This window comes from Gloeobacter violaceus PCC 7421 (assembly GCF_000011385.1).
Taxonomy (GTDB): domain Bacteria; phylum Cyanobacteriota; class Cyanobacteriia; order Gloeobacterales; family Gloeobacteraceae; genus Gloeobacter; species Gloeobacter violaceus.
The window spans coordinates 2944743-3060085 of sequence record NC_005125.1 but is presented as its reverse complement, the minus strand read 5'-3'; the positions used below and the strand labels follow the sequence as shown (position 1 = coordinate 3060085).

At 61.9% G+C, this 115343-nt stretch carries 106 protein-coding genes, 1 tRNA gene and 2 pseudogenes (2 of these 109 cut by a window edge); 61 read left to right on the top strand and 48 right to left on the bottom strand.

Annotation, left to right across the window (positions count from 1 at the left end):
- The 3 genes from GLL_RS14790 to GLL_RS14780 form a co-directional block, all read left to right on the top strand.
- Positions 1–303: the final stretch of a BON domain-containing protein gene (locus GLL_RS14790; protein WP_164929127.1), read on the top strand. It extends 468 nt beyond the left edge of the window; the window shows 303 of its 771 coding nt (coding positions 469–771); its start codon lies off the left edge, out of view; its stop codon occupies positions 301–303.
- Positions 304–377: 74 nt separating this feature from the next.
- On the top strand, positions 378–1541 hold the full coding sequence (locus tag GLL_RS14785; protein WP_011142861.1) for a TetR family transcriptional regulator: 1164 nt from the start codon (positions 378–380) through the stop codon (positions 1539–1541).
- Between the two features lie 187 nt (positions 1542–1728).
- Positions 1729–2580 carry an acyl-CoA desaturase gene (locus GLL_RS14780; protein ID WP_011142860.1) on the top strand — a complete coding sequence of 284 codons (852 nt, stop codon included), beginning with the start codon at positions 1729–1731 and terminating at the stop codon, positions 2578–2580.
- Positions 2581–2700: 120 nt separating this feature from the next.
- Here the strand turns inward: GLL_RS14780 and GLL_RS14775 are convergent, their stop codons facing one another.
- Entirely contained in the window at positions 2701–3882 is a 1182-nt protein-coding gene (locus tag GLL_RS14775; protein ID WP_011142859.1) for a glycosyltransferase family 4 protein, read from the bottom strand.
- A gap of 107 nt (positions 3883–3989) precedes the next feature.
- On the opposite strand from GLL_RS14775, the gene GLL_RS14770 reads away from it, so the two are divergent.
- Positions 3990–4970: an acetyl-CoA carboxylase carboxyltransferase subunit alpha gene (locus GLL_RS14770; RefSeq protein WP_011142858.1), complete on the top strand. Its 981-nt coding sequence runs from the start codon at positions 3990–3992 to the stop codon at positions 4968–4970.
- Positions 4971–5021: 51 nt separating this feature from the next.
- Here GLL_RS14770 and GLL_RS14765 read toward each other — a convergent pair whose 3' ends face one another.
- A complete protein-coding gene (locus GLL_RS14765) occupies positions 5022–5417 on the bottom strand; it encodes a MerR family transcriptional regulator (RefSeq protein ID WP_011142857.1) in 396 nt (131 codons plus the stop codon).
- Between the two features lie 74 nt (positions 5418–5491).
- A complete protein-coding gene (locus GLL_RS14760; RefSeq protein ID WP_011142856.1) occupies positions 5492–8500 on the bottom strand; it encodes an AAA family ATPase in 3009 nt (1002 codons plus the stop codon).
- 196 nt (positions 8501–8696) lie between these two features.
- On the opposite strand from GLL_RS14760, the gene GLL_RS14755 reads away from it, so the two are divergent.
- Both GLL_RS14755 and GLL_RS14750 read left to right on the top strand, forming a co-directional pair.
- Positions 8697–9383: a hypothetical protein gene (locus GLL_RS14755; RefSeq protein WP_011142855.1), complete on the top strand. Its 687-nt coding sequence runs from the start codon at positions 8697–8699 to the stop codon at positions 9381–9383.
- A gap of 268 nt (positions 9384–9651) precedes the next feature.
- Complete coding sequence (locus GLL_RS14750) at positions 9652–10617, top strand: LysR family transcriptional regulator (protein ID WP_011142854.1); 966 nt, start codon at positions 9652–9654, stop codon at positions 10615–10617.
- 25 nt (positions 10618–10642) lie between these two features.
- Here the strand turns inward: GLL_RS14750 and GLL_RS14745 are convergent, their stop codons facing one another.
- The gene (locus GLL_RS14745) at positions 10643–11644 is read right to left on the bottom strand and encodes a quinone oxidoreductase family protein (protein WP_011142853.1); all 1002 of its coding nucleotides are present in this window, start codon (positions 11642–11644) and stop codon (positions 10643–10645) included.
- 292 nt (positions 11645–11936) lie between these two features.
- Here GLL_RS14745 and GLL_RS14740 point away from each other — a divergent pair, with 292 nt between their 5' ends.
- The 7 genes from GLL_RS14740 (at position 11937) to GLL_RS14710 (ending at position 17790) form a co-directional block, all read left to right on the top strand.
- Positions 11937–12743: an SDR family NAD(P)-dependent oxidoreductase gene (locus tag GLL_RS14740; protein ID WP_011142852.1), complete on the top strand. Its 807-nt coding sequence runs from the start codon at positions 11937–11939 to the stop codon at positions 12741–12743.
- A 37-nt stretch (positions 12744–12780) separates the two neighbouring features.
- Positions 12781–13077, top strand: a complete 297-nt coding sequence (locus tag GLL_RS14735; protein ID WP_011142851.1) for a putative quinol monooxygenase — start codon at positions 12781–12783, stop codon at positions 13075–13077.
- A 331-nt stretch (positions 13078–13408) separates the two neighbouring features.
- A complete protein-coding gene (locus GLL_RS14730; protein WP_011142850.1) occupies positions 13409–14314 on the top strand; it encodes a LysR family transcriptional regulator in 906 nt (301 codons plus the stop codon).
- A gap of 61 nt (positions 14315–14375) precedes the next feature.
- On the top strand, positions 14376–14777 hold the full coding sequence (locus GLL_RS14725) for a MarR family winged helix-turn-helix transcriptional regulator (protein ID WP_164929126.1): 402 nt from the start codon (positions 14376–14378) through the stop codon (positions 14775–14777).
- Positions 14778–14884: 107 nt separating this feature from the next.
- Complete coding sequence (locus GLL_RS14720) at positions 14885–15148, top strand: acyl carrier protein (RefSeq protein WP_011142848.1); 264 nt, start codon at positions 14885–14887, stop codon at positions 15146–15148.
- 180 nt (positions 15149–15328) lie between these two features.
- Positions 15329–16597: a beta-ketoacyl-[acyl-carrier-protein] synthase family protein gene (locus tag GLL_RS14715; protein ID WP_269446188.1), complete on the top strand. Its 1269-nt coding sequence runs from the start codon at positions 15329–15331 to the stop codon at positions 16595–16597.
- 20 nt (positions 16598–16617) lie between these two features.
- Positions 16618–17790: a beta-ketoacyl-[acyl-carrier-protein] synthase family protein gene (locus tag GLL_RS14710; protein WP_011142846.1), complete on the top strand. Its 1173-nt coding sequence runs from the start codon at positions 16618–16620 to the stop codon at positions 17788–17790.
- 42 nt (positions 17791–17832) lie between these two features.
- Here the strand turns inward: GLL_RS14710 and GLL_RS14705 are convergent, their stop codons facing one another.
- From GLL_RS14705 to GLL_RS23005, 11 genes are all read right to left on the bottom strand, one after another.
- Complete coding sequence (locus tag GLL_RS14705) at positions 17833–18639, bottom strand: 4'-phosphopantetheinyl transferase family protein (RefSeq protein WP_011142845.1); 807 nt, start codon at positions 18637–18639, stop codon at positions 17833–17835.
- A complete protein-coding gene (locus GLL_RS14700; protein ID WP_011142844.1) occupies positions 18626–19399 on the bottom strand; it encodes a thioesterase II family protein in 774 nt (257 codons plus the stop codon). Before GLL_RS14700 ends, GLL_RS14705 begins: the two co-directional genes overlap by 14 nt.
- On the bottom strand, positions 19396–19698 hold the full coding sequence (locus tag GLL_RS14695) for an acyl carrier protein (protein ID WP_164929123.1): 303 nt from the start codon (positions 19696–19698) through the stop codon (positions 19396–19398). The genes GLL_RS14700 and GLL_RS14695 overlap by 4 nt, the downstream gene beginning before the upstream one ends.
- A gap of 38 nt (positions 19699–19736) precedes the next feature.
- Positions 19737–22151, bottom strand: coding sequence for an SDR family NAD(P)-dependent oxidoreductase (locus GLL_RS14690; protein WP_011142843.1), 2415 nt, complete (start codon positions 22149–22151; stop codon positions 19737–19739).
- 95 nt (positions 22152–22246) lie between these two features.
- Positions 22247–26167, bottom strand: coding sequence for a type I polyketide synthase (locus tag GLL_RS14685; protein WP_164929122.1), 3921 nt, complete (start codon positions 26165–26167; stop codon positions 22247–22249).
- 139 nt (positions 26168–26306) lie between these two features.
- A complete protein-coding gene (locus GLL_RS14680) occupies positions 26307–26516 on the bottom strand; it encodes a hypothetical protein (protein ID WP_164929121.1) in 210 nt (69 codons plus the stop codon).
- Between the two features lie 51 nt (positions 26517–26567).
- A complete protein-coding gene (locus GLL_RS14675) occupies positions 26568–27551 on the bottom strand; it encodes a pyruvate dehydrogenase complex E1 component subunit beta (RefSeq protein WP_011142840.1) in 984 nt (327 codons plus the stop codon).
- Positions 27552–27630: 79 nt separating this feature from the next.
- Positions 27631–27987 (bottom strand): aspartate 1-decarboxylase, encoded by a 357-nt coding sequence (gene panD, locus GLL_RS14670; protein ID WP_011142839.1) that lies wholly within the window; start codon positions 27985–27987, stop codon positions 27631–27633.
- A gap of 52 nt (positions 27988–28039) precedes the next feature.
- Entirely contained in the window at positions 28040–29035 is a 996-nt protein-coding gene (pdhA, locus tag GLL_RS14665) for a pyruvate dehydrogenase (acetyl-transferring) E1 component subunit alpha (RefSeq protein WP_011142838.1), read from the bottom strand.
- 13 nt (positions 29036–29048) lie between these two features.
- Positions 29049–29222 carry a DUF2949 domain-containing protein gene (locus tag GLL_RS14660; RefSeq protein ID WP_164929120.1) on the bottom strand — a complete coding sequence of 58 codons (174 nt, stop codon included), beginning with the start codon at positions 29220–29222 and terminating at the stop codon, positions 29049–29051.
- An 18-nt stretch (positions 29223–29240) separates the two neighbouring features.
- On the bottom strand, positions 29241–29483 hold the full coding sequence (locus GLL_RS23005; RefSeq protein ID WP_197530012.1) for a hypothetical protein: 243 nt from the start codon (positions 29481–29483) through the stop codon (positions 29241–29243).
- Between the two features lie 956 nt (positions 29484–30439).
- Here GLL_RS23005 and GLL_RS14650 point away from each other — a divergent pair.
- The 20 genes from GLL_RS14650 to GLL_RS14555 all read left to right on the top strand — a co-directional run bounded on the left by GLL_RS14650 (position 30440) and on the right by GLL_RS14555 (position 57217).
- Positions 30440–31423 (top strand): aldo/keto reductase, encoded by a 984-nt coding sequence (locus GLL_RS14650; protein WP_011142835.1) that lies wholly within the window; start codon positions 30440–30442, stop codon positions 31421–31423.
- A 24-nt stretch (positions 31424–31447) separates the two neighbouring features.
- Entirely contained in the window at positions 31448–32677 is a 1230-nt protein-coding gene (locus GLL_RS14645; protein WP_164929118.1) for an efflux RND transporter periplasmic adaptor subunit, read from the top strand.
- Positions 32678–32713: 36 nt separating this feature from the next.
- Positions 32714–35893, top strand: coding sequence for an efflux RND transporter permease subunit (locus GLL_RS14640; RefSeq protein WP_011142833.1), 3180 nt, complete (start codon positions 32714–32716; stop codon positions 35891–35893).
- A gap of 51 nt (positions 35894–35944) precedes the next feature.
- A complete protein-coding gene (locus tag GLL_RS14635) occupies positions 35945–36694 on the top strand; it encodes an SDR family oxidoreductase (RefSeq protein WP_011142832.1) in 750 nt (249 codons plus the stop codon).
- A gap of 82 nt (positions 36695–36776) precedes the next feature.
- Positions 36777–37013, top strand: coding sequence for a Mo-dependent nitrogenase C-terminal domain-containing protein (locus GLL_RS14630; protein ID WP_011142831.1), 237 nt, complete (start codon positions 36777–36779; stop codon positions 37011–37013).
- Positions 37014–37052: 39 nt separating this feature from the next.
- A complete protein-coding gene (locus GLL_RS14625) occupies positions 37053–38045 on the top strand; it encodes an alcohol dehydrogenase catalytic domain-containing protein (RefSeq protein WP_011142830.1) in 993 nt (330 codons plus the stop codon).
- Positions 38046–38120: 75 nt separating this feature from the next.
- Positions 38121–38945: an acetolactate decarboxylase gene (locus GLL_RS14620; protein ID WP_011142829.1), complete on the top strand. Its 825-nt coding sequence runs from the start codon at positions 38121–38123 to the stop codon at positions 38943–38945.
- Between the two features lie 163 nt (positions 38946–39108).
- Entirely contained in the window at positions 39109–39972 is an 864-nt protein-coding gene (budA, locus tag GLL_RS14615) for an acetolactate decarboxylase (protein ID WP_164929117.1), read from the top strand.
- A gap of 47 nt (positions 39973–40019) precedes the next feature.
- The gene (locus GLL_RS14610) at positions 40020–40775 is read left to right on the top strand and encodes an SDR family oxidoreductase (protein WP_011142827.1); all 756 of its coding nucleotides are present in this window, start codon (positions 40020–40022) and stop codon (positions 40773–40775) included.
- A 20-nt stretch (positions 40776–40795) separates the two neighbouring features.
- On the top strand, positions 40796–43396 hold the full coding sequence (locus GLL_RS14605) for a type I polyketide synthase (protein WP_164929116.1): 2601 nt from the start codon (positions 40796–40798) through the stop codon (positions 43394–43396).
- 46 nt (positions 43397–43442) lie between these two features.
- On the top strand, positions 43443–45110 hold the full coding sequence (locus GLL_RS14600) for a PfaD family polyunsaturated fatty acid/polyketide biosynthesis protein (RefSeq protein WP_011142825.1): 1668 nt from the start codon (positions 43443–43445) through the stop codon (positions 45108–45110).
- Between the two features lie 5 nt (positions 45111–45115).
- On the top strand, positions 45116–45433 hold the full coding sequence (locus GLL_RS14595) for an acyl carrier protein (RefSeq protein ID WP_164929115.1): 318 nt from the start codon (positions 45116–45118) through the stop codon (positions 45431–45433).
- Entirely contained in the window at positions 45421–49020 is a 3600-nt protein-coding gene (locus GLL_RS14590; protein WP_011142823.1) for a type I polyketide synthase, read from the top strand. Before GLL_RS14595 ends, GLL_RS14590 begins: the two co-directional genes overlap by 13 nt.
- Before the next feature lie 34 nt (positions 49021–49054).
- Complete coding sequence (locus GLL_RS14585; protein ID WP_011142822.1) at positions 49055–49726, top strand: HAD family hydrolase; 672 nt, start codon at positions 49055–49057, stop codon at positions 49724–49726.
- Between the two features lie 25 nt (positions 49727–49751).
- Complete coding sequence (locus GLL_RS14580) at positions 49752–51026, top strand: FAD-dependent oxidoreductase (protein WP_011142821.1); 1275 nt, start codon at positions 49752–49754, stop codon at positions 51024–51026.
- Positions 51027–51039: 13 nt separating this feature from the next.
- Entirely contained in the window at positions 51040–51936 is an 897-nt protein-coding gene (locus GLL_RS14575; protein ID WP_164929114.1) for a hypothetical protein, read from the top strand.
- 47 nt (positions 51937–51983) lie between these two features.
- Positions 51984–52973 (top strand): quinone oxidoreductase family protein, encoded by a 990-nt coding sequence (locus GLL_RS14570; protein ID WP_011142819.1) that lies wholly within the window; start codon positions 51984–51986, stop codon positions 52971–52973.
- 31 nt (positions 52974–53004) lie between these two features.
- A complete protein-coding gene (locus GLL_RS14565; RefSeq protein WP_011142818.1) occupies positions 53005–54543 on the top strand; it encodes a GMC oxidoreductase in 1539 nt (512 codons plus the stop codon).
- A 40-nt stretch (positions 54544–54583) separates the two neighbouring features.
- Complete coding sequence (locus tag GLL_RS14560) at positions 54584–55585, top strand: SMP-30/gluconolactonase/LRE family protein (RefSeq protein ID WP_011142817.1); 1002 nt, start codon at positions 54584–54586, stop codon at positions 55583–55585.
- A 42-nt stretch (positions 55586–55627) separates the two neighbouring features.
- Positions 55628–57217 (top strand): MFS transporter, encoded by a 1590-nt coding sequence (locus tag GLL_RS14555; RefSeq protein ID WP_011142816.1) that lies wholly within the window; start codon positions 55628–55630, stop codon positions 57215–57217.
- Positions 57218–57283: 66 nt separating this feature from the next.
- Here GLL_RS14555 and GLL_RS14550 read toward each other — a convergent pair whose 3' ends face one another.
- From GLL_RS14550 to galE, 3 genes are all read right to left on the bottom strand, one after another.
- Positions 57284–60805, bottom strand: a complete 3522-nt coding sequence (locus GLL_RS14550) for an NB-ARC domain-containing protein (RefSeq protein ID WP_197530011.1) — start codon at positions 60803–60805, stop codon at positions 57284–57286.
- Between the two features lie 329 nt (positions 60806–61134).
- Positions 61135–61207: transfer RNA gene (locus tag GLL_RS14545), tRNA-Ala, on the bottom strand.
- A 41-nt stretch (positions 61208–61248) separates the two neighbouring features.
- Complete coding sequence (gene galE, locus GLL_RS14540) at positions 61249–62223, bottom strand: UDP-glucose 4-epimerase GalE (protein WP_164929113.1); 975 nt, start codon at positions 62221–62223, stop codon at positions 61249–61251.
- Positions 62224–62340: 117 nt separating this feature from the next.
- Here galE and GLL_RS14535 point away from each other — a divergent pair, with 117 nt between their 5' ends.
- Together GLL_RS14535 and GLL_RS14530 are read left to right on the top strand one after the other, a co-directional pair.
- The gene (locus GLL_RS14535; protein ID WP_011142813.1) at positions 62341–62886 is read left to right on the top strand and encodes a Dps family protein; all 546 of its coding nucleotides are present in this window, start codon (positions 62341–62343) and stop codon (positions 62884–62886) included.
- A 53-nt stretch (positions 62887–62939) separates the two neighbouring features.
- Positions 62940–63440, top strand: a complete 501-nt coding sequence (locus GLL_RS14530) for a gluconokinase (protein ID WP_011142812.1) — start codon at positions 62940–62942, stop codon at positions 63438–63440.
- A 33-nt stretch (positions 63441–63473) separates the two neighbouring features.
- Here GLL_RS14530 and GLL_RS14525 read toward each other — a convergent pair whose 3' ends face one another.
- From GLL_RS14525 to GLL_RS14490, 8 genes are all read right to left on the bottom strand, one after another.
- Positions 63474–64031, bottom strand: coding sequence for an aspartyl/asparaginyl beta-hydroxylase domain-containing protein (locus GLL_RS14525; RefSeq protein WP_011142811.1), 558 nt, complete (start codon positions 64029–64031; stop codon positions 63474–63476).
- 75 nt (positions 64032–64106) lie between these two features.
- Entirely contained in the window at positions 64107–64328 is a 222-nt protein-coding gene (locus GLL_RS14520; protein WP_164929112.1) for a hypothetical protein, read from the bottom strand.
- Between the two features lie 62 nt (positions 64329–64390).
- Entirely contained in the window at positions 64391–65071 is a 681-nt protein-coding gene (locus tag GLL_RS14515; protein WP_011142810.1) for an O-methyltransferase, read from the bottom strand.
- A 101-nt stretch (positions 65072–65172) separates the two neighbouring features.
- The gene (locus GLL_RS14510; RefSeq protein ID WP_164929111.1) at positions 65173–65361 is read right to left on the bottom strand and encodes a hypothetical protein; all 189 of its coding nucleotides are present in this window, start codon (positions 65359–65361) and stop codon (positions 65173–65175) included.
- A 346-nt stretch (positions 65362–65707) separates the two neighbouring features.
- Positions 65708–66127, bottom strand: coding sequence for an AbrB family transcriptional regulator (locus GLL_RS14505; RefSeq protein WP_011142808.1), 420 nt, complete (start codon positions 66125–66127; stop codon positions 65708–65710).
- A gap of 486 nt (positions 66128–66613) precedes the next feature.
- Complete coding sequence (locus tag GLL_RS14500) at positions 66614–67165, bottom strand: type 1 glutamine amidotransferase domain-containing protein (protein WP_011142807.1); 552 nt, start codon at positions 67163–67165, stop codon at positions 66614–66616.
- Positions 67166–67330: 165 nt separating this feature from the next.
- Complete coding sequence (locus GLL_RS14495; RefSeq protein WP_011142806.1) at positions 67331–69343, bottom strand: elongation factor G; 2013 nt, start codon at positions 69341–69343, stop codon at positions 67331–67333.
- Positions 69344–69511: 168 nt separating this feature from the next.
- Positions 69512–70600, bottom strand: coding sequence for an SMP-30/gluconolactonase/LRE family protein (locus GLL_RS14490; RefSeq protein WP_164929110.1), 1089 nt, complete (start codon positions 70598–70600; stop codon positions 69512–69514).
- Between the two features lie 176 nt (positions 70601–70776).
- On the opposite strand from GLL_RS14490, the gene GLL_RS14485 reads away from it, so the two are divergent.
- Entirely contained in the window at positions 70777–71019 is a 243-nt protein-coding gene (locus GLL_RS14485; RefSeq protein WP_193345470.1) for a hypothetical protein, read from the top strand.
- Here GLL_RS14485 and GLL_RS14480 read toward each other — a convergent pair.
- Positions 71007–71867: an alpha/beta fold hydrolase gene (locus GLL_RS14480; protein WP_011142803.1), complete on the bottom strand. Its 861-nt coding sequence runs from the start codon at positions 71865–71867 to the stop codon at positions 71007–71009. The two genes, GLL_RS14485 and GLL_RS14480, sit on opposite strands and share 13 nt — an antisense overlap.
- A 243-nt stretch (positions 71868–72110) precedes the next feature.
- On the opposite strand from GLL_RS14480, the gene GLL_RS14475 reads away from it, so the two are divergent.
- A complete protein-coding gene (locus GLL_RS14475; RefSeq protein WP_011142802.1) occupies positions 72111–72779 on the top strand; it encodes a Mo-dependent nitrogenase C-terminal domain-containing protein in 669 nt (222 codons plus the stop codon).
- Positions 72780–72841: 62 nt separating this feature from the next.
- On the opposite strand, the gene GLL_RS14470 is transcribed toward GLL_RS14475, so the two are convergent.
- Together GLL_RS14470 and GLL_RS23300 are read right to left on the bottom strand one after the other, a co-directional pair.
- Positions 72842–72985, bottom strand: a complete 144-nt coding sequence (locus GLL_RS14470) for a photosystem II reaction center protein K (RefSeq protein ID WP_011142801.1) — start codon at positions 72983–72985, stop codon at positions 72842–72844.
- A 102-nt stretch (positions 72986–73087) separates the two neighbouring features.
- Positions 73088–75277: a phycobilisome rod-core linker polypeptide gene (locus tag GLL_RS23300; protein WP_011142800.1), complete on the bottom strand. Its 2190-nt coding sequence runs from the start codon at positions 75275–75277 to the stop codon at positions 73088–73090.
- A 205-nt stretch (positions 75278–75482) separates the two neighbouring features.
- Here GLL_RS23300 and GLL_RS14460 point away from each other — a divergent pair, with 205 nt between their 5' ends.
- From GLL_RS14460 to GLL_RS14450, 3 genes are all read left to right on the top strand, one after another.
- Positions 75483–76871 carry an NAD-dependent succinate-semialdehyde dehydrogenase gene (locus GLL_RS14460; RefSeq protein WP_011142799.1) on the top strand — a complete coding sequence of 463 codons (1389 nt, stop codon included), beginning with the start codon at positions 75483–75485 and terminating at the stop codon, positions 76869–76871.
- The gene (locus tag GLL_RS14455) at positions 76868–78505 is read left to right on the top strand and encodes an acetolactate synthase large subunit (protein ID WP_011142798.1); all 1638 of its coding nucleotides are present in this window, start codon (positions 76868–76870) and stop codon (positions 78503–78505) included. The genes GLL_RS14460 and GLL_RS14455 overlap by 4 nt, the downstream gene beginning before the upstream one ends.
- Before the next feature lie 249 nt (positions 78506–78754).
- Entirely contained in the window at positions 78755–79165 is a 411-nt protein-coding gene (locus GLL_RS14450) for a hypothetical protein (RefSeq protein ID WP_011142797.1), read from the top strand.
- A gap of 224 nt (positions 79166–79389) precedes the next feature.
- Here the strand turns inward: GLL_RS14450 and GLL_RS14445 are convergent, their stop codons facing one another.
- From GLL_RS14445 to GLL_RS14425, 5 genes are all read right to left on the bottom strand, one after another.
- Positions 79390–79836, bottom strand: a complete 447-nt coding sequence (locus GLL_RS14445; RefSeq protein WP_011142796.1) for a hypothetical protein — start codon at positions 79834–79836, stop codon at positions 79390–79392.
- 58 nt (positions 79837–79894) lie between these two features.
- Positions 79895–81256 carry a hypothetical protein gene (locus GLL_RS14440; RefSeq protein ID WP_011142795.1) on the bottom strand — a complete coding sequence of 454 codons (1362 nt, stop codon included), beginning with the start codon at positions 81254–81256 and terminating at the stop codon, positions 79895–79897.
- A gap of 372 nt (positions 81257–81628) precedes the next feature.
- Entirely contained in the window at positions 81629–81940 is a 312-nt protein-coding gene (locus GLL_RS14435) for a hypothetical protein (RefSeq protein WP_164929109.1), read from the bottom strand.
- 169 nt (positions 81941–82109) lie between these two features.
- A complete protein-coding gene (locus tag GLL_RS14430) occupies positions 82110–82745 on the bottom strand; it encodes a Crp/Fnr family transcriptional regulator (protein ID WP_011142793.1) in 636 nt (211 codons plus the stop codon).
- 101 nt (positions 82746–82846) lie between these two features.
- Entirely contained in the window at positions 82847–83551 is a 705-nt protein-coding gene (locus GLL_RS14425) for a response regulator transcription factor (protein ID WP_011142792.1), read from the bottom strand.
- A 117-nt stretch (positions 83552–83668) separates the two neighbouring features.
- Here GLL_RS14425 and GLL_RS14420 point away from each other — a divergent pair, with 117 nt between their 5' ends.
- The 3 genes from GLL_RS14420 to trpD are packed head-to-tail and all read left to right on the top strand — an operon-like array spanning position 83669 to position 86624.
- Entirely contained in the window at positions 83669–84577 is a 909-nt protein-coding gene (locus GLL_RS14420) for a glycosyltransferase family 2 protein (protein WP_011142791.1), read from the top strand.
- Positions 84574–85599, top strand: coding sequence for an LPS export ABC transporter periplasmic protein LptC (gene lptC / locus GLL_RS14415; protein ID WP_011142790.1), 1026 nt, complete (start codon positions 84574–84576; stop codon positions 85597–85599). The genes GLL_RS14420 and lptC overlap by 4 nt, the downstream gene beginning before the upstream one ends.
- Positions 85596–86624: an anthranilate phosphoribosyltransferase gene (gene trpD / locus GLL_RS14410; RefSeq protein WP_011142789.1), complete on the top strand. Its 1029-nt coding sequence runs from the start codon at positions 85596–85598 to the stop codon at positions 86622–86624. Before lptC ends, trpD begins: the two co-directional genes overlap by 4 nt.
- A 52-nt stretch (positions 86625–86676) precedes the next feature.
- Here trpD and GLL_RS14405 read toward each other — a convergent pair whose 3' ends face one another.
- Positions 86677–87381, bottom strand: coding sequence for a Uma2 family endonuclease (locus GLL_RS14405; RefSeq protein WP_011142788.1), 705 nt, complete (start codon positions 87379–87381; stop codon positions 86677–86679).
- Positions 87382–87869: 488 nt separating this feature from the next.
- On the opposite strand from GLL_RS14405, the gene GLL_RS14400 reads away from it, so the two are divergent.
- Positions 87870–88163, top strand: coding sequence for a hypothetical protein (locus GLL_RS14400; RefSeq protein WP_164929107.1), 294 nt, complete (start codon positions 87870–87872; stop codon positions 88161–88163).
- Positions 88164–88215: 52 nt separating this feature from the next.
- On the opposite strand, the gene GLL_RS14395 is transcribed toward GLL_RS14400, so the two are convergent.
- From GLL_RS14395 to eis, 6 genes are all read right to left on the bottom strand, one after another.
- On the bottom strand, positions 88216–88893 hold the full coding sequence (locus GLL_RS14395) for a DUF1995 family protein (protein ID WP_011142786.1): 678 nt from the start codon (positions 88891–88893) through the stop codon (positions 88216–88218).
- Positions 88890–89591 (bottom strand): 2-C-methyl-D-erythritol 4-phosphate cytidylyltransferase, encoded by a 702-nt coding sequence (gene ispD / locus GLL_RS14390; RefSeq protein ID WP_011142785.1) that lies wholly within the window; start codon positions 89589–89591, stop codon positions 88890–88892. The genes GLL_RS14395 and ispD overlap by 4 nt, the downstream gene beginning before the upstream one ends.
- Positions 89579–90112: a hypoxanthine phosphoribosyltransferase gene (gene hpt / locus GLL_RS14385; RefSeq protein WP_011142784.1), complete on the bottom strand. Its 534-nt coding sequence runs from the start codon at positions 90110–90112 to the stop codon at positions 89579–89581. Before hpt ends, ispD begins: the two co-directional genes overlap by 13 nt.
- Positions 90113–90298: 186 nt before the next feature.
- Positions 90299–91567, bottom strand: coding sequence for a hypothetical protein (locus GLL_RS14380; protein WP_164929106.1), 1269 nt, complete (start codon positions 91565–91567; stop codon positions 90299–90301).
- A 67-nt stretch (positions 91568–91634) separates the two neighbouring features.
- Positions 91635–94148: a M1 family aminopeptidase gene (locus GLL_RS14375; RefSeq protein ID WP_011142782.1), complete on the bottom strand. Its 2514-nt coding sequence runs from the start codon at positions 94146–94148 to the stop codon at positions 91635–91637.
- Between the two features lie 37 nt (positions 94149–94185).
- Complete coding sequence (gene eis, locus GLL_RS14370; protein WP_164929105.1) at positions 94186–95421, bottom strand: GNAT family N-acetyltransferase; 1236 nt, start codon at positions 95419–95421, stop codon at positions 94186–94188.
- 100 nt (positions 95422–95521) lie between these two features.
- Between eis and GLL_RS14365 the strand changes: the two genes are divergently transcribed.
- The 5 genes from GLL_RS14365 (at position 95522) to GLL_RS14345 (ending at position 97830) form a co-directional block, all read left to right on the top strand.
- A complete protein-coding gene (locus tag GLL_RS14365) occupies positions 95522–95932 on the top strand; it encodes a copper amine oxidase N-terminal domain-containing protein (protein ID WP_011142780.1) in 411 nt (136 codons plus the stop codon).
- A 90-nt stretch (positions 95933–96022) separates the two neighbouring features.
- Complete coding sequence (gene rpmI, locus GLL_RS14360) at positions 96023–96220, top strand: 50S ribosomal protein L35 (RefSeq protein ID WP_011142779.1); 198 nt, start codon at positions 96023–96025, stop codon at positions 96218–96220.
- 28 nt (positions 96221–96248) lie between these two features.
- Complete coding sequence (gene rplT / locus GLL_RS14355) at positions 96249–96608, top strand: 50S ribosomal protein L20 (protein ID WP_011142778.1); 360 nt, start codon at positions 96249–96251, stop codon at positions 96606–96608.
- A 2-nt stretch (positions 96609–96610) separates the two neighbouring features.
- Positions 96611–97393 carry a transporter substrate-binding domain-containing protein gene (locus GLL_RS14350; RefSeq protein ID WP_011142777.1) on the top strand — a complete coding sequence of 261 codons (783 nt, stop codon included), beginning with the start codon at positions 96611–96613 and terminating at the stop codon, positions 97391–97393.
- A gap of 101 nt (positions 97394–97494) precedes the next feature.
- Positions 97495–97830 carry a c-type cytochrome gene (locus GLL_RS14345; RefSeq protein ID WP_164929104.1) on the top strand — a complete coding sequence of 112 codons (336 nt, stop codon included), beginning with the start codon at positions 97495–97497 and terminating at the stop codon, positions 97828–97830.
- Between the two features lie 94 nt (positions 97831–97924).
- Here the strand turns inward: GLL_RS14345 and GLL_RS14340 are convergent, their stop codons facing one another.
- Positions 97925–98554: a Uma2 family endonuclease gene (locus GLL_RS14340; RefSeq protein ID WP_011142775.1), complete on the bottom strand. Its 630-nt coding sequence runs from the start codon at positions 98552–98554 to the stop codon at positions 97925–97927.
- Between the two features lie 67 nt (positions 98555–98621).
- Between GLL_RS14340 and GLL_RS14335 the strand changes: the two genes are divergently transcribed.
- Positions 98622–99425, top strand: a complete 804-nt coding sequence (locus GLL_RS14335) for an HAD family hydrolase (RefSeq protein WP_011142774.1) — start codon at positions 98622–98624, stop codon at positions 99423–99425.
- A 215-nt stretch (positions 99426–99640) separates the two neighbouring features.
- On the opposite strand, the gene purD is transcribed toward GLL_RS14335, so the two are convergent.
- A complete protein-coding gene (purD, locus tag GLL_RS14330; protein ID WP_164929704.1) occupies positions 99641–100915 on the bottom strand; it encodes a phosphoribosylamine--glycine ligase in 1275 nt (424 codons plus the stop codon).
- Between the two features lie 112 nt (positions 100916–101027).
- Here purD and GLL_RS14325 point away from each other — a divergent pair, with 112 nt between their 5' ends.
- On the top strand, positions 101028–102488 hold the full coding sequence (locus tag GLL_RS14325) for a bifunctional class I SAM-dependent methyltransferase/glycosyltransferase family 2 protein (RefSeq protein ID WP_164929103.1): 1461 nt from the start codon (positions 101028–101030) through the stop codon (positions 102486–102488).
- A gap of 1 nt (position 102489) precedes the next feature.
- Here the strand turns inward: GLL_RS14325 and GLL_RS14320 are convergent, their stop codons facing one another.
- The gene (locus tag GLL_RS14320; RefSeq protein ID WP_011142771.1) at positions 102490–103248 is read right to left on the bottom strand and encodes a DUF3153 domain-containing protein; all 759 of its coding nucleotides are present in this window, start codon (positions 103246–103248) and stop codon (positions 102490–102492) included.
- Between the two features lie 92 nt (positions 103249–103340).
- Here GLL_RS14320 and GLL_RS14315 point away from each other — a divergent pair, with 92 nt between their 5' ends.
- Together GLL_RS14315 and GLL_RS14310 are read left to right on the top strand one after the other, a co-directional pair.
- A complete protein-coding gene (locus GLL_RS14315) occupies positions 103341–104027 on the top strand; it encodes an alpha/beta fold hydrolase (RefSeq protein ID WP_011142770.1) in 687 nt (228 codons plus the stop codon).
- Between the two features lie 180 nt (positions 104028–104207).
- Positions 104208–104414 (top strand): hypothetical protein, encoded by a 207-nt coding sequence (locus GLL_RS14310; RefSeq protein WP_164929102.1) that lies wholly within the window; start codon positions 104208–104210, stop codon positions 104412–104414.
- On the opposite strand, the gene GLL_RS14305 is transcribed toward GLL_RS14310, so the two are convergent.
- Positions 104377–105732, bottom strand: a complete 1356-nt coding sequence (locus tag GLL_RS14305; RefSeq protein ID WP_011142769.1) for a TIGR03279 family radical SAM protein — start codon at positions 105730–105732, stop codon at positions 104377–104379. The genes GLL_RS14310 and GLL_RS14305 overlap by 38 nt on opposite strands.
- A gap of 63 nt (positions 105733–105795) precedes the next feature.
- On the opposite strand from GLL_RS14305, the gene GLL_RS14300 reads away from it, so the two are divergent.
- Positions 105796–107223, top strand: a complete 1428-nt coding sequence (locus tag GLL_RS14300) for a carotenoid oxygenase family protein (protein WP_011142768.1) — start codon at positions 105796–105798, stop codon at positions 107221–107223.
- Positions 107224–107232: 9 nt separating this feature from the next.
- Here GLL_RS14300 and GLL_RS14295 read toward each other — a convergent pair whose 3' ends face one another.
- Together GLL_RS14295 and GLL_RS14290 are read right to left on the bottom strand one after the other, a co-directional pair.
- Positions 107233–107673 carry a tetratricopeptide repeat protein gene (locus tag GLL_RS14295; protein ID WP_011142767.1) on the bottom strand — a complete coding sequence of 147 codons (441 nt, stop codon included), beginning with the start codon at positions 107671–107673 and terminating at the stop codon, positions 107233–107235.
- A 50-nt stretch (positions 107674–107723) separates the two neighbouring features.
- A complete protein-coding gene (locus GLL_RS14290) occupies positions 107724–108179 on the bottom strand; it encodes an NUDIX hydrolase (protein ID WP_011142766.1) in 456 nt (151 codons plus the stop codon).
- 506 nt (positions 108180–108685) lie between these two features.
- On the opposite strand from GLL_RS14290, the gene katG reads away from it, so the two are divergent.
- Both katG and GLL_RS14280 read left to right on the top strand, forming a co-directional pair.
- Complete coding sequence (katG, locus tag GLL_RS14285) at positions 108686–110893, top strand: catalase/peroxidase HPI (protein WP_011142765.1); 2208 nt, start codon at positions 108686–108688, stop codon at positions 110891–110893.
- Between the two features lie 195 nt (positions 110894–111088).
- Positions 111089–111367: a VOC family protein gene (locus GLL_RS14280; protein WP_197530010.1), complete on the top strand. Its 279-nt coding sequence runs from the start codon at positions 111089–111091 to the stop codon at positions 111365–111367.
- On the opposite strand, the pseudogene GLL_RS14275 reads toward GLL_RS14280, so the two are convergent.
- Positions 111339–111677, bottom strand: a pseudogene (locus GLL_RS14275) (SUMF1/EgtB/PvdO family nonheme iron enzyme); the annotation flags it as partial. The gene GLL_RS14280 and the pseudogene GLL_RS14275 overlap by 29 nt on opposite strands.
- Before the next feature lie 307 nt (positions 111678–111984).
- On the opposite strand from GLL_RS14275, the pseudogene GLL_RS23755 reads away from it, so the two are divergent.
- The 5 genes and pseudogenes from GLL_RS23755 to GLL_RS14250 all read left to right on the top strand — a co-directional run.
- Positions 111985–112736, top strand: a pseudogene (locus GLL_RS23755) (Uma2 family endonuclease).
- Positions 112737–112800: 64 nt separating this feature from the next.
- Positions 112801–113583: a HipA family kinase gene (locus GLL_RS14265; RefSeq protein ID WP_011142761.1), complete on the top strand. Its 783-nt coding sequence runs from the start codon at positions 112801–112803 to the stop codon at positions 113581–113583.
- A complete protein-coding gene (locus GLL_RS14260) occupies positions 113561–114010 on the top strand; it encodes a DUF3037 domain-containing protein (protein WP_011142760.1) in 450 nt (149 codons plus the stop codon). Before GLL_RS14265 ends, GLL_RS14260 begins: the two co-directional genes overlap by 23 nt.
- A gap of 131 nt (positions 114011–114141) precedes the next feature.
- Positions 114142–114669, top strand: coding sequence for an NADPH-dependent FMN reductase (ssuE, locus tag GLL_RS14255; protein ID WP_011142759.1), 528 nt, complete (start codon positions 114142–114144; stop codon positions 114667–114669).
- A 651-nt stretch (positions 114670–115320) separates the two neighbouring features.
- On the top strand, positions 115321–115343 hold the 5' end (the start) of the coding sequence (locus tag GLL_RS14250; RefSeq protein ID WP_164929101.1) for an FG-GAP-like repeat-containing protein. 1330 nt of this gene lie beyond the right edge of the window; 23 of the gene's 1353 nt are visible here — the first part of the coding sequence; the start codon lies at positions 115321–115323; its stop codon lies beyond the right edge, outside the window.

Here is a 115343-nt window from a genome sequence, read left to right as displayed (position 1 = left end):
AGTACGCTCAATCTGGCGTGGCAAGTTGCTTCTGCACTGAAAAGCGATCCACAAATAGGTGGTGCTAGATTTAAAATTATTTCCAAGGAAGGTAATGAAGACAAGGGTATTCACCCTAACTGCATTTACATCATTATTAAGAAAGAAAATGTTTCTAATACTATCAACATTACTCAGATAGATGGAAAAATTGTACTCGAAGGTCAAGTTTTCAATGAAGAGCTTCTTTCGCGAGTAGTAACAGTAGCTAAAAGCGTTCGCGGTATTGCTTCAATCGAAACTGATCGAGTCGAGATCAAGTGAAGCTCGCCTGTTCACTTTTAGTAGAGTAAAAAGGTAGGATCGATTTTTCTCCGGCGGTCGGGCCGCCGCTTCTGATGCCGCGCACTTCTAGCCGGGAACGTTTGATCCGGGCTGCTGCAGAATTGTTTGCCGCCCAAGGCGTCCGGGAAACCACCACCCGGCAGATTGCCGAGCGGGCAGAACTCAACGAAGTCACTCTTTTTCGCCAGTTCGGCAACAAACACGCGCTGATGCTGGCGGTCATCAAAGAATCGGGCCTGTTCGCGGCTCTCGAAGAATCCACTGACCCATCCTCGGCCGGCGGCGGCGCGGTACGCACGCGGTTTGCCCATCTGGCTGACGACTGTTTGCAGGCTTTTGCCCAACTGCCGGAATTGTTGCTCTCGGCGGTTGTGGAGGCTGAGCGCGACGCTGCCGAGGAACGGATTGCTGTCGGCAGGAGTCTTGAGGGGGTTAATCGGTCGCTTGCCAACCGCCTGGAGGCGGCTCTGGGTGAGCGTACCGGAGGACAGGATCTTTTCAAGATCGCCACTTTGCTCAATACGCTTCTGCTCGGCCGGGCGGTAAGCGCTTACGCAGGGGCTCCCCAGACTCCCTGGGTTGAGCGCGAAGACTTCTTAGCCAGTGTGGTGGAACTGTTTTTCTGCGGGGTGTTCGATAAAACCTCGGCGCTACAAACGGTGAACGACCTGGACGGCGAGCTTGTCCACCGGATTCTCGATGGGGCCAAAAAATCCGGTGCCCAGGATTTTGCGCTTGTGTACGTCCTGTTTGCGGCAGGATTGAGCGCCGAGGAGGTGAGCACCCTCGCACGCACCGATCAGGTGTTTGATAAAGACCGCGCTTTGCTGCAGGTGGCGAACCGGCAGGTGCCCCTCAACCGCCAGATCCTGGGCCGCAGGTACGGCTCTTACAACAACAATCCCTTGACCCGTTGGCTGAAGACCCGCCGCGACGGCTGCCAGGCTGTGTTCATCGACGAAATCGGCAAACCGATGACGCCCGAGGGCGTCCGATTTCGCTGGAGCGTCTGTACCCGGGAACTGGTCACGACTGGAGCAGCGCCGCCCGCCCTCGAACAAGCCTGCGAGACCTGGTGCGTGGAGATGCTCACCCGCGGCGCCAATCTTGAAACCCTCGCCCTGCTTACCGGCCAACCGCCCGAACTGTTGCAGCCCTTCGCCCGCCGAGCCCAAGAAAAACTGGCCCTGGAAACGGCCCTCAAACTCGACCGCTGAACCGCCTGTCAAGATGTTGCAAGTGTCACTTGCATTGTGCGTGGCGAACCGGTACGATTCAGGTATGCAAGTGACACTTGCATTCTTCCGCGCTTCGATGCGTGGAGGGGCTGTCGGATTTCGCGAAATGCTCCTCTGGTCGCCAATGCGGGCTCCGGCATCGGTACTTATCGACAAGGAAATCCTGATGACTGCGAATGTCGTTTCGGGCGCCGGGGGCGTTGCTGGTTGGCGCGCGCTCAACTGGCCCACCCTGGGCTTTTTGGTCCTGATGCACGGGCTTGCTCTGCTGGCACCCTGGTTTTTCAACTGGCAGGCATTGGCGGTTGCCCTCGGGTTGCATTGGCTCATCGGCAGCCTGGGCATCTGTCTGGGTTACCACCGGCTTTTGACCCACCGCAGCTTTCGGGTGCCGAGGGGGTTGGAGTGTGTTTTTGCGATGCTGGGAGCCCTGGCGCTGCAGGGCGGCCCCATCTTCTGGGTGGCAGCCCACCGGCTGCACCATGCCCACGCCGACGACGACGCCCGAGACCCCCACTCCTCCGGCCGGGGCTTCTGGTGGAGCCATGTGCTGTGGCTTCTCTACCGGCACCCGGAACTTTCCGATGGCCAAACCCACCGCAAGTACGCCCCGGATTTGGCCCGTCAACCGTTCTACCGCTGGCTGAACCGCTACCACCTGCTGCTGCAGATTCCTTTGGCGGTGCTGCTATTTGCGCTGGGGGGCTGGCCGTTTGTGGTCTATGGAGTGTTCGTGCGTGCGGTCGTGCTCTGGCACACCACCTGGCTCATCAACTCCGCCGCCCACCTGGCAGGTTACCGCACCAGCGAGGTGCCGGACAGTTCGCGCAACCTCTGGTGGGCGGCTCTGCTCACCTACGGCGAGGGCTGGCACAACAACCACCATGCCCAACCGAACGCCGCGCGGGCGGGCCTGCGGTGGTGGGAAGTGGACATGACCTGGTGGGTGATTCGAGCGCTGGAAATGGCCGGGTTGGCGACACAGGTGGTCCCACCCCGACCAAATCCGGTGCGGTGAGCAGCGGCTCTCCGCTTTGCACAAAGCGGAACTATAAAAAATTCAGACCGATTGTAAGTACGCTTTCGGCCGGAGCGCTACAGCACTGTGTTTGACCCGCACGCGCAGGCAGACCCAAAGCTACCAGCTGGTGTTGCGGCGCTCGTGGACGACCCGCTCGTAGACTGCCACCGTCGAGCGGGCGATGCTCTCCCAGCCGAAGCGGGTCCAGACCGCCTCGCGGGCGTTGTCCTTGAGCCACTGGGCATAGCCGGGGTTGCGGATCACTTCAAGGATGCCCCAGGCGAGCGAATCGGCGTTGCCGGTGTAGGTGACCACGCCCGTCTTGGTGTGGGTGACCACCTCCGGCAGGCCGCCGGTGTCGGAGACCACCACCGGCACCCCGGCGGCAAAGCTTTCGAGCGCCACGATCCCAAAGGGTTCGTACAGGCTCGGGAAGACCGCACAGTCGGCCACCTGCTGGAAGCAGTCGAGATCGTCGTCTGGCATGAAGCCGGTGAAGAAGCACTTGTTAGAGAGGCCGAGTTCGCCCACCCGCCGCCGGAGGTGATCGGTGTTGCCGCCGCCGATGATCACGAATTTGGCGTCCGGGTGCTCCCGGAGCACCTTGGGCATCGCCTCCACCAGAAACCGCACGCCCTTTTCGTAGGCCATGCGCCCGACGTAGTAGACGATCTTTTCGTGGTCGTAGGCGAAGCGGCGGCGAAACGCCCAACGGTCAAAATCCGCCCGCTCTTTTTTGGACGCTTTGATGCCGTTGGGAATGACGTCCATCTTGTCCCAAGGGCAACCGAAGGCGCGCTCCAACTCGCCGCGCATGTAGTTGGTGCAGACGATCGTCCGCCAGGACTGGTAGACCAGCGAAAATTCTTTGAGGTGAATATAGCGCTGGGTGTCGGTCCAGATGCCGTTGTAGCGGCCGTACTCGGTGGCGTGCACGGTGGAGACCACCGGCAGCTTGAAGTTGTACTTGAGGGCGACCGCCGCGTCCTGCACCAGCCAGTCGTGGGCGTGGATCAGATCGAAGGGGCCGTCCTCCATAAGGAGCTTGGCGCCGCGCGCCCCCATCGCCTCGTTCATCAAGACAATCCAGTGAAAGAAGTCGTCGGCCGCTCCCACCGGCACCCGGTGCACGGAGATGCCGTCGACGACCTCATAGCCCGGCGCCTGGCCGAATTCGACAGTAATCAAATGCACTTCGTGGCCGAGGCGGACGATCTCCGGGTACAGTTCGGCGACGTGGCGGGCAATGCCGCCCACGATGCGCGGCGGGAATTCCCAGGCCAGGGCAAGGATTTTCATGAAAGCAAGACTCGGCGGAACGCTGGGTCAAAACCAGCATACTGTGCGCCTCGAACGGATGAGCGCCAAGCAACTGCTAGGATGTGCTCACTCATCGGTCATTCGCCATGACGCAATCTCGCAGTGCAACACCCGGACCTTCGCTGGATTTCGAGCGCGAGCTGATGGAACTGGAGACGCGCCTCGACGACATCCGGCGCTTTGCAGAAGAAAACAACGTCGATGTCTCGACGCAACTGGCCGAGATCGAAGCGCGGGCCGCGGAACTGCGCCGCGACCTATACGCCAACCTGCCCCCCAAAGACATTTTGCAGCTGGCCCGCAATCCGAAGCGGCCCAGTACCCTCGACTACATCCAGCTGTTGTGCGAAGACTGGGTCGAATTGCACGGCGATCGGCTGTTCGGCGACGATCTGGCCCTGGTGGGGGGCCTGGCGCGCCTGGGGGATCACCCGGTGGTGATCATGGGCCACCAAAAAGGCCGCGACACCAAGGACAACATCCAGCGCAACTTCGGCATGCCCCAGCCCGAGGGTTACCGCAAAGCTCTGCGCCTGATGGACCACGCCAATCACTTTCAGTTGCCGATCATCGCCCTCATCGACACCCCCGGCGCCCACGCCGGTGTCGATGCCGAACAGCGCGGCCAGGGGGAGGCGATTGCCCGCAACCTCCAGCACATGTTCAGCTACGAGGTGCCCATCCTCTGCGCGGTGATTGGCGAAGGCGGCTCCGGCGGAGCGCTCGCCATCGGCGTCGGCAACCGCATGCTGATGTTCGAGTACGCCGTCTACTCGGTGATTTCTCCCGACAGCTGCTCGGTGATCCTCTGGCGCGACAAAAAGCACATCGAGCAGGCCGCCAACGCTCTCAAGATCACCGCCCGCGATCTCAAGCAATTGGGGATTGTCGATGAGATCATCCCCGAACCCTCGGGCGGCGCCCACCGCGACCCGCAGCGCGCCGCCGCCAATCTCAAAGAAGCACTCCTGCGGCACCTGGATGAACTCTTGACCCTGGACGGCCCTACCCGCCGTACCCAGCGCTACGAAAAATTCCGGGCCATGGCCCGCTTCCAGGAAATCTGACACCTAGCTACGCAACCCCCCGTTTCAAGGGGGGCGGCGCAGCCGGGGGGATCAGACTTCCTCTTCTATCTGCACTTCCAGCTGACCGATCTTCGAGCGTAGCCGCTGGATCTCTTGCTGCATCTTTTGCTTTTGCTTGTCGAGTTCGCGCTGACGCAAGTCGAGTTCTTCTTTGAGCAAGGCGATTTGCTTCACACCTTCAAGATTGACTTTTAGCTCCTGCGTGAGGCGCTTGATGTAGCGCAACTGCTCGATATCGTGCTCAGAATACAGACGCGTCTCGCGCTCTTTGCCGCCTTTGCCCTCGCCGCGGCCCGGCATGCGATAGGGATGCACCAGACCGGCCCGCTCGTACTGGCGCAGGGTTTGCGGGTGCATCCCGACCAACTCCGCCGCGACCGAGATAATATACACGGGCCGGTCCTTCGGATTGTCGAAGTGAACCATGACTTGAGCCCAAACCTGGCATACGAGCTTATGCTAACACACTCAATACACCCGGCTGCATCGGGGAATAGCGCCTACAGCACAACGCTGAGCTGGGAGCCCTGGTGGTCTTTTTCGACCTCGATGCGCGACTGGAAGGCTTCTTTGAGTTCGTGGATGTGGGTGATCACCAGGATACAGGCAAAGTCGTCGGCGACGGTGTTGATCGACTGCACCAGGCGGTTGCGGCCCTCAAGATCCTGGGTGCCGAAGCCTTCGTCGATAATGAGCGTCTGCAGGGCGGCCCCGGAGCGGCGGGCCAATAGGCGCGAGAGAGCGAGGCGAATGGCGAAGTTGACCCGGTAGGCTTCGCCTCCGGAGTAGGTTTCGTAGGGACGTGTGCCGCGGGCGTCGGCGATCAAAATGTCGAGGGTATCGATCAGTTTTTTGGCGTTTTTGGAGGCGCGCTGGGTGATGAACTGGACGTGCAGCTGGCTGTCGCACAGCCGGGAGAGCAGCCGGTTGGTCTCGGTCTCCAGTTCAGGGAGTACGTTCTCGATAATCAACGCCTGGATGCCGTTTTTGCCGAAGGCGCGGGTGAGTTCTTTGTAGAGGGCCTGCTGCTTCTGGGCGTGTTCCAGCTGGCTTTGCTGGTGGGCAATTTGCTCCTGGAGGGCATCTATCTGGGCGAGACGCTGGTCGGCTGCCCCCAGTTCGCTGAGTTTGTGCTCCTGGTGGCGGCGGTTGAGCAGCTCCTCCGCCTGTGCTGCGGCCAGGGCTTCGCGTGGGTCGGGGGTGGCGTCGAGTTCGGCCTGCAGGGCAACGCGCTGTTCGCCCAGACGCACGAGCAGGTCTTTGCCCTCGGCCCAGGCTTTTTGCAGCTCCTGGAGAACGCCGCGCTCCTCGGGGTGGCGGTTGCGCGCTTTGATCAGTTCCTGCTGGCGGCTCAGCCAGTGGAGGTGATCTTGCAGGTGCTTGCGCAGGTTCTGGTGGGCAGTGCCGTCGTACCCGAGCGATTGCAGTTGCTCGGCGGCGGCGCGCAGATGGTTTTGCAGCTCCTGGCCGTACTGCTGGTGGGTGAGTTGGCTTTCTATCTGGTGGCAGGTTTGCTCAAGCGCCGGGATCTCCGCTTCGATCTGCCCCAGTTGCCGCCGGGCGCGTTCCAGCTCGCCCGCGCGGATCTCCGCCCACCGCCAGCGGTCGGCCTCGCTGCGGGCCATGGCGTGGTCTTTTTCGTCGTAGTTGATGATCTGGATTTGCTGGAGCACTCCGGTGTGGCGGGCCTTGAGATCCTGGGCGTAGTCGCCGCGCTCGAGCTGGGTGCGGATGGCCTGAATTTGGCTGCGCAACTGCCGGCTGGTGCCGCTGCTCTCGTCGACGGCGCTCAGTTGCTGGCGCAGTTGGGCCTGCTGCTGCAGCAGCGAGGGCAATTGCTCCAGTTCGCGCACCAGCTCGCTGTACTCGGTGCGCAGCACCCGCACCTCGTGCTCGGCGGCGCTGATCTGGTGGGCCAATAGCGTCAGGTGATCTTCGAGTTCGGCGTGCTGGCGCTGGTGTTGCTCGCCCAATAGCTCTCGGTGCTCGGCGTCGAGGGGGCCGCCGCACAGGGGACAATCGGTCTCCCCCTGGGCCAGCAGCGCCGCTTTTTCGGCCAGCTGGTCGAGTTCTTTGCGGTACTGCTGTTGTTGGGCCCGCAGTTTCGCTTCGAAGGTGCTGCGCTCCAGCCCTTTTTCGGTGACCCGCTGCTGGTAGACCCGTTTTTTTTCGAGCTGCTCGACTTTTTCGCTGACTTTTTGAAAAGTCTGCTCGAGGAAGCCGCGGCGGCTGAGATCTTGCTGCAGTTTGCGCTGTTGCTGCTCGTAGACGGGGATCTGGGCGGCCAGTTCGCTGTAGACGCGGTGGATCTCCCGTTCGAGCTGGAGTTTTTCTTCGGTGTGGGGAAAGACTTCGCGCTGGCGCTGGTCGTAGCTGGTAAGCAACTCGCGGACGCGCGCCAGTTCTGCTAAACCCTGCTCGATCTTGGGGGCCTCCTCCAGGACGGCTTGCGCCTCGCGCCGCTGCTGGGTGAGCCCGTCGAAGCGGCTTTTGTGGCGTTGCAGCTGCAGTTCGAGCTGGTGGCGCTCGCCGTCGAGGCGCCGTTCCAGTTCGGTGCGTCGGACGGTGAGCGTCTGGTGGCGGCTGCCCCGCTCGCCCATCGCCGCTTCCTCGGCCAACAGTTGCTGGTAGCGCGCACAACCCTGGGCGATCTGGGCCTCCTGCTCCAGAAGCACCTCCAGTTCGCGCACGACGCGGGTCTGGCGCTCGCACTGGGCGTGCAGGCGGCTATGGGTCTGGTGGGTCTGGGTGATCTGGCTGTCGAGGCGTTCGAGTTGCCCGGCGAGTTGTTCGCGCTGGCGGGAGCGGGTCGAGAGCAACTCCAGGCGCTGCTGGATCTGGGTCTGTTGGGCGCGGAGCGCTTCGAGTTCGCCTGCGGTGGTATCCCGCCGCGCCTGGACCATCGGTCGCTCGCCCAGCGCCAGGCGGCTTCTTTGCAACTGGTCGGCCAGCACCTGAGCACGGCCGGCGAACTGTTTTTCGTGTTCTTTGCTGCGCTCGCACAGCTGTTCGTAGCGGTTGAGGTTGAGAATCTCGACGAGCACTTCTTTGCGCTCGGCAGGGCGCTTGACGGTAAATTCGTCGGCGCGGCCCTGGCGCAGATAGGCCGAATTGATGAACGTGTCGTAGTCCATCTTCAGCACTTCGTTGATCGCCTCCTGGGTGACCCGCAGCGACGAACGGGTGAGCGTGCGGAAGCTGTCGCCGTCGCCCACCTGAAATTCGAGGCTGCTGGTCTTGCCCGTCACCCGGGTGCGGATGATCCGAAAGCGCTGCCCTTCGCAGGAGAAAGTCAGATCCACCCGCGCCTCGGTCGCCCCCCGCCGCACCACATCGTCGTCGGAGTCGGCCCGCGATTTGCCCCAGAGCACCCAGGTGAGCGCTTCTAAGAGCGACGATTTGCCTGAACCGTTCGCTCCGCAGATGCAGGCGGTATGGATCCCGGAAAAGTCCAGGCGACCGTCGCGGTAACTCAAGAAATTGCTGAGGCTCAGGTGAAGGGGAATCATGGCTGTGGGAATCTGTCCATGTCTGCAATGACTTTAGCTTGCGCCGAGCGGTTTGGAAAAGCCGTCGGGCACTAGATATTGTGTCGTCCGGCGGCACCCCCACAGAATAGCTCTACTGCTTCGCGCCGGCGGCTGTTCGGGCACGCCCGGCTCCCGACCAAGACGTTACACTGGCGGCAGTCGCGGGGGACAGCCGATGGTGAAGCGCCTTTTGATTGCCGGGTTGACGGGCTACTTTTACGGCCGGGCGGCGGCCGACGCCAGACAGCGGGTGAATGTCTTCGCCTCGCTCGCCCTGCAGGAGGCGGAGGGCGGACGCACCCTGGAGCGCATCCGCCAGGCCAAGGCGGCCGAGATCCCCGCCTGGCTTGACGAGTTGATGCAGCGCCACATCCGCGACGAGGAGCGCCACGCCGTGATTTTCCGCCGTGCTGTGGCCGCCGAAAAGATGAGCATCGATGCTGAGAGCCCGGCGGCGGTGCAGGCTTCGGCCAGCGTCGGAGAAGGATCGATCAAGCGCTTCCACAAAAGCGAAGATCTGGCGGCCATTGCGCTGACGGATCTGCTTGCGGGCATTTTGATCGCCGAGGAAGGGGGAGTGCGCGCCTTTCGCAGTCTGATCCGCACCATCCCGGTGCAACTGAGCAAAACCCGCGCCGGGCTCGAATCGGTCCTGGCCGACGAGGAGCGCCACGTGCGCTACCTCACCGACACCCTGCGCACCCTGGGGGCAAGCCGCAACGCCGAGCGGATGCGCCGGCGGATCGAAAACCAGGTCTTCGATGATTTCGGCAAGATTGTCGAGCACCTGCTCTCGCGCAAGGAGCGGCCCGTGCTGGTGAAGGCGGGTGTCGATACGGAGGTGGCCGGCGAAGCGCTCTAGAGCAGGTCCATCGACACCCGGCACGGCAAACAATGGGCATTTCGATTTCGCAGTTGCAGTTCTGGTTGGCATGGGTGGCGGCTTCCGCCCTCGGGGGGGCTTGCGTGGATCGCGCATACTAGACCGCTTGCGCGAATGCCAAGATAAACAGCTCAAACCCTTGGAAACTTGCTCCGCAATTCCCACGTGGTAGGATTACCGAGAATTGCCCAGCACCACCGCCGGGCATCGCCGACATTCGTACGACACCGGAATCAGGAGCGCCTGGATGACACAGGCAAGAAACAGGGCACTCCCGAGCGACACGAACGACATGGCCATATTTGCCTGCGTCGTCAATCTTGGAAGCTTTGCACGGACAGCCGAAGAACACAACCTTACCCCTTCGGCCGTCAGCCGTGTCATCTCCCGCCTCGAGCTGCGGCTGGGCGCGCGGCTGCTGCAGCGCTCCACCCGCAAGCTGTCGCTGACCGAGGCGGGCGCCATCTACCACGCCCGGGTCATACAGATCCTGGCAGACGTTGCCGAGGCCGAAGCGGAAGTGGCCGCGGCAAACCTCCAGCCGCGGGGCACTTTGAAGCTGAGCGTGCCGGTGGTGTTTGGTCGGCTGCACGTGGCACCGCTGATCGGCCGCCTGATGCGGCAGTTTCCCGAACTGGCCGTCGAGCTGACGCTTACCGACCGGTTTGTCGACCTCATCGAGGAGGGGATCGACCTTGCCCTGCGCATCGGCGCCCTGCCGGACTCCCGGCTGATGGCCAGGCGCCTTTGCACCAACCGGCGCATACTCGTCGCAAGCCCCGATTACCTGGCCCGCGCCGGCACCCCCGTCCGCCCCGCCGATCTCACCCGACACTCCTGTTTGATTTTCACGGCGCTCAACCGGCCGCGCGACTGGCGGCTGGTCGGGCCGGAGGGCACCACGAGCGTCTCGGTGACGGGCCGGTTGAGCGCGAACAACGGCGATGCACTACTCGAAGCGGCCCTCGAAAGCCTGGGCATCTGTCCGACCGCGACGTTCGTGGCCGCGGAACTGCTGATGCGCGGCGAGCTTGTGCGCGTCTTGCCGGAGCACGAATTCGAACCGACAGCCGTCCACGCCGTTTACCCCTCGGCCCGGCAGCTCTCCACGAAGGTGCGCAGCGCTGTCGATTTGCTGGTCAGAACCTTCGCAGATCCGCCGCCCTGGGACAGGCTCCCGGTGCCCGCCCCCCCGCCCCCGGCAAGACGCTGAGCGGGCCGGGGATTTTCCTCGCCCCTCAGCTTGTGACCTGGAGCAACATCTTGCCGGTCGAGGCGCGCGTTTCGAGGGCATGCTGGGCCTCGGCCGCCCGCTCCAGCGGGTAGATCCGCGTCGGCGCAAGCCGCACCGCGCCGTTGGCGATCAGTTCGATGGCGCGATTGGCCGCACCGTTCCAACTTTCGGGCGAAGCGGCGGCGAGTCCGCCAATGTTGTATCCGAGCACGCCCTTTGTCCCGAACCACAGGTCAAACGCCGGCAGAGAAATCGGACCGGACCCGGAAGCGTCGCCGAAATACGCGACGCGCCCGAACGGGGCGAGCACTTGCAAACAAGCAGCCAGGCTGTCGCCCCCGACGCTCTCAAGCGCGATGTCCACGCCCCGGCCGCCGGTGAACGAGCGTACCGCTTCTATCCAGCCTTCGCGCAGCACAACCCGGTCGCAACCGGCGGCCAGGGCGGCTTCTGTTTTAGACGCAGAGCCGACCACACCGAAAATACGCGCAGCACCGAGGGCGCGGGCGAACTGGACCGCAAGCGATCCCACCCCGCCGGCGGCGGATTGGACGAGCACGGTTTCGCCCGGTCGCAGGCGGGCAACATCAGCCAGCAACTGGTAAGCGGTGACGGCGGCGCAGGCAAAGCCGGCCCCTTCTTCGTATCTAAGTTCCCGCTCGGCCCTGCGCAGCGGCACGGCGAGACGGGAGTCGAGCACAACCCGCTGCGCATAGCCGCCCATCGCTTTGCCGGGTGTCCATGAAAAGGCCGCAACCGGCTCGCCGTAAGCAAATCCGCTCACCCCGGGCCCAATCTCGGCGACGGTGCCGGCGACTTCGAGTCCGGGCACTGTGGGCAACGGCGTGCCCGCAAGGGCACCCCGCCGCAACATGATGTCGGCGAAATTGACGCCCGCGTAGCGGACATCCACCGCGATTTCGCCGCGGTGGGGTTGCGGGAGCACCGCATCGGCGACTTCGAGCACCTCAGATCCTCCGAAAACGCGAAACTGAACGACGCGCATGGTCATACCCCTCTAGGTTCGAGTCAGAGACCGCAAGCGGCCTTTCCCCAGAGCTACCAGAAACTACCCGCGCAATCATCTGGCTTTTCGGAAAGACAGCGATGATTTGGAGGCATCAATGCAGAATATTGAAAGACACGTTTCGGACTAAGAGATGAGTCCAATCGCGGTGATTCGTGAATTTTCTTCATCAAAGCCATTCTCTCAAACCGGATGATTGCGGTTGGGGCTCGCCCCTACGCTGTGGACAGGCCGCCGTTTCGAACGGCGGATGAACCCATGGAGAGATCTTATGAACCGCATCGCGAACACTGCCCAGATTCAAAGTGCACCGCCCGTCTTTGCCCGCCCCCTTGAGAACAAGGTGGCCATCGTCACGGGAGCAAGTTCCGGCATCGGACGGGCCACCGCCCTCGAACTGGCGCGCCGGGGAGCCAAAGTGGTCGCCAGTGCCCGGCGCGTCGGGCCTACCCTCGAACTGGTGGAAGCGATCCGCGCCGAAGGCCACGAGGCGACTTTCGTGCAGGCGGACGTCACCGACGAAGCCTACGTCGAGCGCCTCGTAGCTGAGGCAATAGCGACCTACGGTAAGCTGGATATCGCCTTCAACAACGCCGGCACCGAGGGGGTCTTCGCCCCCTTGCTCGAACAGACCAAAGAGACTTACGACCTTGTCTTCGACGCCAATGTGCGCAGCGTGTTCTATTCGATGAAGCACCAGGCGCAGGCGATGCTCTGCGCGGGAGGAGGGGTCATCGTCAATAACGCCTCGATGGGTGGCGTCATCGGCTTTGAGAATGCCGCGCTGTACATCGCCACCAAGCACGCGGTGCTGGGCATGACCAAGAGCGCCGCCCTCGAGTGGTACCGCCGGGGCGTGCGCGTCAACGCCATCTGCCCAGGCATCATCGACACGCCCTTCCAGGACCGCATCTGGCCGAGCACCGAAGCCAAAAACAGTTTCGCCAACGCGACGGTCGCCGGCCGGGCCGGCACGGCCGAAGAGATGGCCAAAGTGGTCGCTTTCCTGGTTTCAGAGGACGCTTCGTTTGTCTCCGGCCACGGCCTGCTCGCTGACGGCGGGTACTCCATTGCTTGAAACCTGCCTGGAACGCAAATTCTTAGGAATATCCAAAATGACACAACCGCTGACCCTCTTCGCCCGATTCCGGGCCCGGCCCGGTCTGGAGCGGCAGTTGAGCGCATCGCTCAAAGCGCTGGTCGCCCCAACCCGCGAAGAACCCGGATGCATCGAATATGTCCTGCACCGCTCGACAGAGGATCCCTGTGTGTACCAGCTCTATGAGAACTGGCGGTCGCAGGCCGATTTCGACGCCCACCTGGCCATGCCGTATCTCAAAGCGATGCTCGCCGAGAGCCCGGCCTGGCTTGCCGAACCCCTCGAGATTCGTTTTTTCGAGCGCATCCGCTAGACCTTCTCCAAAGCAGCAACGGCCGGTGCCCGCCCCTAATCCACACCAGTGAAATCCTCCAGGGCTGGGCACCGCACCCATGACCGCAGGCGGCCGGCCGCCTGCTTTGATATCCTCGGGCTTGCGCGCGGCGGGTTATGCCTGAAGCGCGCTTGCAAGTCATGGCCATTTTCCTTAAGTCTTTTAAATTTACAATCTTTTCTGGTCAAAACTAAATCGAACAAATACACTCAGATTAAATCGTTGAAAGCCGAGGCCCAATGTTTATTCATCTGTGATGCTGCTGCTGCCATCTAGATTACTTGCCTGCAAACAAATTCGGGAGTAAACGATGAATTTTGAACAGCTTAGGGTGTTCGTAGCTGTTGCTGAGCATCTAAACTTTACCCGTGCAGCAGAGAAACTTTCCCTCTCGCAGCCGGCGGTTAGTTCGGCGGTAGCGGCCCTCGAAACGTACTACAAGGTTCCTCTGTTTAATCGAATGGGCAGGCGAATCGAGCTGACAAACTCGGGACAGCTTTTGTTGACTGAAGCCCACAAAGTCATTCAAGAAATCACGACGATCGAAAGCAAACTCCGCGAAACCAAAAGCTTGCAAAGGGGAGAACTGTACATTGGCAGCAGTCAGACAGTAGCAAGCTGGTGGCTGCCGCCGCAACTGCAAAGATTCCGTCAGCAATATCCGAAAGTGCAACTCAAAGTGGTTTCTGGCAACACAGAAGAAATCGGCGAGTGGGTTGCGGCAGGCCAGGTTGACATCGGCCTGGTTGAGCGGGAGGTTCGAAACAAGTCATTGACCTTCAATGCGATTGGAGGCGACAAGATGGCATTTGTTGTCGGCAAACAACATCCTTTGTGGGAGCGAACGAATATCGGGCTGGACGAGCTGAAAAGCACGCGATGGGTATTGCGTGAGTCTGGCTCGGATGTCCGAAAATTTTTCGAATACCTGTGTTTTACCCACAACATCGACGCCGACAAACTCGACATCGCTCTCGAATTGCCCAATTGCGCGATGACGAAAAGAGCTGCGGAAGTTGGAGCTGGGGTGGCGCTGCTGTCGGTGCCCTTGGTCGAGAAAGAAATCAAATGGGGTGCCCTTCGCAGCCTGAATACGGTTTTGAAGCCAGTGATGGAACGCAATTTTTATTTGATTAGCCGCAATAGCCAGGTCACGTCACCGGCCGTCAAGGCATTTTCTTCGTTGGTGCGTCAGAGCACCCCGGTCAATGTATAGCGTTTTGAGAGACGTAGCCTATCGCTACGCCGCAACGGACTCTCAGAGCATAGAGGCCGTTTTGCGACTGCTCGAAATTTCAGATTTGACAAAGGAGAGACTAAAAAACACGCTCGAGGGCTACGGGGTATCTATTGGAGAATTTACGCTCATGCTGCTGTTATTTAGAAGCCTCAGACATGGAGCTTCTCCCTCTTATTTTGCAGACAAAACTAAATTCTCACGAGCGGAAGTCACCCGTCTTTTAAAACGGCTTGAGCAGGAAGGTTTTGTCCAAAGAGAGTATCAGAAAACCGACAAGCGGGTCGTGCTTGTGCGTTTGTTGACTAAGGGGCAGACGTTGATAGAGATATTGCTCCCTCAGTACTACCGAGAAATTGAAAAATTATTTTCCAATCTGAGCAGCGGCGATAGACAACGCCTGGGAGAACTGGTGATCTTGATCACCAGAGGAAACGCATAAAACGCTAAAGATGCTGTCCTTTGCAAAGCGCGAAGGCTATGGGTGGATGATTGAATTGATCTACCTTCTCGTTTATCTGTTGTGTATCCAATATGGAGGAGAAAGCTATGAGTTTTGAAGATATGCTGTTTGCCCTTGGGCAAATGAAGATTGCAACCCAAGGGCTGACCCCTTCCTCGAAGCTGGGAAAAGACGTTGGAATGGACTCGTTAGAACTCGTAGATCTCCAGTGTATTCTCGAAAAGATGTATGGCCTCGATATACCCTCGCGGGTGTTCGAAGAAGATCTCTGTCTCGGGAATGTTGTGGAGCAGGTGAATGCTCAGCTAAATGGTTCGACAAAATCGCAAGCCCCGCTTGCGAAGCGCTGATCGGAGCACAGACCTTCGTTATTTTGCAAAACAGGCAATGCTCGAACTGTGACACGTAATGTCCTGCCGAGTACTGAAGTGCCATGGCGTGTGGGCGCCGTCTCGATTTGGAATGCGGGCGAACACGCCCAGAATCAAAGCAAGCTTCAACTTCTTCGATCCACAAAGGGGGAATATCTGATGTTGCCAGCTAGAAGGGTGGTTGTGACGGGTATGGGAACTGTGAATCCCATCGGCAAAAGTGTGAACGAGTTCTGGGAAAACTGTTGCAAGGGGGTCTCAGGTGTCAAAGTCGTGTCGGATTTTGCGATAGCGGACAGCCAGAGCCAAATTGCGGGAGTCGTCGAGGACTTCGATTTTTGGGAATATTTTCCCCAGAACGATTTACTCGGAGTTGACCGCAGCTGCATTTTTGCACTGGTGGCGGCAAAGGAGGCCCTCGAATCGGCCGGGCTTGGAGAATCCTTCCTAAAATCTTTGTCTCCGGGCAAATGCAGACTGCTGATGTCGACGGCCGCTGCCCAGATCGCAAGCATGGAAAAAGATTTCTTGGCTTCCCTTGGCGACGAGACGCTCGCTCTGCATCGCCCCCGCGCCACCCCTGGAGTCGTTCACTTTAATGCCACAGCAAAGACGTTGGCAAATCAGTTCGGGATTCCGGGGGAATGCCTGACCGTGACGACCGGTTGCACAGGAGCGCTCGACGCCATGGGTTACGCCATGGACTTGATCCGGCTCGGCAAGATGGACCTGGCCGTTGTCGGCGGCGCCGAAGCGCCGATCACGCCCATCTGTATGGCGGCTTTCAGCAAAATCGGGGCCACCACCAGCCGCAACGCCGAACCACAGAAGGCGAGCCGTCCGTTTGACATGGGCCGGGACGGCTTTGTCCTGGCCGAGGGCAGCGGCATGTTGGTGATCGAAGCTCTAGATCATGCCTTGCTGCGGGGAGCCCCAATCTTCGCGGAACTGGGCGGCTACGGAAGTTTGAACAACTTTTACCACATGACCAAAATGCCCGAAAACGGTCTGCAGCTTGCGCAGTCCGCCCGCACAGCCATAGAAGACGCTGGCATTTCTCCCGATGAGATCGACTCAATCAATGCCCACGGTTCTTCCACGCCCCAGAACGACATTGCCGAAGCCAACGCTTACTGGCGTCTGTTTCAAGAACGCACCCCGACGATCCCCGTCACCTGCATCAAGTCCCACATCGGTCACACATTGGCAGCGTCGAGCGCCATCGAAGTGATCGCTTCGATTATGTCTATGCGGACTGGGATCGTTCCTCCCACCATCAACCTGGTCAAACAGGACTCGCGGTGCATGCTCGATGTCGTCGCCGACGAGCCGAGGCGGGCATCCGTCCGGTGCACTTTGAAGACCAGCAGCGGATTTTCCGGCATCCATTCGAGCCTGGTCATCCGCAAATTCGAGCACAGAAATTAAATAGATAAGAGGACAATCTTATGCCTATTGTTGGTAGTGGATATGCAGTCACGGGAATTGGCCTGGCAACCCCCATGGGTTGCGAAGCGCAAACCGTTTGGAATCATCTGTCCCAGGGCCGGCCGCTGTTCGGCAAAGACTGTCCCGGCGCCGGTGCGGGCAGAGTTGACGACCACCATATCGAGCGCCGCATACCGGCCCGGCACGCACAAAAGCTCGATCGCTTCACGATGCTGGCGATGATTGCCGGCGAAAACGCTCTGGCGGACTCCCACTTTGAGATTGCGCCGGAGAACTGCTACCGCGTCGGTCTGGTTGTGGGCAACAGCACAGGCGGATGGACTTTCCTGGAACCGACGATGCAGGCCCTTTACAGCGAAGGCATGAAGGCGGTCAATTCTTACACCGCCACCGCCTGGTTTCCGACCGCGGCGCAGGGAGAAATTTCGATCCACCATAGGATCGGCGGTTACAGCAAGACGGTGTGTGCCGATCGCCTCAGTGCCGGTTTTGCCCTGGAATTGGCGAGCGTCGCCGTTGAACGCGGCCGGGTGGAAGCTGTCGTCGTCGGAGGCACGGAGGCTCCCCTCAGCGATTTTGTGCTAAATGCCTACGCGGGTGCGGGCTGCCTCTCGCCATCGGGCTGCTACGCGCCTTTTGAGGAAACCGCCGACGGCAGGCTGCTGGCTGAAGGTTCCGCCATGCTGGTGTTGGAGTTGAGTCCCGCCGCTGCGGCGAGGGGGGCAAAGGTGCACTGCGAAATCCTGGCCATCGCCGGGGGGGACGATCTTGCCCAAGCGATGCGCTCGTGCCTGCACAGCGCGGGGGTCTCCCCCGAAGCGGTGGACTATATCGTGCTCGATGCTTTCGGTACCCCGCAAAGGGATGACGAGGAATACCGCGCCATCGGCGAAGTGTTTGCCAACCACGCCCAACTGCGTATGAGCGCCCCGAAATCCATGTACGGGGATCTCGTCGGGGCGGGCGTGGCCATGGATGTGATCATCGCTTGCATGAGCATCGAACGGCAGGCAGTCCTGCCCACCGCCGGCACTCCTGCGCGCGTCAAATCACCGCCCGTCGGCCGCCATGTCGTCGGCCGCCCCGAGGCGGCACCCATCCGCTACGCACTGGTAAACGCCAGGGACGAAGCCGGCAGAAGCCTGGCCCTATTGCTCGCTAAACCGACGTGAGCTACCTGCGCGGGCAGCGAATCCCGCCGCCTGCGAAGCCGGTCACTCGTCGTAGGTCTGGCAGGAATCCTGGTGGCAGTCTTCCTCCCAATTGAAATGATCGTCCTGCCACTGCCAGCAGCGGAGGTTCCAGGCGGCGTCGCCGACCGCCACCGCCGCCACGTAGTTCTTGCCAGGCTCGATTTGCCGGATGGCCCAATGCCCGGGATGAGCATCCCGCTCCTGTCGATTGGCCAGTAAGCTTACGCCACCGTCTGGTTCGATCGCCACGTCGAACTGATCGAGGGCCAAGGCCAATCCCTTGCCGCACGCCTTGATGTAGGCTTCTTTGCAGGCCCAGAAGCGAAAAAAAGTTTCCTGTCGCTCAAGCGGCGCCAGCACCCCCAGCATTTGCTTCTCGTGGGCGGAGAAGAACCGCTCGGCCATCTGATCCATTGCTGCTAAAGAACGCACCAGCTCGAGATCGATGCCGATATCCCGGCGCAGGGTGAGGGCGATCAGCACCACTTCCCGCGAATGGGAGAGGTTGAATTGCAGGGTACACCCGGGCAAAGCCAGAGCCGGTTTGCCCTTGATGCCATAGCTGAAGCGGATCTGAGCGGCGGGGATCTCCAGGTAGCAACGGAGGATCCGGCGCAACAGCCCCCGAGCGACGATAAAGCGCCTTTTATCCCCCACAAAGCGGTAGCGCTCGGCGCGGTGGCGCTCGTCCTCGGAGAGCGTTTCGACCAGTTCCAGCACGCGCGCGTCCGGCTGCATCAGACAGGCGCGCCAGACGTGCACGTCGTCTGCGCCCAGACCGGGTTGTCTGGGGGCCGGACGCCACAGGCTGCGGTCATACTCCGGCATGGGCCCCTCCTTGGATCCAACCTTCGCTGTGCAATTGTGCGGCGATCACCGCAACCAGCGGCAGTTTGTCGTCATGGATAAAAAAGTGATCGCCGGGATACAGCTGCAATTGGAAGGCGCCAACCGTGTGGACGCGCCAGGCTTCTAACGCTTCGATGCCGATGAGACTGTCCTTAAGGCCGCCGAAGACGCAGATGGGACAGGTGAAGGGCCGCTCGCCCGTATACTCGTAGGTCTCAAGCAGGGCTATATCAGCCCGCAGCACGGGCAGAAAAAACCGCAGCCACTCAGGGTTCTCGAAAATGGCTTGGGGGATGCCGTTGTAACGGCGGCGCAGTTGCTCGACAAATTCTCCGGCAGGCAGCGCGTGGAGCGGGGGGAGCCGATCGGCGAGGTGCGGCGCCTGGCGCCCCGAAACGAATAGACAGACGGGGTTGGTCCCGTACAACTGCCGGAGGCGGCGGGCCAGTTCGAAGGCCACCAACGCTCCGAGGCTGTGGCCGAACAGGGCGTAGGGCTGGTCGAGCCTGCCTTCGAGCGCCCCGACCAGCCGTTCGATGAGCGCTTCGAAGCGATCGAGCAAAGCCTCCTGCCACAGTTGTTCGCGGCCGGGAAACGGGAGTGTGCACACTTGCACCTCCGGCGGCAGGCGCCTGTTCCAGGTGCTGTACACCGAGGTTCCGCCCCCGGCGTAGGGCAAGCAAAATAGTCGCAGGCGCGGCTTGCCCTCCTCGCGCGCAGCAAGGGAATGCCTGTTCATCGTTTTGTTTCCACCACAGCATGTTCAGCGAGCGCATCCTGCACCAGAGTTGCCAGTTGCGCACAGCTGGTGAGGTTGAACAACAAATTGATGGGCACGTCGACTCCCCACTCCACCAGAATCCGGGTCTTGAACTCCAGAGCCATCAAAGAGTCGATCCCCACATAGATAAGCGGCAGCTGCAGATCGGCCTCGACAAGCGGTTGGTCCAGAATTTCGCTCAAACACTGCGCCAGACAGGCGACCGTGGGACCGGCGGCGGCGGGGTTGTCCGTGTCGAAATTGTCGATGAATGCCATGGACTGACTCCAAAAAAAGTGAGCTTGGACACTACCGTTTAGTGCAGTTGTTGCTCGGACCGGGCCTGGAACTGGTGCTGTAGACGTTCGCTCAAGGTTCCTTGCAGACTGTGCAGGCGGCTGAGAATCCGGCCGGCGGCGGCGTGCGCCGTGAGATCGACAGTGACGCTGTTCGCGCCGCGATTTTGCACCTGCAGACGGACGTAGAACGGTTCGCCGAAAGGCATGGGGGCAAACTGCTCGTAACGTTCGACCCGGGTGGGCAGGCAACCTTTGTGGCAGTATCTGTGGGTCCAGATGAGCATCCCCTGCAACTGCACATCGAGCGCAAAGGGGTTGTGGAAGCGGACGGGAAACTGACCCTGGGTGCGCCGGTCGATGGGCGGTAGTCGGCACTGCAGGCTCAGCCCGTCCGCATCGATGGTCAGCAGCCGCTCGATCCCCTGAAAGCAGGGGCCGTGAAAGAGAACACCGCTTGCATAGAACGGGCTCGCGTCCACGCCGGTTGGTCTGGAAGACAGACCGTCCGGCTTGATGTCGCCATCGGGCCATTGCCGCGCAAGCGTCACCCGGCAGGCGTAATGAAAGACGGCTTTGCCCCGGCTGCTCCGGCTTGAAATCTTGGCCAGAAATTGCAGCCGGCCCTCGGTGGGAGCGGGTATTTCCTCCAGTTCCAGGGTGCAAAGGTGATCCTGCTCGCTGCCCATGACGATACCTTTGAGGATGCGGGCTTCTTCGTAGCAATAGGCGGTATAGCCGGGGCACACTTGCTCGCAGGCGGCGGCGATCCAGGCAAAAGCGCAGGTAAACGGCAACACGGGCTTACCCGCGATCGCGTGATCCGGCAGGAAGGGATTGTCCGCCAGATTCAGCCGCCTTTCGATGCGCACGCGGCGCGCTGCCGGTTCGATGTGAGCCGGGGGTTGCACCAGCGGACTGCCGATGATCCGCTGCAGGGGCTGTCCGTCGGCTGTGGCCAGTTCGGCCAGGAACGCTTTGGCACCGGCCTGGGGAGGGATTACGGCGATCTGTTGGCGCTCGAAGGAACGCTTGAGTTCGGCGCTCACCATCCCCCCGTCCCACGGCCCCCAGTTGAGCGCCAGCACCCGGCAGGCCGGGAAGAGCCGCTTGAGGCGGTGGGCCGCTTTGTTGAGCACTTCGTTTGCCAGGGCGTAATCCGCCTGGCCCAGGTTGCCGAAGAAAGCGGCCACCGAGGAAAAAAGCACCAGGTACTCCAGCTGTTCCGGGGGCACGGCCGCCAGCAGATTGGCAAGCCCTTCGACTTTTGGACCGTAGACGGCTGCGAAATCCCGGGCGGTCTTTTTTTCAAGGCGTTTGTCGGCCAGGCTGCCCGCCCCGTGGATGACGCCCGTCACCGGGCCAAGCTGGAGCGTTGCCGCTTCAATGGCCGCCTTGACGGCCTCGGCGTTCGTCACATCGGCGCAGGCGTAAAGGGCCTGCCCCCCCGCCTGTTCGATTGCCCGCAGAGTCGATTGAATTTCCTGCCGGGCGGCTAGATCCCGGCAAGCAGATTCGAGAGCAGGCGGGGAAAGCTTCTCGCCGCGCGCGGTCGCCTCAGCAAGTAGCCGCCGCTTCAGAGCCGCTTCGTCCGACCCCCAGGCCCAGTCGGGCACAGGCTCAAGCCCCGAGCGGCCCAACAGCACGAAGCGGCAGCGGTAGAGCCTGGCCATCTCGACGGCACAGCGGGCGGTGATGCCCCTGCCCCCACCGCTCACCACAAAAACCGATTCGGGGCGAATAGCGGCGGGTTCCGCCGGCAAAGCCGGTACCATGGCGGGTGCGGCAACGAGGGTGACCCTTCCTTGCCAGCCGTAGCCCGTCTCCGCCAGGGTGATATCCGGGTCGTGCAACTCCGCCAGGATGTGACGGGCAGCTTGCTCATCCGCGATCTCGGGGTCGAGATCGACAGTTCGGCAGAAAACCTGCGGCCATTCCTGGCGCAAGGTTTTGCCCAGGCCAAAAAGCGCTCCTGAGGCAGGCCGGAAGGCGCCGTTTGCGCCCAGGCCGAGTGCCCCGTCCAGGCGGGCGACCATTAACAGTGCGCCACGACCTCCGGCCTCGGCCGCCCGCTGCAAAGGGCTTCTCAGATGCCGCAGCAGCAGAAACACCCGCTCGATCGGTTCTCTGTCCGCGGCGCTGATAAAGCTGTGGGCAGTAGCCCCTGGGGGCAGCACCGGATGCAGATAGATAAACACCCCGAGGGGTCCGTGGCGCTCCTGCAACGAGCGCACCTGCTCGGCCTGTTCAGCTTCGGGCGCCAGGATGGTCCTCTCCATTCCGTCGGCCGGCTGCGCTTCCCCATCGCCATCGTGCACCGAGGTGAGCATCACCACCTTCCATCCCCGTTCGGCCAGAAGCCGCGCCAGGGAGGCGCCGACCCTGCCATCGTCGCCAGCAATCAGACAGAGCGGATGGGCTGAGGGAGTGAACATCAGGCAGTCGGGTTGCGGCAGTGTCTGGAGTTCAACAAGACAGCGCGAAAGGGCCGGGATCAGCAGGGGGGGTGTCGGCTGTCCGGATCCGGGGCTCAATTTTTTTTTTGGGAACTCCCTTCCAGATGCGCGACAATCTGCGCGAGCGTTTGCAGTTCGGCCATGTCGTCGGGCCGGATGGTCGGCAATTCGGGAAATTTTTCCTGCAATGCCCCGAGAATTTCGACCCGTTTGATCGAATCAATGCTGAGGTCCGCCTCCAGGTCCATCTCCGTCTCGATCATCTCGATGGGGTAGCCTGTCTTGTCGCTGACAATCTCAAGCAGAGCCTGCTCGATACCCGACGGTGGCGGCGCGGCGGCGGCAGCCGGCATAGGCGCGGATTGCTGAATTTCCAGAGTCGCCACCGGCTTCGCTGCCGCGTACGGCTCAGACAGGGGGGCCCCGTGTCTGTTGTTGCCGTTGTTGCCGTTGGTGAGGATGGCTGGCAGTGCTGGAGCAGGCATCGGGCAGGCAGGGCCTTCCTGGACAAACGATCCGGTGTTCTGCCACGGGGCAGCAGCAGCGACGGCATTGCCGCCCTCGCCGACCAGGGCGTACTGTTGTTGGGTCAGACGGTAAAAAGCCCGGGTGTATTCACTTTGAAAGCGCAGATATTGCTCGTGGCTGCGCAGCGTTCCTTCCAGATGGTGATAGAAGCGCTGCATACCGCGCTCGAGTGTGGCCATTACCGCCTCGTTCACCGGCATCGACTTTTGTGCGGACAACAAGGAGAACTGCTGACCGATCAGATTGTCGATAAGGTGGGTCGATTCCACTTGCTGCTGCAGGTACTCTTTGTGCAGGTGCATCAACTGTTCCTGGTGGTTGCTGAATTGTGCCAGGTTGAACTCGATGCTGGCGAAGGCTTGCTGAAAGTCCAGAGTGGTTTGAGTCATCGCGAGATCCCGTGGTTCATGGTGGCGGTTTTGTGCAGAGCGGACCGGTGCCGTACTTGGGTTGCCAACGGTGTGTTGAACTGTCTGCCCGTGGATGGCCGGCGGTGGCGGGCTGGGCTGGGCGGCCTGTGCCCCGTTCCCGTTGTGGTGAGCGGGAGTGTCAGCACCGCCTTGACCCTCCTGCAGGGCCTGCTCGAAGGCGGTCCTGGTTTTGAGGCTGACGTAGTTGCCGGCGCCCAAACGGATGGGCATCCCGCGCGCGCGTTTGGCCGCGGGCGGTGCGACCGGCAGGCTGAAGGCGTCAAATTTGCCCAGGGCCAGGCCGGCCACGCGCAATTGCAGTACCGCCTCGCGCAGTTGGCGGTCGCTGTCGCGCTTGGCGCTTGGATTGAGGGCGACGGCCAGATGGGGCTTGCCCGCCAGAATGTCCTTGACCAGGTTCGTCAACACTCCCTTCGGGCCGAATTCGACGAAGATGCCGCCGCCCTGGGCGTGGATGTTTTCAATTTCTTGTTTGAAGAGCACCGGTTGGAGGATATTGTCTTCGAGGGTCTGCCGGATCGTCTGCAGATCCGCGGGATAGAGGGTGCCGGTCGCGTTGCTGAAAATCGGTACGCGCGGCTCGTTTAAAGCCACTTCCCGCACGGCCCGGGCGAAGCGCTCCTGGGCGGGGCGGACCAATGGCGTGTGAAAGGCCGCCGCCACAGGCAGCAGCTTGAGGCGATAGCCCCGCTCCTCAAGCCGCCGTTGGGCTTCGAGGATCCCGTCACTTGCCCCGGCGAGTACCACCTGATTGCTGGAATTCCAGTTGGCGGCAATTACCTCGGGCAAGTCTGCGATCTCCTGCTGAATCTGCTCCCAATCGCCGCCGACCGCCAGCATGCTGCCCCGCTCGCTCCCGGGATCCGAGCAGACGGCCATCGCCTTGCCCCGTTCCTTGACCAGCAAGAAATAGGTCTGCTCGTCGAGCACACCGGCGGCCCACAGCGCTGTCAGTTCGCCGAAGCTGTGCCCGGCTACGTAGTCGGCCGCAAATCCGGCCGCACGCAACAGCGTGTAGTGCCCGGCGCTCAGAGCGCTGGTGGCCGCCTGAGAGTATTCGGTTCCCAGCAGCGCCTTCTCCTGGGCGGTTTGCTGCTCAGGATCGAGCGCCGGAATCGGAAACACCACCTGCGAAACGGGCCGCATCCCCTCGGCGACAAACAGGCGATCCAGGGTGGCGTAGATTGCGCGCAGCGGCGGGAAGTTCATCGTCAACGTCCCGCCCATGTTCAAGTACTGCGATCCTTGCCCCGGAAAGAGGGCCACCACTTTACCCGGTGCGGCCTGGTCGCGGTAGTAGATGCCCTTGGGATGTTCCCAGTGCGGCTCGCCCTGCCGCTCGCGCAGGGTAATGAGGGCAAGCTGCAACAGCGCGCGCGCCTCCGCCGCCGAGTCGGCTACAAACCCGAGCCTGGCGTCGCCGGAGCCGGGTTTCGCTTCCCGGCTCGACGCGCACAGTCCGGCAAACGCTTCCGCCTCCGGAATGCTTTCCCAGCGGTTCAAGGCGCCCTCAAGGGCGCTGATAAGAGCAGCAGGGGTAGGCGCTCCGACCAGGACCGGCTGGGCCGGACGGTGCAGGCGGTACGGCCCAGCCGGCTCCCGTCCGTATTCTTCGAGCACGATGTGGTGGTTGGTACCGCCAAAGCCAAACGAACTCACCCCGGCGCGCCGCGGCAACTCGCCGCCCGGCTGCACCCAGGGCCTGGCCTCGGTGTTGAGATAAAAAGCTGACCCTTCGATATCGAATTTGGGGTTGGGACGGCCGATATTGACGGTGGGAGGCAGGATCTTGTGGTGCAGCGCCAGTGCCGCCTTGAGCAGGCTCGCTGCACCCGCGGCACCTTTGGTGTGCCCAATTTGGGATTTGACGCTGCCCAGGGCGATCGATTGCTTGTGCTCCTCCCGCCTGCCGAACATCCGATCGAGGGCCGTAAATTCGCACAGATCGCCCGCGTTCGTGCCGGTGCCGTGGGCTTCGATGAGCCCCACGCTCTGGGGGGCAATCCCCGCACTTCGGTAGGCTTGCTGCAGGCAGCGCACCTGCCCCTCCGGGCGGGGTGCGTAGATGCTCTTGTGGCGCCCGTCGCTGGAGCTGCCCACACCCCGCACGACGGCGTAGATGCGGTCGCCGTCGCGCTCGGCGTCAGCCAGACGCTTGAGCACCAGCATGCCTATCCCTTCGCCGACCATCATCCCGTCGGAATCGGCGTCGAAGGGGCGACTTTGCTGCTCTTTGGAGAAGGCCGGGGTTTTGCTGAAGTTCAGATAGGTGAGGATCGAATTGTCCAGATCGATGCCGCCGGTGAGCACCATGTCGCAGCGCTGTTCGCACAGCTCGCTCAGCGCCGCTTTGAACGCCATCAGCGAACTGGCGCAGGCTGCATCCACGACGCAGCTGGTACCGCCGAGATCCAGGCGATTGGCGATCCGTCCGGCAATCACGTTGGCCATATAGCCCGGGTAGGCGTTCTCCTCCCAACCGACGTAGGCCAGCTTCATCCTTTCGACAATCTTTTCGGTATCGGCCTCCGACAGACCGTAACTTTTGAGAACCTTGCGCCAGACAGGATACTGCAGGCGCGTCGTCAGCGGTACCACCAGCTGCATCGAACCCGCCATCAACCCGAGGATGACGCCGGTACGCTCGCGCACGGCCGCACTCGCTTCGCCGTAACCCGCGTCCGCGAGGGCTGCTTTCGCCGTGACCAGACCCAGCAGTTGGGTCACGTCGGTCACTTCCAGGATGTTGGGGGGTAGCCCAAATTCGAGCGGATCGAAGTCGATGTCCGGGATAAATCCGCCCCGGCGGCAGTAGGTTTTGTCCGGTGCCGTCGGGTCGGGATCGTAGTAGTCCTCCAGCCGCCATCGCGACGGCGGCACGTCCGTCAGGCAGTCGATTTTGCCCAGGATGTTCTCCCAATATTCCTGGGCGTTGGAAGCTTGCGGAAAGATCCCGGCCAAACCGACGATCGCAATCGGTGTGCGCTGCAGCGCGGTATCGCCGGGATCGGGCGCAGCCAGATGTTCAGCGTTCACTGGGAACCTCCCTACAGTAAAGCGGCGGTTAGGATTGCAACCCAAACCGATGGGCGTAAGATTGTCGTTCTCGATGCAGCAATGCATCCGTTCAGGCAAAACGGGTACAGGTTCTGGGCAAGCCCCGGACGGACGGCATTTATGGATTGGCAAAGTTCATCGAAGCACTGTCGCTCTCCAGCTCGCGTTCGCAGACGGTTTCGTGCTTTTTGAACTGTCGGTAAACAGCTTCTAGGTGCGCGAGACTCGCTTTGATCTCCTCCAGCTGGATATGCAGTTGTTCTTCGACAGAGAGCACTGGAACAGTTTGCGCCACTGGCAATATTTCCTGGTTTTCACTCGTTTGCATGGCTGGCTCCTTGGCAACGATGGTGTGTTTGTGCAAACCCGGTTTTGACACTTAATGGGCACGGAGTGCCATCTCCTCGACGGCCCGGACGATATCCTGCGGCTGCGGGATCACCGTCGCCTCCATCCGGCCGTTGTACGGCACCGGCACATCCTTCGACGCCAGACGCAACACCGGCGCGTCCAGATAGTCGAAATAGTGCTCGTCGATACTTGCCACAATCTCCGCACCCACCCCGCCGGATTTCATGTCCTCCTCGACAATCACCACCCGGTGCGTCTTTTTGAGCGAGCGGCCAATCGTCTCCAGGTCCAGCGGCTTCAGCGATATCAGGTCGATCACTTCCACATCGATGTCGCGCGCGGCCAGCTCCTGGAGCGCCTCGGTGCAGTGGTGGCGCATCCGCCCATACGTCAGCACCGTCACATCGCGGCCTTCCTTGACCATTTCGGCTTTGTCCAAAGGCAATAGGTATTCCTCCTCGGGGATATCCTCCTTGAGGTTGTACAACAGCACATGCTCAAAAAACATCACCGGGTTGTCGTCGCGGATCGCCGCTTTGAGCAGGCCCTTGGCGTTGTAGACAGTCGAAGTGTGCACGATCTTCAGGCCGGGGACGTTGTTGAAGTAACCTTCGAGCCTTTGGGAGTGCTCAGCCCCCAGTTGTTTGCCGACCCCGCCGGGACCGCGCACGACCATCGGGATTTTGAACTGTCCGCCGCTGGTGTAGCGCAGCATGCCGCCGTTGTTGGCGATCTGGTTGAAGGCCAACAGCAAAAAGCCCATGTTCATCCCTTCGATGATGGGCCGCAGGCCAGTCATGGCGGAGCCGACGGCCAGTCCTGTGAAGGCGTTTTCGCAGATGGGGGTGTCTAGCAATCGCAGTTCGCCGAATTCTTTGTAGAGGTCCTTGGTGGCTTTGTAGGAGCCGCCGTAGTGTCCGACATCTTCGCCTAAGACGTAGACATTGGGGTCGCGGCGCATTTCTTCGGCCATGGCGTCTTTGAGCGCTTCGTAAAACAGTTTGACCGGCATGGGGTTACTCATTCTGGGATACGGGGCGGGTGGAGGCTGGGCTGCGGCTGCGGTGGGCATCGGTCTGCGGTCGGGATTGTCAAACGCACGCGACGATCCGATTGCCGGTGTCGACGTGCACGACACGGGGTTGGTGGTTCTCCAATTCCTCGGTGGTGCCCTGCCCGTAGGCAAGCACGATCACCCGATCGCCGGGTGCGGCAAGACGGGCGGCGGCGCCGTTGAGCACGACGGCCCCCGAGCCCGCGGTCGCCTCGATCGCGTAGGTGATCAAACGCGCTCCATTGTTGAGGTTGACGACATGCACCTGTTCAAACGCCAAGATGTGGGCCGCCGCGAGCAACTGCGCATCCAGGCTGATCGAACCCATGTACTCCAGGCAAGCCCCGGTGACGGTAGCGCGGTGAATTTTGCTCAACAAAACGGTCCGCAACATCGTGCTCAAACTCCTGACATCGAGGCAAGGCTCGTGCTCGCTAGGCAGTGGATCAATCGTCTTCGGCAAACTGGAAACGATAGAGTTCGTCGAGGGGCGGCTCGGGGGAGTCCTCCGCAAATTGCACCGCATCGTCAACCTCGGCGCGCACTTCCTGCTCGATCCGCTTCAGATCCTCCACGCTCGCCAGACCCTGCTCTTCAAGCCAGACTCTCAGGCGCGGCAGGGGATCTTGTTTGCGCCAGTGTGCTTTTTCGGCCGGATCGCGCAACTCGTCCGGGTCCGCCAGCGAATGGCCCCGGAAGCGGTAGGTCGTGCATTCGATTAAAGTCGGGCCGCCGCCTGTGCGGGCGCGCTCGACCGCCTCTTTGGCCACTGCGCGCACGGCGAGCACATCCATCCCATCCACGCGCACCCCGGGTATGCCGAAGGCGTCCGCTTTTTTGTAGATTTCGACGACCGAGGAGGCGCGAGGGTGATACATGCCGATCGACCAGAGGTTATTTTCGACCACGAAGAGAATCGGTAACTTCCACAAAGCCGCCATGTTCAGGCACTCGAAGAACTGGCCGTTGTTGGTAGTGCCGTCGCCGAAAAAAGAGGCGCTCACCCGGTCAGTCCCCTGGTACTTCGCGGTGAAGGCCGCCCCGCAGGCAATCGGAATGCCCTCGCCGATAAATGCAAACCCGCCGAGAAAGTTGTGCTCCGCCGAAAAGAGGTGCATCGAGCCGCCGCGGCCCTTGGAGCAACCGGTGGCCTTGCCGAACAGCTCCGCCATCACCGAGCGCGCCGAAACGCCCTTCGAGAGGGCATGGACGTGATCGCGGTAGGTGCTAGTTACGTAATCATCGGGGCGCAAAGCTTTGATGATTCCGGTGGAGACGGCTTCCTGGCCGTTGTAGAGATGGACGAAACCGAACAACTTGCCGCGGTAGTACATCTGGGCGCAGGTGTCTTCGAACGTCCGCCCGAGGACCATATCGCGGTAGAGAGCCAACGCCTCAGAGCGCTCGACGGCCGGACGAAGGACTTGAGCAACGGTGTTCATAAAATAACCGGGGCTAAAGGTCGATGAGACTGGCAAGCGTGGCAAGGTCAATCAGACCGATTTTCCACAGCACGATGGGCAAATCTCCCTGCCAGAGCAAGGCCAATCTCCTGGCCCGCTCCAGCTGTGCGCCTGTGATCAGCCTGTGGTGCAACAAGTAATTTTCGGCGGCGAGCTGGTGTGTCATCTGGATTGCCTCCGGCATTCATCTGTCGGTGACAGACAGCCTGCGCGCCTGTCTCAGGGTGAACTCGCTTGCCGTAATGTGGCCGCGCACGTCGATAACGCCGCACGCCTGACTCCAGATGCTCCTGGACGCCGGCAGCAGGTGATAGGTATTGCCCGACTTCTTGACGTGGTACCAGGAGGTGGCCATGCACTCCTGGCACCAGAAGGCCTCCAGCCACTCGTTGGCAAGGGGGACGACGGTCCTATCGGATAAGAGCACGGCGGCTTTGCTGAGGCCCATACCGCTTTGCCGCAATTGGTGCACGGTGCGCGCAAACAGGGGGTGCTTCTGATGCAGGCTCTGCAGCGGACAACTGTGTTTGGGGCACTGCAAACGGCGGCCACCGGGTTTGGAACGTCTCCTACTCCTATCGCATCTTCTTAAGGAATCGCCGTTCATAACCACTCCCAATATTCTTGAAGATAATTACCGAAAAAAACAAATATGTCGCAGTTGTTCAGTCTGTACCTAGGGCGTTTTGAATACGGAAGGGCGAAGAGACCGGAAGGGCCGGATAGACCGAGATCTTGAAGACCATCGAGGTCTAAACGGTAAATAAATCGGAGATTCTGGATGCAAAAAAACCGACTGTCTGGAACTGTTCTGAATGTATATAGTCCGAGTTCCGACGTCAAACGCTTTTGCTTTTTGAGCAATCGGCTATACAAATGAGTGCCGGTAGCCGGTTTTTTTCTATTGGGCAAAACGATTATTCGCCTTGCTGCTCATACTTCTTTCGGCACCGAGTGCAACGGGCCAGGGGGTGTTTCAAAGGCAGTGGTCAAGTGTTTACGTGTTTACTGCCCTTCTGAAGACCTGCAATCAGGCGAGCGAAGCTATTACTATTACCGATGGCATGAAAACTAAAAGCGTTTGACGCCATACTCCAGGCTATATACATTCAGAACAGTTCCAGCACCCGTTGGCCTTATCAGTTAAATCGATTTCTCCTTTACCGTTTAGGCTTTGATGGTCATCGAGATCTCAGTCTATTCGGCCCTTCCGATCTCCGGATCGTTCGATTTGGGAACCGTTGTTGGAGAGGTTGTGTAGCTGCTACTGAGCAGAACACGATCAGCTGCTGCAGATTCAAAAGTCTATCCGCTGCGGCCTGTCAAAATCTGGCGCTCACCGAGCGCAGAATCCACAACCAGAAATTCAGGAGAACTGACAAGATGCAAATGCGCCGATTGGGAAAAGACGGCCCACAGGTTTCGGCAATGGGTTTAGGCTGCATGGGCATCTCCGATGCCTACGGCACACGCGACGAGCAAGAAGCGCTCGCCACGCTGCACCGGGCCATCGATTTGGGGATCAACTTTCTCGACACTGCCGACGTGTACGGCCAGGGCCATAACGAACAGTTTGTCGGCCGGGCCATCCGCACTCGGCGCGACCGGGTGTGCCTAGCCACCAAGTTCGGCCTGTTGCGCGACGCCCAGGGCCGTCTGACGGGGGTGTGCGGCACCCCGGCCTACGTGCGCTCCGCCTGCGAAGCGAGTCTGCGGCGCCTGGGAATCGACACGATCGACCTTTACTACCAGCACCGCCTCGACCGGACGACCCCGATCGAACAGACCGTGGAGGCGCTGGCGGCACTGGTCCGGGAGGGCAAAATTCGCCACATCGGCCTCAGTGAGGTCGACGCCGAGACATTGCACCGGGCGGCCGCAATCCATCCGATTGCCGCTGTGCAAAGCGAATATTCCCTGTGGACCCGCGATCCGGAAGACGAGATTCTGCCGGCCTGCCGGGAGTTGGGGGTGGGATTTGTGCCCTTCAGTCCCCTGGGGCGGGGTTTTCTGAGCGGCCGGGTCAACAGCATGTCCGATCTGCCGCCTGAGGATTTCCGGCAGCGCCTGCCCCGCTTCCAGGGAGACAACTTCGAGCGAAACCGGGCCTGGGTCAGCCAGTTGGAAGCGTTGGCCGCCCAAAAAGGCTGTACACCAAGCCAGCTCGCCCTTGCCTGGGTGCTGGCCCAGGGAGAAGACATCGTGCCCATTCCCGGGACGAAACGCCGGGCTTACCTGCAGGAAAACCTGGGGGCGCTGGAGATCCGTTGGGAAGCGGAGGAATTGGCTGCCCTGGAGCAGGTCGCTCCCCGCGGCGTCGCGGCTGGAGCGCGCTATCCCGAAGCATTGCTGCAGATCACCCGTTGAGATGTACTGCCCGAGGAGGGTGTGATGAGCGCAAGACCCTTTGACAACCTGATCGTGCCCAAACTGCTCCTTGCGGCCCTGGCAGCGAGTGGGATCCAGGCTTGCGGCTCGGCGCGCTCCGCCACCGAGACGGAGAAGCCGGCCGCTACCCCAGTCGCCTTAGCGACGGTCCGATCCTCCCGTATCGACGAAACTTCTGAATATATCGGCACGCTCAAGTCCCGGCAATCGGTGGTGCTGCGCCCGCAGATCGAGGGGCGGATAAGCCGGATTTTTGTGCGCTCCGGCAGCAATGTGGCGGCGCAAGCCCCGCTTATCGAAGTCGATCCCGACCGGCAGCGGGCGGTTACCGAGAGTTCGCGCTCAGCGGCGCGCTCCGCCCAGGCGGAACTAGACAACACCAGCGCCCTAGTCAGGTCTTACGCGGCCCGCCGGGAGGCTGGCCAGGCAAACTTCAAATTTATTCGGCAGCAACGTGATCGGTACGCCCGCCTGCGCGCCGAAGGGGCGATCAGCCAGGAAAATCTTGACGAGTACGACAACCGCCTGGCGGCGGCCCGGGCGGAACTCGAAGCTGCCGAAGCCCAATTGGCGGCTCAGCGCTCCGCGGTCGAGCGTGCCCGGCGCGGCCTCGATCAAGCGCGCGCGCAAGCCCGCGAACAGCAAGTGCAGCTGCAGTACTACCGGGTGAGCGCTCCTTTCGAAGGTCGCATCGGCGATATTCCCGCCCGGGTAGGCGATTACATCACTCCCGCCACGGAACTGACGACCATCACCCAAAACCGTCCGCTCGAAATCTATGTCCCGGTCCCGCTTGAGCGCGTCTCGGAGCTGTATCCGGGCATGCAGCTGCAGCTTTTCGACGACCAGGATCGCTCCTTGGGGGCGAGCAAAGTCGGGTACATCGCCCCGCGCGTGGACGATCAAACCCAGTCGGTGCTGGTCAAAGCCTGGGTCGACAACGCCGCGGGCCGGATGCGCTCCGACCAGTTTGTGCGGGTCCGGCTGGTCTGGAAATCTCGCCAAGCGGTGTCGGTCCCGACTGCGGCCGTCACCCAAATCAGCGGCCAGAACTTTGTCTTTGTCGCCCAGGCGAACGGGCGTTCCGGGCTTGTCGCACGGCAGAAGGCGGTCACCCTCGCCGAGGTCGAAGGCAAGCGCTATCCGGTCCTCGCGGGACTGCGGCCCGGGGAAAAGATCGTCGTCTCGGGCATTCAGAAGCTCTCGGACGGCGCACCCATCTCCGCGCTCTAGAAGCCAGACGCACACGCACCCAGGGATACCGAACCGATGTTCGTCAATTATTTTGTCCAACGGCCTATCCTCACCATCGCCTGCTCGGTAATCATCGTGCTGGGCGGGTGGGTCAGCATCCGGACGCTGCCTGTCGATCAATACCCCGACATTGCTCTTCCCCAGGTGGTCGTAACGGCCCGTTACGACGGGGCGAGCGCCGAGGTGGTCGAGTCCACGGTCACCACCCCGCTGGAGCAGCAGATCAACGGGGCTGAGAGCATGCGGTACATGACCTCGACCAGCAGCAACGACGGCACCAGCACAATCACCGTTACCTTTGACCTGGCGCGCAACATCGACGATGCGGCCATGGACATCCAGAACCGGCTCACCGCGGTCCAGGGCCGTCTGCCCGAGGAGGTGCGCCGCACAGGGGTGACAATCCGCAAAAATGCGAGCCAGGTCACCGTCGCCTTCGGCCTCTACGCCAAAAACAACGAATACGACAATACTTTCATCAGCAACTACGCAGACCTCTACATCAGCGATGCCCTCCGGCGGGTCAAAGGGGTGGGCGATGTGCGGATTTTTGGCGAACGCCGCTACTCGATGCGTCTGTGGCTGGATGCCGACCGGCTCGCTGCTCGCCGCCTGAGTGCGGTGGATGTCGTGCGTGCCCTGGAGACCCAGAACCTGCAGGTCGGTGCCGGCCAGGTGGGCCAACCGCCGTCGCTGGACGGACAGCCCTACCAGATCAGCGTGCGGGCTGTGGGTCGCCTGAAAAGCCCCGCCCAGTTCGACAATCTCATTCTCAAACGGGGGGCAGACGGCGCGCTTGTGCGGCTGAAGGACGTCGGGCGCACCGAACTGGGAGCTGAAGATTACACCACTTTCTTGCGCTTTACGGGTAGAAACGCCGTGGGTATCGCCGTCTCTCAACTGCCCGGGGCCAACACCCTCGATGTCTACCGCGAGGTCAAAGCTGAACTGGATCGGCAGGCCCGCGCTTTCCCACCCGGTCTCGAATACGAAATCGCCTTCGACAGCGCCTCGATGGTCGACGAATCCATCCATGAGGTCGTCAAAACCCTCATTGAGGCGGTTGTGCTGGTGGTAGCGGTGATGTTCATCTTTTTGCAGGACTGGCGCGGCACGCTCATACCGGCGATCGCCATTCCCGTCTCGCTGGTGGGCACGTTCATCTTCGTCAAGCTTCTGGGCTTTTCGATCAACACGTTGACCCTGTTCGGCATCACCCTCGCAGCCGGCCTGGTCGTCGACGATGCGATCGTCGTGGTCGAGAACATCGTGCGCTACAGCCGTGAGCGGGGATTGACAGTGCGCGCCGCCGCCCCCGAGGCTATGCGCGAAGTCTTCGGCGCGGTCATTGCGACCTCGCTGGTGCTCGTGGCGGTCTTCGTGCCGGTCGCTTTTTTTCCGGGGACCGCCGGACGGCTCTATCAGCAATTCGCCCTGACGCTCACCTTCTCGATTGCCCTGTCGACTTTTATCGCCCTCACGCTGACTCCTACACTCTCAGCGCTGCTGCTGCGCGCCGAACCGCCGCGCCACTGGCTGTTCGACCGGATCAACGACCTTATCGATTGGCTGCGGCGCGGTTATGCCCGTTCGCTGGGGTTTGCGTTGCGCTTTCGATCTGCGATGCTGGGGGTTTTCGTCTGCCTGCTGGGTCTGGCCTGGTGGCTGTTTGGAAAAGTTCCCCCGGGCTTCGTCCCCAACGAGGACCAGAGCTACTTCGTCGTGTTCGTGCAGTGTCCGGAAGGAAGCTCGCTCGACTACACCAACAAGGTCATGCTCCAGGTGGAGCAGGAGCTGCGCAAGCTCCCTGAACTGGCCAGAATGTTCGCCATCGGCGGCTACAGCCCCAGCGGCAACGCTCCCAACAAAGCCACGATCTTCCCGCACCTGCTGCCGCTTGCCGAACGCCGCCAGCCGAGCCAGTCCGTCGACGCGATTATCGACAAGGTGCGCGGGCCGCTCTCGCGCATCCCAGGAGCGACGGTGGCGGCCTTCCCGATGCCCGCCATCCAGCAGGGCGTCGGTCAGTTCGGCGGTTTTCAACTCCAGGTGCAGGACCAGCGCAACCTCGGGCTGGAGACCTTGGCCGGGGTGACCCGCACCCTGGTCGAACAGGGCAATGCCCAACCGGGGTTGAGCGGCTTGTTCTCAAGCTTCAGCATCAACGATCCGCAGTTGGTGGTCGAGGTGAACCGAGAGAAGGCGGAGGCCCTCGCCGTTGCCCCAGACGAGGTGCTCAAGGCCCTGCAGATCTACATGGGTTCGCTGTATGTCAATGATTTCGAGATGTTCAACCGCCCCTACCGCGTCTACGTGCAGGCCGACCGCCGCTTTCGCTCCACACCCCAGGATCTGCGGCGCTTCTACGTCCGTTCGCAGACCGGCGCGATGATTCCGCTCGGCAACCTGGTCACCGTGAGCCGGACCGTCGCTCCCCAAATCATCAACCACTACAATATGCTCCGCTCGGCGGAAGTGAACGGTGCCCCGGCTGAGGGCTTCAGCTCCGGTCAGGCCATCGAGCAAATGCAAAAATTGGCGGAGCAGGTGCTGCCCCAGGGTATACGTTTCCAGTGGTCGGGAGTGTCTCTTGAGCAGATCGAATCCGGGAACAAGGCACTATTTATCTTCGTGCTGGGTGTCGTCTTCGTCTTCCTGGTGCTGGCCGCCCAATACGAGAGCCTGACCGACCCGCTGGTGATCATGCTCTCGGTGCCGCTGGCCATCGTCGGTGCCCTGGGGGCCCAGGCCCTGCGCGGCCTCGAAAACGACATCTACTGCCAGATCGGTCTGGTCATGCTCATCGGCCTGGCCAGTAAAAACGCCATCTTGATTGTCGAGTTTGCCAATCAGCTGTGCAAAGAGGGCCTCACCCGCATCCAGGCGGTGAGCAAGGCGGCTCAAATCCGCCTGCGACCCATCTTGATGACCTCGTTCGCCTTCATTCTCGGGGTGGTGCCCCTGGTGATGGCGGAGGGGGCCGGGGCAGCCGGTCGCCAATCGCTGGGCACTGCCGTCTTCGGCGGCATGCTCGTCTCCACCGCTTTGAGTCTTTACATTGTTCCGGTGCTCTACATTGTCATCGGTGCCCTGCGCGAACGATTCAAAGGCGATAGAACCGCACCAGACCTCCTAACGCACGATTCTTCCACCCAGTCCAATGCGCTGGAAATACCCAGCCCCTCCCAGAAATAGCAGTATGCGTTTTGGGTACCATTCCACTATTTGTCACCGAGGAGATTATCCATGGCACGATTTGCAGGCAAGGTTGCCGTCATTACCGGCGGCAGTGTGGGCATCGGACGGGCGACGGCGGTCGCTTTCGCCCGTGAGGGAGCAGCGGTGGTGGTGGCCAGCCGCCGCGCCGACGAGAGTGAAAAGACCGTGCAGCTTGTCAAAGACGCCGGCAGCGACAGCTTTTTCGTCCAGACCGACGTCACCCAGGCAGCCCAGATCGAGGCGATGGTTGAAAAAACGATGGCTGTCTATGGCCGCCTCGACTTTGCCTTTAACAACGCCGGCGTCGAGCAACAGCCATCTGCGCTGCCCGACCAGAGCGAGGCGCTTTTCGATTGGATCAGCGACATCAATTACAAAGGCACCTGGCTCTGCATGAAGTACGAAATTCCCCAAATGCTCAAAAACGGCGGCGGGGCGATCGTCAACATGTCCTCGATCGCCGGGGAGATCGGTTTTCCGGGCGTACCTATCTACACGGCCAGTAAGCACGCGGTGCTCGGCCTCACCAAGGCCGTCGCCCTCGAATACGCCAAATCCAATATCCGGGTGAACGCGGTCAGCCCCGGAGCCATCCACACCGACATGTACGAGCGCTTCGAGCCGGAAGTGCGCGAAACGCTTATCAATTTGCACCCGCTCGGCCGCCCGGGCAAACCGGAGGAAGTGGCACAGACCGTCCTTTTCTTGTGCTCGGAGGGTGCCGGGTATATCACCGGCCACTCGCTGATGATCGACGGCGGCTACGTCGCCCAGTAGGGCAGTGAGCGCCCGGCGCCGGGCCGGGCCGCAGCTCGGCGCCCCAGTTTCAAATGCGGCCGGTCGTCGTTGGGCCATCGCCATGTCACCCGTGCGCAAGCTTCAGCAGTGGTTGGATGCCTACGTGTTCACCGACAAGCAGACGGCTCGACTGGTCTGCCGGCTCATCCCGGCGACTTGCCCCTTTGCCAGGCGGGTGCGCCTCTTCGGCAGGGTGATCGACATCCCGCCTTTGTGCAAAATCAACCCCGTCTACGAGCAACTGGCCCATCTGCGCACCCGGGCGGTAGCTTACCTCGACCCGGATCGCAGCCTCTGACGTTGTCTTGAGATCACCCGCGACAGGAGCCCGTTCTCGATGAAAGCCGCCGTCGTTCCGAACCTGCACGGCCGTTGGGAAATCCGCGATCTGCCGATTCCCGAACCTGGGATCAACCAGGTACTCATCCGGATCAAAGCGAGCGGCCTGTGCTACACCGACATTCACATCACCGAAGGAGCCTGGCCCGCGGACAGCTTCCCGCGTACCCTCGGCCATGAACCAGTGGGCGAAATTGTCGCCCTCGGTGCCGGAGTACGCACGCGTCGCCTGGGCGATCGCGTCGGAGTGCCGTGGCTGCAGCTGGCCTGCGGGCGGTGCGAATGGTGTCGGCGCGGCAAAGCGCTCTTTTGCAAAGATCAACAGGGCACGGGCGTGCAGACCCAGGGCGGCCACGCCGAATATATGCTTGCCCAGGCCGAAGCGACCGTGCTGTTACCTGACGCCCTCGCTTACGAACAGGCGGCTTCGCTATTTTGCGCGGGCTACACCGTCTGGGCGGGGCTGCGCTTTGCCGACCCGAAACCCCACGAGCGCGTCGCAGTATTGGGCATCGGCGGTCTTGGGCACCTGGCGGTTCAGTACGGCAAGGCGGCGGGCTTCGAAACTTTCGCCATCACCCACTCGCCTTCGAAAGAAAAACTGGTGCGCTCGCTCGGGGCTGACGGGGTGTTTCCCTCCGGGGCCGCGCTGCGGGAGGCGGGGGGGGCCGATGTGATCCTCGCCTGCAGCAACTCGTATCGGGCGACCGGCGAAGCTTTGCAAGGGCTGCGCCCGGACGGCCGGTTGGTGCTGATGGGTCTTCCCAGCGACAACCAGACCCTCGCGGTGAGTGGCGATCTGCTGGTCAACCGCTGGCGGATCATCGGTTCGCAGCAAAACGGCCCGGAGCACCTTTTCGAAGCCCTCGACTACGCGGCTAAAGGCAAGGTCAAAGTCGTTGCCGAGACCTACTCGCTCGATGAAATCAACCTTGCTTTCGACCGGGTCTTCAGCGGTGATGTGCGCTTTCGCGCCGTGATCATCCCCTAAAGTCGTCTATTTCTTGCAATGGCAGTATCTGTTGCAAAACCGCTGTTCACACTTAAATTACAGAGGAGCTTGACCATGGACATTCGCAAAGTTTTTGTTGGTGATGGCAGTAAAAAGCGGAAAAAGTTGAAGGGAATCCTGCTTTTGTCGGGCCTCACTCTCGTCGGAGCAGTTACGCTCTCAGCATTTTCGGTTCCCAATTCGGTAAGTGATGATGTTGTCTTCCAAGCCTCGACGGCAGACGCGTTGTACTCATCTGTATTCGATGGATATATTACGTACGGCAAGCTGAAGCGAAACGGCGATTTCGGCTTGGGCGCACCCGATCACATTGACGGGGAAATCATGGCTATCGATGGCAAATACTATCAGTCTAAAACGGATGGCACCGTGAGGGAGACGGATGACGCCGAAACGGTTTCCTGGGCCACTGTCAAATTCTTTAAGCCCGAGAAGAGCTTTGATATTCTCCAACCTATCGATTGCGAGGATTTCAAGGCAACACTAGACAAAAAGCTTCCAACCGTCAATGTCTTCTATGCTATTAAGGTTGTAGGCGTCTTTGACTCTGTTCAGTATCAGAACTTCCCCAGAATGGAAAAGCCTTATGCATCCTTTTCGGAAGGTCTCGCAAATGCAGTCAACGAGGAAGTGAACGACGTCGAGGGAACGTTCATGGGTTTCCGTTTTCCCGAGAAAACTGCCCCAGATCTTAACGTTCCTCAATACCATCTTCATCTTCTTACAAATGATAAGCAAAATGCAGGGCACATCAATACCTGTAAAATCAGAAGGGCTCGCGTTTACATAGATGCTGCTTCTCAACTCAAAGTTGACCTCCCAAACACCTTGCCTTACTATCAATCTCCTCTCGACGGAGAGGTCATAGGCTCCGGTTAAAAACCGACGACTTAAGTGCTCGAATAACCACAAAGCTTCCTGCCCAATAAAACAATGCTTGACAGACATTAACCACAAGCTTTGTGACAACTTGGACTTTGATATTCCCTCGAAGTGATTTCGAACGCAATTTGTCTGCACTGTGTACCAGGAGTTTCAAGCGATGCGTTCTTTGAAGCAAAAACTGACCGTTGGGCTTTGCCTGCTGCTGGTAACTCTGTCGTTTCCGGCAGCCCTTTTTTCCCATCCTGTGCCGAACAACTCCCGCAAGCATGTGGTCTCCGGAAAATCTCTGCCTAAGCCGTCCAGCGATGTGATCCTCACCAACAAAGCTTCCGCCGACAGCCAGGACAACAACGACGTGGTTTTCACAGCCTCGATCTCCACAGCCATCTACTCCGCTCTGTACGACGGCGTGGTGACCTATGGAATGCTCAAGCGATTCGGCGATATGGGCCTGGGTGCCCCCGACCGCATCGACGGCGAAATGTTTGCCGTCGACGGCCGCTTCTACAACATCCTGGCCGACGGCAGCATCTACGAGCTGGCCGATTCAGAAAAAGCCTCGTGGGCGACGGTCAAATTCTTCAGACCCGACCGCATTTTGACTTTCGACAAGCCGATCAGCTGCCCGGATCTCTACGCCACACTCGACACCCTATATCCAACTCTCAACGTCATGTACGCCTTCCGGATCGACGGCGCTTTCAGTTATATGCAGACAGAAAGCACCCCCGGTCAGAGCAAACCCTACATTCCTTTTTTGGAGCTGCTCGCCCAGGCCACCCAGTTCTATAACTACGACGTCAAGGGGACAGTGGTCGGGTTCCGCTTCCCCGCCTACATGGAGCAGGTCAACGTCGGGGGCTACCACATGCACTTTCTCAGCGACGACAAGAAAGTGGGCGGCCACATCAAAGATTGCACGATGAACCGCGGCCGGGTAGCCATCGATGTCACCCACAAAGCCGATGTCATCGTTCCCCGCGACAAAGACTTTTACGAATCGCCCCTCGACGGTCCGTAGACACTCCACAACGGCCGTCGGCATTCAAGCTATTGAGGAGCAAGGCCATGGCACAGTTTAAAGGAAAGCGCGCCTGGATCACAGGCGCCAGCAGCGGGATTGGCGCTGCCACCGCGTTGACCCTGGCGGAGCGGAGGGCCGAAGTGGTACTCTCCGCCCGGCGACTCGACAGGCTCGAAAGCCTGGCCGCCAAAATCCGCCAGACAGGGGGCAAAGCGATGGTCCGGGAACTGAACGTGGCGGACCGGGCCGCCGTGCAAACCCTCGGTCGCGAGCTTGAAGCCAGTGGCGGAGTGGATATTCTCGTCAACAACGCCGGGCTGATGCCGCTTTCGCCCCTGCTCAAAGGCCGGGTCGACGAATGGGACGCGATCGTCGACATCAACATCAAAGGACTTCTCTACGTCACCCACGCCGTGCTGCCCGGCATGATCGCCCGCCGGCACGGCCACATCGTCAATATCGGCTCGGTCGCCGGGCAATTGACCTTCCCGGGGGGAGCCGTCTACTGTGACAGCAAATTCGCGGTGCGCGCCATCTCGGACGCGCTGCGCAAGGAAGTGCTCAGTTACGACATTCGCGTCACCGACATCCAGTCGGGTGCTGTCGATACCGAACTCATCGACTCGGTCAAAGACCCCGAGATCAAACAGGCGCCTACTTCAGAAGGCTCGTTCTTCGGGCCCGATGCCCGGATGCTGCAGGCGCAGGACATTGCCAACGCCATTTTGTACGCGCTGAGCCAACCGCTGCGGATGAACGTTTGCGAGTTGCTGGTGCGTCCGCTGTCCCAGGAATTTTGAATCGCCAGGATGTGCAACCGATGGAAACACAAACGCACCTGTCTCTGGCCATGGTCGGCATGGACATCGAGGGGGGCCTGGACGCCTTTGCCCACGACACCTACCTCGGGCATGACCACAAGTCGGCAGCGCCTAAGACCCCGCAACGCCGCCGCCCGGGTTTGGACATCGTTTTCGGAGCGCTGAACGATGCCGGGCTTTGCGAGCGACCGGAAGCAGTCGCCGTTCTGCTCACGGTGGACGCCGGGCAGGTTCCGGCCGGGCCGGAGATCCGTACTCGTTTCATGGCTGAGTACTTTGCCCGCTGCGGCCATTCGGTCGGTCCCATCTGCACCATCACTGAAGAGACCTCGGCGTTCAAAACCCTCGAAACGGCCCGCCAGTTGCTGACGGACGGGCAGGTCGAGGCCGTGGTCATCGGTGAAGGCAGAGGGCTCGACCCGGACGGCGGTGCTGCCGCTGTGAGCGCGGCGGTTGTCCTGAAGTTCCATACTGCGGCCCTGCGCGATCGCGATCGCATCTACGCCGTTATCGAAGCGTTCGCCCTGGTACCTCAGCTCGCAGGCGATGAGCCGGAACAAGCCGCTGTGGTCGCTTGCCGACAAGCCTTGATGTCTGCGGGTCTCCTGCCCGAGGCCATCGACTATCTGGCGGTGGTTTTACCTGAAATCAGCGGCAAGATGGGCGCGGGTTTCGCTCAGGTTTTCGGAGGTGCCGACTCCCCTTTGCATTACGCTTTGGGAGGCGGCCAAGACGGTGGCCTGCGCGCCGGGATCAGCAGCCTGATCCAGACCGCCCTCGCTATCTACTACCGGTTTTTGCCCGCCAGCCCGGCGTGGCCCGAGCAGGAACAACTGGCCAATTGGCAGGACGGCGGATTCTATACGATCTCTGAGTCGAGGCCGTGGCTCAGCCGCATCGACCGGCCGCGGCGGGCGGGGCTGCAGGCGGGCGAAGCCACAACGGCCGCCCATCTCATTCTGGCGGAGGCGACGGGTGTGTATCCGCGCGTCAGCCCGCTGCTCTCGCGGATGCCTTTGCAACTGCTGCTGCTGGCGGGGCAAGACCCGGGGGAGATCGAGGCCCGGTTGCAGGCCGTGCAAAGTGAGCTGGAAACGGTGGAGCACGTCGCGGCGATGGCCCGGCGGTACTTTGCGGCTTTTGCCGAGCAGCCTTCCAGCCCTTACGTACTGGCCCTGGTCGGCCGCAACCGGGACGAACTGCTGCGCGAGATCCAACGCGCCCGCAAAGGCATTCCCGAAGCCCGCACCGGGAATCGGGATTGGAAGACGCCGCTGGGCAGTTACTTCACCCCCGCGCCCCTCGGGGCGCAGGCGGGCATCGCCTTTGTGTATCCCGGCGCTTTCAACTCCTACCTGGGCCTCGGTCGCGACCTGCTGCCGCTGTTTCCGGATTGCCACCGCTTGCTGGAGCGGCTGACCGACGATCCGGGTCTGTTGCTCAGAGAAGCGCAGCTCTATCCGCGCAGCCTGGAACGCCTCTGCCGACGCCAGTTGGAGGCATTCGAAGCCCAGTTGGCCGAAGATCCGGTGGCGATGATCGAATCTGGGGTCGGTTTTGCCGTACTGCACACCGCCATTTTGCGCGGGTATTTCGGCATCGAACCCCAGGCCGCCTTCGGCTACAGCCTGGGGGAGACGAGCATGTTCTACGCGCTGGGCGCCTGGCAGCAGTGGGACAGCTACGCCGCCCTGCGCACTTCGCCGCTGTTTCGCACCGGGCTTTCGGGACCGATGCAGGTGCTGGAATCTTTCTGGGGCAAAGACCCAGACGCCCTGTGCTGGGGAACTTATGTGCTGATGGCCGCTCCCGAGCGGGTGCGCGAGCAGCTCAAAACCGAGGAGCGCGTCTTCCTCACCCACGTCAATACCCCCGAGGAGGTGGTGATTGCCGGTGAGGAAGCAGCTTGCCGCCGGGTGATCGCCGCCGTGGGTTGCGAATGTTTTCGCGCCCCGGCAAGCCACGTCCTGCACTGCCCGGCTATGGAGTCCGCCTATGCGGAGCTGTTGAGCCTGAGCGACCAACCGGTGCGCCCCGTACCCGGCGTCGCGTTTTATTGCGGCGCGTCGGGGTACGCGCCTGTCGTCCTCACCCCGGAGGCGGTCGCCCCGGCGGTCGCCGGGGGCATCTGCCGGCCGGTGGACTTTCGCCGGTTGATCGAGCAGACCTACGCCGACGGGGCCAGGATCTTTGTCGAACTCGGCCCGGCCAGCACCTGCTCGCGCTGGATCACCGAGACCCTCGGCGAGCGCGCCCATCTGGCCGTGTCCATCAACAAGCGGGGCACCGACGATCACACCGGCCTGGTGCAACTGCTGGCCAGGTTGGTCAGCCATCGGGTGGCGCTGGATCTGGCGCCGCTGTTTGGGGTGGCGTCGTCGGCCCAACCGCTTCAGGCGACCCCGGCCGCGCCCGTGCAGGTGCCCTTGCCTGCTCCGTTCCTCCGGCCCCGGCTTGAGCACGCGCTCTTGCTCTCTGAAGCCCACGGCAGCCATCTGCAGGCGCGGCAGGAGGGTCTTCAGCAAATCGGCGCCCTGGTGCAGTTGCAAATCGAGCTGGCGCGCCGGCTGGCGGCACCCGGCCGCAGCCCTCTGCGCTGATGGGTGGCCTACCGGACAACCGTTCTATTTCTCAAGGAGGCGCACCGTGCCACAATCCAACCGTCTCGAATATTTGGGTTTCTGCTTCAACCCCTACCAGTCCTGGGAAGGTCCGCTGGAGTCGGTTGCCTTCGACGAAGAGGCTATGCGGGCGATGGCGCTCGATGGGGACCGGCCGCTGTACGTCGTCAAAATCGACGAGCGCGTCGGCATGGCCCAAAGCGGCGGCCCCGCTCCCACCGGGCGCGGCAGGACCGCCACGGCCCAACTGCTCTTGAAGGCGCCGCCGCTGTTGCCCGAGCAACTCGGGGACGATCGCTTCCGGATCGATCACGGGGTCAAGTATGCCTATGTTACTGGGGCGATGGCCAACGGCATCGCTTCGGAGGAGATGGTGATTGCCCTCGGCCGCGAGCGCCTGCTCGGGTCGTTCGGGGCGGCCGGGCTGGTGCCTGAGCGCATCGAAGCGGCAATCCAGCGGATCCAGCAGGCGCTGCCGACGGGACCCTACGCATTCAACTTGATCCACAGCCCCAGCGAAGCGGCGATCGAGCGAGGGGCGGTCGATCTCTATCTCAAATACGCCGTGACGACGGTCGAAGCCTCGGCATTTATGGATCTCACCCCGAGCATCGTCCGCTACCGGGCAGCCGGGTTGAGTCGCCGGGGCGACGAGGTCGCGATCGGCAACAAGATCATCGCCAAAGTGTCCCGCCCGGAAGTGGCGACGCGCTTTTTGCAGCCCGCTCCGCACCCTGTGCTCAAACAACTGGTCGAAAGCGGCCAGATCAGCGAACTGCAGGCCCAACTGGCCGAGCAGGTGCCGATGTGCGACGACCTCACCGTCGAAGCCGACTCGGGCGGCCATACCGACAACCGGCCTCTGGTCTGCCTGCTGCCGGCCATCATCGCCCTGCGCGACGAGATCCAGGAGCGCTTCGGTTACACCCGGCCGGTGCGGGTGGGTGCAGCCGGCGGTATCGGCACCCCCCACGCGGTCCAGGCCGCCTTCGCGATGGGGGCCGCCTACGTGGTGACCGGTTCGGTCAACCAGGCGTGCACAGAAGCCGGCGCCTCCCGCCACACCAAGCAACTGCTGGCCCAGGCCGATCTGGCCGATGTGGCGATGGCCCCGGCCGCCGATATGTTCGAATTGGGCGTCAAGCTGCAGGTGCTCAAGCGGGGCACCCTGTTTGCCAGCCGTGCCCAGAAGCTTTTTGAGCTGTACAGAACCCACGAGTCGCTGGAAGCCATCCCCGGCCCCGAGCGCGAGAAGCTCGAAAAGCAAATCTTCCGCCAGCCTTTAGAGGCGATCTGGCGGGATACCGTCGCCTATTTCACAAGCCGCGATCCCGACCAGATCCAGCGGGCCACGGACAACCCCAAGCGCAAAATGGCGCTGGTTTTTCGCTGGTACCTGGGTCTTTCTTCGCGCTGGTCCAACACCGGTGAACCGGGCCGCGAGGCGGATTACCAGATCTGGTGCGGTCCGGCGATGGGTGCGTTCAACCATTGGGTAAAAACCACCTACCTCGCCGAGCCCGCCAACCGCAGCGTCCTGGACGTGGCCTGGCACCTGATGCGCGGAGCGGCTTTGCTGCAGCGCCTCGAAGGGATGCGCCTGCAGGGCCTGCGCATCCCGGGTTCCTGGAACCAGTACCGGCCCGTCGCCAGAGCTATGCAATCGAGTCGTGTTTTAGAGGTACACCGATGAGCCCGATGTCTTCCCAGTCCAGCCTCAAGCCGATCGCCGGCGCCGCCCTCATCCAGGAGTGGCTGAAAGCCAAACTGAGCGAGCGGCTGAAAATCTCCACCGAAGAGATCGACCCGGAGGAAACCTTCTCCAGCCACGGCCTCAGTTCGGCCCAGGCGCTGATCTTGCTGGCCCAACTGGAGGAGTGGCTCGATCTGCACCTGTCGCCGACGCTGTTCTGGAACCACCCGACCCTGGTGTCCTTCAGCCACCGGATCGCCGAGGAAGCTGCCGGCCCGGCCCACCCGAAGCCTGATCAAGGAGAGCCGCGATGGAAGCGATAGCGATTGTGGGCCTGGGCTGCCGTTTTCCCGGCGCTGCGAATCCTCTGGAGTATTGGCGGCTCTTGCGCGACGGTGTCGATGCGATCGCCGAGGTGCCCGCCGAGCGCTGGGACGTGGATGCTTTCTACGACCCGCAAGCGATCGCCCCCCGGACGATGAACACCCGCTGGGGCGGTTTCTTGGGCGGGGTCGATCGCTTCGACAACCAGTTTTTTGGGATCTCGGCCCGGGAAGCCCAGTACATGGACCCCCAGCAGCGGCTGCTACTGGAGGTGGCCTACGAAGCGCTCGAAAGCGCCGGTCAACCGCTCGAGCAGCTGGCGGGCAGCCAGACCGGCGTCTTTGTGGGCATCTGCAACAGCGATTACTACCGGCTCAATCTCAACCAGCCCGACGACATCGACGCCTACGCGAGCACCGGCGGCATCTACTGCATCGCCGCCAACCGTCTTTCCTACCTGCTGGATTTGCGGGGGCCGAGCCTGGCGGTCGACACGGCCTGTTCCTCCTCGCTGGTGGCGGTGCACCTGGCCTGCCAGAGTCTGCGCCGGGGCGAGTGCACCCTGGCGGTGGCCGCCGGTGTGCAGTTGATGCTGACCCCGGAGCTGAGCATATCGCTTGCCAAGGCGCACATGCTCTCCCCCGACGGCCGCTGCAAAACCTTCGACAGCCGGGCGAACGGCTACGTGCGCGGCGAAGGTTGCGGTGCAGTCATCCTCAAGCCCCTGACGCGCGCCCTGGGCGACGGTGACCCGATCCTCGCGATCATCCGCGGCACCGCCACCAATCAGGACGGGCGCAGCAACGGCCTCACCGCCCCCAACGGTTACGCCCAGCAGGCCGTCATCCGCGCAGCCCTGGCCGACGCCGGCATTCCCGCAGGCGAGATCGACTATGTCGAGGCCCACGGCACCGGTACCCCCTTAGGCGATCCGATCGAAGCGCTCGCCCTCGGCGCGGTGCTCGCCGAGGGCCGCCCCGCGGACCGGCCCTGCCGCGTCGGCTCGGCCAAGACCAACATCGGCCACCTCGAAGCGGCGGCGGGTATCGCCGGTCTCATCAAGGTGGTGCTGGCCCTCCAGCACCGGCTCCTCCCGCCCAATTTGCACTTCGAAGCGGCCAACCCGCATATCCCCTTCGATCGTCTGCCCCTCAGGGTGCAGGAACGCCTGGAACCCTGGCCGCGGCGGGAGGGACCGGCCAGGGCGGGGGTGAGTTCCTTCGGTTTCGGCGGCACCAACGCCCACATCGTCCTGCAGGAGGCGCCGGTGGGCGGCTTCGAAAGCTTGCCCGCGGACGACAGTCCCCAGCTGTTGCCCCTGTCCGCCCGCAGCGCCGAGGCCCTGCGGGATCTGGCGGACACTTTGCGCAGGCGGTTGGTGTCCGAACCGGAGACCGACGCCCTGGCGCAATGGTGCTACAGCGCGGGGGTCCGGCGCACCCACCACAGCCATCGCCTCTGCCTGGTCGCCCGCTCGCAGGCGGAACTGGCCGGGCACCTCGAAACCTGGCTGCAGGGCGTTACCCCCCCCGGCGGCAGCCAGGGGCGCAAGCTGCCCAGCCGTTCGCTGAAGGTGGCCTTTGTCTTCACGGGCCAGGGGCCGCAGTGGTGGGCGATGGGGCGGCAACTCTGGCAGCGCGAAGCGGTCTTTCGGCAAGTTTTCGGCGAGTGCGACCGCCTGATGGGCCGCTACGCCGACTGGTCGCTTGTGCAGGAACTGCTCGCCGAGAAGACCGAGTCGCGCCTGCAGGAAACCGAGATCGCCCAACCGGTCCTGTTCGCCCTGCAGGTGGCACTGGCGGCCCTCTGGCGTTCGTGGGGCGTCACCCCCGATGCGGTGGTCGGCCACAGCGTCGGTGAAGTGGCCGCCGCCTACGTGGCGGGCGCTTTGAATCTACCGGACGCATTGCAGTTGGTTTTTCGCCGGGCGCAACTGATGCAGCGCGCCACCGGGGCGGGCCGGATGGCCGCCGTCTGGCTGGGCCGCGCTGAGGTGGAACTGCTCATCGCCGCCTACGCGGGCCGGCTCTCCGTCGCCGCGCTCAACAGCCCCACCACGACGGTCCTCTCCGGCGAGGCCGACGCCCTGGCGGCCGTCCTCGAACAGCTTCAGCAACGGGGCGTGACCACCAAGATGCTGCCGGTCAACTACGCCTTCCACTGCCCCCAAATGGAACCGATGCGCCCGGAACTGATCGGATACCTCCACGATCTCAAGCCGCGAGCCGGGCAAATTCCCTTCTATTCGACGGTCACCGGCCAAATCCACCCTTGCAGCGACCTCGACGCCGAATACTGGGGCCGCAACCTGCGCGAAGCCGTCCAGTTTGCCGATGCGGTCGACGCGATGATCCAGAGCGGCCACCATATCTTTGTCGAAATCGGCCCGCACCCGGCCCTGGCCTCCGCCCTGGCCGAATGCCTGGAGCGCCGGGGGAAGCAGGGCGCCTGCCTGCCTTCGCTGCGGCGCTACGAGGATGAGCGGGCCACGATGCTCGCAAGCCTCGGACAACTGTATACCCTGGGCTGCCGCGTGGATTGGCGGCTTTTATACCCGCAGGGACCATTGCCGTTCGTCCCCCTACCTGCGTACCCATGGCAATGGCAGCGCTTCTGGCTTGAAAGCGCGAACGGTGCGCAGGCGAGCAACGGCCATGCTGCCAAGCGGTTCGCCGCAGTGGGCAACGGCCATCTGCCTGTCGGTCCGCCGCAGGCGACCGCACCCGCAGAAGTCTCACCCCGCGACGCGCTGCTTGCCGCTTCGCCCGCTGAGCGCCTGGTGCACCTGGGGGGTTATCTGCGCGAGAAGCTGGCCGCGGTGCTGCGCCAGCCGATGAACGCCGTGGATCCGCAGCAGCCGCTCACCCAGTTGGGTCTCGATTCGTTGATGGCGGTGGAACTGCGGGCGCGCGTGCTGGAGGACTTTCAGATCAATATCCCGATCAACCTGTTCTTTAACAACACGGGCCTCGGGCACTTGGCGGAGTTTTTGGCGGAGCAGACCCCGGCCGCCGAAGTCCCCGCCGCCGCCGTCCTCCCGCTGTTGGATCCGGCCGTGGGCATGCCTTGGTTTCGGGCCTGGCAGCAGGAGTTCGATCCGCGGCGCATCGAGCGCATCGATCGGCAGTTGGTCCACAAGGACTACGACCACAACGTGCTGTTGGCGCGCTTGAGCCGGGCGGACGAAAACACGGTGCTCGCCGAGATGGTTCAGGATCCGGCGCACCCGTTCTTCTACGAACACCCCAAAGACCACGTTCCGGGGCTCTATCTCGTTGAAGCCGCCCGCCAACTGGTGACGGCGCTTTCGCACGTCTACCACGGCGTGGCGATGGGCAAAGCCTTCATCCTCGACGAGATCCAGGCCCGCTTCCTGCGGCTTGCCGAGACGGACGCGCCCGTGTTCTTGATTGCCCGCAGCCGCGCTCCCGTCTACTCCCGGGGTGAGCTGCTGCAGATGCATAACGATCTGTGCCTGCTGCAAAACGAGGCGGTGGTGGCTGAGATGAGCTGCCTGTTTCGGGTCTTCGACCCGGTGGGCTACGACCACCTGCGCAGCCGCAAAAGCCAGGCCGTGCCCGGCTAGCCGGACTGCCATCGCGTTACGACGAGGAACAACAATGAACATTCAAGGGATATTTCTCGATTTCGACGGGGTGATCTCGGGCAACTCCAACGAACTGATGATCCGCTGGCTGCACGCCTACGCCTGCCGCACCGCCGAGGGACCGGTGGGGCTGCAGACGGTGCGCACGGTGGCCAAACTGGCGTCGGCCTGTACACCCCGGGAGCTGTTGGAGTTGTTTTTTCACTCCTTCGCCATCCCGGGTCAAATCGGCGAGGTGCAGCAGGCGATGCACCGCGAGACCAGTACCGCGGTCCGCATCGGCGACGCGCTGGCGCCGTTGCTTGCCGGCTGCGCCCGCCAGGGGATCCCAGTCAAGGTGCTCTCGCAGCGCAGCGCCACCCAGGGCACCTTTAACCAGTTGCACCATGTTCCCGGCATCGAACGGGACATGATTTGCTCCACCCGCGGTCTGTCCAAGGCCAATCCCCTGTGCTACCGGCAAGTCGGCGAGGAATTGGGCATCGACCTCGGCGGGTGGCTGATGGTCGACGATTCGCCCTACGCGCTGCGCGGCGCGAAGCTAGCCGGGCTGCAGACGGCCTGGATCGTCACGGCGGGCTTCCACGAGGCCGACTACCGCGACTACGAGGGGCTCATCGACCTGCGGCTCGGCTCGCTCGCAGCCTTGCTGCCGCTCATCGACGATCGGCAGGCCGCGGCCTGAGACAGAGATATTTGGGGGTTTTCTCATGGCATTCAACAACCGCAACACCCTGGCTGCAGAACGCGGCAAAGCCGCTTTGCAGGCGGACTGCATCATCATCGGCGGCGGACCGGCGGGGGCCGTCCTCTCCCTGCTGTTGGCCCGCCAGGGGGTCTCGGTGATCCTCTTCGAAGCGCAAAAAGACTTCGACCGCGATTTTCGGGGCGACTCGCTGCACGCCGTGGTCATGGAGTTGATGGACGATCTTCGATTGACCGAGCGCCTTTTGGAGCACAAGCACAGCAAGCTCAAAACCCTCACCATGGTCAGCGCCGTGGGGGCGGCCCGGGTGGCTGATTTCAGCCGCTTGCCGACCCACCACAACTACATGACCATGGTCGCCCAGAAGGACTTTTTGAACTTCATGGTCGCCGAGGCAAAGCGCTACGCGAATTTCCGAGTCTTCATGGCCACCAGCGTGCAGCGGCTCATCGAGGAGGAGGGCGAAATCCGCGGGGTAGTCTTCAATGGCCCGGACGGACCGCAGGAGGCCCGCTGCGCCCTGACGGTCGGTGCGGACGGACGCTCCTCGCGCACCCGCCAGATGGCCGGCATCGATCTGGTCAAATTTTCCCAAGCCGTAGACGTGCTCTGGTTCCGCCTGCCGCGCTACCCCCACGAACCGGAGGGGGTACTCTACCGGGTCGGTCAGGGGGCGGTCATGGGCCAGGCCGATCGCTCCGATGTCTGGCAAATCAGCTATATCATCCGCAAGGGCACCTACCAGAAACTGCGCGCCCAGGGCATCGAGGGGTTGCGCCGGTCGGTGACGACGCTGGTGCCGGAACTGGCCGACCGGGTGGGGCTGCTCAAGGACTGGTCACAGGCGTCGCTGCTGTCGGTCGAATCGGGTTATGTCCGCCGCTGGTACCGCCCGGGGCTGTTGCTGATTGGCGATGCGGCCCACGTGATGTCGCCTTTCGGTGGGGTGGGCATCAGCTACGCAATCCAGGACGCGGTCGCTGCGGCCAATGTTCTGGCGGGGCCTTTGCGCAGCGGGCGCGTCGGGGTGGGCCACCTGGCCGCCGTCCAGCGCCGCCGGGAACTGCCCACCCGCCTCAGCCAGTACTACCAGGCGATGATCCAGGACCAGCTGTTGGCCACAGCCGCCAACGAAGGCATTCCGCCCAAACCGACCCTGCTGCGGCGGCTGCTGCGCCTGCCCGGGCTGCGGGAACTGCCGACGCGGCTGCTCGCCTTCGGCCTGTGGCCCGCCCGCCTGCGCATCAAGAACAGTATTCCGCCCAATATCCATCGCTAGGAGAGTGCCGACTATGCGTTGTCTTTTGATCCTCGGACTGACAACCTGTACCGCCTTCGGTCTGGGCAGCTTTGCCCCGCAGGTCTCGCAGGCCAGACCCGCCTGCGGCCTCGCTGCGGTTCAAGGCGACTACGGCTTTATCGTGAGCGGCACGGGCGTGCCCACCGATCCGCCCTCGCCGATTCCCTTTCTCGGTCCTCTGGTGGGCGTCGGCATCAGCCATTTCGACGGCAAGGGCAATCTCACCTTGATGACCGAAAAGCTGAACGTCAACGGCGAGGCGCTCGACACTTCCTTTACGGGCACCTATCAGATCAACCCGGACTGCAGCGGCGAGATGGTCGCCACCAGTACCTTGACCGGCACGACCAATACCTACAGCATCGCCGTTACCGCCCACGGCAACGAAGTGCTGCTGGTACAGAAGGTTCCGACCTCGCCCGTGGTGGCCGCCACCTTCAAAAAGCTGTGGATGCCCGCCACCACCCGGCCGGGCGGCAGCTGCACCCCCGGCAGCCTGCGGGGAGAATACGCTTTTGCAGCCGGGGGCTCCAATCCACAGGTCAGCCCGCCGAGCGCCGGAGCGGTAATCACACCGCTTCTTAGCGTTGGGGCGGCCGACTTTGACGGGCGGGGCGGGGGCACTTTGACGGAGACGGCGAACGCGGTGGGCAGTGTGGCCGAGCGGACCGCCACCATCGCGTACACGATCAACCCGGACTGTACGGGGGTGATGTCTGTGACTACCACGTCCTCCGGCGCGGTGCGGCAGCTCAACTTTGTGCTGGTGAGCCTCGGCAAAGAGATTCTTTTCATCCAAACCGACCCGGCCAGCGACGTGCTGTCCGGCCGCTTTCAAAAAGCCTCTGTCGACCGCATTGGCCCGGCGCCTGTCCGGGGCCGGGACTGACAATCGCCGACGCTTCCACCGTTTATCCGAGCAATGGAGTCTTTTTTATGCGTGCAGTCGCGATCAAAAGTTTCGGCGGACCGGAGAATCTCGCAGCCTGTCAGATGCCCGACCCCCAGCCTGAAGTCGGCGAAGTCACCATCGATGTCGAGTACGCCGGAGTCAATTATCTCGAACTGATGTTCCGGCGCGGGTTCGTCGCTGTGCCGTTGCCCTTTGTACCGGGCATCGAGGTGGCAGGCCACATTCGGGCTGTCGGCGAGGGGGTGACGGACCTGCAGGTCGGCCAACCGGTCGCCGCGCTCACCATCGTCGGCCAGGGCGGTTATGCGGAGGTGGTGCGCTCCCCCGCCGCCCTCACCTTCGCTCTTGATACTCTCGAAAGGCCCGTCGATCTCGCCGCCGCCGCCGCCTTCCCCTGCACCATGATCACGGCCTATCTGGTGCTGTCGGCCGCCGCTCGATTTACCCCCGGTGATGCGGTGCTGGTGCATGCGGCGGCCGGGGGACTCGGCAGCGCTCTCGGCCAAGTCGCCCGTCGGCTCGGAGCCGGCCAGGTGCTCGGCACCGTCGGCAGCCCCGACAAGATTGCTTACGCCCAAGCGCACGGTTACGACCGCGTGTTTTTGCGCGAGCACTACCGTGAGGCGGTGATCGCGGCCACGGGTGGCGCCGGGGTGCAGATCGTCGTCGATCCGGTTGGCGGCAACCTGCGCAGCGAGAGCCTCGAAGTGTTGAGCGTGCTGGGGCAGCTTATCGTTCTGGGCAATGCCGGCAACGGCGAGGACACTTTTCAGTCGACCAACGGCCTATGGCTGTCGAGTAAGGGGGTGCAGGGCTTCAATCTGCTGGCGGTGTGCCTGCAGGCGCCCGAGAAGATCAAAGACGCCGCGCGCCGGGTGCTCGAGTGGATCGCCCGGGATGAACTGCACGTTCCGATCAGCGGCGTACTGCCCCTCGAGGCGGCCGACGAGGCCCACCGCCGCATCGAGCAGCGGGCCACCACCGGCAAGCTCATCCTCAAAATTGGCCGGTAGCCCCCTTTGAAGCACCCTACCGAGAGTACCGATGACTGATATGCGCTTGAAGCGTCGCCGTCTGCTGCAGGCCGCTCTGCTGGCGTCAGCCGGCGCGCGGATCGAGCCGGCCCGCGGCGCCGATGCGGCGCTCGACGCCGTGGTAATTGGAAGCGGGTTCGGCGGGGCAGTAGCAGCTCTGCGTTTGGGTCAGGCCGGTTTTAGCACCCTGGTGCTGGAGCGCGGCCGCCGCTGGCCGATTGCGCCGAGCCAAGATACGTTTTGCACCTACAGCAAGCCGGACGGACGGGCTGCCTGGCTTAGCCCGACAACCCTGCTGTTTGAGCCGGTGGCGATCGATATCTACACGGGCATCCTGGATGTCAAGGTCGGCAACGGCATCGCCGCTTTCCGCGGGGCCGGCGTGGGCGGCGGATCGCTCGTCTACAACGCCGTGCTCTACCAACCCCGCCGCGAACTGTTCTATCAAGCCTTTCCAGGGTCCATCGACTACGACGAACTTGATCGGGTCTACTACCCGCGGGTGCGCTCTCAGCTCAAGCCCGCGCCTGTGCCCGCGGACATCCTGGGGACACCCTACTACGAGGGCACCCGCGTCTTCTTGCAGCAGGCGGCCCGCGCCGGTCTCAGCCATCGCCTTCTCGATATTGCCGTCGATTGGGACATCGTGCGCCAGGAGATCCAAGGCCGTCGGGCGGCTTCTACGATCGTGGGCGATGTTTTCTACGGCATCAACAGCGGCGCCAAAAACAGTCTTGACCGCAACTACCTGGCCCAGGCGGAAGCGACGGGCAATGTCGAAATTCTCCCCTTGCATGTGGTGACGGCCATTGCCGAAGCGGGCCGGGGCGGCTTTCAAATCCAGTGCAACCAGATCGACGAGGCCGGGCAGGTACAGGTCCGCCGCACGTTTCGCTGCCGCTATTTGTTTTTGGCGGCGGGCTCGATCGGTACGACCGAACTGCTGCTGCGGGCAAAAGCGACAGGAACCCTACCCCGTTTGAACCAGGCGGTGGGCCGCTTCTGGGGAACCAACGGCGACACGCTGGGCACCCGCCAGGGCAGCACGCCGACCAATCCCACCCAAGGGGGACCGGCGACAGCAGTCATCGAACATCTCGACAACCCGCTCGCCCCGACTGTGCTTGTGCACACGCCCTTCTACAACAGCCCGCAAGGAGCCCTGGTCCATACAGGGCTCCAGCCGGTCAAGCCGGAAGGCTCGCTCAGCTACGACGCCGCCACGGACACTGTCGCGCTCAACTGGCCCACCGCCACGGCCACCGCCCGACGCAACGCGCAGGCGGTGCAACTCACCTACGACATCCTCGATGCGGCCAACGAGACGGCGACAACGGCCCCGGCGGACACCGGGATCACTGCCCATCCCCTCGGTGGCGCGGCCATGGACAAAGTATGCGACACCGATGGTCGCGTCCGAGGCTACGAGGGACTCTACGTGGTGGACGGGGCGCTTATCCCCGGCTCGACCGCCTGCACAAATCCGGCGCTCACCATCGCCGCCCTGGCGGAACGGTGCCTGGAGCGGTTTCTCGATCGGCGCCTTTGAGCCTGGGCGTACTGCAATTTCACCGATTTGGACAACACCAATGCTGAACACACGCTCTACTGTCGGCTGGTGCAGCCGGCTCGGGCTGACGGCGCTGCTGTGGGTGCTTTGGGGGGTACCGACCTACGCCCAACGCCTTTACTTTCAGACGCCGCCGGGAACCTATCCCGAAGGTGTCACCTTCGATGCCAGAACCCGGCAGTTTTTTGTAAGTTCCCTCAAATACGGCACGATCGGGCGCATTGACGCCACCGGCACCTACCACCCCTTCATCCGGGATCCGGACTTGATTACCAGTGTCGGCCTGCATGTCGACGCGCGGCGCAACCGTCTGTTGGTCTGCGTTACCGATGCGGGGGTAGGCCCCAAAAGCAGCGACCGGACGATCAACAACCTTGCCCGCGTGATCGAATACGAGCTGCCCCACGGCCGGCGGCGGCGGGTCTTCGATCTCAATTTCTTGCTGCCGGGAGCCCATATCGCCAACGACCTGACTTTCGATCCTGACGGCAACGTCTACGTCACCGACAGCCTGACACCGGCGGTCTACAAGATCGACCAGGCCGGTCAGGCCTCTGTCTTCCTGACATCCGAGGCGCTCCAGTTCGACGGGATCAACTTGAACGGCATCGTTTACCATCCCGACGGCTACCTGCTGCTGGCCAGCTACAGCGGCGGCTTGCTCTGGAAGCTCCCCTTGCAAAATCCCGGTGCTTTTAGCGAAGTGCGGCTCGAAGAGTCGATCTTGGGAGCCGACGGCATGGTGCTGCGCTCGGACGGAAAACTGGCTGTCGTTCGCAACAGCAGCGGGTTAGCAGATCCGGCGGCGGTCAAAGACCGCATCGACCTGCTCATTTCAGCGGACGGTTGGCGTTCGTCGCGCATCGAGCAAACCTTCACCGACCCGTCGTTGGACGTTCCGACGACCGCCGTTGAGGTCCAGGGAAAGACGTTTGTCCTGAATGCGCGCGATCGAGAGCTCTTCGCCGACCCACAAACGGCCTGGCAGTTCCTGTACTGGCTGGATGTATTGCCCTTCTAGCCCGATGCGTCTACCCATCAACCATGAGGAGGTCAAACGCCAATGACCAAGCAAGTTGCCCGGAATACCACACGCGACCTGGGTGCCCAGCCCGACAACAAGTGGGCGATCTTACTGGCGGTCAGCATCGGCACTTTTTTGGTGCCGCTCGACATCACTGTGGTCGCCCTGGCCCTACCCGACATCGAAAGCTCGCTGCGCACGAGCTTTGCCGATCTCCAGTGGATCATCAATGGTTACAACCTGTCATTTACCGCCTTTTTGTTGGCGGCCGGAACGCTGGCGGACCGCTTCGGCCGCCGTCGGCTGTTTCTGGTGGGCCTTGCGCTGTTTACCCTGACTTCGCTCACTTGCGGGCTCGCCACCACCCCCCTGACGCTCACCCTCGCCCGCAGCATCCAGGGGTTGGGCGGTGCGCTGCTGCTCATCTCCTCGCTGGCGATTCTGTCCCAAACCTTCCGCGAAGGACCGGAGCGAGCCAACGCCTTCGGTGTCTGGGGATTGGTGATGGGGGTGGGCGCATCGCTCGGGCCGATGATTGGCGGCCTGCTGGTGGATCTGCTCAGCTGGCGGTGGATCTTTTTGCTCAACGTGCCGATCGGTGTCGGCCTAGTCGCCTTTACCTTGAGCAAAGTGGACGAGTCGCGCGATCCCGGAGCGGCCCGGGTCGATTGGCTGGGATTGACCACATTCACTTCGGCTTTGTTTTCGCTGTGTTTCGCCTTGATCCAGGGCAACGAGCTGGGTTGGACCAGCGCTGCCATTCTCGGCTTGTTGGCAGCGGCGGCCGTGCTGCTGTTCGCCTTTGCGCTCATTGAGCGGCGGCAGAGCCAGCCGATGTTCGACCTGTCGCTTTTGGGCAACCCCGCCTTTGTGGGTACTTCGTTGCTCGCGGCGAGCAACGGCGCTTCGTTTTGGGCAATGATCGTCTATCTGCCCCTGTTTTTTCAAAACGTTCTCGGTTACTCGCCTTTGCAAGCCGGGCTGATGCTGTTGCCGCTCACGGTGCCTTTGCTGGTCTGCCCGCCTCTGGGCGGTCGGCTGGCCCAGGTACTGCCCGCCCGGCTGCTGCTCAGCGGCGGCATGCTCATGGTCGGCCTGGGCTTTGTTTGGATGTACGGGGTCAACGCGGGTTCCCCCTGGACCGCGTTTTTGCCGGGCTTTTTGTTGGCCGGGATCGGAGCCGGGCTGATTAACGCAGAGATCGCGAACGTGGCTATTGCCGTGTTGCCCCCTCAGCGCAGCGGCATGGGTTCGGGAATCACCAGCACCTTTCGCCACGGCGCCCACGCTCTGGGTATCGCGCTACTTGGCTCGCTACTCACCCAGCGGGTTGCCACCAGCCTGGAGCAATCGACCCTACCCGGCCTTGTTACCGAGCGCAGCACGCAACTGGCAAGCCAGATTGCGGCCGGCGACCTGATCGGAGTGGTCCGCACGCTGCCGCCGGAGCTGCAAAACGCGTTTGCCGCAGCGGCCCAAAACAGTTTCATCGACGGTTTTAACCTGATCGTGCTCCTGGCGGCTGCCACGGCGCTGCTGGGTGCCCTGGCCACCTTTGTTCTGGTAAAAGATCAGCGTTCCCAAAGCCAACTCCAAAGACAAGAACGTCCAAGTGCCTCGAAGAGCTAAAAGTCAGCGGCTCCTGCTTGTGGGGTCAGACTGTGCTGCAACCGGTGAGCAGTGCTTTTTGGCCCTTCAGGTTTCCGGACGGACCTGCCCGGAGATATCGACAACCGCCCCGAGGGCTTTGAGGGTCGCTTTGCGGGCTTCGGTCAGTCCGGATACTGCCCTCAGATTCATCCCTTCGTAAGGTTTCGGATTGCGCAGTACCCGCGAGCGCTCAGCGCTGTGTGTTTCCCAGAGGGCGATGCTTTCGTCCTGGCTGCCGCTGGCGAGAGTCTGACCATCCGGGCTGAAGGCGACCGACCAGACCGGGCGGCTATGCCCAGGAAAAGCCCGATGGATTCCCCCAGTGCTTGTCCTCCAAATTCTGATGATGCGGTCTTCCCCCGCGCTTGCCAACAAAGTGCCATCTGCACTGAACGCCACCGACCACACAGGACTGGTATGCCCTTCGATAACCCGGGTACACCGGTTGCTCTGCAAATCCCAAAGCCTGACGGTTCCGTCGGCGCTGCCGCTTGCAAGGAGCGAACCATCCGGGCTGAAGACCACGGAGTGGACCCAATTGGAATGTTCTGCCAATAGAGCGACGCACAGTCCATTGCTGACATTCCACAAACGCACGGTTCCATCCGCACTGGCACTGGCCAAAATTCGACCATCGGCGCTAAAGGCCACTGCGCTCACCCAGCCGGTGTGCGCTTGCAAAACCGTGCTGAGCCGTCCCGTCGCGGCATTCCAAATACGTACAGTCCGATCGGCGCTCCCGGTTGCAATGGTGGTTCCGTCCGGACTGAAAACGACCGACCAGACCCAACTGTGGTGCCCTTCCAAAATTTTGCGGCAGCGGCCTGTGACAGTTTCCCATAGAAGCACCGTATGGTCTACGCTGCCGCTGGCAAGAGTCTGACCATCCGGGCTGAAGGCAACCGCGAACACCCAACTGTGGTGCCCTTCCAAAGTTTGGCGGCACTCGCCCGTGGCGGTATCCCACAAACGCACCGTATGATCCGTGCTAGCGCTTGCCAGGGTCCGGCCGTCGGGGCTGAAAGCCACCGAATAGATGCCGCTGGTGTAGCCCTGTATCGTTTTTCGGCATTGACCGGTGTCGGTCTTCCACAAGCGCACAGCTTGATCGGCACTCCCGCTTGCCAATGTTTGACCATCGGGGCTGAAGGCGACCGCATAGACCAGGTTGGTGTGGCCCTGCAAAATTCTGCGGCACTGAGCGGTGGCAACATCCCACAACTTGATCAGCGCGTCCTGTCCTCCACTCGCCAGGCTCTGGCCGTCGGGACTGAAGGCGACAGACCAGATGAGGCTGGAATGTCCTGGGAAAGACTTGCGGCACTCGCCCGTGGCGGCCTCCCACAGGCGGACGGTCCGGTCGGCGCCGCCGCTTGCAATCGACCGGCCGTCCGGACTGAAGACAACGGAGTGTATCCAATCGGTGTGCCCGCGCAGGATCCTCAGGCATTGGCCCGTGGTGGTCTCCCACAGCCGCACGGTCTGATCGGAGCTGCCGGAGGCCACGATGCTCCCGTCGGGGCTGAAGGCAAGCGACAGAACCCAGCCCCCATGTCCTTGCAGGATCCTCAGGCATTGGCCCGTGGTGGTCTCCCACAGCCGCACGGTCTGATCGGAGCTGCCGGAGGCCATGATGCTTCCGTCGGGGCTGAAGCCCACCGACCAGATGGAATTGGCATGACCCTGCAGGATCCTCAGGCATTGGCCCGTGGTGGTCTCCCACAGCCGCACGGTCTGATCGGAGCTGCCGGAGGCCACGATGCTTCCGTCGGGGCTGAAACCCACCGACCACACCCAGGCGGTGTGTCCTTCGCAGATGTTGATCTGGATGCCGTGGGGCAGTTGCCAAAGACAGACTTTGCCATCGGCGTCGCCCGTTGCCAACACATTGCGATTGGGACTGAATTGAACGGAGGAGATATTGCCCAAAGGCTCGGTGAACATCGATTGGGATAAATCACATTGGAATAGGTTGCACTGTTGAAGATTGACGTTTCGCAAATCTGCCTGCCATATGGCAAGGCCCGAAAGATCCCAACCTCTTAAATCGATCTTCGCAGCGCAGAGGATATTCAAAAGGTTGCCTGCGGCATAGCCCTGATTACCCAAAGCTTCCCGTCTTAAATCTGAGAAGATATGCTCGCAATGTTTCTCGATGGCTTCGAGTGTTTTAAAAAACGATCTTAGTCGGCCGACCAGAGGATTGATGATCAGGCGGAGCTGGGCACTCCGTATGTAATCCGGTCCCTGAGCCTTGAGTAAAAAGCATTGCTTTAAAAGGGACAGTTTTCTGGTTTGGATTTCCATCCAGGCGTGGTAGATCAAGCGATCCAACGTATATTCCGTGATCACAGGCTGCAATGAAAAATACAGTTTATTCTCTTCGACAAGTGAGCGTCTCGACAGCGATTCCATGGCCTCCAGCAACTCGGGCAATGTCACAGGAAGCAAGACGACTTCGTGAAGCTCGGTCAGTGCAATCGGTTCACAATGAATCGAAAGCCAGTACATGACTTGCCTTTCCAGTTCGGACAACCGGTTGAAGTGCTGGCTTAACAGATCTCGAACGTCACCAAAAATGGAAGTACCTTGTGTCACAAAATTTGAAATATTATTGCCGAATAAAGTGCGAATGGTGGAGGCCACCATTTTTATGGCAAGGGGGTTGCCGCCGTAGTATCTGAGCAGTTCTTTGCTGTCTCCTGTAGCAACGTCCAAACCGCGTTCTTTGAGGAGCTCCAGACCATCGTTTTCTTGCAGGCCTGTCAACCGTAAAGAGCGAACCGGTAGGGTTTTGCCCTCCAAAGGTCCCAAATCCTTTGGTTTTTCCCGGCTGGTCAGCACCAGACAGCTATTGTGAGCAGAACTTCCCACACTTTTGAACAGTTCACCGTAGTCTTCGTAACCTTCGCGGTAGTATCCGGCTTTTCTTGCACTGTCCATCACCGTTTCGACGTTATCAAAGACAAGCAGGCACCGGTGGCGGCGAAATAAGTCAATAAGCTGTGACTGTTTTACATTGGGTACTCGATAAGACACAGATGACTGAGTCAAACCAACAAATTGAAAGACATCGACCAAGATTTCCTGCAAGGGCGGTGCATTTCGAAGGGATCTCCAGATGACATAATCAAAGTTCTCCTTGACCGTTTCTGCAAGTTTAACCGACAGTGAAGTTTTACCGATTCCTCCCATTCCCAATAGCGCAACCAACCGGCATTTGTCGTGAACAATCCAGCTTGTCAATGCAGCAAGTTCTTCGGCGCGGCCATGGAAATTCCTGACATCGACCGCCTCCGCCCAATCTTGTTGGGTAGCTCTGATTCCGCCGTCCGGATTCTCGCTTAGATTGCCTGCCGCCTCGTAATCACTTTTTGTCAGCTTTAAATCAAACGCTTTAAAAAAGCGCTCGAGCGTCCTTTTATCAACACCTTCTTCACCATCAAGAACCTTTGTAATTGTGGGGCAGGATAAACCGGTTATCTCGCTCAATTGTTCCAGGGTATAGCTGGCACCGTAGTTGTTTTTGGTTTCGAGGGCAGCCCGAGCCTCTTCGAGGGTTGTCATTCCCCTCTTACTTAGGGCAACCCCTCTATTTCGGCGAGATGGAGGGCGAAGTGATCCCATGCGCTGTCCGCAATATGTAGAGATGATTATAAGTCAAAATTATCACAAGAATGTTTGCAGTGATGCTTCGTGGGAATTTTGCCCTCGTCTCCCCTGGCTTCCTCTATGCCTGGACGACAGGTTCTGGGCAGTCTTTGACTTGCGAGCGTTTCGCAGAGGGCTTTGAGCTTTACAGTGTACGGGAAACGGTGGATCCCGAGCTGGTGTGCCCTTGCAGCCCCATAGCCGGGCTACAAAGGAAAAAGCGCTTCTTGGAGGGGGTTTTTGAATGGAGAGTAGGGGATTCGAACCCCTGACCTCAGCAGTGCGATTGCTGCGCTCTACCAACTGAGCTAACTCCCCGCGAGAAACCAGCCTAACATTGCCGGCTTACTCGCTGCAATTTAGCCGCCGAAGCGTTTCTGGTGCCAGGTCCAGGCGGTGCTGACGATGGTCTGCAAATCCGCAAAGCGCGGCTGCCAGCCCAGAATTGCGCGGGCGCGCTCTGCGGAACCCACCAGCGTCGCCGGGTCGCCGGGGCGGCGCGCACCCATCTGCACGGCGATCTCACGTCCGGCGACTTGTCCGGCCGTGTCGATCACCTGTTGCACCGAAAAGCCGCTGCCGTTGCCCAGGTTGAATACCTCGGTCGGGCCGCCGGATTTGAGGTACTTGAGCCCCAGCACATGGGCGTCGGCCAGGTCGCTGACATGGATGTAGTCGCGCACGCAGGTGCCGTCGGGGGTTTCGTAGTCGGAGCCGAAGACGGTGATGTGGGGCCGACGGCCGATGGCGACATCGAGCACCAGCGGAATGATGTGGGTCTCAGGGTCGTGGTCTTCGCCGACCCGGGCGTCCGGGTCGGCGCCCGCGGCGTTGAAGTAGCGAAAAACAACCGATCTCAGGCCGTAGGCGCGGTCGAAGTCGCGCAGCATCCGCTCGACCACCAGCTTGGTGAATCCGTAGGGATTGATGGGGCGCTGGGGATGGGTTTCGGTGATCGGGATCTGTTCGGGTTCGCCGTAGGTGGCGCAGGTAGAGGAGAAGACGATTTGCTTGACGTCGGCTTCGACCATCGCCTCCAGCAGGCAGAGCGTGCCGTGGACGTTGTTGCGGTAGTAGACGGCGGGTTTGGTGACCGATTCGCCCACGTAGGCGTAAGCCGCCATGTGGATGACCGCCTCGATCGGATGCGCGGCAAACAGGCGCGCGAGCCCCACGCGATCTTCAAGGTCGCCGCGAATCAGCATCGGGGCCGGAACAAACTCGGCATGGCCGTAAACCAGGTTGTCGTACACCAGTATCTCGAAGCCCGCGGCCTGCAGAGCAAGAACCACGTGGGAGCCGATGTAGCCGGCGCCGCCTGTCACCAAAATCATCGCGCTTTGCCTCGTCGTGCAGCTCCACACCAGTATCGGCCCCGGGGGAGATGTCTGCATAGTGCCCTAGTTGTTTGACTGGATTGGGCAAGAATAGAAATTGGAGAGCGTAGAGCCATGCCTAAATTGAACATTGGCCTGAGCACCGAACAGCGCGAGGGGGTCATCGACCTGCTCAATCGGGATCTTTCCGATGCCTACCTGGTGCTCATCAAGACCAAGAAGTACCACTGGGACGTGGTGGGTCCCCAGTTTCGTTCGCTCCATACCCTCTGGGAAGAGCAGTACGAAGCGTTGACCACCAATATCGATGCGCTCGCAGAACGCGTACGGGCCCTGGGCGGCTATCCGGTCGGTACCGCCAAGGGCTTTCTTGAGTATGCCTCGGTCAACGAGCACGCCGGCGATATCCCGAACGCCCAGGGTATGGTATCCAACCTGCTTGCCGACCACGAGCTGATCATCCGCAACCTGCGCGAGCACGTCGATGCCTGTTCTGAGAAGTTCGGCGACGAAGGGACGGCGGACTTTTTGACCGGCCTGATGGAACAGCACGAGGAGATGGCCTGGATGTTGCGCTCGTTTATCGAGGGCGAATCGATCGAGCCTACTCCCAGCCGCACCCCTGGGTCGGATGTGCGCGCCCATGCCGAGCTGAAGTAAGATTGCGGGCGCTTGGTGCCGATGGGAGGCGCCCGGCGCCTCCTATTTAATCTATGGTGATTATCGTGCTGGGTGTCTCCGGTGCGGGCAAGAGCCGGTTTGGTAGCGCCCTCGCGGCCGCCTTGGCCTGGCGCTTTGCCGACGGAGACGATTTTCACACTCCCGAAGCCGTCGCCAAGATGCGCCGTGCTCAGCCCCTCGACGACGCAGACCGCGCTCCCTGGCTTGTGCAGATGAGGCTGGGGATTGAGGGCTGGCTGGCGCGGGGCGAGAATGTCGTGCTGGCGTGCTCGGCTCTCAAAGAAAATTACCGTCGCCTGTTGCGGGGTGGTGATAAGCCGATTGAGTTTGTTTACCTCAAGATCACCCCAAGGCTTGCCGCTGAGCGGGTAAACAGGCGGGCGGCAAGTACCGGGCACTTCATGCCGCCAGAACTGCTCAAAAGCCAGTTCGAGGACCTCGAAGAACCTGAGCAGGCAGTGGTAATCGACATGGATAAGTTGGAGACGACGTCGCAACAGATAGACCAGGTGCAGTGTGCACTCAACATCTGATTGCGGCTTTGCCGGAGGCGTTCTTGTCGGCACCTATTTTTTTTTCAGCAACCCGAACAACGAAGCTAGACCCTTGCTTTCGGGTTTTACCGGCGCAAAGAGCAAACCTGCCGGAGCCTTGAAATCCAGCAGCAGCACAATACGGGTAAAGCTTCCCCGATTCCAGGCTTCGTGCTCGGTGGTGTCGTCAAAAACCAGACAGCGGCCTTCCTGCCAGCTTCGCACCGCCTCCCCCACCCGCAGCGCGCTCTCGTCCGGGACGATCAGTCCCAGATGACACCGCAACAGACCGTCCGGATAACCGGTGTGCGGGGCGATATGGGTGCCCGGCTTGAGCGAAGAAAAACCGGCGCTCATCAGACCGGGGATCTGATTGACCAGCCGGGTCGTCTCGGGACAAAGTTTGCAGTTGGCGCCGACTTTGATCCCGAAGGCATAGAGGCCAAAAATGTCCCAGCCCTGACCATACAAATATTTTTCGGGCCAGGCGATAAAGTCGCCGTCACCTAAATGTTCAAGTTCCTGGCGGATAGCCTGCCAGTGGGTCTCCAGTTGCGCAACGAATCCGAATTGTCCCGCGTCGTAGTACAACTTTGTGGTTCCAGCCGAACTATGTCAGGCACGCTAACTCAGACAACACAGCCTTGCAAGTGCTTCAGATCAGAGCTACCTGTTGGCGATCCATCCCCAGGTGACCAGGGTGCGCTTGATCAGTAAGGTCACCAGAAACACCAGGCTGCGGATCGTGGCGTGCAGCCCACCCAGACGGGTCAGCATGTGCCAGACAAAGATCACCCAGGCCCAGCCCCGGCCGATCTCGCGCCGGAGGCTGTAGGGCTCGTCGTTCACCTGACCGCAAGTCCGCTTGGGGACTGCTTGGTTATTCACAGGTTCCATCGCAGCCACTGTTGAAGGCAGATCGACAGAACCAATTTTATCATCGGCACTGCTCAGTAAGGTTTCATGCCGACGGTGAGGCCGTCGGGGGTGGGTAGACTGACGGCGGTGCAGTGGGAAGCGACAAAGGCATGAAAGTCGCGCATCGTCTCGATGGCCTGCGCATTCCACTGATTGTCGGGTTCGCGCCCGGCCAGATAGCCAAACAGATAGGTGTTGTCGCCGATAATCAGGCCTCCCGGCCTGAGGTGCTCGAAGGCCCAGCGGGCGTAGCGGGCATAGCCGGATTTGTCGGCATCCAGGAAGACCGCGTCAAAGGGAGCGAAGTGGGCAAGCTTGTCGAGGCTTGCCAGGCCCGGTCCCTCGAAAATGCTCACCTGCGGGCCGTAGCCCGCCCGCTCGAAGACTCCCCGCGCCACCCGGGCGTGCTCGGGGTTGTACTCGCAGGTCCACAGATGGCCGTCCCGGCCCATGGCCTTGAGTATCCACAGACCCGAGTAGCCGGAGAGGGTACCGAATTCAACCACCCTGCGCGCCCGGATCATCTGCACAAGCAGGTAGAGAATCTTGCCCTCGGTGGCGGAGACCTGGATGCGCGGCATCCCTACGCGGTCAAGTTCAGCCACCGCGTGGGCCAAATCCGGATCCGGGGGAAGGTAAAGCCCGTCGAGGTAAGCCCGGATGGCTGGGCTTGCGTAGTGGGCTCTACCGGTGCGCGAGTCGTCGTCGGCCATTGTGTAACTGCAGTCAGACTATCCCGGCAGGCTAACCCAGAGATGCAAAGCTGCGCAAGTAATCGAAGCTCGTGGTTGGCAAAGAGAACCGGCGGTCCGCATCACCAGGTCGCCAGACTCGCGAGCAGTTGGCTGCGAGCGCGCTCAATGCGCCGGCGCTCCCGGTGCACAAGCCACCGCCTAACACCCTTAGAGGCCATAAACAGACCAAACAAGGCCATCAAAAATGGCATCAGCAACAGCATCGGCACCGCAGTCAGTACCAGAAACAGCGCCAGCGGCAGAGCCATCAACAAAACGCTCAGACGCCTATTGTGGAAAACAGCTTGCCCAGATGCCCGCATTACATTCGCCAGAACCCTGAGCCTATTTTGAGCATCGACCAGGAAGAGGGCTGGATATCGTAATCAAAATTCAACGGAAGGTAGAAAGAAATTCTGCCTTCAAACTAGGAAGATCTTGCGGAGCCAAGGGTTTGCGACGCCGAGACAGTTAAAAACTGTAGCACGGGAGCGGATCAGTTTGTTGCAAATCGCAGGTTGAAAGAGCGGGGGCGCTGCGGTCGCGACCGCAGCGCCCCACTGGCAAGTCCGTCCCGAGCGATGTGCCGCGCAGGACGCTCCGACGAACCGTTGCTCAAACCGCCATAAGTTCCTTCGATTCGGCGGCTTCGCCAGAATCTTCGCCACTTCCGGCCATACCTACCTGGACGAGCTTGATGTGCTTGCGGCCGACCTGAATCTCGAATTCGGTGCCGGGGATCAAACCCATCTGGCGAGTGTACGCCGAGCCAATGAGCAGATTGCCATTTTGCTGAACCTGGATGCGGTAACTTGCCTTGCGACCACCGCGGACGGTTTCTACTTCTTCTTGCTCGGGCTTGATGGCAATGTTGTTGGCCTCGAGCACTGCACTCTGAAAGGCGAGCATCTTGACGCGTTTTTGACCGGTCTTAGTCACGGTCGTGTAGCCGGCCATCTCAGCAAGCTGTTTGGCGGATTTGCCGGGGTTCTGTTTGATAAGCTTCAGTAACTCTTTGCCGCTGACAGGCGTCATCGATTCGCTCCATGGGGTTCACTTCACCAATTTAAGGATACCTTAATTCGCAATCGCAATACACAAGCCCCCCCTATCCGGTAGGCCGGAGCGATCGAAATGGAGCCGATCCCCTCGTTCTATGGCCCTGCTTACACTGCAACCGACCCAGAGGGCTGCAAATACTATCGGCCTGCCAACATTCAAAGCCAGCCCGATTCACAACGCCCGGCGATTCGATCCTCCACCGTGGCCGGTGCGATCCCTTGATGGGGGCAGCAAATATGCCTGCGGCCCAATATAGATCTATGCCGGAGTGCAGTGCAGCGCTCTCAAGCAGTGAAGGCGCCGACGTCGGACCTGAGGGAGTCTGTCCGCCGCCGCCCGCCACAAACGGGAGGGCCATCACTCGATAGTAACCCTCCCGCAGGGTGGACACTCAACAATCCGACGATACCGGCTCGTCTTCGGTCGTTCGATTGTGGTTGCCCGGAGGTGCATTTTCTGTCAGACCCGACCGGGCAGCGCACTCAGTTGGTTGAGTAGTTCCCGGTTGAATGCTGGTAGATCGTCCGGTTTGCGGCTGGTCACCCAGTTGCCCTCGACGATCACCTCGCGATCTTGCCATCGCCCCCCAGCATTGCGGACATCATCTTGGAGTGTGTGATAGCTGGTGAGCGTCCGCCCTTTCACCAGCCCCGTCGAGATCAAGATCCACGGGGCATGGCAAATGGCGGCGATGGGTTTGCCGGACTGGTGCATATTGCGCACAAAAGCCTGCACCTTGGGATCGACACGCAGTGCATCGGCGTTGAATGTTCCTCCAGGCAGCACCAGAGCGTCGTATTGGTTCGGTTGCGCTTCGTTGAGCGTCCGGTCGACAGCAACACGCACGCTCTTGTCGTGGTGGCGAAACGCCTGGATCTCTCCCGCTGCGGGCGCAATAATTTCGACATGGGCACCCGCTTGTTGGAGGGCACGCATCGGCTCGGTCAGTTCCGTTTCTTCAAAGCCGTCGGTAGCGAGTACCGCCACCCGCAGGCGCGACAGATCGGCCATGATCTTTCTCCTTGTCGGGGTTTTAGTAGCAATGCAGCGCCGGTGCCATGCTCTCGGAACGACTGCAAACTTGCCATTGAACTGCCCAATTGTCATCGTCGGGGGCAGGAGGCACCCTCTGCCTGCAGTAAGAAGTGCCCGGGCTCCCGGTTCCATCGGTGCCGATCAAGTGCGTGCCAGAAGACGCTCGGCGAGTTTTTCCGGCACCTCCTGCAGGTGGGCGGGCCGCCAGGCGAAACAGCCGACACCAAGACTCAGCGAGCGCAACTCGATAGCAAATTCGTTCATCTGAGCGAGGGGCAAAAAGGCGTTGACGCAGTCCCATTCGCGGCGCTCTCCATCGCCCTGGTAGTGGAGGATCTGACCGCGTTTGCCGCTGAGCAGGCGCAGGGCGCGGGCGGTAAACTCCACCGGCACCGAGACGTCAAGTTCGACAATCGGTTCGAGCAGCACCGGCTCGCAGCGGGCGAGGCCCTCGTGCATCGCGATGCGGGCCGCCTGCTTGAACGCCTGCTCGGAACTATCGACGGTGTGGTAGGAGCCGTTGGTGAGGGTGACCGCCACGTCCACCACCGGGTAGCCCAAAGGTCCGCGCTCCAGCGCTTCGCGCACGCCCGTCTCCACGCCGGGAACGTACTGCCGGGGCACCACACCGCCCACAATCGTCTCGGCAAATTGAAACCCTTCACCGCGCGCCAGAGGCCGAATGTCGAGGTAGACATCGCCAAACTGGCCGTGGCCGCCGGTCTGATGCTTGTAGCGTCCGTGGCTTGACCAGGCGCGGCGGATGGTCTCGCGGTAGGGCACCTGCGGCGGGTGCGACTGCATCGGCAGGTTGTACTTGCGCCGCAACCGGCCGAGGGCCACCTGCAGGTGAATTTCGCCCTGGCCCCAGAGAACCACCTCGCGCGTGCCGCTGTTTTGTTGCCAACTGAGCGATGGATCTTCTTCGAGCAATTTGGCGACGGCGGCGCTGAATTTGACCTCGTCGGCGCGCTTTTCGGGGGCGATGGCGAGGGCAAAAACCGGGGTGAGCGGCGCGCAGCTCGCCAGGGGAGTTTCCTGTGATCCGAGTGCCAGGGTGTCGCCGGTTTTGATCCCTTCGAGGCGACCCAGGGCGACAATCTCGCCGGGTCCAGCCGCCGCGAGGGCCGTCTGCTGCTGGCCGCACAGCCGATACAACCCGGCGAGGCGCGCACCGTTTATCTGGGCACCGTCGGCCAACACCCCGCGCCAGATGCGCACCAGCGAAAGTTTGCCGCTCTGGGGCGAATAAAAAGTCTTGAGCACCTGGGCCACAGGCGGGCCTTCGGCGGCGATACCCCGGTGACGAGCAGAACAGGCCGCCTCCGGCACCTCCGAAAGCAGCGCGGCCAGAAGCGGCCTGACTCCAAAATCGCGCAGCGCCACCCCGCAGAACACCGGCACGATCAGATCGTCTTCGAGGTCGCGCTTGAGGTCGGTGCGAATTTCCGCCTCGGGCGGCTCGATTTCTTCGACCAGTTCTTCGAGCAGGTGATCGTCGAACTCGGCGAGCACTTCGAGCAGTTCGGCCCGGGCCGCCAACTCGTCGCTGCGATAAATCTCCGGTAGCGCAATCGGGTCGGGCGGGCCGCCGGGGTGGTACTGCCAGGCCTGCTCGCTCACCAAATCGATAAACCCGCTTAAACGATCGCCCTGGCCAATCGGGAACTGGCGCAGGGCGAGGGGACGGCTTGAGATCGACTGCAGTGCAGCCAGGACCTCTTTTAGGGGAGTACTGGCCCGGTCCATCTTGTTGATAAAGAGCACATGGGGAATTTGCCAGTCATCAAGAAACTTGAGCAGCGGCGCCACAATCAAGGCCCGGGTCGCCTCCGGTTCGCAGACGACGAGCGCCGCGTCCACACCGATCAGCGCATTCCAGGTCTCCTGGGCAAACTCGATCGACCCCGGGCAATCCAAAAAGCTCAACTGCACCCCCTGGTATTCGGCAAAGGCAGCGTTGACCTCAACGCCCATCTGGCGGGCGCGCGCCTCGGCGGTACCGTCGGCGACGCTGTTGCCGTCCTCAACGGTCCCCTTGCGGGAGATGGCTCCCGTCACGAACAGCAGGCTTTCTAACAGCGTCGATTTGCCGCTCTGGTAGGGGCCTACAATCGCAATACTGCGCCAATGCGCGCTCGTGCTGGTATTCATGGCGTCACGCAAATTTATAGGCAAACTCAAACGGAATCCGGCTCAGCAATGCGGATTTGGCGTCTGAAAACTATTCTCGACATCGTATACGGAGTTCGCAGCGCTATTGCCGAAATGGATCAAAAACGTTACGAAGGACGTACCGAATTACCATGGGCGGGGATCACCTCAGCGAGAGCGATCGAGGCCGTTGCCGCTCTGGGCGCGGCCGGCGGCGAGGCGCACCCGGGCGATACCGTTTTCGATGCTCGTTGCCAGATAAAGATCCGCACCGAAGTGTTCGACGTTGCTGAGACGATTGACCCGTCCAGTCGGATCTTGTAAGCTTTCCAGAATGCGGCCGTTTTTATCGAGCAACAGGACCAATCCATAGCCTTTTTCGTTGCCGCGCACCCAACTGGCGGGCAGTTTGGCAAGCCAATTTTTTAGTTCGGCATTGGGATGCACGCGATCGATGTTGTCGATGCGCGGTTCGCCGATGGTCAGCCAGAAACGCTCGCCGTCGCGGGCCATTCCCCCTGGGTACCCTGGCAAATTCTCAATCCAGGGCTCGCCGGTTCCGGTCCCGGGGCCATCCAACCGGTAGCGCATCACCCGGTAACGCGCCGCCTCGCTCACCAGTACGGCGGTGCTGCCGCTTGCCAGGGCGAGGCCGCCGGGTAGGGCCAACCGGGTGGCCAGCACCTGCACCCGGTTAGTGGCCGGATCGTAGACCAGCAGGCGCCCGGTGGGTCTTGCCTCCAGTACCTCCAGGTAGAGGTCGCGGCCGTAGGGTTGCTCGCTCGCTTCGCTAAAGTAGACGCGGCCGTCGGCGGCCACGGCCACGGCCGTGAGCCACCCCAGAGCCCGCGTTCCATCCCGTTTGGCAAGTACTCGCACCTTCCCGCCCGCATCGATGGCCAGCAGCCCCTGGCGGGCATCCGCCACCACCAGATTGCCCGCTCCATCAAAAGCGAGCCCCCAGGGCCGCCCGCCGGTATCGGCGAACACTTCGACCGTTCTGCCGCCCGCCGCCGCGAGGGCAATCCGGTAGATTTTGCCGTCTTCGGTGCCGGTGTAGAGCCGCCCTGCGCGGTCAAAAGCGACCGCCGCCGGGCCAGCGAAGCGACCAATCAAATCCGCCCCCATCAGCCGGCCGTTCTGGGCGAGGGGGCCGACCACCGGCGGCCGCGGCGGCGGATTCCAGGCCACCGCCCGAATCGGCGAAGGCACAAGCCACAGGTACACCCCACCCCCGATGAGCGCTACAACCAGCACTGCCAGGATCCACAGGGCGTTTCCCCGTCGCCGCCTGGGCTTTTTTGGTGGCTCCAATCGCACTATTCCAAGTGTTTCTAGTTGCACGGTACCGCACAATGGCCGGGCGCAGCGGCAACGGCCCACCGCTGGGCAATACTGGGAAAGTTCTTTCCTCGGCACACCCAACCCAACCCATGCGCTTTGCAATCACGAGCAATGCCGGCCAGGTGCTGGCAACCGGCAGTTTGTTTATCGAGCCCGACCCTGGCGGCCAGTGGCGATTGTGTTTTCGCACCGACCTCGGCAACATCATCGAAGGGGGAATGGTGGGTGAGGACGGCGATCTGGCCGCCCCGGGCCGCCTTCTGCTCGAAAAGCTGGTGTCCCGCTGGGGGGTAGGCAGCGTCACCCTCAACTCCGGTACCTACCGCGGCTGAGCGACAAAGCGCACCAGGGCCTGGTTGACCGCCGCGGGGTCTTGCTCCAGCGGGTAGTGACCGGCCTGGGCGACCGGAAAAAATTCGACCTGCGGGTGGGCCGCCACAAAGCTTTTGGCCATCGCCTCACCCAGGTAGCGGTCGCGCAGACCCCAGATGAGGGCGAGCGCAAAGGGGGTGGGCACCGGACCGTTCTGACGCCAGGGAGTCAGGCCCGCTTCGATCTCCGCCATCGCCCGGGGCAGATCCAGATTGCGCACGGTGAGCATCAATGCCCGTCCGGCGTCGCCGCTCTCGCTGTAGGGGCGGCGAAAGGCGCCTAGATCGCCGTTGGAAATGACCGTATAACCTCCCCCTTCGAGGGTCTGATCCACCGAGAGCGGATTTTGGGTGAGCATCTCACCCACTAGGGGCAACCCCAGCTGCCGGAGGTTCCAGGGCAATTTGGCACTCGTGGCGATGGGGGCGTTGATGACGGCCAGCCGGGCGATGCGCCGCGGCTCGCGCAGGGCGTACTGGATGCCTGCTGAGCCCAGAAATCCCTGCACCACCAGCGAGAAGCGCTCCAGGGCGAGGGCGTCTACAAAGGCTGCCAGCGCCGCAATAAAAGCGTCCGGTGTGTAGTTGAAGGCGGATTTGTCCGGTTTGTCGCTACCGCCAAAACCCACCCAGTCGGCGGCGATCACCCACAGACCCCGCTCGGCCAGCACCGGGACCGCCTCCCGCCAACCGTGGCTGTGGGAAGGCAGACCGTGCAGGAGCAGCACGGGCGGCCCAGACTCGCTGCCCGCCGAGCGGTAAAACCATTGCCGGCCTCCGGCGCGGACCGTACTTTCGCGGATGAGCACGGGCTAGCTCTCGTTCCTGGACGGTGCGGCGACCGTTGCTGATAAATGCTTACCCATAGCTTGTCACGGCGGTTGGTAGGTCAACTTTAGGGCGTTTGTGGACCGCTGCCAATCTACTGCCCGTCACACCCCACCACCGCAGCCCGGCCACCCCTGTTTTGTCGATAATGAGACTATGGAGACCGTTCGGCCAGTACCCCGAAGGGGCTCCACCGGACCGATGTCGATGGGGAGCAAGTCGAAATGGTGGGTGCAGTTTCTTCTATCCGCGGCGAAGAGCAGATGATTGCCTGGCTGCGCGGCCTGCTGACGGTGGCCTGGGCGGACGGCGATTACGACGAAACCGAGCGCGCCTGTGTACAGGCCGTCATCGCCCAGGAAGGACTCGGCGGTCGATCGGCGCAAGTGCTTGTGCCGATCGAGCCGGAGGAGTTGTCGGCTACCCTGGCCGCCGACCCGGTCCTTTCTGAACATTTTTTGCGCACAGCATTAATGGTAGCTCTGGCCGACGGTGAGTACTCGCAGGCGGAGGAGCAACTGATTGGGCGCTTTTGCGACGCTCTGGGCCATCGGTGCGAAGTATTGAGCGGCCTGCGCACCAATCTCACCGGCGCGGCCCAGGCACCGGTTGCCCCGGAGCACAGACCACCCCACCTCGACTTGCTGCAGCCGGTCAAGCACTGGCTCGACGGCGTCGAAGTGCGCGATCCGGCCATTGCCCGCTTTCTGTGCCGGATGATTCCGTCCCAGTGCCCCTTTGAGCGCGATGTGCCCCTGCCGGGCGGCAAAGTTGTGCACATCCCGCCCATGTGCAAGATCAATCCGCTGTACGAACAGCTGGTGGGGCTGCGCTTTCGGGCGCTTTCGTACCTGGCGGACGATTGCCAAGAAGACGTCTCGCCTTACGTCTAAATGCGCAGGAAGGCAGGCTCTGGGGCCTGCCTTCCTGCAGCGATTGTCGAGAAAATCGTCCGTTACTTGAAGCCGATCGCGGCCTGCCAGACGAAAGCCAGGGCGAAAAACAGAAGCGGGATGATGGGAAGCAGGTCTATCAACGGATTTGCCCACTCCCAACCGGCGGGGATTCCCGGCGCCGCCAAAAGCGTCAATGCTGTCATCTGTGAAGCCTCACTACAAAAATATGCGATGCAGTTTAACAATCGTAACATGGGTTGCACAAACGGGTCGGCAAAATCGCGACCCGTTTGTGCCGGCAGGACTTAGACAGGCTTACTGAACTGGCCGGAGACCACCAGATCTTTGGTGGTGACGAGGGTACGCTGGCCATTCTTGCCGCGGTCGGTGTCGGAACCCGCGTCGCCACCGTAGAGTTTGGTGAAGCGCGGGAAGCCGCCCGCGGACTGGTTGGTCTGGTACTTGAAGCCCCGGAAGTAGGGCACCACATCCTCACCGAAGGTCAGCAAGTACTCATCAGAATCGATGTAGGAGTCGATCTCCGCGTCGTAGCCGGCCTTGTGGTAGAGCCCGAAGTGCTCCTGAATCTCACCGTGGTTGTAGGGGGCGCGGCCCAGCAGATGCTTGAAATTGAGCTCGATGAAGCGGTTGTTGGAGGCTTTGTTGAAAAAGCGCTCTTTGTAAAGGTCCGACTTGGCGATGCGGCGGACGAATTCACGCACGCTGATCGAGCCGTTGCGCAGCAGCGACTCGGCCTGGGTGGGTCTTTCGCTTTCCATGACGTAGGTGTTGCCGAGCACCTGGCGGTAGACGGCCCGCAGCACGCCCTGCAAGTCTTCTTCACTGGCGTTGGGGCGCAGCTGGCAGATCGGCGCGGGAGCCACGGCGGTGATACCCAGTTGCTTTTGTCCCTGCGCCTCACCCGTGCCGCCGGGGGCGGGACGCTTCAGCTGGTTGAGCACTTGCTCGAACCCACGGGTAGCCGGTACAGCCGGGATCTCCGTCAACAGAGGAAGCGTTTTCACCAACTCGCGGGTGGTGACGAGGGTGCGCTGTCCACCCGTCGCGCGGTCGGTATCGGAACCCGCGTCGCCGCCCCAGAGTTTGACCATGCGCGGGAAGCCGCCCGCGGACTGGTTGGTCTGGTACTTGAAGCCCCGGAAATAAGGAACGATATTCTCGCCGAAAGTTTCGATGTACTCATCAGAATCGATGTAGGAGTCGATTTCCACGTCGTAGCCGGCCTTGTGGTAGAGCCCGAAGTGCTCCTGAATCTCACCGTGGTTGTAGGGGGCGCGGCCCAGCAGATGCTTGAAATTGAGCTCGATGAAGCGGTTGTTGGAGGCTTTGTTGAAAAAGCGCTCTTTGTAAAGGTCCGACTTGGCGATGCGGCGGACGAATTCACGCACGCTGATCGAGCCGTTGCGCAGCAGCGACTCGGCCTGGGTGGGTCTTTCGCTTTCCATGACGTAGGTGTTGCCGAGCACCTGGCGGTAGACGGCCCGCAGCACGCCCTGCAAGTCTTCTTCACTGGCGTTGGGGCGCAGCTGGCAGATCGGCGCGGGGGCCACCGAGGCGATGCCCAACTGCCGCTGGGCCGCCGCTTCACCGCTGAGGCCGAAAGCAAGGCGCGTGTAGTCCCCGGACACCATGTCCGCGTCGCGACCGGGTGCCACGAAGGGCACGAATATCTTGGTAGGGCCAATCAGATCTTTGGTGGTGACGAGGGTGCGCTGGCCATTCTTGCCGCGGTCGGTGTCGGAACCCGCGTCGCCGCCCCAGAGTTTGACCATGCGCGGGAAGCCGCCCGCGGACTGGTTGGTCTGGTACTTGAAGCCCCGGAAATAAGGAACGATATTCTCGCCGAAAGTTTCGATGTACTCATCAGAATCGATGTAGGAGTCGATTTCCACGTCGTAGCCGGCCTTGTGGTAGAGCCCGAAGTGCTCCTGAATCTCACCGTGGTTGTAGGGGGCGCGGCCCAGCAGATGCTTGAAATTGAGCTCGATGAAGCGGTTGTTGGAGGCTTTGTTGAAAAAGCGCTCTTTGTAAAGGTCCGACTTGGCGATGCGGCGGACGAATTCGCGCACGCTGATCGAGCCGTTGCGCAGCAGCGACTCGGCCTGGGTGGGTCTTTCGCTTTCCATGACGTAGGTGTTGCCGAGCACCTGGCGGTAGACGGCCCGCAGCACGCCCTGCAAGTCTTCTTCACTGGCGTTGGGGCGCAATTCGACCACGGAGGCGGGGGCCACGGCGGTGATACCCAGTTGCTTTTGAGCCGCCGCCTCGGCGGTACCGCCCACGGCAGGCCGCAGCATACCGCCCTCGGGTGGACCCAGGGTGCGCAGGCTCTCATAGGAAATGCTCCAGACGCCGGTGCGCGACTCGATACCCCGGGCCATGTCGAGAAAATTCGCAAAATCGCCCGGCTTGACCGGGTCTTCAATCTTGATAGAATCGATCACCTTGCGCCAGTCGTACGTGGTCGCGCTCATGCGGTTCTCCTGCTAGACACGCTGATCTGTTTGCATTATCGTCAATTCCCCGAACGGCGCAAGCGCACCACCCGCGCGGATCCCGCCGCCGGGGAACTACAGGAAGCACAACCAGATGTTACAAAACACTTACAAAGCGGGCGAGCGGCGATCCCCGCCGGATACAGTGATCGATTGGAGACCGCCGATACCGGAAGGGTAAGCGATGGCACAGACCCAAAGCCCCTCGCGACCGATCGCCAGCGTCAACCCAGCGACCGGACAGACACTCAAGACATTTGCACCCCTGGACGACGCCGAAATCGAGCAGAAGCTTGCCCTGGCAAGTCGCGCTTTTGCTTGCCACCGCCACACACCCCTCGCCGAGCGCGCCCGCCGTCTGCAAGCCGCCGCCGATGTGCTCACAACCGGTCGTGAACGCTACGCCCGGCTGATGAGTGCCGAGATGGGCAAGACCCTCGCCTCTGCCTTGGCCGAAGTCGACAAGTGCGCCCTGGTCTGCCGGTTCTATGCCGAGCACGGTGCGGGTTTTCTGGCCGACGTGCCGGTAGTTACCGACGCGACGCGTTCCTTCGTGCGCTACCAGCCGCTTGGACCCGTCCTCGCGGTGATGCCCTGGAACTTTCCTTTCTGGCAGGTGTTCCGCTTCGCAGCCCCGGCTTTGATGGCGGGCAACGTCGGCCTGCTTAAGCACGCCTCCAACGTGCCCCAGTGCGCCCTCGCCATCGAAGCGATTTTTTTAGAGGCGGGCTTTGCACCCGGGTGCTTCCAGACGTTGCTCGTGGGAGCCGAGCGCACCGCGGATCTGATCGCCGATGTGCGGGTGGTGGCGGTCACCCTCACCGGCAGTGAACCGGCGGGCCGCAGCGTTGCTTCTCAGGCCGGCAACCACCTCAAAAAGTGCGTCCTCGAACTGGGGGGCAGCGACCCATTTGTCGTACTGGAGTCCGCCGATATCCAAAAAGCCGCCCAGACTGCGGTGACGGCCCGCCTCATCAACAACGGCCAGTCCTGCATCGCCGCCAAGCGGTTCATCGTCGCCGAGGCGGTGGCGGATACTTTTGAGAAACTCCTGGTTGAACGTTTTGCCGCCCTCAAAGTCGGCGATCCGCTCGATCCGGCTACCGACGTCGGGCCGCTCGCCACCCCCACCATCCTCAAAACGCTCGATACCCAGGTGCACGATTCGGTGTCGCGGGGGGCACGGGTGCTCATCGGCGGCAAAGCGCTCCCCGGCCCTGGCAACTTCTACGCGCCGACCATCCTCGCGGATATCCCGCCCGACAGCCCCGCCTACGGTGAGGAATTATTCGGACCGGTGGCGGCGCTGTTTCGCGTCCCCGGCCTGGATGCGGCCATTCGCCTGGCCAACGACACCGCCTTTGGTCTCGGGGCAAGCGCCTGGAGCACCGACCCGGCCGAAATCGACCGGCTTGCCGAGGAGATCGAAGCCGGTTCGGTCTTCATCAACGGCATGGTCAAATCCGACCCCCGTCTACCCTTCGGCGGCACCAAGCTCTCCGGCTACGGCCGCGAACTCAGCCGCGAAGGCATGCTCGAATTTGTCAATATCAAAACGGTGTGGGAGTTATGAACACAGCCGAATTGTTGGTGCAGTGCCTGGAGAACGAAGGTGTCCGCTACATCTTCGGCTTGCCCGGCGAGGAGAACATGCAGTTTCTGGAGGCGCTGCAAAGCTCATCTATTCAGTTTGTCACCACCCGCCACGAACAGGGCGCCGCCTTCATGGCCGATGTCTACGGGCGGCTGACCGGCCGGGCGGGGGTGTGCCTTTCGACCCTGGGTCCCGGTGCGACCAATTTGATGACCGGCGTGGCCGACGCCAACCTCGATCGCGCCCCACTGGTGGCGATCACCGGTCAGGTGGGTACCGATCGCATGCACGTCGACGCCCACCAGTACCTCGACTTGGTGGCGATGTTCGCTCCGGTGACCAAGTGGAGCACCCATATCGTCCGCCCGAGCAACACCCCCGAAATCGTCCGCAAGGCGTTCAAGATCGCCCAGGCCGAAAAACCGGGGGCAGTGCACATCGAACTACCGGAAAACATCGCTTCGATGGCGGCGATCGGCGAGCCGCTGCGCATCAGCGACAATCACGACATATTCGCTTCATTCAGCAGCATCACCCGGGCGGCCGAGCTGATTTCCCAGGCCGACAACCCGCTTATCCTGGTGGGCAACGGCGCCATCCGCTGCAATGCGAGTGCCGCGCTCACCGAGTTCGCCGCCCGCCTGAATATCCCGGTGGCCAATACCTTCATGGGCAAGGGGGTTATTCCTTATACCCATCCGCTGGCGCTGTGGGCGGTGGGCCTGCAGCAGCGCGACTACATCAGCTGCGGCTTCGACCGCGCCGACCTGGTGATCGCCATCGGCTACGACCACATCGAGTACTCGCCCAAAAAGTGGAACCCCATGGGCGACATCCCGATCGTCCATGTCGGCCGCACCGCCGCGGAAGTCGACAGCAGCTATATCCCGCAAGTCGAAGTGGTGGGCGACATCTCCGACAGCCTGCAGGAGATCCTGTCGCGCGCCGACCGCCAGGGCAAACCCGACCCCTACGCCATCCAACTGCGCGACGACATCCGCGCCGAGTACACCGAGTACGCCCACGACACCGGCTATCCCGTCAAACCCCAAAAAATAATCTACGACCTGCGCCAGGTGCTGGGCTCGGAGGATATCTTGATCTCCGACGTCGGCGCCCACAAGATGTGGGTGGCCCGCCACTACCACTGCGACCGCCCCAACACCTGCATCATCTCCAACGGCTTCGCCGCTATGGGCATCGCCATCCCGGGCGCTGTCGCCGCCAAACTCGTCCACCCCCACCGCAAAGTGGTGGCCGTCACCGGTGACGGCGGCTTCATGATGAACATGCAGGAACTGGAGACGGCCCTGCGCATCGGTACGCCCTTTGTGACGCTTATCTTCAACGACGGCGGCTACGGCCTCATCGAATGGAAGCAACAGACCCACTTCAACCGCTCCGCCTTCGTGCGCTTCGGCAACCCCGACTTTGTGCGCCTTGCCGAGAGTATGGGTCTTAAGGGCTACCGCGTCGAGGCGGGCGACGAGTTGTTGCCCATCCTCAAAACTGCCCTCGAACAGGAGGTTCCGGCCATCATCGACTGTCCGGTGGACTACCGGGAGAACATGGAACTCTCGCAGCGGGTCATGCAACTCAGTTGCGCCGTTTAACCTGCTGCTTCTCCCAATGGCCGGGTTGACTTTAAGTCATTACGGTTTCATCCGTTCGGGGGGAATTAGGCAGTCCAAGAATTATCTGGCGCCCTTGGCAAATAAGCGCGGCAAATTGCACAACCTGGGATCGGCGAAAAAGGTGCCAGGGTTCTTGCATATCTCTATCCAGAGAGAGATAGCATACACCGCCTCAGACTTGTATACTAAATTAACCAAGTTGCTATTGGTCAAAGGTATGGCACAGGGATGACAGAGAGTACCCAAGACCGGATCATGAGTGCCCTGCGCTCGATGGAAAAAGAGGGTCGCCTGCCGATGAACGCCGGCCTGCTGGTCGACGAATTGATGCAGGTGACCAACCTCGCCCGCAGCACCGTCTACCGCTACCAGCGTCAGTGGCGTAAATATGCCCGGGCGCCGCGTACGACCCTCGACGACGAACTGACGACGGCGAGTGCTCAGCAGCGCTTTTTGATCAGCATTCGCATGCCTGCGGATCTGTTGCGCTGGCTCAAAGCGATGGGTGAAGCACAAAACATCGGCTATCAGTCGCTGATTGTCGCCTTGCTCTACTGGACCAAGGACAATCCGTTGCTCAGCCAATCGGGCATCGATTTCGACAGCCAGGACGAAGACTTCGAAGAGGAAGTCTCCTAGCGTCTTCCGTCCGGCGCCGCGCAGTACGAGCGAATATCCGTTTTTCTGGTCTGCGACCCGCAGCGCCTTTTGTGCGAGCGCTCCGGCGCGGATGAAGCTGCTTGGTGTTGAGTGGTCACTTTCGATCGTGCCCGAACGCCTCTGCTGTTGCCGGACGTTGGGGGAGCGTTTGGGTGGGCGAAGTCAGTCGATCTTGGCTGTCACGACCGCAGCATGCCGCTCGATCAATAAAACGGCACATTGTACTCACAGGCGGCGGCCGGATCGCCGTCGTAGCGGTCGCAGTGGGAGCCGGTGATGCGGATCTGGCCCACGAACGCCTCGGTGGTCACCCCGGAGGCCCGGTAGGGCCGCACCACCGCGTAGGCAAGGCCGTCTGGCAACAGTTGCTCCCCTGAGCGCCTCAGATTGGCAGGTGGTTGGTAGTACTGCCGCCACAACTCGGCATCGAGAGTAGCCGGAGCCGTGGCCAGATCCGGTAGGCGCAGATGATCCTTCAAAAAGGCGCGCGAAGCGGCCAAGATCCGGCCCATCTCTACAGGATACTGAGCCGCTATCTGGCTCTGCCGGTAGCTGGAGACAGCGATCAGGGCCGTCGGAGCGAGTATCGCCGCGATAGCCACTGCCGCCAACGCTTCGGTGAATGTGGATCCGTGGCAGTCGCGCCGCATCGGCCTACCGAAGGTACTAGCCGTATTTTTTCACACACATGGGAAGTCGGCAAGCAGTTTACAGGACTTGGGCGCGGACGGGTTGCACTTCATCGAGCCAGGAAACATCCCCGGCGCTTGGGCGAGCGCCCGCCTCCGGCACGGATACCACCGAGGCACCATGGGGCGGCAGCACCAGCACCGCGTCCTGGGAACTCAAATGGACACCTTGATCGCCCAGGTTTAAAAAGAAGTCGTACTGGCCGCGCCGGTAAGCCACCACTTGAGGATGGGGAACGTCGTAGACGAAAAACTGCTCGCCCAGCGTCCGGCGAAAAGCCGCAAGGCGCTCCAGAAAACGCCGGGCCGGGGGATGACTGGCTATTTTTGTCTCACGCCCGAGTTGGACCGGCAGACGCACCGTGCGCTCGCCCTGACCCAGGTATTCAAGGAAAGCCCCCGGCACGGTTGCGCACAACAACGTGGCATTCCACCAGCCCTGGCCAAAGACCTGGCGGGCGGGCGGCTCGTCATGGTTTTCAGCGAAGCGCACCACCCGCTCAGAAAAACGCGGCTCCGCGCGCAGGTGGGCGGCAATGCCGTGGGCATCGCGCCGGCAGAGGCGATCGTAGAGGGTCTTGTCGTAGCAATAGTCAAAGCCCAATTGCATCAAATTCCATTCCAGTCCCCAGTACGCTTCGGCAATAAACAAAAAGCCCGGATGGCGCGCTTTGACGGTGGCGATCGCCTCGGCCCAAAATTCGACTCCCGGATCTTGGCACCAGGTGCGCGCAAACACCTCGCGCAGCATCAACATGGCCATGTCGCAGCGCACGCCGTCGGCGCGCTCGGCGATCGAAAGCAACTGCCCGAGCAACACCCGGCGCGCTTCCGGATAGGCGTAGTTGAACTGGGCCGTGTCGGTCCAGGCTGGAAAGTAAGGGTCGCGGCCGTGGGAGAGGTGGGCGTCCCCGGTGCGAAAACAGCCGTTGCCCGACGCATCGAGGCAAGGCACGAACCACTCCGGATGTTCACTCGGCCAACGCGCATCGACAGCACAGTGGTTGGGAATAAAATCGACGATCACTCCGATGCCCAGCCGGTCGTTGAGCAGCCGCCGCAACCGTGCGAGTCCCGCCTCGCTTCCCAGGCGTTCATCGACCGTATAGCGGCGGATGGCATAGGCTGAACCGACCACATCTTCGGGGTGCAAATCGGGCAGAGCGCGGCGAAATTCGTACTGCAGACCCGGATGGCTCAGGGCGATAGTTCGCCCCGCCTCCGAGCGCTCCCACAGACCCATCAACCATACGTAGTCGCGGTGACGAACAATAGGTTCGATATCGCCTAGATTCAGCGTGTCGAGACGGTGCTGCTGCTCGCGCAGCCAAACCCAGCTGTTCAGTTCAAGAATCGACGGAGAGGTGGGTGGAAAGTTCACAATCGGCCTGGCTTTCGGTTAACATATCTTACAATACCTGGGCAAAAATGTGTTGACCGTCCAAGTGAATCAAATGGTTAAATACCCTTTGAATAGTTGCTCGCAAACCCGCGAATGAAAACCACAGAATTCGTTTGTACTTTGAGAGCGGCCGCGGAACACAACTTGTGACTCTTCCCCTGTGCGGCCAACGCAGCGCTTGTTAGAGGAACGGCAGAGCCGCCGCTCCCTTGGGTAAGAGTTGAGCAGGTGGTGCGCGCTTGCCCTTCCGAGCGCTCTGAGTGCGCACGGGGAAAAAATCGCCGCAGACAAGAGAAACATCGAGCATCCGGCGGCATCGGTTCACCGCGCCATTGCGAAGCGCATTTCGGGCTACGAAGAGGCGATCGAAGCTTCTTGACCTTCAGCAGTCAGCCATAGCACAAATTCGTCGCGGCGATAAACACTCGGACGGTCGCGGCGACCGAAGCGCACCAAACTCGGTAGACCATGTTCAGAAATTTGAGCCTGGATCCAGGTGCGCACGCCCTGGCGGGAATTGGGCGGCAGCTCGCACTGGTGGGGTCCGAACATCATCACCAGGGTATTGCCCGATTGCAAAGGCGCATCCTCGCGCATCAGCCGCGGCAGCAGACTCTTGGGGTTGAGGGTGGGCTCAAGACGGATACTTCTTCTATGCTCCATAAGACCTTCCATGAAGTCCATTCCTGCAAGGAGCAGAGCGCGCCATCCCAGTTCGAGCCGTTCTTGCTTGCAAATCCCGGCGAGGCCGATCTCGCGACGCCAAACCTTACAGAAAGTTACTGTTCTGCCGCCAGTCTACCAGTTCGATCGGCTCGTGGCCACGCAAAACTTAAAAACAACTGGCCGCCGCCAGCCGCTGGGGTTCCTTGAGATAGATGCGGCGGTCGGCGCCTATTTCGATGAGACCGCGGTATTTGAGTTCGCCCAAAAAGCGGGTCACCGTCACCCGTGTAGTCCCCAGGGCGTTGGCAAATTGCTGGTGGGTGAGGCGCACATCGATGCGGATACCTTCGCCGGTGGGATGACCGAATTCGTGGGCAAGCAGGTACAAAAAGCCCTGGAGCCGATCGATCACCAGGCGCTTGCCCGCCAGCGCCAGCAGGGCTTCCGCCTGGCGCAGGCGGCGGGCCATCTGTTCGGTCAATTCGCGCGCCAGCCGTGGGCTGGAGTGGATCTCCTCGGTGGTCAGCCTGAGCAAATCGACGTTGGTGAGCGCCACGGCATGATAAGGCTCCAGCAGCGTCAGCGAACGGCCCAACGGCATCAGCGAACCCGCCAGTCCCAACAGCGCCTCGTCGCCGCTCGGTTGCAGCGTCGCCAGTTGTACCAATCCCCGGTAGACAATCCAGATTTCCTGGTTGCGCAAGGGGATGCTCTGTCCGGCCTTAAAAAAGCGCAGGGTTCTCTCCCGGTACAGTTCCTCGAGCAGCAGGCGGAAATCCTGTTGTGCGTCCCGGTTCGACATAAAAAAGTAGTCCAGATAACGAGTGACCTTACCCTAAACCGCCCAGGTAAAGGTCAGGTAATGAAGAACACCGGATTTCGGTGCGCAAGATCCGCTTTGCGCTAGTCGCGCAGGCTGTAGCCGACGCTGCGCACGGTGTGGATGAGTTTTTTCTCGCCTTCGCGCTCGATTTTGAGGCGCAAGTAGCGTATGTAGACTTCGACGATGTTCGATTCACCGTCAAAACTTTCGCCCCAGACGTTGAGGAGGATCCGCTCGCGCGACAGCACCTCGCGGGCGTGTTCGATCAGGTAGTGGAGCAAATCGTACTCGCGGGCGGTCAGTTCGATAAGCTGCCCGCCGCGGCGCACCTCCCGGGTGCGGGTGTTGACAATGAGATCGGCTAGGCGCAGCACCCCGCTCTCTCGGCCCTGGACGCGCTTGAGCTGGCATTGGATGCGGTCGACCAGGGCGGCGATGTCAAAAGGCGAAACGATGTAGTCGTCGGCACCCACATCGAGACCCGCCACCCGTTCGGAGATCGTCTCGCCGTCGCTGAGGAGCAAGACCGGCAGACTGTAGGTGGCTTGGCGCAGAGCGCGACACAGGCGCAAGCCGCCGGGACCGGCCGCCAGAATGATCAAGTCGGGATTTTCGAGCTGCACCAGGGCCAAAGCGCTTTCGCTTTTTTGCGTCCCGGGGCTGAGGCTCACCCGAAAGCCGACCTGGCGCAACCGTTCGCCAAGTTGCTCGGCGAGAACCTGGTCCATTTCAAGCAGCAGCAGCGAAGCGCGGCGAGTCGAGCGGACGACGGGCGGAGCGAGCATAGGAGCGGGCGGACAACGGATGACACTGTCTCAGATTAGCTCACCCGGGGGCCGGGCGGCGGGCTTTGGCATCGCCGGACGTTGATGTCAGAATAAGCACAGTGCCCGGGCTCCCTCGTGTTTTTTAGCGTCGTTATTCCCACCTACAATCGGCTTGCCATCCTCACCAAGTGCCTCGAGGCCATGGAGGCGCAGCGCTGGGAGGGCCGCTACGAGATAGTCGTCGTCGACGACGGTTCGACCGACGGCACGGTGGCATTTTTGCAAGATCACCCCGAGCGCTTCAGCCATGTGCGCCTGCTGGTGCAAGATCATCGCGGCCCGGCGGCGGCGCGCAATCTGGGAGTTGCCGGCGCCCGGGGAGACACCGTTATCTTTATCGACTCGGATCTGGTGGTTACACCCGTGTTTCTCGAATTCCACGCCCGCGCCCTCGAAGAGCACGCGGGCGACGCAGTCTTCACCTACGGCCGGGTGGTCAACACGTGCAACTTCGAGCACCCCGAGTCGGAGCCCTACAAAATCACCGATTTTTCGGCCGCGTATTTTGCCACCGGCAACGTCGCCATTGCCCGCCGCTGGCTCGAAAAAGCCGGCCCCTTCGACGAAGCCTTCAGCCTCTACGGGTGGGAAGACCTCGAACTGGGGGTGCGACTCAAAAAACTCGGACTCAAGCTCGTCAAATGCCCGGAGGCCGTGGGCTATCACTGGCATCCACCCTTCACCCTCAAGCAATTGCCTTCCCTCATCCAAAAAGAGTACGAGCGCGGCCGGATGGGGGTGGTCTTTTACCGCAAGCACCCGAGTTGGGATGTGCGCATGATGATCCAGATGACGCCGCTGCACCAGGCGCTGTGGGGGCTGCTTTCGTTGGGCGGCCGGCTCAACGAAAAAACGATGGCGCCGCTGTTGCAGTATCTCATCGACCGCGGCAAACCGCAGCTGGCGCTGGAATTGGCGCGGGTGTTTCTCAACTGGTACAACGTGCGGGGGGTCTACGCCGCCTATCGCGAAGCGGGTTCGTGAGCCGACGCCATCGGGTGCCGGCCGCTCTTGCCTGTCTGCTGCTTGCCGCCTGCTCAGGTCCGCCTGAACCGATTCCTTCCCAGGCCAACGAAAGCCCCCTGGTGCTGCAAAACATCGTCCTCAGTGAAACCACCAGCCGGGGCGGCGCCCTGGTGTGGGAACTCAAAGCTCAGCGCGCCGAATATAGCCGCGACCGCAGCAGCGCTTCCATTCAGCAGATTCGCGGAGTGTTCTACGAGCAGGGGCGCAAAGTGCTCACCGTCGAAGCGCCCAGAGGCGAGGTGCGCATCGCGGCGCGCGAAATCTTGCTCACCGGTGGCGTCAAGGCCCTTGCGCCCGTGCGCGAGACCGCCTTCGATGCCGAGCGGGTGCAGTGGTTTGCGGATCGCAACCGGCTGGAGGCCACCGGCCCGGTCGAACTGCGCCAGCCCAAAGACCGGGTGCGCGTGCGCGGAAAACGGCTCGTAGGCGACCTTGCCGCCCAAATTTATACCCTCGACGGCGGGGTCGAGGGCGATTCGGCCGTCCAAAAGATCGCGCTGAGCGCTCCAAGTCTCACCTGGAGCCTGCAGCCCAACCACGTTACGGCGGCAGGCGGCGTCATCGCTCGCGATCTGGCTCGGCAAATCCGGCTGGTGGCACCGCGGGCGGTCTGGCAAGTCGATCAAAACCGCGTCGTCGCCACGGCTGAGGGCAACCGGCCGGTCACCGCCGAGCAACCGGCCAACGCCGCCCGCCTCCAGGCGCGCCAGATTATCTGGGATGTGCCCGGGCGCACCCTCACCGGCAATGGCCAGGTGCAAGCCGAAATAGGCAGGCCCGTCCAGCTGTTCGACGCCGCCCGGGCCACCTACCGCATTGCCGACAACGTGTTGGTGGCGAACGACGGGCGCTACCGCAAGCCGGGCGAGAATACCAGTGTCGAAGGCCCCGTGCTCGAGGCCGACTTTGGACGCAACACCGTGCGCGCCAGCGGCGGCCGGGTGGTGACACGCGTCCTGCCCGAAGTGATTCAAAAGTGATGAACGAAAAACATTTGCAGTCGTTGCTAATTTGTCGCCTGGGCGGCGCGGCGCTCTCGGAGGAAGCGGCCCGGGAACTGATGGAAGCGTGGCTGGCAGGGGAGGTGCCTGCCGCTCTCTCCGGTGCTCTGCTGGTGGCGATTGCGCCTTTGGCGATCACTGCAGGCGAACTGGCGGCGATGGCCAAGACGCTGCAAGAAGCTGCGGGCGCCGCCCCCACCGGGCTGCCGGTGCTGCTCGACACCTGCGGCACCGGCGGGGACGGGCTGGGAACATTTAATATCTCGACGGCAGTCGCCTTTGTGGCGGCGGCCTGCGGGGTACCCGTGGCCAAGCACGGTGCTCGCTCCGCCTCCAGCCGGGTCGGTTCGGCCGATGTGCTGGAGCACCTGGGAGTGCACCTCAGCCAGGAGCGCGCGCGCGTGCGCGCCGCCCTCGACGCGGTGGGGATCACCTTTTTGTTCGCCCCGGGCTGGCACCCGGCCTTAAAAGCCGTGGCACCCGTGCGCCGCGAACTGGGCATTCGTACAGTCTTCAATTTGCTCGGTCCCCTGGTCAATCCACTGGTGCCCACCGCCCAGGTGCTCGGGGTTTACCATCCGAGTCTGGTTGCGCCGATGGCCGAAGCGCTGGAACGGTTGGGCCGCGAGCGCTTCCTGGTTGTCCACGGCGGCGGGGGGCTCGACGAGTGCTCGCTCACGGGACCAACCGCCCTGGCGGGGAATCTGAGCGGTCCCATCTGCGGATCGCGCCTGCATCCCGAAGAACTGGGCCTGGCTGCCGCCCCGTTGGAAGCACTCGCCGGGGGGGATGTGGCAGAAAACGCCGACATCCTGCGCCGGGTGCTCCAGGGCAAAGGCAGCCGCGCCCAGAGCGAAGTGGTTATCCTCAACACCGCCGCCGCCCTGGTGGCCGCCGGTGCGGCGGCAGGCTGGATGGCCGGGGTAACCCTGGCCCGCGACTGTCTGGCGGACGGCGCTCCCTGGGCCAAGTGCGAGGCGCTTATCCGCTTCGGCAATACCTGAAGGCTCGGCCGGTGCGCCGCAAAATGACTCGCCCCTTGGTCAGTGCCGCCCGTCAGGGTTGGTCCGGATCGACGCCGAGGGCGCGCAGGCGCTCCGTCAGGGCTGCTGCCCGCCGCTCCGCCAGCTCTGCCCGCTGTTCGGCTTGCTCGGCACGTAGTTGTTCTTGCTTCAGCCTGGCTGCGAGTTCTGCGGGGATAAGCAGTTTGTCTCCTGTGTCGAGGCGATAGAAGCCGATCAGGGCACCTTCGACGACCAGCCGCAGGCCGAGCGGCTCGCTGGTGCCGTCGGCAATGGGTACGTAGCGACTGATTGTTTCACTTTCCTCTTCGAAGCTCCGCAGTCTGTAACCCTGCAACTGCTCGGCTATCCACTCGCCCTTCGGGTCGAACAGCCAGTATTCCTGAACCCCCAGTCCGGCGTAGAGCGTTTTTTTCTCCCCCTGGTCTTTGCTCTGGGTGTGCTTGGAAGTGATTTCGAAGATTATAGAGGGTACCTGTCTTTCTTCCCAGGTCTTGTAATTGTCGCGTCCGCCGGGCTCGACACCGAAGATGACCATGACATCGGGGGCAACGCGCAGGGTCGGAAAGTCCGGCGCGTAGTACAGGAACTGGTTGGCGAGGACGGTGGCCCGGGTGCCTTCGAGGTACTGCTTGAGGACTTCGAGGGTGATCAAGATGGCGTAGACATGGAGAAAGGTCTCAGCCACAGGCAGTCCATCTCCACTGGGGTAGGTGTGTGCTTTGAGAGTGCCTGTCATGGGTAAGGCTTGGGTAGAATGACCTGTGCTGTCTATTTTCCTGCCTTGAGCTGCAACCGGGTAGTTCGTGCAGGCCGTGTGTTAGGTCGGGGACTACTCGCTCGTCCTGTTGCCCCTCGGCTTTCGATATCGAGAGTGTTCTAAAAAAACAAAGAAAGAGGCTGCGCCGAAGCGGACGCAGCCCGCTGGTATCCACACTGGTTGGATCGACAGCCGCAGCCTTCGGGGGGTTCCTGGACCCGGCGCATCCACAAGCCGGTGCCGGTACACCCGAAGGCTCATGCCTGGGCCCAAACCGCACCAAAGATAAGCAAAGCCTCGGGCAAAGTGATTGTCGGTTCAGAAATTCTTTCGGCGCAGATCAAACCGTGGCGCGGCGCGCTGTCGAGGGACCGGGCCGGAAGTTGGGGGGAAGAGTCTAGTACCCTCTCAACGGCCGGGACGCTAATATGACCACAACCTTGAAGCGTAGGCGGAGGCAGTTCCAGATGGCCACAGCGACCCAAGCGACCCGGGATCAGATCACGCAGTCGGTCGTCGTCGTTACCACCAAGGAGAGGCTAGATGTCAAAGCGGGGCCTGAAGGCCTGCGGGTGAGTGTCGGTGGACGCCAAGTGCGCAAAGGGGATCTGCTGGTGGCGGCGGATGGCCAGCTTCAGAAGATCGTCGGTTTTCGCTCGCGCAGCAGCAACGTGCGCGAGCTGTTCCATACCCGCCGCGCCAACTCCTGGGATGTGGCCTGCTACTTACTCATCGAGCGGCGCTGGCCCATTGCCATCTGATCCCCCACACATCTAGCGCCCTTGATTTTAAACAAGTATGGCCATATCGCATTTATTGGCCGAGGGCGCGCAGAAAGCGCCGCAATCCGTCAAGCAACGCCTCGCCTTTTTTGGGATAGAGGGCGCGGTCGATGTCTTCACCCAGCGGGCGCGTGTCGAAGTCGGCGACTTTGGTGTAGTCGCCCTCCGGGGTTTCGCGCCAGAGTTGCCACGGCTCCGGGTGTGCCCGGTAAAGGCTGCCCCCTTCAAAAGGCTGAATGGCATAGGCCATCTCAAAAGTCGACAGAAACCGATCGCGCAGCTGCCTGCCTGCCAGGCCGATGCCCACCACCCCCGCCTCCTGCAAGCGCGAATTGAGCAGAATAAAGGGCTTGCCCGCCATGCGATCGGCGATGACTTCGACCATCTCGACTTCGATAGCACTCGGCTCGACGACGAGCACGGCACGATGCTCGCCGCCGCGCAACTTCAGTTCGCTGAGGCCCCGAAGGTCGTAGCCCACGCTTCCCAAGCGGCGGCGGGCCAGGGCCGCCGCGCCCGGATCGGCAAAGGCCGCCGCCCAACCGGATTCACCCAGGGCGGGAGCCAGTCCCTGCACCAGGAAGAGCACATCGAGGCCGGGTACTTTGATGTCAATTTGGGCGCGGGTTTTACCGCTTTCGAGGGTGGCTGCGAGTGCCTGGGAGCACTGCGCAAGGGTCTCATCGAGGGTGCGGGGCAGTTCGCTCATGGGCTGGGATCCTGGCGCAGCTGTGTTTTCAAGATAGCCTCGGCCACCAACAGATCTGCAGGCGTGGTGATCTTGAGATTGGTTTCCTCGCCGGGGACGACCTGCACCGGCTCGCCGCGCAGTTCGCATAGCGCCGCGTCGTCGGTGACGGCGACCGCTTGGGCAGCGGCCCAGGCGTGGGCGGCTTTCAGCCTCCCGACATTGCCGCCCTGGGGCGTCTGGGCCGCCCAGAGCTGCTCGCGGGGAATGGTTTTCTCCACCTGACGGCTCTGGGGGTATACCTGTTTGATGGTGTCCTTGACCGGCACAGCGGCGACGATGGCGGAAAATTCAGCCAGTGCGGCGGCACAGCGCTCGAAAAGGGCCGGGCTTGCCAGACAGCGCGCTCCATCGTGGATGAGTACCTGCTGCGCTTCTACAGGAAGCGCGAGCAGCCCCCGGTAAACCGACTGCTGACGGGTCTCGCCCCCTTCGATCCAGTGCACCGGCACCCGCAGACCCAGCTTCTGCGCCAGTAACCGGATCGCTTCTTCGTCCATCGGCTGGCCGATGATGCCTATCCAGCGGGTTGAAGGGGCTTGTGCCGCTGCTGCGAGCGTCCAGGCCAGAAGCGGCCGGCCCGACAGCGGCAAGAGCAGCTTGTTGCCGTCTGCGCCCATGCGGCTACCGCGCCCGGCGGCGGGAATCAAAAGGTGCATTCTTCCAGTTCGCCCACGTAAGGCAACTCCCGGTAACGCTCGGCCAGATCCATGCCGTAACCGATGACGAAGCGATCCGGGGCGGTAAATCCCCGAAAACCCACCTCCACAGGCGCCACCCGGCGCGCGGGCTTGTCGAGCAGCGCACAAACTTGCAGCGAGGCCGGGCCGCAGCTTTTGAGGGCAGCGAGGATCTGGCTTGCGGTTTTGCCGGTGTCGATGATGTCTTCGAGCAACAGCAGGTGGTGGCCGCTCAAAAAGGCCGTCTCCGGGATGTCGAGTTCGAGGCCGCCCGAGACGGTCCCCCCGCGGTAGCTACTCGCGCGCAGAAATTCGACCCGCAAAGGTACTGTCAAGCGCCGCAACAAATCGGAACTGAAAACGAAAGCTCCCTTGAGCACCGGCAGAACCACCAGCGGGTAGGAAATCGACACCAGCGGCGCGTAGTGGACGCTGATCTGGCCCGCCAATAGCTGAACCTGTTTTGCTATCTGTTCTTCGGAGTACAAAACTTTGACCACGGAGCGGCCTTGAGCGCAAGTTTTCTTACTGTACAGCAGCGGCTCCCGAAGTCGCTTCCGCGCGCCGGAATCGAGATCTGCGTCCCAGGATACGAAAAACTGGCAAATCCGACCGCGATTGAGGTAAAGTTTATTTAAGGAATGATGTGGAGAGTGCTGCGGGATCCTCCTGACCCCGCAGTTTTTTTATCGCTCGGTGCGCGGATCTTCAAGGGAGCGAAAGCGCGGATCGTCCAGCTCGTAGTCCCGCTGCTCCAGGGTCGATTGCTCGGTGGTGTAGATGATGTCCTCTTTGCCGAGCACTTTTTGGCCGGCGAAATTTTGGGCGAACGCCAATTTGCGGCGCAACTCGGCGTTCGCCTCGCGCAGGTGGCGGGAGAAGCCCGAGCGGCTGCGGTTGCGGCTTTCGACGCCCCGGTTGAGCCAGGAAATGACGGCGGCGCGCACAGCCGGTACGAGCAAAAAGAGCGTGCCGTAGACAACCAGCACCGGCGCCAAAGCGGCGAAGAAGCCCAGATCCGGCGGCAGATTGGTCGATTGCAAAAGAAAATACAGAAACCAGGCGCCTACAAAGTTGGCGACCCCGAGCGCACCGGCGAGCACCAATTTGCCGCCGGGCGCTTTGCTAAATTGCCAGCGCTTCTCCTGCAGAAAACCCGGCAACGGGGCGGCCGGACGGCGCTCCTCGGCCTGCACCTGCAGCTGCGGGAAGCGGTAGACAATCTCGCCCTGCTCGCTCACCTCGGGCACACCGTCGTACTTGACCAAGGCCGGCAACACAAAGTCTTCGCTGTCGACGCGGGCCGCTTCGAGATAGGGAGCCAACTGCTCAGCCACCACCACGCCCCGGTTGGCCTGGATGAGCCCCGCCACCGTCCGCCACCGCCGCGACTCGAGATCCGCGTTCGGGTTGCCGTCGCCGAACAAAAACGAATAGACGCTCTCCAGAAAACCCATGTCGTTGGGATCTTTGAGTCGGCGCTCTTCGTAGTAGCCGTAGGGCGGCCAGTAGAAGATGTAGAAAAAATTGCCCCAAAAGAAACCGGGCATGCCGCCACCGCCGCCCCGGCTTTCGCCCTCGCCGCCGCTGTCGCCGTCGCGGCTCGACAGCACGACATAGATGCCGATGGCAATGAGCAGCAGCGACAAAACGAGCAGGATCCCAAAAGAGATACGCACCAGGTAGAAGGCCACCTGCCAGGCTTTTTTGAGCAGGGCTTTGAGTCTGGCATTGCGGTCTTTGCGCAGCAGCCGGTCGCGCACGTCCGCTTCAAAGGCATAAACAATCTCGCCGGTGTTAGAGACCTGCAGGTGCCCGTCGCCATCCTGGGCGAGGCTGTTGAGTTCTTGCTGAACGGTAGTCAGTTCCAGGCCGCTGCGGGTCGCCACATCGCCGACGGTGGCCCGGTAGTTCAGCGTCTCAACCGCACCGAGAATCTGTTCGCGCCTCTCCATGACTAGGGATCCCCCAGGCTTTACTTCCATGATAGAAGCGGCTTGGGCAAGCCGCCGGGCAGCAATCCTATGGGGATGTGAGCCGGCTTTCGAGCACTTCCAGACGACTTTTCAGCGAGCGGTTCTCCTCCTGAAGGCTTTCGACCGCCTCGCGCAGTTTTTTCAGTTCTTTGTCCTGGCCGACTTCCGAGCGGATCGATTCGGCGCTCTCCAGGGCAGAGCGCCGGACACGACCGTCGGGATCCTCGCGGGCAATTTGCTCCAGCAGCGGCAGAGCCTTAGACGATTTGAGCGAACCCAAAGCGGCAATCACTGCCCGCCGAGTCGAAAACTGGGTTTCCTGGGCGATCTGGGCAAGGGCATCGAGGATCTTTTGATTTTCCCCCCCTTCGCCCGCGCTGCCCAGAGCCCGAATCGCCGCCATGCGCAGCGCCTGGGGAGTACCCCGGCGGGTGCGCTCCAGGATCGCTTCGATGGCCTCGGGGTCGTCCTTCAGTTCGGCCAGGCCCGCGAGGGCGGCACTTCCCACCGTGTCGTTCCAGGAGGGACGCGAGGCGAGCACCTGAATAAGCAACGCCCGCGAATCGGCGTGTTTGGCTTTGCCCACGGCTCTGGCCGCCTCGGAGCTCACCGTGTAGCTTGGGTCTACCAGACCGGGACGGATGGCCGCGAAGGCTTCGGGCGATTTGTCCTCGGCCAGGGCCTTGATGGCGGCGGCACGCGCGCGCAGGTCGCCTACGCCTGCCGCTTCGCGCAGCACGGCGTAGGCGTAGTCTTTTTTGGTTGAACCGAGAGCCTTGGCCACTTCAGCGCGCAGACCCCAGAACTGGTTTTCGTCGAGCAGGACGGCGCCGAGTGCCTGGGCGATGTCCGGGGTGAGCTGCTTGGCGAGCGCTTGGGCGGCGAAGATGCGGCCCATCAACTCGGGATCGACCGCGAGTTGGTTTTTGAGTAGTTCTGGGGGCACTTCCAATTCGACGGTTTTGAGCACAGGGTTGCCGGGATCGAAACTGAAATAGAGCGGTTTTTGCTCGAAGGGGAAACAAAATGTTTGTTCTTTTTGCCGAATGCGCACGGGAACACACTTCGGCTGTGTGTCCGGCGCGAAGCCGAAACCGAGATGGATCACCAGATCAAAAAGCACGGTCTGCTCATCGACGATCTGGGTCTGACTCACCTCGACTTTGGCGAGGGCAGCCTCGCTGTCCCACTCGAAGCGCACTTTAAATTGCGGATGGCCGGCTTTGAAGACGTATTGCTCAAAGAGCGGCAGCATGTTGCGGCCGGTGGCCGCCTCGATAGCCTGCAGCAGGTCGACCGTCTCGACGGTGCGGTGGGCGTTGGCGCTCAAAAACGTTTGTACGGCCCGAAAGAAAGCGGCGTCCCCCAGGTAATGGCGCAGCATGTGGTAGACGGTCGAAGCTTTCTCGTAGAGGTGCCGGTCGTAAAGCTCGATCGGTTCTTTGTAGACGTTGGTGACAATAGGCCGACGATAGCGCTCGCTGTCCTCTTCGAAGTAGGCCTGGGCGGTCTGATAGCGGTAGTAGGCGGCGTCCTGCGACCCATACTCGTGCTCGCGCCACAGCGACTCGAAGTAAGTGGCTGCCCCTTCTTTAATCCAGGCATGGGACCAGTGGCGGATCACCACCAGATCGCCGAACCACTGGTGCACCAGTTCGTGGCACACCAGATCTTCGGGCCAGCGGATCTCGCGGGCCGCCTGTTCGTCCAGCAGACAGCGGTCGGTCTGGGTGGTGGCGCCGGTGTTCTCCATGCCGCCAAAGATAAAATCGACCGCGCAGACTTGCGCGTAGCGGGCGAACGGATAGCGCACGCCGAAGCGCTCCGAGAAAAAAGCGACCATGCTCGGGGTCTTGGCGAAGGTGCGGCGCGCCTCCTCCTCACGGCCCGGGGTGACGTAGTAGGGCGTCGGGATGTCCTCCCACCGGTCTTGAATTTCGCTCAGTTCCGCCACCACCAGGGTGATGAGGTAGCACGGGTGCACCTGTGCCTGGCGCCAGTGATAAATTTTTGAGCCGTTGTGCTCCTCAATGCTCGTCAGCACGCCGTTGGAGACCGTCTGGTAGCGGGCCGGCACCCGCACGCGCACCTCGGAGGTGGCCAGTTGACCGGGGTAATCGAAACAGGGAAACCAGAAACGCGAATCTTCGTCCTCCCCCTGGGTCCAGACCTGCACAGACTTGTCGGGATAATCGGCGTCTGGGCCGACAAAGTAGATGCCGCGCCGGGGTTTCTCCACCCGGTAGTCAATGGCCAGTTCCACCACTTCTCCCGCCACAGGGGGTACGGCGGGCCGCACCCACAGCACCGCGCCGTCGTGGTCGAAGTCCGCCGGGTTGCCGTTGGTGTGCACTGCCTCTATTTGCAGCTCGACCGCATCAAGGCTGAAGACGCGCGTCTGGTCGGCAACGCACCGCAGGCGGATGCGGCAGGTACCGCTCGCGCGCTGCGCTTCGAGGTCGATTGCCAGATCGAGGGCGATGTGCTCGACATTTCCGGGTCGGTCGGGGTTGTAGTGGGGCCGGGCACCGGGCAGGGCAAACTCTCGTCGGGTGGACACGCGGTGGGACTCCGAATGCGAAGTCTATAGCTTAACTCTAAAAAAAGTCCCAGCAGAAGGGCGGCTCCACCTGCCAGGCGCGATCGAGAGCTTCGAGCACCCCTTCGTCGCCTTCGACTTGCAGCTGTCCGGCCCAGTGGGCGGCGCGGGCGTTGCCGTAGCCGCTCCACAGCTGGGTGAGGGTGCCGATATCGAGCTTGAGGGTGGTAGAGGCGGGCTTGTCCGCCAGGTGCAGACGGCCGCCCTCGATTTCGACCGGCCGCAGGGTGGTTCCAAAAACCGGGTCGTGGACTTCGAAATTGAAGGCAACATCCCCTGCCGGCCGCACGGGCCGCAAGGCCAGCGCCCGATCGAGATCGACCAGGCGCCACATGAAGCTGCTATGGATGGCTCCGAAACCGACGGCGTTCAAAAAAGTCCGGATCGAGCGGTCCCCGGCGGCGCGCTGTTCGGTGAGCAGCCGCGGCAGCGGGTCGGCGCGGTCGGTGTCCCAGACCACCGCATCGACTTGATCGCGCTGGGCGCCAAGAAACCCCAACAGCGCCCGGTAGGCGCGGGCGGAGGCCACCACCCACTCGCGCACGGCGATATGGGCCACTTCGGCGCTGTCGGGGGAGACATTGACGTAGCGGAAGATCACGTACCCTTCGAGGTCGCCGCCGAAGCGGCAGCCAAACATTTGCAAGGTGCTGTCGGGTTTGAAGTGTCCCTGCCAGTGCTCCGGTTCGCGCACCAGCCAGCCGCTGTGGCGGGGAGCCTCGCGCCCGTAGAGTTCTTCGATGGCCGCGCGGTCGGTGGCGGTGTCGAGGGGCAACACGTACCGGGCTTCCGGGTAGCGGGGCAGATCTTCGCCGGCCACCCGGTAGCGGTAGACCTCTCCCACGCAGGCCCAGCCGAAGCGGCGGTAGAAACCGTGGCGATAGGCATAAAGCATCGAAAGGGGATAGCGGTGCTCCCCAAGCACCTCCAGGGCGTGGCGCACCAGGGCGCTTGCCACCCCGAGGCCCCGGCCCTCGGGAGCCACCGCCACCCCGCCCAACCCGCCCAGGGGCATCTCGCAGCCGGCCACGTAGTTGCGGTAGGGCAGCAGTGCGTATTTGCCCAGCAGACGTTCCGCCTCGCAGGCGACCACCGAGCGGGCGACGATCGCGGCGTCGGATGCGTAGCGCGCTTCGATTTCAGCAAACGGCTGAGCGGGGGCAAAAGCCAGGTGCGACAGCCGTGCCAGCGAACGGCGTTCTATGTCGTGGGCCGGGCGAATAATCCAGTTCATCGCAACGAATGTGACGGTGCGGATGTAGTTTCCAACACTATCCGGCTTCTGTAAACCGTGGCCATAATGAAAGGCCCGGCAAACAGGGGATAATGACGCCATGCGTCGACGGGTTGCTGTTGGCTTTTTGCTCGGAATGGTCTGGGCCTGGCCGCTCAGGGCAAATGAGCGCGAGCTTTTTGAAGTGACGATGCGGCGCGGACAACCTTTTGTATCCCTGATGTCGGTGGCCCAGGCGTTTCAGGCCAACTTGCGGATCATCCCGGACGAGCGGGCGGTCAATTTGCAGTTCGACAATCAAGAAGCTTCAATCACCGACGGCACCGTACTCACCCTCAACCGCCAGCTCGTTGTGCTGAGCGTCGCCCCCTACTGGCGCGGCGGCGAGCTGTTCGTGCCCCTCGATGCGGTGCAAAAGATTTTCTATGTCACCGTGCACTGGCGCATCCACACCCGGCAGGTGGCCTTCTCGCCGGCCCTGCCGCCGCTGCAGGCGCAACCGCGCCGTTAGCAAACCCGCCCCCCAACCTGCGGGCTTTTGCATTACTATAGATATTCGTGCCCAGGCGGGCACCGGTCTTTGCAATGTGAGAGTAACACCATGCCTAAGATGAAGACACGCCAGTCCGCGGCCAAACGCTACGAAGTGACCGGCAGCGGCAAGCTCCGTCGCCGCCGTGCCGGCAAGAACCACTTGCTCCAACACAAGTCGGCGGCGCGCAAACGCAGCCTGTCGACCAAAGTCGAGGTCTCGGAGACCGATCTCTACAAGGTCACCCGCCAGTGCCCTTATCTGTAGCCCGAATTTTCACCGCTGGAGTTGAGTCATGGTCCGTGTCAAGCGCGGCAACGTCGCCCGCAAACGTCGCAAAAAAATTCTGAAGCTGGCCAAGGGCTTTCGGGGCAGCCACTCGAAGCTCTTTACCGCCGCCAATCAGCAGGTGATGAAGGCGCTGCGCAACGCCTACCGCCACCGCCGCACCAAAAAGCGCGACTTCCGCTCGCTGTGGATCGTGCGCATCAACGCCCAGGCGCGCACCGAGGGACTCTCCTACAGCCGTCTTATCGATGGTCTCCACAAGGCCGACGTCGCCCTCAACCGCAAGATGCTGGCACAACTGGCCGTCACCGACCCCGAGGCGTTTGCCGAAGTCGCCCGCGTCGCCAAATCCGCCCGCCCCGTCTAGAAGTGCCTGCAGCACTGCGCACGGCCGTCCTGACGGTGAGCTTGCTTGCTCTGCTGCAAACCGTCGGCGCCGCCGCCCCGCTCGAAGCGATCCTGCAGCGCCGCTATTTAATAGTGGGAGTCAAGGAAAACCTCTACCCACTCGGTTTTCGCGACAAGCGCGGCGAACTGGCCGGTTTTGAAATTGATCTGGCCCGCCAGTTCGCCGAAGCGCTTTTTGCCGATCCGACGGCAGTCAAGCTGGTACCGGTGCGCAACCGGGATCGGCTTGAGGCGTTGGAGAAGCAGCACGTCGATCTGGTGATTGCCAATTTAAGCATCGGCGTACCGCGCGCCCGAGCCGTGGACTTCAGCTTTCCGTACCTGACGGTGAACCAGGCCGTGCTGCTTAAGCGCGAGAGCACTCTGCGTACCCTGTCGGATCTGGAACGCGTCCGGCTTGCGGTGCTTTCCGGCTCGAGCAACGAACGGGCCATCCGCGCTTTTCTGCCCGGTGCCGGGCTGGTGCCGGTGGCTTCCTATCAGGAAGGAGTGCAGGCTCTCGAGACCGGCCGGGCCGACGGTTTTGCCGCCGACGGCACCGTCTTGGGCGGCTGGGTGCAGGACCGTCCTGCCTACCGCTTGCTTTCTACCGAGCTTGACACCAGCGGTCTTTCCGTCGCCATGCCCCGAGGTCTCCAGAACGACAGCCTGCGTCGCTGGGTCAACGGCCAGATTGAGCGTTTGCTCAAGCAGGGTTGGCTCGCCGAACGGGCCAGGATCTGGGGCCTGACGGGAAGATCGTGAATATCCAGGCGCGCCACGCTAAAAAGTGTAAACTTTGATATATAGACAAACAAGAATAGAAAGAGCACTTAACACTCATGGTCCGACTCTCGTGGAAAACCATGGCCATTCCTGGTCTTGCCCTGCTGGTGGTGGGTTTGATCGGCTTTGCCATCAACGCGATCGCCGAGGCCGGTCAGACCCCCTACGAGCGCTCGGTACTTTCGTTCAAAGGCAATGTGAGCACCGGCCAGGATCTTTTTGAGGCGAACTGTTCAGCCTGCCACGGCACCGAGGCGAAAGGCTGGGTGGGGCCGAATCTGGAGGAAGTCAAAGAGCGCAAATCGGACCTGCAACTCATCCGGCAGGTGACCCGCGGCGAGACGCCCCCGATGCCCAAGTTCGAACTGAACGAAAAGCAGATGGCGGATCTGCTGAGTTATCTGAAGAGTATTTAACAGTCCCCGTATCAGGCCGTGTTCCGGAGTCGAACATGTACCCACCTAACTATCGGCTGCCCTGTGGAGCAAGCGCAACCGTTGGTGCAGAGCCTCACGGCCCTGGGTAAACCGGCCCTCTTGCAGGTCTACCTGCAATGGCGGCTACGCCGGGAAAAACAACGCCACGGCACCGCCTCCGTGCAATTTCGGGAAGCTCGCCGTGCCTGGCAGGACGTGGTGACGTTTTTGCGGCAGCAGCTGGGCTAAAAGACTGGGTCTCCAACCCTACTGGGCACCAAGCGTATACTGCGACTTCCTGGCTGGCTTGTAGTGTGCGTTTTAAAACGTCGGCAATCAGCAATCTCCCCACCCCTTGACCCTGGTAGCGGGTTGCCACGGCTAGTCGGCCGATGTCGGTGCTGGATTTGATCTCCACGACCAGATCGAGGACCAGTGGACCGTGGGAGCGCGGCAAGCGCGCGAGGCGGGCGCGCGAAACATAGGATACGTCAGGGGCAGTCAAATCCCCATTGGGCGCTTGGAATCCGGAACTGGAATCGAACACAAAACCAAACTTGCGCGGATCCACCCAGTTGCCCAACAACCGCGAGAAGCGTGCACCAATCATGCCGGAGACAATATCGGAGGGGCTCACAAGCGTAATGGCGCCGTCGCGCAGTTCGATCTTATGTTTCGGGTAAAGCTTTTGGAGTTTCTCGATATCCTCGACCGTCAGTGCCATTGGCGATCTCCGCTTCGATCACCAATGTAGAATCTACAGGCGCATTTGCCGCCAATGATGGTAGCGGATGATAGTTGTGGACAACCTGCCGAGCACAATGCTGCCTCTCTCATCTTTTCCTGCTGCCGCCGCTGCCCAAATCGCCCTGGTGGCCACCGACATCGACGGCACGTTGACCCGCTCCGGCCGCCTGCCGCCCGAAACTCTCGAAGGAATCGACCGGCTGCGGGCGGCCGGGATCGCCGTGGTACTGGTCACCGGGCGCTCGGCGGGTTGGGCGAATGCCCTGGCTCACTATCTGGCGGTGGACGCAGTGATCGCCGAAAACGGAGCCGGCTACTACCTCGGCGGCAGCGAGACCGAATGGATGTCCCTGGTACAGCTTGATACAAACAACCACCGAGCGGCCCTGGCCGAATGCTTCGCCCATTTGCAAATGCTTTACCCGAGCTTGATCCCCAGCACCGACAATCGCTACCGGTTGAGCGACTGGACCTTTGCAGTTGCCGGATTAGAATCCAACTCTTTGAAATACATGCGCTGCGTCTGTGAAAAATACGGGTTCGACTTTATCTGGAGTGCGGTGCAGGCTCACATCAAGCCACTGGAGTGCAACAAAGGTCAAGCCCTACGCCAGGTGCTCGCAACCCACTTTCCATATTTGTTGATACAACAGGTGCTGACCGTCGGCGATAGTCCAAACGACAGCGATCTGTTTGCGCCAGAGTTTGACTACAGCTTTGCAGTAGCGAACTTGCGCAGGCATACCGACCAGATGCGGCAACTTCCTCGGTATATCGCCGAGCAGGCTGAAAGCACAGGATTTCTAGTCATTTTGGAGACCCTGTTTCATCACCGCCGAAGTTGTTAATGAATACGAGACGATTTTCCAGGTTCACCTTTGCTTGCTATCTATGAGGACACCGTCACAATCGAAAATCACAAGCTTCCAGGGTTTAGAATTCATTTAAATGTGAATCACATAACTAAGTGAGGGTGAACAATTGCGACGCCTTCTGTACTTGGAAAATTCCATAGTACCCCTCGCCATTTCAGAACACAGGTGCTTGATGAAATGGCACAGACTTACTTGCATAGCTGCAAAGCCCGCCAACCGATGTCACGGCGGTAATGAACATCTTTGACGGCAATGCAATTGACGACCTGGTAAGCGCTTGCGATGGCGCTTTCGAGGGCATCGCCCAATGCAGTTACTGCCAGGATGCGGCCCCCGGCGCTCAAGATGCGTTCTTTCTCCCGGCGAGTTCCGCTGTGGAAGACGAGGCCGCCCTGGGCACGGGCCTCCTCCAGGCCGGTAATCACATCGCCCTGGCGGTAGTCACCCGGGTAACCTCCCGCTGCGAGTACCACGCAGGCGGCAGCACCCGGTTTCCATTGCAAATCCACCCGATCGAGACTGCCCTGGGCGGTAGCCAGGAGCACTTCTTCTAAAGGGGTTTCCAGCAGCGGCAGGACCACCTGGGTCTCGGGATCGCCCAGGCGGCAGTTGAATTCGATTACCCGTACCGAGCTGTCAGGACCAATCATCAGTCCGGCGTACAGTACGCCCCGGTAGTCGATACTCCGCTTTTGCAAAGCGGTGAGTGTAGGAGCAAGAATGCGTTCCTCGATTTGACGCATCAGGGCGGCGTCCACGAGTGGGGCGGGGGCGTAGGCACCCATGCCGCCGGTGTTGGGGCCGGTGTCGCCCTCGCCTACACGCTTGTGATCTTGGGCGGGCACCATCGCCCGGATGGTCTTGCCGTCGGTGAAGGCGAGTACCGAAGCTTCTTCCCCGGCCATAAATTCTTCGATGACCACGGTCGCCCCCGCCGCCCCGAAGCGCGGCAACTCGTCGAGGGCAGCCAGGGCCTCGGCGGTCTCCATCGCCACGGTCACCCCTTTGCCGGCGGCAAGACCGTCGGCTTTGACCACCAGAGGTGCCCCCAGTTCGCGCACGTAGGCGCGGGCCGCCTCGATATCGGCAAAACTTCTGGCGGCGGCGGTGGGTACCCCGGCTTCGTGCATCAAGTGTTTGGCCCAGGCTTTGCTCGCTTCGAGTTGTGCCCCTTCGCGCGTGGGGCCGAAAATAATCAGTCCCTCAGCCTGGAAGTAATCGACGATGCCCGCAGCCAGGGGTGCCTCGGGGCCGACCACGGTCAGATCGACGCGCTCAGAGTGGGCAAAATCCGCCAGGGCCGCAAAATCGAGCGGCGAGACGGCCAGATTGGCGCACTTGGATTCGGTGGCGGTGCCGCCGTTACCCGGGGCGACCCAGATCCGGCCCACCCCCTCGGAGCGGGCGAGCGCCCAGGCCAGGCAGTGCTCCCGACCGCCATTGCCGACCACCAATATCTTCAATGCCATCGAACCCGATTCCACCAAAAGACCAGTCACGATTATCGCAAGGGAGAGGGCTTCGCGGCGGGGCCGTCCTGTTGCAACAATGTGGAAATACCGTCGCCGTGCGCCCATGCCCGATCGCCCCTCGCCCATCCCGCCGAACCCGCCAGACTACGCCTTCAAAGAAGAAATCCAGAAGCACTTCGAAGCGGTGGCCTACAGCCAGCAGCGCTGGCGGCGGCGCAACCGCTACTACTACGCGGACATCGAGGCGCTGTGCCGGTTTTTGATCCCCGCCCACAGCCGCGTGCTGCAAATCGGCTCAGGCAACGGCGATTTGCTCGCGAGCCTCGAGCCTGCGGTGGGATTGGGGGTAGATTTCAGCCCCTCGATGGTGACCCTCGCCCGCGAGCAGCACCCCGAATTGCAATTTCTCTGCCAGGACGCCGAGCAACTGGATCTAGAGGGCCAAACCTTCGATTACATCCTGCTGGTGGGGGTGCTGGGCCATCTAGCCGACATCCAGAGCGTCTTGGAAGGGCTCAGACCGTGCTGCCACCGCCGCACCCGCGTCGTGGCGGTTTTTCACAACTACCTCTGGGAACCGCTGCTGCGCCTGGGAGAACGCCTGGGAGAACGGATGCCCCAGCCCGCCCAGAACTGGCTTTCGGACACCGACGTGCGCAATCTGTTCGCCATCACCGGCTACACCGTCGTCAAGCAGGGACGCCGCATGCTCCTGCCGCGCCGGGTGCCGCTAGTGGCCGACTGGCTCAACCGCTACGCCGCCCGGCTGCCCCTGATCGAGCATCTGTGCCTCACCCAGTACCTGGTCGCTCGGCCCGATTTTGGGCCGCAGCCTGCCGCCCTGCCCACCTGCTCGGTGATCGTGCCTGCGCGCAACGAAGCCGGCAATATCCGCGCGGCGGTTGAACGCCTGCCTGCCCTGGGCAGCCACACAGAACTCCTCTTCGTCGAGGGCAACTCCCAGGACGACACCTGGCAGGTGATCGGCGAAGTGGCCCGCGAGTACGGCGAGCGCCTCGATATTCGCGTGTTCAAACAAAAAGGCAAGGGCAAGGGCGACGCGGTGCGCCTCGCCTTCGAGCAGGCCAAAGGCGATATTTTGATGATTCTGGACGCGGATCTGACCGTACCCCCGGAGGATCTACCCAAGTTCTACGCGGTGATTGCGAGCGGTCGGGGCGAATTTATCAACGGTTCGCGCCTGATTTATCCGCGCTCGCGCGAGGCGATGCCCTGGCTTAATACCCTGGCCAACAAATTTTTTGGAGTTGTCTTCAGCTTCCTGCTCGATCAACCCCTCAAAGACACCCTCTGCGGCACAAAGGTCCTTTGGCGCGAGGACTACGAAAAGATTGCCGCCGGACGCGCCTACTTCGGTGACTTCGACCCATTCGGCGATTTTGATTTGCTCTTCGGGGCCGCCAAGCTCAACTTGCACATCGTCGAGGTGCCCATCCGCTACCAGCCGCGCACCTACGGCCAGTCAAACATCGCCCATTTTCGCGAAGGGCTGGTCCTGCTGCGCATGTGCCTATTCGCCTCCCAACGCATCAAATTCAACTAAACTAGCGCGCTGAAAAGAGTTTGCGCCGCTGCCAGGCAAAGGCCGCAAGCGCGAGGGCAGCCAGGGTGATCAGACCGATGAGCAGCAGATTGGGAACAATGAAACTTGCCTCCAGATGGTTAATCTCTCCCGTCCGGATGCGCCACAGAAGCGTCTGGCCCTGCTGCTCGTCGCTGTTGGAGCGAAAGGCCGGTAGAGGCGTGGTGAGGGCAAATTCTAGCTGAATAAGCCCCGAGACCCAGTTGCCCACCCGCACCGTACCGAAGGGAGAGCGCAAATCGAGATCGGCGCTCACGTCGTACTCGCTCCACAACCAGCGATCGCGCTGCACCAGTCGCAGCGGGCCGGGGGTGGACAGGGCCGGCGGGTCTTTGGCAAGCACCGCGGGCAAGGGCGCCGTGCCGCTCAAAACGGCCGGTACCGCCTGGGCGGTGGGGCGGGCGGCGGTTTCGAGGGGACGACCGAGAAAACGGTTGAGCTTGCTTTCCAGATCCGCGCCGTCCTCGAAGGGAATGCGCAGGCGCAGCCGCTCCACCGTGCGCTCGCTGGTGCCCCCCAATTCCGCCGTGCGGCGCTCCAGACCTGCGACCAGGGTGTCGAGCTGTTCGCCACCCGCCTCGACCAGATTGCGATCGACTGCGAGAATCTGCTCGACGGTGCCTCCACCCAACCAGTTAAAGGTGATCCCCAGGCGGTAGGAAACGCAACCGGACAGCAGCAGGGCGCCGAGAAGACAAGTCAGGAGCGCTCGCGCGGACATGGGGAACGGCCGAAGTGAGAGTACTACTCAATGTACTGCCTCAATCGCAGGCGCAGGTGCGAAAAAAGAAAGTGAGTCGGGAGTGACGCGGTATGCGCACGGTGATGATCATCCACGGGACGGCGGACTGTGCGGCCAACTGGCGGCCCTGGGCCGAACCGCTCGAAAAATGCGGCTGGCGGGCTGTCGCCGTCGATTTGCCGGGCTACGGCCCGCAGGCCCTCCCGGAGGCCGACTGTTCGGTGGGAGCCTGCGCCGAATACCTGATCGGGGCTGTGGAGCGTTGTCAGCCGACGGCTCTACTCGGCCATTCCCTGGGAGCCAATGTCGCCATCGAACTGGCGCTGCGCCGCATCGCACCGCTCGCGCGGTTGCTGCTCGTCTGCCCGGCCGTGGACATTCCGCCCCTCACCCGTCACTTCTACGACTGGTTCGTCGAAGCGCCCCTCGAAGCACTCTACCGGCAGCGCACTTGGCTCAATCCCTGGCTGGCGTCCTACCCGCGTCTGGCCACCGCCAACCGCACCGCCCCCGCGAGCATCCGCCGCACCTGGCAGTCGCTCAAAACCTGGCCATTCCCCGACTGGCGGCAACTGACCCTCCCCACGGCGATCGTGGGCGGGCTGTGGGACCCAATCGCTCCCCCCCTCGCCCTCGAAGCGCTCCGTCGCCGGTTGCCCGACGCGCGGCTGACTTTGTTGCCCTGCCGCCACCTGCCCATGGACGATACCCCCGTCGCCTTCGGGCGCTGGCTGGTGCGCAGCTTGTCAGATACGTAAAGATAATTTTCAAGACGAGCCTGCGGACAGCCTTGTGGGGGACCGTTCAAACTGAAACATTTTGCAAACAATACAAGGGCCGCGTCTGCGACGGTGCTATAACGATTGGGAATGCAAAACCGGCCGTCCTGCAAGTTTTTGCGGTTCGGGTAGACATCCTTTAACAACAAAGAGGGACTGATGGAATACGTGATTGTAGACGCCCGCCAGCGTTTGATCGGCACGCTCAGGCAGGTTGTACCGCTCACGGTCGGCGCTACTTTTACCACGGATGCGAAAGATACCTACGCAGTGCTGAACATTGACAGGGCAAGCCGGGGCCGCAACGATGTACAGACACTGACGGTAGTCAGGATTCAAAATCGGATGCAACAGGCGGCCGAGTAAGCGCATCGACCAGCGCGCCGGCCCCGCCCGCCACCACCCGAACCGCAACACCGAGGCGAGCGGTAAATTCTTCTACGCTCAGATCATCGAGAAACATCCGGCCCTCCTTGAGCATGAGACCGGGCAAGATTAACGCGTCGCCCAGGTCTTTGTGGGCTAGGCCCGCGAGCAGATCGCCACCGGTCAACAGGCCGGTGACGGTAATTTGTTGTCCCCAGAAGAGGCTCGGCAGGGCGTGCATGGTCAGTTCCAACCCATCGATGCGATTGAGACGTTCTGCAACAGGAGCGAAGCAGTCGGCTACGGCCGTACCGACCACCCAGCTATAGCGACGGGCGGGGGCGATCGATGCAGGCAAGCGGCGTTCGAGGCGGCCAAATTCGTCTAAAAAGCGTCTGAGCGACCCCACGCCGTTGCCCAGTTGCGGATAGCCTTCGTAGTGGGCGCGGCCCGGGAGCTTCTCTGCGGCCAGCAAGTACCACTCGTCGGCGAGCCACGCGAAGCGGCTGCCGAGGCTACGACGGAAGTCTTTTTGCAATCGGTGCACCTGACGGATGATCCGGCGGGCCACCTCCGGGGTGACCGCGGTGAGTTCGTCGCCCTCCGGCCGGAAGCGGGTCAGCCCGACCGGCACCACGGCGGCGGAGAGCACCGTCGGCGATTCGAGATCGTGGAAGCGGGCCAGGTCGGTGAGGGTGCGCTCCAGGTGCTCCCCATCGTTGAGCCCCGGGCAGAGTACCACCTGGGCGTGCAGTTGCAACCCGTGGGTCTTGAACCAGGCGAGTTGCTCCAGGATGAATCCGGCGCGCGGGTTTTTGAGCAGGCGGGCGCGCAGGTCCGGCTCGGTGGCGTGCACCGAGACGAACAAAGGCGACAGCCGCAGCCGGGCGATGCGCTCCCACTCGGCGGGGGGCAAATTGGTGAGAGTCAGGTACGAGCCGTACAAAAAACTCAACCGATAATCGTCGTCTTTGAGGCGCAGCGTGTCGCGCATGAAGTCGGGCTGCTGGTCGATAAAGCAAAAGGCGCAGCCGTTGTTGCACTGGATGAGGTTATCAAACAATGCCGTTGCAAATTCAAGGCCCAGATCTTCGTCGAGATCTTTTTCGACTTCGAGGCTATGGCTGTGCCCTTCGCGGTCGAGGACGGTGAGGGCAAGGCTCTGCTCGGCGCACAAAAACTGGTAGTCAATCAAGTCGCGCGGAGCGGTACCGTTGATGCTCACCAGCCGATCCCCCGGCTCGAAGCCGAGTTCTTCGGCAATCGATCCGGGCCTGACGGCGCTGACGACGGCGGGTTTGACGCGGGCATTTTCCATCGCATCCAGGCTAACCCAGGCTTCGGAGGCTAGGGTGGAAGGCAGGCGGCACAGGGAGCAGGCATGGAAGTCAAAGAGCGCACCAACCCGGCTTGGGCGGGGGCAATCGCCCAACCCGGCCGCGAATTTGCCCCCGCACCGCTGGCGGTGCTCGAAGGGAGCTTGCCTGTCGGATTGCGCGGCTCGCTCTACCGCAACGGGCCGGGGCGTCTGGAGCGTGGCGGTGTGCGGGTCGGTCACTGGTTTGACGGCGACGGCGCCATCCTGGCGGTGCACTTCGGCGGGGGCGAAGCGCAGGGCGTCTATCGCTACGTGCAGACCGCGGGCCTGCAGGCCGAGGAGCGCGCGGGCCGCTATCTCTATCCCAACTACGGCATGAGTGCCCCCGGAGCGATCTGGGAGCGCTGGGGCAAACCGGTCAAAAACGCCGCCAACACCAGTGTCCTCGCTCTGCCGGATCGGCTGCTCGCCCTCTGGGAAGGGGGGCTTCCCCACGCCCTCGACCTGCACACGCTCCAGACGCGCGGCCTCGACGCGCTGGGCGGCCTCGGCCCGAGCGGCAGCTACTCCGCCCACCCCAAGCGCGACCCGCGCACGGGCGAAATCTACAACTTCGGCGTCGGCATCGGGCCTGCCGCCGTGCTGCACCTCTACCGCAGCGACGCCACCGGCCGGGTGATCCAAAAAGGCAAAATCGCCCTAGAGGGCATCCCGCTGGTGCACGATTTTGTGCTCGCGGGCCGCTATCTGGTCTTTTGCGTGCCGCCGGTGCGCATCAACCCGCTGCCGGTGCTGTTGGGTCTTGCCAGTTTCAGCGAGGCGATGGCCTGGCAACCCGACAAGGGCACCGCCATCTATATCGTCGACCGCGAGACACTCCAGTTGGTCGGCCGCGCCGAAGCGCCCGCCTGGTTCCAGTGGCACTTTGCCAACGGCCACGAGGCCGGGGGCGAACTGGTGATCGCATTGTGCCGGTACGCAGATTTTGCCACCAATCGCTATCTGCAAGAATTTGCCGGCGGCCGGACCCAGACCGCTTCGCCCTCGCAGTTGTGGCAGCTTCGCCTGGATGCGGCAACCGGCAGAGTACGAGGATTTGAACCACTGCTGGAACGGCCCTGCGAATTTCCGACCGTCGATCCGCGCAGTGTCGGCCTGCAAAGCCGGCACATTTATCTGGGCTTGCACCGTGTCGGTTCTCAGGTGGGCAGCGACTTCTTCCAGGTGCTGGCCAGATTCGATTGCGACAGCGGCCAGGCGGTGGAAACCCAGTTGGGCGACGGGCGCTATCCGTCTGAGCCGCTATTTGTAGCGGACGCCGACGAACCGGAGCGCGGCTGGGTGTTGAGCGTCATCTACGACGCGGGTCTCCACCGCAGCGAACTGTGGATCTTCGATGCGGACGCCCTCGATGCCCCGCCGGTCTGTCGCCTCGCCCTGCCGGAGGTGATTCCCCACAGCTTCCACGGCACCTGGCGACCGGTACCTTGAAGTGTGCCGCTACTTGTACTGTCTAAGCACAGCTGCAACCTGCTCGGCCTGCTCGTCCGCTCCTTTTTGGCGGAAGATTTCGAGTGCCTTTTGCCAGTCGGCGCGCGCGCCCTTGCGATCGCCCAGGCGATAGCGGGAGGTGCCCCGGTTGGTGTACGCTTCGGCGCTGTCCGGCTTGAGGCGCAACGCCATGGTTTGATCCTCGACGGCCCCTTTATAATCTTTGACCATCGAGCGGGCGTAACCGCGCTGGACATAGACCTGATAGGCTTTGGGCTCCAGGCGCAGGGCCTGTTCAAAATTTTCGTTCATGCCGCGTATGTCGTTGCGGCTGGCGCGCTCGATACCGCGCTGGATAAATTCGCCGGCTGTAATGGCGGGTTGGGCAAAAGCACCGGGACCGATCCCGACCAGCAAGCTCAAAACGAGTGGCAGCAAGTAAAGACGCATCGAAAGGCCGAAGGCATGCTTCCCACATTATGCGGCGCGGTGCAGCAATTTCAGCGCAACCCAAGGGTGCGCACCCGCCGCAGCGCCTTAAATCCCAGCTGGGCGACGTTGAGCGGCGTGTGATTCCCATCGCGCAACCCGACAAGCTCGTCAAGATTCACCCAGCGAAACTCGTCAAACTCGTGGTTGGGCCGGATAATCGCCCCGTCGTGCAAAAAGGCGACAAACGCAAAATTGAGGTGCACGCCCTTGCTGCCGGCGTGGTGCTCCTCGTAACCGAGCAAACCCGGCGGTGCGCCGTCGATGTCGTTGTCGTCCCCGAGACGCACAAACAGCGCTTCTATACCAGTTTCCTCGCGCACCTCGCGGAGGGCCGCCTCCAGGGGGGTCTCACCCGGATTCACCTCGCCGCCCACCGGCAACCAGGAACCCAGGCGCTTGTGGCGAATAAGCAGTAGACGGTACTCACGGCACAAAAACACGCTCACCGAAAATGCCCGCCGCATATTTCTCCGTTGGGTGTATCCGCTTCGGATCCGTAGTTTACCCGGCTACCGGTGGGTGTGCGCGAACCCCCTTGTGCCTTCAGGACGGCCATGCAATACTGGATACGCGGAAAATACGGTTTCTTGGTCAGTTTACAGTAGTTTTGATGATGACTGTGGATCATTCAGGGGACAAAGCTTCGGTATACATTGACCAGGAATCTGCTGCATTTCTCCCCACCAACACAACAAGAGGCAGGGCAGGCGCAATGCTTGCCCTGTATTTATTACGGCTTTGTCGCAAAAACGGTGTGCTTGGAGATGTAGAAAAGGGAGCAGTTCGCTCCCAGATAGAATTCGTCGAGTGCCTATTCGGACTGGCAGCCTAACAGGCAAATATCTTGAGAGGAACTGCAGCACGAATTATTTTTGCAACGGAGCCGAACGGCGTGTCATCGCCACGCCATCATGGCCACATTAAGGTGGCCAATTTAATATGAATCAGAACCCCATCCTCTGAGGTACCCATGGACGTTGAAGCGAAGTGCCCGATGGGCGGTGGCAAGGTCGAGGGCCGTGCCGTTCTGTTCGAGATGACGAACCGGCTGTGGTGGCCGAACCATCTGGATCTCTCGGTCCTTCACCAGAATCCGCCCGCCGGCAATCCGATGGGCGAAGGGTTTAATTATGCGGCGGAGTTCGAGAGTCTCGACCTCGCGGCGGTGAAGCAGGACATCTTCGCGCTGATGACCGAGTCGCAGGACTGGTGGCCAGCTGACTACGGCCATTACGGCCCGCTCTTCATTCGCATGGCCTGGCACGCCGCCGGCACCTACCGCATCGGCGATGGTCGCGGCGGCGCGGGCGCCGGCACGCAGCGCTTCGCGCCGCTCAACAGCTGGCCCGACAACGCCAACCTTGACAAGGCGCGCCTGCTGCTCTGGCCGATCAAGGAGAAATATGGGCGAAAGCTCTCCTGGGGCGACCTGCTGATCCTGGCTGGCAATTGCGCGCTGGAGTCGATGGGCTTCAAGACGGCGGGCTTTGCCGGCGGGCGCGTCGACATTTGGGAGCCCGAGAACGACATCTTCTGGGGCCCCGAGCGCGAGTGGCTGGGCGATGAGCGCTACAGCAGCGACCGCGATCTCGCCCACCCGCTGGCCGCGGTGCAGATGGGCCTGATCTACGTCAACCCCGAAGGCCCGAACGGCAAGCCGGACCCAATGGCCGCCGCGCACGATATCCGCGAGACCTTCGGCCGCATGGCAATGAACGATGAGGAAACCGTCGCGCTGATCGCCGGCGGCCACACCTTCGGCAAGTGCCATGGCGCCGCCGAGCCGTCGCAGTATGTTGGTGCCGAGCCTGAGGGCGCGGGCATCGAGCGTCAGGGGCTGGGCTGGGACAACAGCTTCGGCAGCGGGCGCGGCGTGCACACCATCACCAGCGGCCTTGAGGGCGCATGGACTAAGAACCCGATTCAGTGGGATAACGGCTATTTCGAGAACCTGTTCGAATATGAGTGGGAACTGACGAAGAGCCCGGCGGGTGCGCACCAGTGGACGCCAAAGAATCCGGAAGCGGCGAGCACGGTTCCCGATGCGCATGATCCGCACAAGCGGCATGCCCCGATGATGGCGACGACCGATCTCGCGATGAGGGCGGACCCGGCCTATGAGAAGATCTCGCGGCGCTTCTACGACAACCCGGATCAGCTTGCCCATGCCTTCGCCGAGGCGTGGTACAAGCTGACCCATCGTGACATGGGCCCCTACGCGCGCCTTCTCGGCCCCGAGGTCCCGTCCGAACCGCGCATCTGGCAGGATCCGGTGCCCGCGAGCGATCATCCGCTGATCGACGATGCCGACATTGCCGAGCTCAAGGCGCAAATTCTCGCCGCCGGCCTGTCGATCGCGCGCTTGGTCACAACCGCCTGGGCGTCGGCGTCGACGTTCCGCGGCACGGACAAGCGCGGTGGAGCGAACGGTGCGCGCATCCGTCTTGTGCCGCAGAAGGACTGGGCGGTCAATGAGCCGACGGAGCTGGCGACGGCGCTCGCGAAGCTTGAGGCGATCCAGCAGGACTTCAACGCGGGCCAGACCGGTGGCAAGCAGGTCTCGCTCGCCGACCTGATCGTTCTCGGCGGTTGCGCCGCGGTCGAACAGGCGGCGAAGAAGGCGGGGCACGACATCACGGTGCCGTTCACGCCGGGCCGGACCGACGCCTCGCCGGACCAGACCGATGTGGAGTCCTTCGCGCCGCTCGAGCCCAAGATCGACGGCTTCCGCAACTATGTCGGCGAGAAATCGGTCTATTCCGCCGAGGAGATGCTGGTCGATCGTGCGCACCTGCTTACGCTGAGCGCGCCCGAGATGACGGTGCTCGTGGGCGGCCTGCGCGTGCTGGGCGCGAACTACGGCGGGTCCAAGCTCGGCGTCTTCACCGAACGCCCGGAGACGCTGACCAACGACTTCTTCGTAAACCTGCTCAAGACGAGCACGAGCATGAAGTGGGAAGCGTCTCCGGATGCCGACGTCTTTGAAGCGAGCGATCGGGCGACCGGCGAGAAGAAGTGGGCTGGCACTCGTGTCGACCTCATCTTCGGTTCGAACTCGCAACTGCGTGCGCTTTCCGAAGCCTACGCGACCGCTGATGCCCAGCAGACCTTCGTCGACGCCTTCGTGGCGGCATGGACTAAGGTGATGAACCTCGACCGGTTCGACCTTCCCCGATAGGGAGGCGAGGCCACCAATTTTCGGGGGTCTTGCTGCATCTGAGTTGCTGAGCGCTTTTCAGCCCGCGCCTAGTTGGATACACCTCCTGAGTTGTCTGGAGTCATGAGCCAGGGGCGCATAGTCCTGCCCCCTTGAAATCGCCCCACCCCCCGGAAATTGGTGGCCTCTCCCGAACCGACGTTAAAGGAGTACAAGATGAGCAGCAATCACGTAAACAGTCAAAATATGAAGCTCGAAGTCGTGGTGTTCGGCGTTTCCGACGTTGACCGCGCGAAGGCGTTCTACGAGAATCTCGGCTGGCGGCTCGACATCGACGTCGCAGAGGGCGACGACTTCCGTGGCGTGCAGATGACGCCGCACAACTCGGAAGCCTCGATCATCTTCGGCAAGGGAGTCATATCGGCCGAGCCCGGCTCGGCGCACAGCCTGGTCCTCGCCGTTGACGAACCACCGGGTGCTGCTCGCGGCCTTTGATCGAACTGTGGGGCCCTTCGGGGTGGCGCCAGTTGGCGCCCACGGTATAAATCCACCAGTGGCGGTGGTCGCCTTTGTCCACCGGCCCGGGAGGTTTGACAAAGACGGCCGAGGCGGGTTGCAGCAGTTCGGGCAACGCGCCCGGATAAGTGGCCGCGTCCGCTGGACGCTCGGCCAGGGTGCGATAGCCGGTGGCCTTGACGAAGCGGCGAAACTGCGAGTTGGTGACCACAAAGCGGTCCATCCAGAAACCATTGACGCGGACCGGGTGGGCGGGGGCTTCCTCTGGGTACTGATCGTTTGAACCCATCCAGAACGTTCCTCCGGGAATTCAGACTGTGTCCCGGGCCGGGGGTCGACCCGGTGGGCGGCTTTGAGCAGCTGCAGTACGGAGCGAATTGGTGGCTCGGGACATAGAGCTGCCGGTCGAAATTCCAGACGCGTTCGCTGCCATCGTCGCACAATATAGAACGAATTGTCGATAGATTAACCGTACTTTATTGTGTTGGGCGGTGGTGCATGAAGGGCTGTGCAGGGCAGGGAAGACTAGGATAGGGCCATTGCGAGGTACTACCATGGTCGATCAAGCGCATTCCTGACTCCCCACCGCCGAGGAACTGCCCGATTCGGACGACACCCCTGTGGATAATGAGTTACAAGATCTGATGCCCGGGGTGCTCAAACTGCTGTTGACGACCATCTGGGCCGAGCGACAGGACTGGTTCTGGGGAACGGATATGGGGATCTACTTCGATCCTGATGACGAACCTGTCGTCCCCGACGGTTTTCTCGTCCTGGGAGTCCCCCGAATCAAAGACGAGAACCTGCGCCGCAGCTACGTGTTGTGGGAAGAAAAGGCGGTCCCGGTGCTGACTTTGGAAGTGGTTTCGCGCAAGCGGTGCAACGAGCACCGCCAGAAGAAGCTGGACTATACCGCTTTGGGAGTGCGCTATTACATATTTACAATGCACTGCGACAGGTTAAAAAGAGCCTTGAAGTCTACTGTCTGGAGCAAGGGGAGTATAGTTTTTTGTCCGACAATCCAGTCTGGCTGCCTGACATTGGTCTGGCCATCGGCTGTGAACGGGGGGTGTACCAGGGCATCGAACGGGAATGGCTCTACTGGTATGACCAGGGGGGACAGCGTTATCTGACCCCGGAGGAGCGTACCGCCGAGGCCGCGCGCTTGGCGACAGAAGCCGCACAACAGGCGGCAGAGGCCGAGCGGCGCGCCGAGCAAGCCGAGCGGCGCGTCGCCGAAGCACAGCAACAAATTTTGAAGGAAGCGGCGGCGCGCCGGGCAGTGGAAGCGCAACTGCAGGCACTCCGCCATCGCCTCCAGGAGCAGGGGATCGACCCTGGTGCTTGAGGCTGTGATCTTCACAACACGTCAGAAAGTTCAGCTTTGCCACCCAGGGAGCACCCGGTAGACGATGGGCATCAGAACGGTAATTGCCACAAGGTATGTGACCCCGTTGCGCGAGGGCGGATCGCTCCCGGCCATCGTCGAAGCCGACGACGACGGCATGTACGTGCTCAAATTTCGCGGCGCCGGGCAGGGACCCAAAGCCCTGATAGCCGAACTGGTGGCCGGGGAAATCGCCCGCGCCTGCGGTTTGCCGGTGCCTGAGATCGTTTTTGTCGAACTCGATCCCGAACTCGCCCGCACCGAACCCGACCCGGAAATTCAACACTTGATCCGGGCCAGCGCCGGCCTCAATCTTGCCCTCGACTACCTGCCCGGTTCGGTCACCTTCGACCCGCTGGCGGTTCAACCCGACGCGGATCTGGCTTCTTCGATCGTCTGGTTCGACGCCTATGTGACCAACGTCGATCGCACCCCCCGCAACACGAACATGCTGATGTGGCACCGGCGGCTCTGGCTTATCGATCACGGCGCGGCCCTCTACTTCCACCACACCTGGAAGAATCACCTGGAGCGCAGCCGCGAGCCGTTCGCCCTGATCAAAGATCACGTACTGCTGCGGTTTGCCGACGCTCTGGGCGAGGCCGATGCACGCATGAGCGAGCGGGTCACACCGCAAGTCATCGACGGCATTGTCGAACGCATTCCTGAGGCCTGGTTGGGCGCAGACTCTCCGTTTGTCGGCGGCGAGCAGCACCGAGAGGCTTATAGGAAGTACCTGCTGAGACGGCTGGAGCCGCCACGAGCTTTTTTGGAGGAGGCGAGCCGTGCACGAACCGATTGCGTATGATTACGCGACGATCCGCCTCGTTCCCAAAGTCGAGCGCGAAGAGTTCGTCAACGTCGGGGTGATCATTTCGTGTCCTGCCAGGGCGTTTTTGGAGGCACGCATCGAACTAGACGAGCGGCGGGCATCGGCACTCGATCCGACCCTGGATCTCGAAGCGATCCGGGTCCACCTGCAGACCATACCGACTATCTGTGCCGGTGGAGAGCAAGCGGGGCCAATCGGCCGACTGTCGCAGAGGGAGCGCTTCTACTGGCTGATTGCGCCCCGCAGCACGGTGATTCAGACCTCGGCCGCGCACCGCGGTCTTTGCAAAAGCCCGGCTGCCGTGCTGGAGCACCTGCTCGACACGATGGTGCGTCCACCTCGCACGCAGAGGCAGAGGCAATGGTCGATTCCGGTGGAGGGTGGTGCCGATAGATTGGACTGAAAGCTTCGGATTTGTAGCCGGGTGCGGCGGCATGCTGCCGGCCACTTTCGACCGCCCACGGCCAGAGGACGTAGAATGCCTACGCAAAGCACATCCGATCCCCACCCAGTACTTTTAAAGGAGACCTCGCTGTGGCTCGTATTCTGGCTGTTTCCGGCAGTCCCTCTCACCCGTCGAGGACACATTCGCTCGTGGAATATGCCGTTGGGCTTCTGCCGCCGGAGGTCGGGGCGGACGTGTTTGCAGTGCGCGATCTGCCGCCCGAGGTGCTGGTCTTTGCCCGCTTCGACAGCCCTGCCCTCGACGGGCCGAAGGCGCTGCTTGAAAAAGCGGACGGGTTGATTATCGCGACTCCCATTTACAAGGCGGCTTATACCGGGCTGTTGAAGAGCTTTTTGGACCTGCTGCCGCAGAAGGCTTTGCTCGGAAAAGCCGTGTTGCCCATCGCCACGGGCGGCACGATCGCCCACCTGCTCGCCATCGACTACGCCCTCAAGCCGGTGCTCTGCGAGTTGGGAGCGCGGCACCTCTTGGGAGGGGTGTACGCGGTCGACAAGCAAATCCAGCGGCAGGCCGACGGCAGCACCGTGCTCGACGAAGAAATCGACCAGCGCCTGAAGCACTCGGTCGGCGATCTGGTCAAAGCGATCGGGGGCTAGAGCGACGGCATCCAGCGTGTCGGCCCCGGCCTTCAGCCGTGCTATTGCTGTTTCGGTGGCGGCAAGGCCGTTGGCACTGGCGACGACTACGGGCCTACCGACTGCCTGAGCAAGGGCAGGGACGGCCCCCAGACCGCTTGCCAGAGCACCGCCAAACACTACTCTCGACGTTTCATCTGCATGGGCACAAAATACCGCATTTTCACGGGTGCCCAGAAGTACAAACCATAGACGGCTGGATAAGATCGCCAGGCATGGCGGCCTGTCAACCGACAACACGCCGGAATCTGCCACGAGAACAGCCCAATCATTGGGGTCGATTCAGTGGTTCTAGAAAGCGGACGGGCAGAAATTGCGTGCAACTGCCTAGGTGGTTCGCTCGATTCACAATTTTGTATTTTCATGTCAGGCTCGAAGGTGGCTGTACATTCAGTAAATCAAGTCTGCGAACAGGTCGTATTCTCCATGAATTTCTGTAAAATGGACCCCTCAAAAACTGAAAGATCCTGTAGGGAAGGCACTGGCTATTCAAGGCTAGTTTGTTATATCAAGACTTCGATCCGCACCTGGATCTGTGGCGCGCTGCTTGCCGGAACGGGCTTTAGCACACCTTCGTTTGCGCAGGTTCTGCCGGGAAATCCGGCCAAAGTTATGCCCCTGGGAGATTCGATTAC

Coding starts and splice junctions, on each gene's coding strand:
- GLL_RS14785 (WP_011142861.1), top strand. CDS start 378: ATGCCGCGCACTTCTAGCCGGGAACGTTTGATCCGGGCTGCTGCAGAA.
- GLL_RS14780 (WP_011142860.1), top strand. CDS start 1,729: ATGACTGCGAATGTCGTTTCGGGCGCCGGGGGCGTTGCTGGTTGGCGC.
- GLL_RS14775 (WP_011142859.1), bottom strand. CDS start 3,882: ATGAAAATCCTTGCCCTGGCCTGGGAATTCCCGCCGCGCATCGTGGGC.
- GLL_RS14770 (WP_011142858.1), top strand. CDS start 3,990: ATGACGCAATCTCGCAGTGCAACACCCGGACCTTCGCTGGATTTCGAG.
- GLL_RS14765 (WP_011142857.1), bottom strand. CDS start 5,417: ATGGTTCACTTCGACAATCCGAAGGACCGGCCCGTGTATATTATCTCG.
- GLL_RS14760 (WP_011142856.1), bottom strand. CDS start 8,500: ATGATTCCCCTTCACCTGAGCCTCAGCAATTTCTTGAGTTACCGCGAC.
- GLL_RS14755 (WP_011142855.1), top strand. CDS start 8,697: ATGGTGAAGCGCCTTTTGATTGCCGGGTTGACGGGCTACTTTTACGGC.
- GLL_RS14750 (WP_011142854.1), top strand. CDS start 9,652: ATGACACAGGCAAGAAACAGGGCACTCCCGAGCGACACGAACGACATG.
- GLL_RS14745 (WP_011142853.1), bottom strand. CDS start 11,644: ATGCGCGTCGTTCAGTTTCGCGTTTTCGGAGGATCTGAGGTGCTCGAA.
- GLL_RS14740 (WP_011142852.1), top strand. CDS start 11,937: ATGAACCGCATCGCGAACACTGCCCAGATTCAAAGTGCACCGCCCGTC.
- GLL_RS14735 (WP_011142851.1), top strand. CDS start 12,781: ATGACACAACCGCTGACCCTCTTCGCCCGATTCCGGGCCCGGCCCGGT.
- GLL_RS14730 (WP_011142850.1), top strand. CDS start 13,409: ATGAATTTTGAACAGCTTAGGGTGTTCGTAGCTGTTGCTGAGCATCTA.
- GLL_RS14720 (WP_011142848.1), top strand. CDS start 14,885: ATGAGTTTTGAAGATATGCTGTTTGCCCTTGGGCAAATGAAGATTGCA.
- GLL_RS14715 (WP_269446188.1), top strand. CDS start 15,329: ATGTTGCCAGCTAGAAGGGTGGTTGTGACGGGTATGGGAACTGTGAAT.
- GLL_RS14710 (WP_011142846.1), top strand. CDS start 16,618: ATGCCTATTGTTGGTAGTGGATATGCAGTCACGGGAATTGGCCTGGCA.
- GLL_RS14705 (WP_011142845.1), bottom strand. CDS start 18,639: ATGCCGGAGTATGACCGCAGCCTGTGGCGTCCGGCCCCCAGACAACCC.
- GLL_RS14700 (WP_011142844.1), bottom strand. CDS start 19,399: ATGAACAGGCATTCCCTTGCTGCGCGCGAGGAGGGCAAGCCGCGCCTG.
- GLL_RS14695 (WP_164929123.1), bottom strand. CDS start 19,698: ATGGCATTCATCGACAATTTCGACACGGACAACCCCGCCGCCGCCGGT.
- GLL_RS14690 (WP_011142843.1), bottom strand. CDS start 22,151: ATGTTCACTCCCTCAGCCCATCCGCTCTGTCTGATTGCTGGCGACGAT.
- GLL_RS14680 (WP_164929121.1), bottom strand. CDS start 26,516: ATGCAAACGAGTGAAAACCAGGAAATATTGCCAGTGGCGCAAACTGTT.
- GLL_RS14675 (WP_011142840.1), bottom strand. CDS start 27,551: ATGCCGGTCAAACTGTTTTACGAAGCGCTCAAAGACGCCATGGCCGAA.
- panD (WP_011142839.1), bottom strand. CDS start 27,987: ATGTTGCGGACCGTTTTGTTGAGCAAAATTCACCGCGCTACCGTCACC.
- pdhA (WP_011142838.1), bottom strand. CDS start 29,035: ATGAACACCGTTGCTCAAGTCCTTCGTCCGGCCGTCGAGCGCTCTGAG.
- GLL_RS14660 (WP_164929120.1), bottom strand. CDS start 29,222: ATGACACACCAGCTCGCCGCCGAAAATTACTTGTTGCACCACAGGCTG.
- GLL_RS14650 (WP_011142835.1), top strand. CDS start 30,440: ATGCAAATGCGCCGATTGGGAAAAGACGGCCCACAGGTTTCGGCAATG.
- GLL_RS14645 (WP_164929118.1), top strand. CDS start 31,448: ATGAGCGCAAGACCCTTTGACAACCTGATCGTGCCCAAACTGCTCCTT.
- GLL_RS14640 (WP_011142833.1), top strand. CDS start 32,714: ATGTTCGTCAATTATTTTGTCCAACGGCCTATCCTCACCATCGCCTGC.
- GLL_RS14635 (WP_011142832.1), top strand. CDS start 35,945: ATGGCACGATTTGCAGGCAAGGTTGCCGTCATTACCGGCGGCAGTGTG.
- GLL_RS14630 (WP_011142831.1), top strand. CDS start 36,777: ATGTCACCCGTGCGCAAGCTTCAGCAGTGGTTGGATGCCTACGTGTTC.
- GLL_RS14625 (WP_011142830.1), top strand. CDS start 37,053: ATGAAAGCCGCCGTCGTTCCGAACCTGCACGGCCGTTGGGAAATCCGC.
- GLL_RS14620 (WP_011142829.1), top strand. CDS start 38,121: ATGGACATTCGCAAAGTTTTTGTTGGTGATGGCAGTAAAAAGCGGAAA.
- budA (WP_164929117.1), top strand. CDS start 39,109: ATGCGTTCTTTGAAGCAAAAACTGACCGTTGGGCTTTGCCTGCTGCTG.
- GLL_RS14610 (WP_011142827.1), top strand. CDS start 40,020: ATGGCACAGTTTAAAGGAAAGCGCGCCTGGATCACAGGCGCCAGCAGC.
- GLL_RS14605 (WP_164929116.1), top strand. CDS start 40,796: ATGGAAACACAAACGCACCTGTCTCTGGCCATGGTCGGCATGGACATC.
- GLL_RS14595 (WP_164929115.1), top strand. CDS start 45,116: ATGTCTTCCCAGTCCAGCCTCAAGCCGATCGCCGGCGCCGCCCTCATC.
- GLL_RS14590 (WP_011142823.1), top strand. CDS start 45,421: ATGGAAGCGATAGCGATTGTGGGCCTGGGCTGCCGTTTTCCCGGCGCT.
- GLL_RS14585 (WP_011142822.1), top strand. CDS start 49,055: ATGAACATTCAAGGGATATTTCTCGATTTCGACGGGGTGATCTCGGGC.
- GLL_RS14580 (WP_011142821.1), top strand. CDS start 49,752: ATGGCATTCAACAACCGCAACACCCTGGCTGCAGAACGCGGCAAAGCC.
- GLL_RS14575 (WP_164929114.1), top strand. CDS start 51,040: ATGCGTTGTCTTTTGATCCTCGGACTGACAACCTGTACCGCCTTCGGT.
- GLL_RS14570 (WP_011142819.1), top strand. CDS start 51,984: ATGCGTGCAGTCGCGATCAAAAGTTTCGGCGGACCGGAGAATCTCGCA.
- GLL_RS14565 (WP_011142818.1), top strand. CDS start 53,005: ATGACTGATATGCGCTTGAAGCGTCGCCGTCTGCTGCAGGCCGCTCTG.
- GLL_RS14560 (WP_011142817.1), top strand. CDS start 54,584: ATGCTGAACACACGCTCTACTGTCGGCTGGTGCAGCCGGCTCGGGCTG.
- GLL_RS14555 (WP_011142816.1), top strand. CDS start 55,628: ATGACCAAGCAAGTTGCCCGGAATACCACACGCGACCTGGGTGCCCAG.
- GLL_RS14550 (WP_197530011.1), bottom strand. CDS start 60,805: ATGACAACCCTCGAAGAGGCTCGGGCTGCCCTCGAAACCAAAAACAAC.
- galE (WP_164929113.1), bottom strand. CDS start 62,223: ATGATTTTGGTGACAGGCGGCGCCGGCTACATCGGCTCCCACGTGGTT.
- GLL_RS14535 (WP_011142813.1), top strand. CDS start 62,341: ATGCCTAAATTGAACATTGGCCTGAGCACCGAACAGCGCGAGGGGGTC.
- GLL_RS14530 (WP_011142812.1), top strand. CDS start 62,940: ATGGTGATTATCGTGCTGGGTGTCTCCGGTGCGGGCAAGAGCCGGTTT.
- GLL_RS14515 (WP_011142810.1), bottom strand. CDS start 65,071: ATGGCCGACGACGACTCGCGCACCGGTAGAGCCCACTACGCAAGCCCA.
- GLL_RS14510 (WP_164929111.1), bottom strand. CDS start 65,361: ATGGCTCTGCCGCTGGCGCTGTTTCTGGTACTGACTGCGGTGCCGATG.
- GLL_RS14505 (WP_011142808.1), bottom strand. CDS start 66,127: ATGACGCCTGTCAGCGGCAAAGAGTTACTGAAGCTTATCAAACAGAAC.
- GLL_RS14500 (WP_011142807.1), bottom strand. CDS start 67,165: ATGGCCGATCTGTCGCGCCTGCGGGTGGCGGTACTCGCTACCGACGGC.
- GLL_RS14495 (WP_011142806.1), bottom strand. CDS start 69,343: ATGAATACCAGCACGAGCGCGCATTGGCGCAGTATTGCGATTGTAGGC.
- GLL_RS14485 (WP_193345470.1), top strand. CDS start 70,777: ATGCGCTTTGCAATCACGAGCAATGCCGGCCAGGTGCTGGCAACCGGC.
- GLL_RS14475 (WP_011142802.1), top strand. CDS start 72,111: ATGGTGGGTGCAGTTTCTTCTATCCGCGGCGAAGAGCAGATGATTGCC.
- GLL_RS14470 (WP_011142801.1), bottom strand. CDS start 72,985: ATGACAGCATTGACGCTTTTGGCGGCGCCGGGAATCCCCGCCGGTTGG.
- GLL_RS23300 (WP_011142800.1), bottom strand. CDS start 75,277: ATGAGCGCGACCACGTACGACTGGCGCAAGGTGATCGATTCTATCAAG.
- GLL_RS14460 (WP_011142799.1), top strand. CDS start 75,483: ATGGCACAGACCCAAAGCCCCTCGCGACCGATCGCCAGCGTCAACCCA.
- GLL_RS14455 (WP_011142798.1), top strand. CDS start 76,868: ATGAACACAGCCGAATTGTTGGTGCAGTGCCTGGAGAACGAAGGTGTC.
- GLL_RS14450 (WP_011142797.1), top strand. CDS start 78,755: ATGACAGAGAGTACCCAAGACCGGATCATGAGTGCCCTGCGCTCGATG.
- GLL_RS14445 (WP_011142796.1), bottom strand. CDS start 79,836: ATGCGGCGCGACTGCCACGGATCCACATTCACCGAAGCGTTGGCGGCA.
- GLL_RS14435 (WP_164929109.1), bottom strand. CDS start 81,940: ATGGAGCATAGAAGAAGTATCCGTCTTGAGCCCACCCTCAACCCCAAG.
- GLL_RS14430 (WP_011142793.1), bottom strand. CDS start 82,745: ATGTCGAACCGGGACGCACAACAGGATTTCCGCCTGCTGCTCGAGGAA.
- GLL_RS14425 (WP_011142792.1), bottom strand. CDS start 83,551: ATGCTCGCTCCGCCCGTCGTCCGCTCGACTCGCCGCGCTTCGCTGCTG.
- GLL_RS14405 (WP_011142788.1), bottom strand. CDS start 87,381: ATGACAGGCACTCTCAAAGCACACACCTACCCCAGTGGAGATGGACTG.
- GLL_RS14400 (WP_164929107.1), top strand. CDS start 87,870: ATGGCCACAGCGACCCAAGCGACCCGGGATCAGATCACGCAGTCGGTC.
- GLL_RS14395 (WP_011142786.1), bottom strand. CDS start 88,893: ATGAGCGAACTGCCCCGCACCCTCGATGAGACCCTTGCGCAGTGCTCC.
- ispD (WP_011142785.1), bottom strand. CDS start 89,591: ATGCACCTTTTGATTCCCGCCGCCGGGCGCGGTAGCCGCATGGGCGCA.
- GLL_RS14380 (WP_164929106.1), bottom strand. CDS start 91,567: ATGGAGAGGCGCGAACAGATTCTCGGTGCGGTTGAGACGCTGAACTAC.
- eis (WP_164929105.1), bottom strand. CDS start 95,421: ATGAACTGGATTATTCGCCCGGCCCACGACATAGAACGCCGTTCGCTG.
- GLL_RS14365 (WP_011142780.1), top strand. CDS start 95,522: ATGCGTCGACGGGTTGCTGTTGGCTTTTTGCTCGGAATGGTCTGGGCC.
- rpmI (WP_011142779.1), top strand. CDS start 96,023: ATGCCTAAGATGAAGACACGCCAGTCCGCGGCCAAACGCTACGAAGTG.
- rplT (WP_011142778.1), top strand. CDS start 96,249: ATGGTCCGTGTCAAGCGCGGCAACGTCGCCCGCAAACGTCGCAAAAAA.
- GLL_RS14345 (WP_164929104.1), top strand. CDS start 97,495: ATGGCCATTCCTGGTCTTGCCCTGCTGGTGGTGGGTTTGATCGGCTTT.
- GLL_RS14340 (WP_011142775.1), bottom strand. CDS start 98,554: ATGGCACTGACGGTCGAGGATATCGAGAAACTCCAAAAGCTTTACCCG.
- GLL_RS14335 (WP_011142774.1), top strand. CDS start 98,622: ATGATAGTTGTGGACAACCTGCCGAGCACAATGCTGCCTCTCTCATCT.
- GLL_RS14325 (WP_164929103.1), top strand. CDS start 101,028: ATGCCCGATCGCCCCTCGCCCATCCCGCCGAACCCGCCAGACTACGCC.
- GLL_RS14320 (WP_011142771.1), bottom strand. CDS start 103,248: ATGTCCGCGCGAGCGCTCCTGACTTGTCTTCTCGGCGCCCTGCTGCTG.
- GLL_RS14315 (WP_011142770.1), top strand. CDS start 103,341: ATGCGCACGGTGATGATCATCCACGGGACGGCGGACTGTGCGGCCAAC.
- GLL_RS14310 (WP_164929102.1), top strand. CDS start 104,208: ATGGAATACGTGATTGTAGACGCCCGCCAGCGTTTGATCGGCACGCTC.
- GLL_RS14305 (WP_011142769.1), bottom strand. CDS start 105,732: ATGGAAAATGCCCGCGTCAAACCCGCCGTCGTCAGCGCCGTCAGGCCC.
- GLL_RS14300 (WP_011142768.1), top strand. CDS start 105,796: ATGGAAGTCAAAGAGCGCACCAACCCGGCTTGGGCGGGGGCAATCGCC.
- GLL_RS14295 (WP_011142767.1), bottom strand. CDS start 107,673: ATGCGTCTTTACTTGCTGCCACTCGTTTTGAGCTTGCTGGTCGGGATC.
- GLL_RS14290 (WP_011142766.1), bottom strand. CDS start 108,179: ATGCGGCGGGCATTTTCGGTGAGCGTGTTTTTGTGCCGTGAGTACCGT.
- katG (WP_011142765.1), top strand. CDS start 108,686: ATGGACGTTGAAGCGAAGTGCCCGATGGGCGGTGGCAAGGTCGAGGGC.
- GLL_RS14280 (WP_197530010.1), top strand. CDS start 111,089: ATGAGCAGCAATCACGTAAACAGTCAAAATATGAAGCTCGAAGTCGTG.
- GLL_RS14265 (WP_011142761.1), top strand. CDS start 112,801: ATGGGCATCAGAACGGTAATTGCCACAAGGTATGTGACCCCGTTGCGC.